116 protein-coding genes, 1 tRNA gene and 2 pseudogenes (2 of these 119 only partly in view) are annotated in these 112,870 nt (G+C 55.8%); 58 read left to right on the top strand and 61 right to left on the bottom strand.

The window, feature by feature from the left end; translation table 11 throughout:
• On the top strand, window positions 1–680 hold the 3' portion of the coding sequence (locus IM314_RS08685; RefSeq protein WP_193358582.1) for a LacI family DNA-binding transcriptional regulator. Its footprint begins 328 nt before the window's first position; 680 of the gene's 1,008 nt are visible here — the last part of the coding sequence; the start codon falls outside the window, past its left edge; its stop codon occupies window positions 678–680.
• On the opposite strand, the gene fosA is transcribed toward IM314_RS08685, so the two are convergent.
• Window positions 666–1,091 (bottom strand): FosA/FosA2 family fosfomycin resistance glutathione transferase, encoded by a 426-nt coding sequence (fosA, locus tag IM314_RS08680; protein WP_023295855.1) that lies wholly within the window; start codon window positions 1,089–1,091, stop codon window positions 666–668. The two genes, IM314_RS08685 and fosA, sit on opposite strands and share 15 nt — an antisense overlap.
• A gap of 199 nt (window positions 1,092–1,290) precedes the next feature.
• Here fosA and trpS point away from each other — a divergent pair, with 199 nt between their 5' ends.
• The 12 genes from trpS (at window position 1,291) to IM314_RS08625 (ending at window position 8,557) form a co-directional block, all read left to right on the top strand.
• Window positions 1,291–2,292: a tryptophan--tRNA ligase gene (gene trpS, locus IM314_RS08675; RefSeq protein WP_193358583.1), complete on the top strand. Its 1,002-nt coding sequence runs from the start codon at window positions 1,291–1,293 to the stop codon at window positions 2,290–2,292.
• Between the two features lie 179 nt (window positions 2,293–2,471).
• The gene (locus tag IM314_RS08670; protein ID WP_193358584.1) at window positions 2,472–3,155 is read left to right on the top strand and encodes a hypothetical protein; all 684 of its coding nucleotides are present in this window, start codon (window positions 2,472–2,474) and stop codon (window positions 3,153–3,155) included.
• The gene (locus IM314_RS08665) at window positions 3,148–3,495 is read left to right on the top strand and encodes a hypothetical protein (RefSeq protein ID WP_193358585.1); all 348 of its coding nucleotides are present in this window, start codon (window positions 3,148–3,150) and stop codon (window positions 3,493–3,495) included. The genes IM314_RS08670 and IM314_RS08665 overlap by 8 nt, the downstream gene beginning before the upstream one ends.
• Before the next feature lie 2 nt (window positions 3,496–3,497).
• Window positions 3,498–3,977 (top strand): type VI secretion system tube protein Hcp, encoded by a 480-nt coding sequence (locus IM314_RS08660; RefSeq protein WP_193358586.1) that lies wholly within the window; start codon window positions 3,498–3,500, stop codon window positions 3,975–3,977.
• A 115-nt stretch (window positions 3,978–4,092) separates the two neighbouring features.
• Window positions 4,093–4,464, top strand: coding sequence for a hypothetical protein (locus IM314_RS08655; protein WP_193358638.1), 372 nt, complete (start codon window positions 4,093–4,095; stop codon window positions 4,462–4,464).
• Window positions 4,465–4,952: 488 nt separating this feature from the next.
• Window positions 4,953–5,435: a hypothetical protein gene (locus IM314_RS08650; protein WP_193358587.1), complete on the top strand. Its 483-nt coding sequence runs from the start codon at window positions 4,953–4,955 to the stop codon at window positions 5,433–5,435.
• A gap of 3 nt (window positions 5,436–5,438) precedes the next feature.
• Window positions 5,439–7,097 (top strand): S-type pyocin domain-containing protein, encoded by a 1,659-nt coding sequence (locus tag IM314_RS08645; RefSeq protein WP_193358588.1) that lies wholly within the window; start codon window positions 5,439–5,441, stop codon window positions 7,095–7,097.
• Window position 7,098: 1 nt separating this feature from the next.
• Complete coding sequence (locus tag IM314_RS08640) at window positions 7,099–7,347, top strand: bacteriocin immunity protein (RefSeq protein ID WP_088204630.1); 249 nt, start codon at window positions 7,099–7,101, stop codon at window positions 7,345–7,347.
• Window positions 7,348–7,415: 68 nt separating this feature from the next.
• Complete coding sequence (locus tag IM314_RS08635) at window positions 7,416–7,667, top strand: bacteriocin immunity protein (RefSeq protein ID WP_193055600.1); 252 nt, start codon at window positions 7,416–7,418, stop codon at window positions 7,665–7,667.
• A gap of 18 nt (window positions 7,668–7,685) precedes the next feature.
• Window positions 7,686–7,937 (top strand): hypothetical protein, encoded by a 252-nt coding sequence (locus tag IM314_RS08630; RefSeq protein ID WP_088204631.1) that lies wholly within the window; start codon window positions 7,686–7,688, stop codon window positions 7,935–7,937.
• Between the two features lie 156 nt (window positions 7,938–8,093).
• Window positions 8,094–8,375, top strand: coding sequence for a DUF6392 family protein (locus IM314_RS22115; protein WP_227008577.1), 282 nt, complete (start codon window positions 8,094–8,096; stop codon window positions 8,373–8,375).
• Window positions 8,297–8,557, top strand: a complete 261-nt coding sequence (locus tag IM314_RS08625) for a hypothetical protein (RefSeq protein ID WP_227008586.1) — start codon at window positions 8,297–8,299, stop codon at window positions 8,555–8,557. The genes IM314_RS22115 and IM314_RS08625 overlap by 79 nt, the downstream gene beginning before the upstream one ends.
• A 79-nt stretch (window positions 8,558–8,636) precedes the next feature.
• Here the strand turns inward: IM314_RS08625 and IM314_RS08620 are convergent, their stop codons facing one another.
• From IM314_RS08620 to IM314_RS08605, 4 genes are all read right to left on the bottom strand, one after another.
• Window positions 8,637–9,110: a SymE family type I addiction module toxin gene (locus tag IM314_RS08620; protein ID WP_193358589.1), complete on the bottom strand. Its 474-nt coding sequence runs from the start codon at window positions 9,108–9,110 to the stop codon at window positions 8,637–8,639.
• A gap of 442 nt (window positions 9,111–9,552) precedes the next feature.
• Entirely contained in the window at window positions 9,553–10,038 is a 486-nt protein-coding gene (locus IM314_RS08615) for an Hcp family type VI secretion system effector (protein ID WP_008501360.1), read from the bottom strand.
• 1 nt (window position 10,039) lies between these two features.
• Window positions 10,040–10,558, bottom strand: coding sequence for a hypothetical protein (locus IM314_RS08610; RefSeq protein WP_193358590.1), 519 nt, complete (start codon window positions 10,556–10,558; stop codon window positions 10,040–10,042).
• Window positions 10,539–11,054, bottom strand: coding sequence for a DUF2778 domain-containing protein (locus IM314_RS08605; protein ID WP_008501362.1), 516 nt, complete (start codon window positions 11,052–11,054; stop codon window positions 10,539–10,541). Before IM314_RS08605 ends, IM314_RS08610 begins: the two co-directional genes overlap by 20 nt.
• 639 nt (window positions 11,055–11,693) lie before the next feature.
• On the opposite strand from IM314_RS08605, the gene IM314_RS08600 reads away from it, so the two are divergent.
• Both IM314_RS08600 and IM314_RS08595 read left to right on the top strand, forming a co-directional pair.
• A complete protein-coding gene (locus IM314_RS08600; protein ID WP_193358591.1) occupies window positions 11,694–12,707 on the top strand; it encodes an HNH endonuclease domain-containing protein in 1,014 nt (337 codons plus the stop codon).
• Entirely contained in the window at window positions 12,707–13,291 is a 585-nt protein-coding gene (locus tag IM314_RS08595; RefSeq protein WP_193358592.1) for a bifunctional 2-polyprenyl-6-hydroxyphenol methylase/3-demethylubiquinol 3-O-methyltransferase UbiG, read from the top strand. The genes IM314_RS08600 and IM314_RS08595 overlap by 1 nt, the downstream gene beginning before the upstream one ends.
• A 37-nt stretch (window positions 13,292–13,328) precedes the next feature.
• Here the strand turns inward: IM314_RS08595 and IM314_RS08590 are convergent, their stop codons facing one another.
• Window positions 13,329–13,763 (bottom strand): hypothetical protein, encoded by a 435-nt coding sequence (locus tag IM314_RS08590; RefSeq protein WP_193358593.1) that lies wholly within the window; start codon window positions 13,761–13,763, stop codon window positions 13,329–13,331.
• Between the two features lie 604 nt (window positions 13,764–14,367).
• Between IM314_RS08590 and IM314_RS08585 the strand changes: the two genes are divergently transcribed.
• Complete coding sequence (locus IM314_RS08585; RefSeq protein ID WP_193358594.1) at window positions 14,368–14,613, top strand: helix-turn-helix transcriptional regulator; 246 nt, start codon at window positions 14,368–14,370, stop codon at window positions 14,611–14,613.
• A gap of 51 nt (window positions 14,614–14,664) precedes the next feature.
• Complete coding sequence (locus IM314_RS08580) at window positions 14,665–15,678, top strand: BstXI family restriction endonuclease (protein ID WP_193358595.1); 1,014 nt, start codon at window positions 14,665–14,667, stop codon at window positions 15,676–15,678.
• A 3-nt stretch (window positions 15,679–15,681) separates the two neighbouring features.
• Here the strand turns inward: IM314_RS08580 and IM314_RS08575 are convergent, their stop codons facing one another.
• The 5 genes from IM314_RS08575 to rraB all read right to left on the bottom strand — a co-directional run bounded on the left by IM314_RS08575 (window position 15,682) and on the right by rraB (window position 19,067).
• Window positions 15,682–16,677 (bottom strand): DNA methyltransferase, encoded by a 996-nt coding sequence (locus IM314_RS08575; RefSeq protein ID WP_193358596.1) that lies wholly within the window; start codon window positions 16,675–16,677, stop codon window positions 15,682–15,684.
• A 224-nt stretch (window positions 16,678–16,901) separates the two neighbouring features.
• Window positions 16,902–16,986, bottom strand: a tRNA-Leu gene (locus tag IM314_RS08570).
• Window positions 16,987–17,091: 105 nt separating this feature from the next.
• Window positions 17,092–17,814, bottom strand: coding sequence for a topoisomerase II (locus tag IM314_RS08565; RefSeq protein WP_193358597.1), 723 nt, complete (start codon window positions 17,812–17,814; stop codon window positions 17,092–17,094).
• Between the two features lie 30 nt (window positions 17,815–17,844).
• Window positions 17,845–18,603 (bottom strand): tRNA isopentenyl-2-thiomethyl-A-37 hydroxylase MiaE, encoded by a 759-nt coding sequence (gene miaE / locus IM314_RS08560; RefSeq protein WP_193358598.1) that lies wholly within the window; start codon window positions 18,601–18,603, stop codon window positions 17,845–17,847.
• A 47-nt stretch (window positions 18,604–18,650) separates the two neighbouring features.
• On the bottom strand, window positions 18,651–19,067 hold the full coding sequence (gene rraB, locus IM314_RS08555; RefSeq protein ID WP_193358599.1) for a ribonuclease E inhibitor RraB: 417 nt from the start codon (window positions 19,065–19,067) through the stop codon (window positions 18,651–18,653).
• A 99-nt stretch (window positions 19,068–19,166) separates the two neighbouring features.
• Here rraB and IM314_RS21965 point away from each other — a divergent pair, with 99 nt between their 5' ends.
• The 4 genes from IM314_RS21965 (at window position 19,167) to xynR (ending at window position 22,091) form a co-directional block, all read left to right on the top strand.
• Window positions 19,167–19,262, top strand: a complete 96-nt coding sequence (locus tag IM314_RS21965) for a hypothetical protein (protein WP_213083700.1) — start codon at window positions 19,167–19,169, stop codon at window positions 19,260–19,262.
• The gene (gene argF / locus IM314_RS08550) at window positions 19,232–20,236 is read left to right on the top strand and encodes an ornithine carbamoyltransferase (protein ID WP_032675854.1); all 1,005 of its coding nucleotides are present in this window, start codon (window positions 19,232–19,234) and stop codon (window positions 20,234–20,236) included. Before IM314_RS21965 ends, argF (IM314_RS08550) begins: the two co-directional genes overlap by 31 nt.
• Before the next feature lie 453 nt (window positions 20,237–20,689).
• On the top strand, window positions 20,690–21,124 hold the full coding sequence (locus tag IM314_RS08545) for a DUF3828 domain-containing protein (protein ID WP_041911432.1): 435 nt from the start codon (window positions 20,690–20,692) through the stop codon (window positions 21,122–21,124).
• Between the two features lie 208 nt (window positions 21,125–21,332).
• A complete protein-coding gene (gene xynR, locus IM314_RS08540; RefSeq protein WP_193358600.1) occupies window positions 21,333–22,091 on the top strand; it encodes a DNA-binding transcriptional repressor XynR in 759 nt (252 codons plus the stop codon).
• A gap of 4 nt (window positions 22,092–22,095) precedes the next feature.
• On the opposite strand, the gene IM314_RS08535 is transcribed toward xynR, so the two are convergent.
• The 5 genes from IM314_RS08535 to IM314_RS08515 all read right to left on the bottom strand — a co-directional run bounded on the left by IM314_RS08535 (window position 22,096) and on the right by IM314_RS08515 (window position 28,906).
• A complete protein-coding gene (locus tag IM314_RS08535; protein ID WP_193358601.1) occupies window positions 22,096–23,706 on the bottom strand; it encodes a glycoside hydrolase family 43 protein in 1,611 nt (536 codons plus the stop codon).
• 11 nt (window positions 23,707–23,717) lie between these two features.
• Window positions 23,718–25,100, bottom strand: a complete 1,383-nt coding sequence (locus tag IM314_RS08530) for an MFS transporter (protein ID WP_193358602.1) — start codon at window positions 25,098–25,100, stop codon at window positions 23,718–23,720.
• Between the two features lie 226 nt (window positions 25,101–25,326).
• On the bottom strand, window positions 25,327–27,294 hold the full coding sequence (gene yagF, locus IM314_RS08525; RefSeq protein WP_193358603.1) for a xylonate dehydratase YagF: 1,968 nt from the start codon (window positions 27,292–27,294) through the stop codon (window positions 25,327–25,329).
• A gap of 14 nt (window positions 27,295–27,308) precedes the next feature.
• On the bottom strand, window positions 27,309–28,217 hold the full coding sequence (yagE, locus tag IM314_RS08520; RefSeq protein ID WP_193358604.1) for a 2-keto-3-deoxygluconate aldolase: 909 nt from the start codon (window positions 28,215–28,217) through the stop codon (window positions 27,309–27,311).
• 236 nt (window positions 28,218–28,453) lie between these two features.
• On the bottom strand, window positions 28,454–28,906 hold the full coding sequence (locus IM314_RS08515; RefSeq protein ID WP_015572526.1) for a YhcH/YjgK/YiaL family protein: 453 nt from the start codon (window positions 28,904–28,906) through the stop codon (window positions 28,454–28,456).
• Between the two features lie 675 nt (window positions 28,907–29,581).
• Here IM314_RS08515 and arcA point away from each other — a divergent pair.
• The 5 genes from arcA to IM314_RS08490 all read left to right on the top strand — a co-directional run bounded on the left by arcA (window position 29,582) and on the right by IM314_RS08490 (window position 34,858).
• Complete coding sequence (gene arcA / locus IM314_RS08510) at window positions 29,582–30,802, top strand: arginine deiminase (protein WP_008501384.1); 1,221 nt, start codon at window positions 29,582–29,584, stop codon at window positions 30,800–30,802.
• Window positions 30,803–30,812: 10 nt separating this feature from the next.
• Window positions 30,813–31,724: a carbamate kinase gene (arcC, locus tag IM314_RS08505; RefSeq protein ID WP_193358605.1), complete on the top strand. Its 912-nt coding sequence runs from the start codon at window positions 30,813–30,815 to the stop codon at window positions 31,722–31,724.
• 120 nt (window positions 31,725–31,844) lie between these two features.
• On the top strand, window positions 31,845–32,849 hold the full coding sequence (argF, locus tag IM314_RS08500) for an ornithine carbamoyltransferase (protein WP_193358606.1): 1,005 nt from the start codon (window positions 31,845–31,847) through the stop codon (window positions 32,847–32,849).
• A gap of 46 nt (window positions 32,850–32,895) precedes the next feature.
• Window positions 32,896–34,299, top strand: a complete 1,404-nt coding sequence (locus tag IM314_RS08495) for a YfcC family protein (protein WP_193358607.1) — start codon at window positions 32,896–32,898, stop codon at window positions 34,297–34,299.
• 79 nt (window positions 34,300–34,378) lie between these two features.
• On the top strand, window positions 34,379–34,858 hold the full coding sequence (locus tag IM314_RS08490) for an arginine repressor (RefSeq protein ID WP_193358608.1): 480 nt from the start codon (window positions 34,379–34,381) through the stop codon (window positions 34,856–34,858).
• A gap of 3 nt (window positions 34,859–34,861) precedes the next feature.
• On the opposite strand, the pseudogene IM314_RS08485 reads toward IM314_RS08490, so the two are convergent.
• Window positions 34,862–34,979: pseudogene (locus IM314_RS08485) on the bottom strand (hypothetical protein).
• On the opposite strand from IM314_RS08485, the gene IM314_RS08480 reads away from it, so the two are divergent.
• The 5 genes from IM314_RS08480 to gbpA all read left to right on the top strand — a co-directional run bounded on the left by IM314_RS08480 (window position 34,959) and on the right by gbpA (window position 38,552).
• On the top strand, window positions 34,959–35,063 hold the full coding sequence (locus tag IM314_RS08480) for a pyrBI operon leader peptide (protein WP_071524139.1): 105 nt from the start codon (window positions 34,959–34,961) through the stop codon (window positions 35,061–35,063). The pseudogene IM314_RS08485 and the gene IM314_RS08480 overlap by 21 nt on opposite strands.
• Window positions 35,064–35,097: 34 nt before the next feature.
• Window positions 35,098–36,030, top strand: a complete 933-nt coding sequence (pyrB, locus tag IM314_RS08475) for an aspartate carbamoyltransferase (protein WP_193358609.1) — start codon at window positions 35,098–35,100, stop codon at window positions 36,028–36,030.
• A 12-nt stretch (window positions 36,031–36,042) separates the two neighbouring features.
• The gene (gene pyrI / locus IM314_RS08470; protein ID WP_023310197.1) at window positions 36,043–36,504 is read left to right on the top strand and encodes an aspartate carbamoyltransferase regulatory subunit; all 462 of its coding nucleotides are present in this window, start codon (window positions 36,043–36,045) and stop codon (window positions 36,502–36,504) included.
• A 73-nt stretch (window positions 36,505–36,577) separates the two neighbouring features.
• Complete coding sequence (gene ridA / locus IM314_RS08465; protein WP_047174643.1) at window positions 36,578–36,964, top strand: 2-iminobutanoate/2-iminopropanoate deaminase; 387 nt, start codon at window positions 36,578–36,580, stop codon at window positions 36,962–36,964.
• Window positions 36,965–37,100: 136 nt separating this feature from the next.
• Window positions 37,101–38,552, top strand: coding sequence for an N-acetylglucosamine-binding protein GbpA (gene gbpA / locus IM314_RS08460; protein WP_193358610.1), 1,452 nt, complete (start codon window positions 37,101–37,103; stop codon window positions 38,550–38,552).
• 83 nt (window positions 38,553–38,635) lie between these two features.
• Here the strand turns inward: gbpA and IM314_RS08455 are convergent, their stop codons facing one another.
• Together IM314_RS08455 and mgtA are read right to left on the bottom strand one after the other, a co-directional pair.
• Window positions 38,636–41,020, bottom strand: coding sequence for a beta-N-acetylhexosaminidase (locus IM314_RS08455; RefSeq protein ID WP_193358611.1), 2,385 nt, complete (start codon window positions 41,018–41,020; stop codon window positions 38,636–38,638).
• Between the two features lie 178 nt (window positions 41,021–41,198).
• A complete protein-coding gene (gene mgtA, locus IM314_RS08450; protein WP_193357696.1) occupies window positions 41,199–43,907 on the bottom strand; it encodes a magnesium-translocating P-type ATPase in 2,709 nt (902 codons plus the stop codon).
• Window positions 43,908–44,296: 389 nt separating this feature from the next.
• Between mgtA and treR the strand changes: the two genes are divergently transcribed.
• From treR to IM314_RS08430, 4 genes are all read left to right on the top strand, one after another.
• On the top strand, window positions 44,297–45,244 hold the full coding sequence (gene treR, locus IM314_RS08445; protein ID WP_028015312.1) for a trehalose operon repressor TreR: 948 nt from the start codon (window positions 44,297–44,299) through the stop codon (window positions 45,242–45,244).
• A 127-nt stretch (window positions 45,245–45,371) separates the two neighbouring features.
• Entirely contained in the window at window positions 45,372–46,790 is a 1,419-nt protein-coding gene (treB, locus tag IM314_RS08440; protein WP_028015311.1) for a PTS trehalose transporter subunit IIBC, read from the top strand.
• Between the two features lie 51 nt (window positions 46,791–46,841).
• Entirely contained in the window at window positions 46,842–48,497 is a 1,656-nt protein-coding gene (treC, locus tag IM314_RS08435; protein ID WP_047364049.1) for an alpha,alpha-phosphotrehalase, read from the top strand.
• Between the two features lie 135 nt (window positions 48,498–48,632).
• Entirely contained in the window at window positions 48,633–49,379 is a 747-nt protein-coding gene (locus IM314_RS08430) for an oligogalacturonate-specific porin KdgM family protein (protein WP_028015309.1), read from the top strand.
• An 8-nt stretch (window positions 49,380–49,387) separates the two neighbouring features.
• On the opposite strand, the gene IM314_RS08425 is transcribed toward IM314_RS08430, so the two are convergent.
• A complete protein-coding gene (locus tag IM314_RS08425) occupies window positions 49,388–50,047 on the bottom strand; it encodes a MurR/RpiR family transcriptional regulator (protein ID WP_041911449.1) in 660 nt (219 codons plus the stop codon).
• Between the two features lie 179 nt (window positions 50,048–50,226).
• Here IM314_RS08425 and IM314_RS08420 point away from each other — a divergent pair, with 179 nt between their 5' ends.
• The 5 genes from IM314_RS08420 (at window position 50,227) to nrdG (ending at window position 57,864) form a co-directional block, all read left to right on the top strand.
• A complete protein-coding gene (locus tag IM314_RS08420) occupies window positions 50,227–51,624 on the top strand; it encodes a PTS fructose transporter subunit IIC (RefSeq protein ID WP_072058717.1) in 1,398 nt (465 codons plus the stop codon).
• A 10-nt stretch (window positions 51,625–51,634) separates the two neighbouring features.
• Complete coding sequence (locus IM314_RS08415) at window positions 51,635–54,232, top strand: glycoside hydrolase family 38 C-terminal domain-containing protein (protein ID WP_193358612.1); 2,598 nt, start codon at window positions 51,635–51,637, stop codon at window positions 54,230–54,232.
• Window position 54,233: 1 nt separating this feature from the next.
• Window positions 54,234–54,806 carry a PTS sugar transporter subunit IIA gene (locus IM314_RS08410; protein WP_193358613.1) on the top strand — a complete coding sequence of 191 codons (573 nt, stop codon included), beginning with the start codon at window positions 54,234–54,236 and terminating at the stop codon, window positions 54,804–54,806.
• Between the two features lie 369 nt (window positions 54,807–55,175).
• Entirely contained in the window at window positions 55,176–57,314 is a 2,139-nt protein-coding gene (nrdD, locus tag IM314_RS08405; protein ID WP_041911452.1) for an anaerobic ribonucleoside-triphosphate reductase, read from the top strand.
• Window positions 57,315–57,399: 85 nt separating this feature from the next.
• Window positions 57,400–57,864: an anaerobic ribonucleoside-triphosphate reductase-activating protein gene (gene nrdG / locus IM314_RS08400; protein WP_060573503.1), complete on the top strand. Its 465-nt coding sequence runs from the start codon at window positions 57,400–57,402 to the stop codon at window positions 57,862–57,864.
• A gap of 3 nt (window positions 57,865–57,867) precedes the next feature.
• Here nrdG and IM314_RS21960 read toward each other — a convergent pair.
• The 12 genes and pseudogenes from IM314_RS21960 to IM314_RS08340 all read right to left on the bottom strand — a co-directional run bounded on the left by IM314_RS21960 (window position 57,868) and on the right by IM314_RS08340 (window position 67,036).
• Window positions 57,868–58,140, bottom strand: a pseudogene (locus IM314_RS21960) (type II toxin-antitoxin system RelE/ParE family toxin).
• A complete protein-coding gene (locus tag IM314_RS08390; RefSeq protein WP_193358614.1) occupies window positions 58,124–58,384 on the bottom strand; it encodes a type II toxin-antitoxin system RelB/DinJ family antitoxin in 261 nt (86 codons plus the stop codon). Before IM314_RS08390 ends, IM314_RS21960 begins: the two are co-directional and overlap by 17 nt.
• A 77-nt stretch (window positions 58,385–58,461) precedes the next feature.
• Window positions 58,462–60,372 carry a transcription antiterminator gene (locus IM314_RS08385; RefSeq protein WP_060573507.1) on the bottom strand — a complete coding sequence of 637 codons (1,911 nt, stop codon included), beginning with the start codon at window positions 60,370–60,372 and terminating at the stop codon, window positions 58,462–58,464.
• A 19-nt stretch (window positions 60,373–60,391) separates the two neighbouring features.
• Window positions 60,392–61,528, bottom strand: a complete 1,137-nt coding sequence (locus tag IM314_RS08380; protein ID WP_193358615.1) for a lactonase family protein — start codon at window positions 61,526–61,528, stop codon at window positions 60,392–60,394.
• 25 nt (window positions 61,529–61,553) lie between these two features.
• Window positions 61,554–62,294, bottom strand: coding sequence for a KDGP aldolase family protein (locus tag IM314_RS08375; protein WP_193358616.1), 741 nt, complete (start codon window positions 62,292–62,294; stop codon window positions 61,554–61,556).
• Window positions 62,291–63,409 (bottom strand): DgaE family pyridoxal phosphate-dependent ammonia lyase, encoded by a 1,119-nt coding sequence (locus IM314_RS08370; protein ID WP_193358617.1) that lies wholly within the window; start codon window positions 63,407–63,409, stop codon window positions 62,291–62,293. Before IM314_RS08370 ends, IM314_RS08375 begins: the two co-directional genes overlap by 4 nt.
• On the bottom strand, window positions 63,393–64,526 hold the full coding sequence (locus IM314_RS08365; RefSeq protein ID WP_048960841.1) for an amidohydrolase/deacetylase family metallohydrolase: 1,134 nt from the start codon (window positions 64,524–64,526) through the stop codon (window positions 63,393–63,395). Before IM314_RS08365 ends, IM314_RS08370 begins: the two co-directional genes overlap by 17 nt.
• A 42-nt stretch (window positions 64,527–64,568) precedes the next feature.
• Window positions 64,569–65,210 carry a DUF4310 family protein gene (locus IM314_RS08360; protein ID WP_003856081.1) on the bottom strand — a complete coding sequence of 214 codons (642 nt, stop codon included), beginning with the start codon at window positions 65,208–65,210 and terminating at the stop codon, window positions 64,569–64,571.
• Between the two features lie 13 nt (window positions 65,211–65,223).
• Window positions 65,224–66,000 (bottom strand): DUF4311 domain-containing protein, encoded by a 777-nt coding sequence (locus tag IM314_RS08355; RefSeq protein ID WP_023310182.1) that lies wholly within the window; start codon window positions 65,998–66,000, stop codon window positions 65,224–65,226.
• 22 nt (window positions 66,001–66,022) lie between these two features.
• The gene (locus tag IM314_RS08350; RefSeq protein ID WP_008501409.1) at window positions 66,023–66,322 is read right to left on the bottom strand and encodes a DUF4312 family protein; all 300 of its coding nucleotides are present in this window, start codon (window positions 66,320–66,322) and stop codon (window positions 66,023–66,025) included.
• Window positions 66,323–66,324: 2 nt separating this feature from the next.
• Window positions 66,325–66,687 carry an SFCGS family glycine-rich protein gene (locus tag IM314_RS08345; protein ID WP_023293430.1) on the bottom strand — a complete coding sequence of 121 codons (363 nt, stop codon included), beginning with the start codon at window positions 66,685–66,687 and terminating at the stop codon, window positions 66,325–66,327.
• Between the two features lie 10 nt (window positions 66,688–66,697).
• Window positions 66,698–67,036, bottom strand: a complete 339-nt coding sequence (locus IM314_RS08340; RefSeq protein WP_026080657.1) for a PRD domain-containing protein — start codon at window positions 67,034–67,036, stop codon at window positions 66,698–66,700.
• Window positions 67,037–67,452: 416 nt separating this feature from the next.
• Here IM314_RS08340 and IM314_RS08335 point away from each other — a divergent pair, with 416 nt between their 5' ends.
• Window positions 67,453–67,608, top strand: a complete 156-nt coding sequence (locus IM314_RS08335) for a Hok/Gef family protein (protein WP_041911460.1) — start codon at window positions 67,453–67,455, stop codon at window positions 67,606–67,608.
• 70 nt (window positions 67,609–67,678) lie between these two features.
• On the opposite strand, the gene cybC is transcribed toward IM314_RS08335, so the two are convergent.
• A complete protein-coding gene (gene cybC, locus IM314_RS08330) occupies window positions 67,679–68,065 on the bottom strand; it encodes a cytochrome b562 (protein WP_028015297.1) in 387 nt (128 codons plus the stop codon).
• A 40-nt stretch (window positions 68,066–68,105) separates the two neighbouring features.
• Complete coding sequence (pmbA, locus tag IM314_RS08325; RefSeq protein ID WP_193358618.1) at window positions 68,106–69,458, bottom strand: metalloprotease PmbA; 1,353 nt, start codon at window positions 69,456–69,458, stop codon at window positions 68,106–68,108.
• A 95-nt stretch (window positions 69,459–69,553) separates the two neighbouring features.
• Here pmbA and yjgA point away from each other — a divergent pair, with 95 nt between their 5' ends.
• Window positions 69,554–70,105, top strand: coding sequence for a ribosome biogenesis factor YjgA (gene yjgA / locus IM314_RS08320; RefSeq protein WP_028015295.1), 552 nt, complete (start codon window positions 69,554–69,556; stop codon window positions 70,103–70,105).
• Window positions 70,106–70,179: 74 nt separating this feature from the next.
• On the opposite strand, the gene mpl is transcribed toward yjgA, so the two are convergent.
• Window positions 70,180–71,553: a UDP-N-acetylmuramate:L-alanyl-gamma-D-glutamyl-meso-diaminopimelate ligase gene (gene mpl / locus IM314_RS08315; RefSeq protein WP_193358619.1), complete on the bottom strand. Its 1,374-nt coding sequence runs from the start codon at window positions 71,551–71,553 to the stop codon at window positions 70,180–70,182.
• Window positions 71,554–71,750: 197 nt separating this feature from the next.
• On the opposite strand from mpl, the gene fbp reads away from it, so the two are divergent.
• On the top strand, window positions 71,751–72,749 hold the full coding sequence (fbp, locus tag IM314_RS08310; protein WP_028015293.1) for a class 1 fructose-bisphosphatase: 999 nt from the start codon (window positions 71,751–71,753) through the stop codon (window positions 72,747–72,749).
• A 148-nt stretch (window positions 72,750–72,897) separates the two neighbouring features.
• A complete protein-coding gene (locus IM314_RS08305; protein WP_041911461.1) occupies window positions 72,898–73,254 on the top strand; it encodes a LysR family transcriptional regulator in 357 nt (118 codons plus the stop codon).
• Here the strand turns inward: IM314_RS08305 and IM314_RS08300 are convergent.
• The 5 genes from IM314_RS08300 to ytfQ form a co-directional block, all read right to left on the bottom strand.
• Entirely contained in the window at window positions 73,226–74,797 is a 1,572-nt protein-coding gene (locus tag IM314_RS08300; RefSeq protein ID WP_193358620.1) for a methyl-accepting chemotaxis protein, read from the bottom strand. The genes IM314_RS08305 and IM314_RS08300 overlap by 29 nt on opposite strands.
• A gap of 68 nt (window positions 74,798–74,865) precedes the next feature.
• Complete coding sequence (gene yjfF / locus IM314_RS08295) at window positions 74,866–75,846, bottom strand: galactofuranose ABC transporter, permease protein YjfF (protein ID WP_041911463.1); 981 nt, start codon at window positions 75,844–75,846, stop codon at window positions 74,866–74,868.
• A complete protein-coding gene (gene ytfT, locus IM314_RS08290) occupies window positions 75,833–76,858 on the bottom strand; it encodes a galactofuranose ABC transporter, ATP-binding protein YtfT (RefSeq protein ID WP_162268710.1) in 1,026 nt (341 codons plus the stop codon). The genes yjfF and ytfT overlap by 14 nt, the downstream gene beginning before the upstream one ends.
• A 10-nt stretch (window positions 76,859–76,868) precedes the next feature.
• Entirely contained in the window at window positions 76,869–78,371 is a 1,503-nt protein-coding gene (ytfR, locus tag IM314_RS08285; protein ID WP_041911465.1) for a galactofuranose ABC transporter, ATP-binding protein YtfR, read from the bottom strand.
• Between the two features lie 65 nt (window positions 78,372–78,436).
• The gene (gene ytfQ, locus IM314_RS08280; RefSeq protein WP_047364067.1) at window positions 78,437–79,393 is read right to left on the bottom strand and encodes a galactofuranose ABC transporter substrate-binding protein YtfQ; all 957 of its coding nucleotides are present in this window, start codon (window positions 79,391–79,393) and stop codon (window positions 78,437–78,439) included.
• A 309-nt stretch (window positions 79,394–79,702) separates the two neighbouring features.
• Between ytfQ and ppa the strand changes: the two genes are divergently transcribed.
• Complete coding sequence (gene ppa / locus IM314_RS08275; protein WP_041911466.1) at window positions 79,703–80,233, top strand: inorganic diphosphatase; 531 nt, start codon at window positions 79,703–79,705, stop codon at window positions 80,231–80,233.
• A gap of 54 nt (window positions 80,234–80,287) precedes the next feature.
• Here ppa and IM314_RS08270 read toward each other — a convergent pair whose 3' ends face one another.
• The 3 genes from IM314_RS08270 to tamA are packed head-to-tail and all read right to left on the bottom strand — an operon-like array spanning window position 80,288 to window position 86,141.
• The gene (locus tag IM314_RS08270; RefSeq protein ID WP_008501424.1) at window positions 80,288–80,632 is read right to left on the bottom strand and encodes a gamma-glutamylcyclotransferase; all 345 of its coding nucleotides are present in this window, start codon (window positions 80,630–80,632) and stop codon (window positions 80,288–80,290) included.
• Between the two features lie 2 nt (window positions 80,633–80,634).
• Entirely contained in the window at window positions 80,635–84,411 is a 3,777-nt protein-coding gene (tamB, locus tag IM314_RS08265; RefSeq protein WP_045631254.1) for an autotransporter assembly complex protein TamB, read from the bottom strand.
• Complete coding sequence (gene tamA / locus IM314_RS08260; RefSeq protein ID WP_045259622.1) at window positions 84,408–86,141, bottom strand: autotransporter assembly complex protein TamA; 1,734 nt, start codon at window positions 86,139–86,141, stop codon at window positions 84,408–84,410. Before tamA ends, tamB begins: the two co-directional genes overlap by 4 nt.
• Before the next feature lie 223 nt (window positions 86,142–86,364).
• Here tamA and msrA point away from each other — a divergent pair, with 223 nt between their 5' ends.
• Window positions 86,365–87,006, top strand: coding sequence for a peptide-methionine (S)-S-oxide reductase MsrA (gene msrA, locus IM314_RS08255; RefSeq protein ID WP_193358621.1), 642 nt, complete (start codon window positions 86,365–86,367; stop codon window positions 87,004–87,006).
• Between the two features lie 211 nt (window positions 87,007–87,217).
• A complete protein-coding gene (locus IM314_RS08250; RefSeq protein WP_028015283.1) occupies window positions 87,218–88,555 on the top strand; it encodes a hemolysin family protein in 1,338 nt (445 codons plus the stop codon).
• Window positions 88,556–88,630: 75 nt separating this feature from the next.
• Here the strand turns inward: IM314_RS08250 and IM314_RS08245 are convergent, their stop codons facing one another.
• Window positions 88,631–88,837 (bottom strand): DUF1107 domain-containing protein, encoded by a 207-nt coding sequence (locus IM314_RS08245; protein WP_008501430.1) that lies wholly within the window; start codon window positions 88,835–88,837, stop codon window positions 88,631–88,633.
• A 324-nt stretch (window positions 88,838–89,161) separates the two neighbouring features.
• Here IM314_RS08245 and IM314_RS08240 point away from each other — a divergent pair, with 324 nt between their 5' ends.
• Complete coding sequence (locus tag IM314_RS08240; RefSeq protein ID WP_028015282.1) at window positions 89,162–89,719, top strand: YtfJ family protein; 558 nt, start codon at window positions 89,162–89,164, stop codon at window positions 89,717–89,719.
• On the opposite strand, the gene cysQ is transcribed toward IM314_RS08240, so the two are convergent.
• On the bottom strand, window positions 89,713–90,453 hold the full coding sequence (gene cysQ / locus IM314_RS08235; RefSeq protein ID WP_028015281.1) for a 3'(2'),5'-bisphosphate nucleotidase CysQ: 741 nt from the start codon (window positions 90,451–90,453) through the stop codon (window positions 89,713–89,715). The two genes, IM314_RS08240 and cysQ, sit on opposite strands and share 7 nt — an antisense overlap.
• A gap of 190 nt (window positions 90,454–90,643) precedes the next feature.
• Here cysQ and IM314_RS08230 point away from each other — a divergent pair, with 190 nt between their 5' ends.
• Window positions 90,644–92,587 carry a bifunctional 2',3'-cyclic-nucleotide 2'-phosphodiesterase/3'-nucleotidase gene (locus tag IM314_RS08230; protein ID WP_193358622.1) on the top strand — a complete coding sequence of 648 codons (1,944 nt, stop codon included), beginning with the start codon at window positions 90,644–90,646 and terminating at the stop codon, window positions 92,585–92,587.
• Between the two features lie 40 nt (window positions 92,588–92,627).
• Here IM314_RS08230 and IM314_RS08225 read toward each other — a convergent pair whose 3' ends face one another.
• Window positions 92,628–93,014 (bottom strand): helix-turn-helix domain-containing protein, encoded by a 387-nt coding sequence (locus tag IM314_RS08225; protein WP_193358623.1) that lies wholly within the window; start codon window positions 93,012–93,014, stop codon window positions 92,628–92,630.
• Between the two features lie 84 nt (window positions 93,015–93,098).
• On the opposite strand from IM314_RS08225, the gene IM314_RS08220 reads away from it, so the two are divergent.
• The 3 genes from IM314_RS08220 to IM314_RS08210 all read left to right on the top strand — a co-directional run bounded on the left by IM314_RS08220 (window position 93,099) and on the right by IM314_RS08210 (window position 95,894).
• Entirely contained in the window at window positions 93,099–93,947 is an 849-nt protein-coding gene (locus IM314_RS08220; RefSeq protein WP_045631257.1) for an SDR family oxidoreductase, read from the top strand.
• Between the two features lie 81 nt (window positions 93,948–94,028).
• Window positions 94,029–94,853, top strand: a complete 825-nt coding sequence (locus IM314_RS08215) for an AraC family transcriptional regulator (protein WP_028015277.1) — start codon at window positions 94,029–94,031, stop codon at window positions 94,851–94,853.
• 75 nt (window positions 94,854–94,928) lie between these two features.
• Window positions 94,929–95,894, top strand: a complete 966-nt coding sequence (locus IM314_RS08210) for a DMT family transporter (protein WP_045631258.1) — start codon at window positions 94,929–94,931, stop codon at window positions 95,892–95,894.
• Window positions 95,895–95,932: 38 nt separating this feature from the next.
• Here the strand turns inward: IM314_RS08210 and IM314_RS08205 are convergent, their stop codons facing one another.
• Window positions 95,933–97,582, bottom strand: coding sequence for a methyl-accepting chemotaxis protein (locus tag IM314_RS08205; protein ID WP_193358624.1), 1,650 nt, complete (start codon window positions 97,580–97,582; stop codon window positions 95,933–95,935).
• A 244-nt stretch (window positions 97,583–97,826) separates the two neighbouring features.
• On the opposite strand from IM314_RS08205, the gene ytfE reads away from it, so the two are divergent.
• Window positions 97,827–98,489, top strand: coding sequence for an iron-sulfur cluster repair protein YtfE (ytfE, locus tag IM314_RS08200; RefSeq protein WP_060573523.1), 663 nt, complete (start codon window positions 97,827–97,829; stop codon window positions 98,487–98,489).
• 86 nt (window positions 98,490–98,575) lie between these two features.
• Here the strand turns inward: ytfE and cycA are convergent, their stop codons facing one another.
• Window positions 98,576–99,985: a D-serine/D-alanine/glycine transporter gene (gene cycA / locus IM314_RS08195; RefSeq protein ID WP_041911474.1), complete on the bottom strand. Its 1,410-nt coding sequence runs from the start codon at window positions 99,983–99,985 to the stop codon at window positions 98,576–98,578.
• Between the two features lie 312 nt (window positions 99,986–100,297).
• Window positions 100,298–100,918 carry an FKBP-type peptidyl-prolyl cis-trans isomerase gene (fklB, locus tag IM314_RS08190; RefSeq protein WP_008502892.1) on the bottom strand — a complete coding sequence of 207 codons (621 nt, stop codon included), beginning with the start codon at window positions 100,916–100,918 and terminating at the stop codon, window positions 100,298–100,300.
• Between the two features lie 233 nt (window positions 100,919–101,151).
• Here fklB and IM314_RS08185 point away from each other — a divergent pair, with 233 nt between their 5' ends.
• Complete coding sequence (locus IM314_RS08185) at window positions 101,152–101,790, top strand: OapA family protein (RefSeq protein ID WP_163332745.1); 639 nt, start codon at window positions 101,152–101,154, stop codon at window positions 101,788–101,790.
• 46 nt (window positions 101,791–101,836) lie between these two features.
• Here IM314_RS08185 and IM314_RS08180 read toward each other — a convergent pair whose 3' ends face one another.
• The 5 genes from IM314_RS08180 to rpsF form a co-directional block, all read right to left on the bottom strand.
• The gene (locus tag IM314_RS08180; protein ID WP_063437233.1) at window positions 101,837–102,766 is read right to left on the bottom strand and encodes a DMT family transporter; all 930 of its coding nucleotides are present in this window, start codon (window positions 102,764–102,766) and stop codon (window positions 101,837–101,839) included.
• Window positions 102,767–102,918: 152 nt separating this feature from the next.
• The gene (gene rplI / locus IM314_RS08175) at window positions 102,919–103,368 is read right to left on the bottom strand and encodes a 50S ribosomal protein L9 (protein WP_006810372.1); all 450 of its coding nucleotides are present in this window, start codon (window positions 103,366–103,368) and stop codon (window positions 102,919–102,921) included.
• A gap of 41 nt (window positions 103,369–103,409) precedes the next feature.
• Window positions 103,410–103,637 (bottom strand): 30S ribosomal protein S18, encoded by a 228-nt coding sequence (gene rpsR / locus IM314_RS08170; protein ID WP_000135199.1) that lies wholly within the window; start codon window positions 103,635–103,637, stop codon window positions 103,410–103,412.
• A 4-nt stretch (window positions 103,638–103,641) separates the two neighbouring features.
• Entirely contained in the window at window positions 103,642–103,956 is a 315-nt protein-coding gene (priB, locus tag IM314_RS08165) for a primosomal replication protein N (RefSeq protein ID WP_028015270.1), read from the bottom strand.
• A 6-nt stretch (window positions 103,957–103,962) separates the two neighbouring features.
• Window positions 103,963–104,358, bottom strand: coding sequence for a 30S ribosomal protein S6 (gene rpsF / locus IM314_RS08160; RefSeq protein ID WP_014068637.1), 396 nt, complete (start codon window positions 104,356–104,358; stop codon window positions 103,963–103,965).
• A gap of 340 nt (window positions 104,359–104,698) precedes the next feature.
• Between rpsF and yjfY the strand changes: the two genes are divergently transcribed.
• Window positions 104,699–104,974 carry a DUF1471 family protein YjfY gene (yjfY, locus tag IM314_RS08155; RefSeq protein WP_041911476.1) on the top strand — a complete coding sequence of 92 codons (276 nt, stop codon included), beginning with the start codon at window positions 104,699–104,701 and terminating at the stop codon, window positions 104,972–104,974.
• 139 nt (window positions 104,975–105,113) lie between these two features.
• Here yjfY and IM314_RS08150 read toward each other — a convergent pair whose 3' ends face one another.
• From IM314_RS08150 to ulaA, 6 genes are read right to left on the bottom strand one after another with little or no spacing between them, the layout of a single operon-like run.
• On the bottom strand, window positions 105,114–105,800 hold the full coding sequence (locus IM314_RS08150; RefSeq protein WP_047366982.1) for an L-ribulose-5-phosphate 4-epimerase: 687 nt from the start codon (window positions 105,798–105,800) through the stop codon (window positions 105,114–105,116).
• Window positions 105,793–106,653: an L-ribulose-5-phosphate 3-epimerase gene (locus IM314_RS08145; protein ID WP_063154916.1), complete on the bottom strand. Its 861-nt coding sequence runs from the start codon at window positions 106,651–106,653 to the stop codon at window positions 105,793–105,795. The genes IM314_RS08150 and IM314_RS08145 overlap by 8 nt, the downstream gene beginning before the upstream one ends.
• A gap of 9 nt (window positions 106,654–106,662) precedes the next feature.
• Window positions 106,663–107,313 (bottom strand): 3-keto-L-gulonate-6-phosphate decarboxylase UlaD, encoded by a 651-nt coding sequence (gene ulaD, locus IM314_RS08140; protein WP_023334265.1) that lies wholly within the window; start codon window positions 107,311–107,313, stop codon window positions 106,663–106,665.
• A gap of 12 nt (window positions 107,314–107,325) precedes the next feature.
• Window positions 107,326–107,793 carry a PTS ascorbate transporter subunit IIA gene (gene ulaC, locus IM314_RS08135; RefSeq protein WP_045259633.1) on the bottom strand — a complete coding sequence of 156 codons (468 nt, stop codon included), beginning with the start codon at window positions 107,791–107,793 and terminating at the stop codon, window positions 107,326–107,328.
• A gap of 9 nt (window positions 107,794–107,802) precedes the next feature.
• The gene (ulaB, locus tag IM314_RS08130; RefSeq protein ID WP_003856022.1) at window positions 107,803–108,108 is read right to left on the bottom strand and encodes a PTS ascorbate transporter subunit IIB; all 306 of its coding nucleotides are present in this window, start codon (window positions 108,106–108,108) and stop codon (window positions 107,803–107,805) included.
• 12 nt (window positions 108,109–108,120) lie between these two features.
• Window positions 108,121–109,521, bottom strand: a complete 1,401-nt coding sequence (gene ulaA / locus IM314_RS08125; RefSeq protein WP_126300233.1) for a PTS ascorbate transporter subunit IIC — start codon at window positions 109,519–109,521, stop codon at window positions 108,121–108,123.
• 358 nt (window positions 109,522–109,879) lie between these two features.
• Between ulaA and ulaG the strand changes: the two genes are divergently transcribed.
• Together ulaG and ulaR are read left to right on the top strand one after the other, a co-directional pair.
• Complete coding sequence (gene ulaG, locus IM314_RS08120; RefSeq protein ID WP_006810379.1) at window positions 109,880–110,944, top strand: L-ascorbate 6-phosphate lactonase; 1,065 nt, start codon at window positions 109,880–109,882, stop codon at window positions 110,942–110,944.
• Between the two features lie 110 nt (window positions 110,945–111,054).
• On the top strand, window positions 111,055–111,810 hold the full coding sequence (gene ulaR, locus IM314_RS08115) for an HTH-type transcriptional regulator UlaR (protein ID WP_024907324.1): 756 nt from the start codon (window positions 111,055–111,057) through the stop codon (window positions 111,808–111,810).
• On the opposite strand, the gene yjfP is transcribed toward ulaR, so the two are convergent.
• Window positions 111,807–112,529, bottom strand: a complete 723-nt coding sequence (gene yjfP / locus IM314_RS08110; protein WP_041911482.1) for an esterase — start codon at window positions 112,527–112,529, stop codon at window positions 111,807–111,809. The genes ulaR and yjfP overlap by 4 nt on opposite strands.
• 137 nt (window positions 112,530–112,666) lie before the next feature.
• On the opposite strand from yjfP, the gene bsmA reads away from it, so the two are divergent.
• On the top strand, window positions 112,667–112,870 hold the 5' portion of the coding sequence (bsmA, locus tag IM314_RS08105) for a biofilm peroxide resistance protein BsmA (protein ID WP_028015263.1). Its footprint extends 126 nt past the window's final position; 204 of the gene's 330 nt are visible here — the first part of the coding sequence; its start codon is at window positions 112,667–112,669; its stop codon lies beyond the right edge, outside the window.

Here is a 112,870-nt window from a genome sequence, read left to right as displayed (position 1 = left end):
CGCTGAACATCATCCGCCAGCTGGAGAAGCGCAACTGCATCGGGATTATTCTCGCCTCTCCGGTCACCACGCTGGTGGACATGACGGCGTTTCACGACTGTACCCGCATCCCGCTGGTGCTACTCAACCAGCGAGACCCCGGCTCGCCGCTGCTGCCGTCGTTTATCCCGGACGACTACGCCAACGCCTTCCAGGTCACTAAACACCTCATCGCCTGCGGGTCCACGCGCATCGCCCACATCACCGGCGAAAGCTGGATGGAGGCCTCCCGCCAGCGTCTGGCGGGCTACCAGGCGGCGCTGCAGCAGGCCGGACTCGCGTGCGACGACGGCCTGGTGCGCCAGACCAACTGGCAGTTCAGCGAGTCATTCACCGCCACCACCTCCCTGCTGGAACTGGCCGAGCGACCGGACGCCATCTTCTGCGCCAGCGACTGGCTGGCGATTGGCTGCTATCAGGCGCTGGCGGTGAACGGCGTGCGCATCCCGCAGGACATGCTGCTGGCGGGCTACGACGACCAGAAGATTTCCGAGCAGCTCACCCCGCCGCTGACCAGTATCCAGCTGCCCTACAGCGAGCTGGGACGGCTGGCGGTTGAGTACCTGTGCAATCAGGAAGATGCCGCCACGCACGTGACGCTGGCGGGCAGGCTGAAGGTGCGCGCCTCAAGCCTCGTCTGAGGTAAATACCATCCCCGCATAGGGCTTCTCGCGACACGCCGCCAGCCGCGCGGCGAGGCTGCCGACGTGCAGCTCCAGCTTGTGCCCGTCCGGGTCGAGAAAATAGAACGATGCCCCCTCGCTTTTGTTCTGCTTCCAGACGGTGACGCCCGCCTGCTCAAGCCTTTGCGAGAACGGTTCAAAATCCGCTTCCGCCACGGTAAACGCGTAGTGGGTGTAGTCGCTCTTCTGCGGCGGCACATACTGGCGCGCCTCGTCGTACGACAGGCAGACCCACAGATCGCCGCAGGTGAGATAGGCCCCGGTATTCCAGCGGGCGTGCAGCGTCAGCCCCAGCAGCTCGTGCCAGAAGGTGACGCTTTTTTGCAGGTCGCTGACCGCGAGGGTCAGGTGGTTGAGTGATTGCAGCATGATATGCCCTTTTGTTTTTCGCGCCGGACATGGTACGGTAAAGAGATGAACATAAACCACGCCGTGCTCACCGTAAACCGCTGGTGGCTGCCTTCTTAAAGGCGGCACGGAGTAGTTTTCCCCATTTTCAGATAGCCGCCGAAAGGCGGCTTTCTCACATCTAAGACCCCTTTCGGCATTACAACGTTAAGGAGTCTTTATGAACCCGCAAACCATCCTCACCGGCGACCGCCCAACCGGCCCGCTGCACCTTGGCCACTTCGTCGGATCGCTGCGCCAGCGCGTGGCGCTCCAGCAGACACACAACCAGTTTGTGCTGATTGCCGACCTGCAGGGGCTGACCGACAACGGCAGCAACCCGCAGAAGATCCGCGACAACATCCCCGAAGTGCTGGCCGACTACCTCGCTGCGGGCATCGACCCGAACCTGACTACCATCTGCCTGCAGTCCGCCCTGCCCGCCCTCGCCGAGCTGACGATGCTGTATATGAACATCGTCACCGTCGCCCGCGTGGAGCGTAACCCGACGGTGAAAAATGAGATTGCGCAGAAAGGCTTTGCCCGCTCGCTGCCGGTCGGGTTTATGGCCTACCCCATCAGCCAGGCGGCGGACATCACCGCGTTTAAGGCCGAGTGCGTGCCCGTCGGCGACGACCAGCTGCCGATGATTGAGCAGACCAACGAGATTGTGCACAAGATGAACAGCCTGCTGCCCGCCCCAGTGCTGCGCCGCTGCAAGGCGATGCTGAGCGACACCAGCCGCCTGCCCGGCATCGACGGCGGCGCCAAGATGTCAAAATCGCTGGGCAACACGCTGCACCTTTCGGCCAGCGAAGAGACCATTCACCGTGCGGTCAGCGCCATGTACACCGACCCGAACCACCTGAAGGTGAGCGATCCGGGGCAGATTGAGGGGAACGTGGTGTTTACGTACCTCGACGCGTTTCATCCGGACAAGGAGAAAGTGGCGGCGATGAAGGCGCACTATCAGGCTGGCGGGCTGGGTGACCGGGTGTGCAAGAACGAGCTGGAGGGGTGTTTGCAGGAGCTGATTGCGCCGATGCGGGAGCGGAGGGCGGTGTATATGCAGGACAGGGGGGAGCTGATGGCGATGCTGAAGCGCGGGACCGAACGGGCGCAGGGGGTGACGCAAGAGACGTTGAGGGAGGTGAAGGTTGGGTTGGGGGTGCCGGTGTTTTGATTAGGTGAGTTGATTGAGGTTGGGCGGTGGAGTGTGATTGACACGTAGCCGCTTTGCCTCTCGATATAAAATATCGTTTGTTATAAAAATACTTAATTTTCCTTTTAGATAATTTAAATTGCTTTAATTACTTTAATATTACATTGATAAATCCTTTATGACACGCTTAAAGGATTAACATGGCAGATGTAGATAATATATCCTTGAGATTATTCAACATAATCGATTCTCCAGATACAGTCACAGCATTTATAAATGGAGGCTTATCCGTTCCGCTAGATTATGGATATCTGATCTATGGTATCTTTGACACGGAAACAAGGTATGAACGCGAAACGGAAAGAATTAGAATAGCAACCGCAATCATAAAAGACATTTTGAATTACGATAATATCATCAATGCAGCCAAGCAAATATTTAAACTATTCAACAGATATTTAACCGAGGCTGAGCAAGATAAGGTTTATAGACCAGCAGCTTCTTCAATACTGGGTAGAGTATCAACAAATATTATAGCAGCCACTATTGCGAAACGTGTTATTGAAAGAACGTCTTTTACATTTGTAGTTTTCAAAGGCAAATTAAATCCAATAACAGGACTGAGTACACTCCTTTTGTTTGGAGGAATGGCAGAACGCTCAATCAGAACATCTGCCAGGCTTAAAGCAGAAGCACCGGAGATATACGAACTTCTCAGACCCCGAGACTACGACCTACTCTACTTTCTATTTGCTGATGCCGTCCAACCTTTCGTAGATGCTATCCATGCAGGTTACTCAGAAGGAAAACCTGTCTTTAATCAGATCATGAACAAACTTAATGAAAAACTTAATGCCAAACGTACGGTAGGCTCGTATGAGTAAATTCATTATTCCTATTATAAACCTACTTCTTTGTTCATATTTAGTCTTATTATATATCCTTAGCTGGGTAGAATTTGACAACTGGCATGATAAAACAATCGCCTTTTGCATCATTACCCTAAGCGCCTACATTATTTCATTAGTAATGAATAAATTACTACCAGGCAAGATATATATTTTTGGCGGGATCCTAGATGTGTTATCGGGCCCCTTACTGATCATCGGTGCATTTGCTTGTATAGCTGTCCTTGAACCATGGCCGCTGAAAATTATTGGCTTGTTCATATGGGTCGTGGCGATGTTGCACCTACCTTCTTTTGTAAAAATAGATGAGGAATAATCATGTCAAATCCAGCATATCTATGGTTAACCTATGCTAATGGCTCACCCGTCGTAGGAGGTTCTATGGTGTCCGGTCGGTTAGGTGCTATTGAATTAAAGGCAGTCGCTCATCACCTCACCATTCCTGTGAGTGGAAATACAGGCCGACTAACAGGTACCCGTGTACATACACCGATTGCTGTTCAGAAAGAGTTTGATAAAACAACTCCGGTTCTTATCAGGGCACTGTGTGAAAACCAAACGCTAAAATCGGCTACGATCAAAATGTATCAAATTGATGATGCAGGAATCGAGAGAGAATATTTCAACATTATCCTGGAGAATGTAAAAATCACGGGTATTACGCCCAATCTGTTCCCGGGTTCTGGAACAGGAACGCATACAGAGACAATCGAGCTAAGATATGAGGCAATCACCTGGAAACACTGTTACGGGAATATCGTTTACAGAGATGCCTGGAATCATATGGCTATAGCCTGAACTGACTTTAAAATTTCTCGGTCCGGGGTAACGTTGTTCTTGTCGGTCCGACCAAGCGGAACGCCGTCGGGAAGCGCTGGCGATTATTTCTACCGCTTTAAAGGAGAGCATCATGATGGAACCCACACTCTCTCAAGTCATTGAGGTTGTTCGAAACTCCTCAGGTGAGCATCGTAAACCTATCGATAGCAATACGTTGATTGAGGCCGATTTGCATATTTGCGGTATGGACGGCGAAGACCTACTGGAAGACTGCGAAGAAGAGTTTGGCGTTCAGCTTGCCACGGAAGAAGATGGCTATATGAAAACGTTCTCTCTCGCAGAAAATGAGTATCTGTTTACGGGTGAAGGTATAGACTTTTTTGGCATCTGTCGGTTTATCCGCTGGGTACGTGGCATACCCGAACCTGTGATACGCGATTTAACCGTCGGCGAACTTCACGCTGTGCTGATTAAGGCTGTGAAAGAGCAGGTAAAGCACGAGTGATTTTTACTTACAACGGGCATGGGATGACATGCCCGTATCGTTTTATTGCTTCAAGGATTACATGAGGTGGGATCAAGAGATTCATATGTCGCATCTACCATTAACTGTTTGATTATCCGCATTAAAACACCATATTTACAAGTCAGAGCATGGCCAGGCCAGGGAGCCCTAAGGGTTTTGTCGCAATCAAAGGGTTGGGACAAATTTGATTCCTTTTTGATTTTATATTACTGGAATGACAAAGGATTTCTAACACTCCCATTTTAAAACACATACGCTGCATAATATTATTTATCGGCAATTCAGTAAATGTTACATTTATAATTAACAAGAACCATTACCATTCCTTTTTTAAAACATGACCAATATCAATATGGATCTTTATTTCGGATTTTAGCCCGGCTTATTAACCACTTTATGTATATTCGCCTTACAGTCTAAAACCTAGCATTGCTGCATTTACTCTTCTGCCCCTACAAGGAATTGTCATGCAGCTTTATACCAATGAATTCACCGCTGAGTTAAAAGCGGAAATTGATCGTTCGCCGTTTTCCGATGAAGAACTGGCCGCCATGTCTGAGGATGCACGCGCCATTATTGCCGAACAGGAAGCCTTTCATCGACAACATCCCGTCACCGCCATCTGGCGGATCGCCACGGCTGGCAGCCAGACCCGACTGGGCGGCGTGGTTCTTCCCGTCGATCGTGAAGCCACAATGCTCATGGACGATGGGAGTTACACCAGCGTTATTGTCGAAGGCGACTGTGTGGCCTATCCGGATGGAACGCTCGCCACGATTATGACCTCAGCAGGAGAAGCGTTTACGTGGAAAGGACACGGCGTTGCCCTGGTTGGTAGCCTGCTTGATAACGATGACGAGATTATCAGCACACCGCTCGGCAGTACTTATCTGGTCACCCGCGAAGGGATTCCACCTCAAGAGGATTTCTTAACCTGGCCCGGAGAATAGGACATGGGCTACCGTTCAACGAACTACGGCCGCGGTCAGGCGCTGCACGGCGACAGAACGACCACCGGCGCAATATGTTGTAGCACCCTGCCCAACTGCACCGAGCACGGGCGCGGCGTTATCCGCGTTGGCGATAAAACTACGGCATGCCCTAAATGCGGCAAACAGGGCGTTGTTGCAGACGGCGAACCTCGCGTTAACTGGATGGGACAAACCTCAGCCGTCGATGGTTCTGTCGTCATTTGTGGCTGCCCGCACGGAACCAACCGCGTGATCGCCCCATCGGGAGAGTGGCTCGGCTCCGGCCCCTCTCCTGAACAGATCGCACAGGAAAAGCATCAGGCCATGCTCGCAGCACGCCGAAAAGAGCAAGAGGCCGAAGCGCAGCGACAAGCAGAAGAACGCGATCGCAACCGGGTCTTTGCGAAATCCTGCCTGCGCGGTGAAGGCTGTAACGATGCAGGCACCGAAAGTGAGCCGCACACCAACTTCGGCGAAATGGCATTTTACCAGGCCATGCCCAACGACGCCCCGCAGCACGCCCAGGCGGCAAAGCGTAAGGCGATCCCAAAGCCGAAGCAACGCAGCGCGCTTTATCTCTGGTTGAACGGGCATCACGAGGAGATGGACTATCAGGCTGCCGTTGCGGCCGAAGAGAGGGCCTGGGCCGCGCGGTCCGCGATCGCCGATGCCAGCGAACTCGCACTCGTTGGCGGACGTACTGTCATTTCCGGCACATGGGCCGTGCGCGGCGCTGCACTTGGCGAGATAGCCACGGGAGGCCTTGGTGCACCTGTCGCAGGGCTGCTTATAGGGATGTATCCCGGTAAGCTGAACGACGGAGAGCAGGATTTTATCGACAGGATGCGCGCCGAACAGATGCGGGAAGCCCCTACCCGCGTTCGCTTCACCTGGGAGAACGACACCAGCGGCAACCCGACACCGCGAGGCTGGCATACGCCGCCCGGCAAAGACAGCGTGCGCGTTCGCACGATGGAGTGGGATAGCCGACGCCAGGCGTACACCTTTACTACCGAAGAAGACCCTGGTATCACCCTCATCTGGACACCGGACCGCACCGGAGAGAGTAAGCCGTGGGATACGGGTAATCACAACCCGGTACGGATACCGAACCCGGTTGTGGTAGATCCGCTGCCGGAGGATACGGGGATTGGTGCGACGACCAGCCCGACACCGGAAGAGAAGACGTTTGCGGATTATATTCTGATTCTGCCGGTGGGCGGGGTGCCGCCGATTTATGTTTATATCCGCCACAATCCCGGACAGGTCACAGGCAAGGGGCAAAAAGTTACCGGGGTTTGGTTATCTGATGCGAATGCGGGGAATGGGTCTCCTATTCCAAGCCAGATAGCGGATCGGTTACGTGGTCAGACATTTACGGACTTTGACCAGTTTCGTAAGGCGTTTTGGCTGGAGGTGTCGAGGGATCCGGGACTGCTGGAGCAATTTATCAGCAATAACCGCGCAAGTATGCGTAAAGGAAACGCCCCTTTCACACGCACACCTGACTCGGTTGGAAAAAGAGAACGTTATGAAATTCATCACATACAACCTATCAGTCAGGGCGGTAAGGTGTATGACGTTGATAATATGGGAATAACCACTCCAAAACATCACATCAAAATTCATAAAGGAGAGTGATATGAGACTGTTAAGTGATTACACAGAAGAAGAATTTTTAGAACTGGTACGCAAAATTTGCAATGCGGACGCACCAACTGAAGAAGACGAGAATCGATTGGTTAGAGAATTTAAACGACTTACCGAGCATCCCGCAGGCTCTGACCTGATTTTTTATCCTGAAGAGGGCAAAGATTATAGTCCAGAAGGTATTGTTAGAGAAGTTAAGGAGTGGCGTAAAGAAAATAGTAAATCCGGATTTAAAGAATAACAATCTTTGAGACTCCCGCGCTTTCGGGCGCGGAATGTGTACAATAAAATTCAAAAAGTTAAAAAAAAATGAAGGATTTAAGAGATTATACTGAAAGTGAATTTCTAAGTCTGGTGCGAAAAATTTGTACCGCCACAAGTGAAACAGAGGAAGATGGTAATCGTCAGGTTAAAGAGTTCGTACGACTTGCCGAGCATCCTTCTGGCACAGATCTTATTTTTTATCCTGAAGATGGAAAAGATGATAGCCCGGAAGGCGTTGTCCAGGAAGTAAAAGAGTGGTGTCAGCCTCATGGTAAACCTTGCTTCAAGTCTAAGTGATTTTTTAGGATTAAAACAATGATCGTTTACTCTATAGATGTATACAGTAAAACAAATGAACTTTTACTTTATGAAATCATAATCTCTCAGCGAAATGTAGCTGCGCTGTATGACATTATGGGTATTTCAGAGGAAGATGAAGCCGACTTCTCGTATGGCATCGGTGTTTATAATATAAACGAAAAACAGGCACATCTTTTAGAAATGCTCATAGGTAAAACATTCTACTCGGACGATTTAATTTTTCAGCTTTCAGGAGGAGAGCTTTAAATGAAGATTAAATATATAATGCCCCTTTTCTCATTTCGAAAACCTAAGAATTTACATCTGGACGGTACTTTATAACTCTAAATCCTGAAACGAGAAAAAAAAGCTTACGTTTAAACTATAGGGTGGACTTATACAGATGATTACAAACATGAGGCAATGATTGTTTATCCAGGGAAAAGTCATGACGAATTGGTAGATGCAAAATTTATTTCATGGGAAACATATCCAAAGGGACATTCAGGCTCTATGAACCAACACCTGGAAATGGCAAAAGAAGGCATCAATTTAAGTTTTTTGAGAGAAGCTCAAGCCCTTGTTGTGATAAACCTTAAATTGAGGCCGATTTACATATTTGTGGTATGGACGGCGAAGACCTACAGGAAGACTGCGAAGAAGCGTTTGGCGTTCAGCTTGCCACGGAAGAAGATGGCTATATGAAAACATTCTCTCTTGCTGAGAATGAGTATCTGTTTACGGGCGAGGGTATAGATTTTTTTGGCATCTGTCGGTTTATGCGCTGGGTACGTGGCATACCCGAACCTGTTATACGCGATTTAACCGTTGGCGAACTTCACGCTGTGCTGGTTAAGGCTGTGAAAGAGCAGGTAAAGCACGAGTGATTTCTGAAGATTACGGACATGGGATAACATGCCCGTATCGTTTTATTGCTTCAAGGATTACATGAGGTGGGAAGCACGGTTACTCGGACATCGCCTTCCCTGTTCCACGCTTAACAGTCGGTATATCACCGGTATCATTCAGCGCTCCCGGAAAGGTCTTCAGCCACTGGGCGACTTTCTGCTTATTAATATTCACCACGCTCATACCCTCCAGACATCCCCATAATTCTCTTGTATGCTGTGGTGTAATCACAATGCAGTCTTTCATGGCGCGGATTTTCACGGGCATGCCGTTGATAAAGCCAGCACGGGTTAACCAGTCGCCGCCCAAAAGAAGATATTTCATGTCTATGCGCGCATACAGTTCGCAGCAGGCGGCACTGTCCTGCGGCGTTTCCGCGCGGGGATGGACGGGCGCCGCGTTAGGCGGGTTGCCGTGAAGACGGCGGGCGCTGTTTTTGCGTACCAGCTCGCGGTTTTCAATCACGCCGGTGAAAGCGTCTGATTCTGTTTTGCAAACAGTAAACTCTGGCTTAAAATTCGTCGCAGCCATATACAACTCCTTACTAGTTGGTTGTGGTTAGCGGTATGGGGGTGTTGCAGCACCTTCATATCGCGAATTCCTCGTTAAATATTCTTCAATATATCCTTTGCCGTTCGGCATAATTTCCGAAGCTCATTATACAGGACTGAATATAAATACAGCGGCTTTGGGTGGGGTAAATTTGAATTTTGCGAGGGGGATTCAGGAAAAGGGTTGGGTCAGAGAAATTACGCAGCGAGGACTATCAGAATATAAGGTGAGCGCCCGCATGAACCGCAGAGCAACCATTCGCCGATCTGCGGGATGGCAATGCGTCGTTTTATTATCAAGTTCGGTGACCGACTGAGCGATCACCTATAATACGATGGCAGTTACACAGCATTACGGACAGGCTCCTTTGAGAGGATAAGCGTTAATAAAGAGGAGGCACTCAATGCCTCCTTTCTATTTGTTACGCTCTTACGTTCCAATCGTCCGTATACTGGACATTACCATCAACATAACGCCAGGTGATTTTGTCATACATCAGGGAAACAGATTCCATGTGGTTGATCTGCGAGTTTCCTGCCATTTTAGCGTTTGGCATCCCTGGGTTAATGCCCGTCACTTTCACACCCTCAATGGTCATGACGAAGTAACACTCTTCTTGTCCTGCATGGTTAATGCGATACCAGCGAATCTCCGCACTTTTCAACGTTTGACCGGTGGCAACGGCTTTGTATAGATACGGGCTGGAGCTATCAAACTCCTTTTCAATCATCATCGGAGAATGTGAACGCTTGCCAGTAATCTTCCCGTTGGCACTGTCTACTGGAATGTTCAGACCATGACTAAAGCCAACAATCTCTATACTCCCCTCACGATCCTGAACGTCTACAGCTCCTTTAATGTCTGCGCCGCCATCGTCCTTAAGCCACATGTAAGCCGGAATAGGCATTTTACAAACTCCTTTTAGTTGTGATTTTCTTCGTGATGAACCAGTAGCAAACAATCGTTAAGAGCAACTGAAAGCCCACAATCGCCGCCATTGTGAAATTTGAATACGTTTGATCTGGGAATAAAGACTGATAAGGCAGCAAGCGAAACAACGCCCAAAACAGGAAGGTAAACCCGAAGATTTTAGCTAACCGTCGCAATGTGGAACTGAACCACTCTCTGGGGATGCCTGCTGGACTAACTTTGTGTGTCGCGCCACTGTACGCCGTGGTAATGGCGCTCATGACAGGTACGCTGATTAATGTATTGATTAAGATGCTAAAATAGTCGTCTAACGACTCCCAAACTTCTAAATCAGGTTCACCCAAAATGAAGCGGGTAAACTTGTCGGCGCTCTGGAAATCAAAAAGCCCCGTAATAGAATTAACTAATCCATCATACGGAACCATTTCAGCAACGATCAGCACAACAACAGCGAACAGCACTATCTTGATGAATAAACTATGGGCATGTTTTGCCATTGGAGATCACCTCAATCGTGCCGTATGCCTGTAGCTTCCTCATGCAAGGAACATCTATTTTTTGGCTTCTCAACAGAGCATTACGCAACATGGCAAAATCAGAATCATGTGGGAGAGTGATACAACCTTCTGATAGTACGCCTGGATGCAAACGGAAATTGCCACGCTGAACGCTCTCAATCCATGTGTAATCGTCGATCCCCCAATCATCACGCCATAATGCGAACCATTCAGAATGTTTGAATGTTGCACCATTGGCGAAGTGATTATAAATGTCTCTTCCCACTGTGTTTAGCTGTGACTTGAGTCCACCTTGAGGGCGGTCAACAATCCAGTATTTACCCGCTGGTACTGGCCCCTCTTTGGGGATCATTCCACATGCTCCACGATTACGGTAAGCACCATTACCAGAGAAAGCTAAAAACGTGCCTATACCCGGAAACGATAACGGGGAGTAGTACGCATCATTAATTACGAACTTTCCATGTAGAGCCATAGATAACCCTTTTATCTATAATGATTTGTTGGCTTATCGTACTCCTATGCAATTGGACATAAGAAGGTTTTCTTCCGAGAGACCTCTGATTTTCAGACAATAGCCCGTTGGTGGTAAGACAACGTGTAAGGTCGTTAGGCGGTAACATCAGAGGTGTGTCAGGAAGCTAGGTTTATCAAGTTGACCATGTACCCTCAGGGGCGAGACCGAACCGCTGGCAGAGTGACCTGCTCCCTGATGTTAGTAGTGTCTTCATAAGCCACATGAGGACATCCCCATGAAGAGGCGTTTTTCTGACTGGCGTAATTATTGCTGCCTATTATACAGAACTGAATATAAATACAGCGGTTTTGCGATGGGTAAATTTGGGAAATACGAGGGGGAGTCAGGAAATAGGGTTTAATGTGATACTGGAAATCGCAGGTTTGAAAATCATTTCTATGTGCCTCATCCAGAAATCTATTCTTTCGCTAAATTGCCTTAGACGGCAAATTCATCGCATCCAGCCCTTCTTCTCAGATCCCACAAAAATTCATCAAACCTATAGATTAACGATTTACATCACCCTGATTTTGTTATGTGATCCTGTTACAGGCTTTAGTTACGCCCTGCCCAGCCAACCGTAACAGGACTTCATCGATGGAATTTTATCAGGCCGACCCGACGCTTGAGAACTACTGGCGTGGTGTGATCCTCTTTGGAAGGAACGTCGCATCTTACAAATTTGCGCTGGCGTCAGCGTTGTATGAAGTGGATAAGACGGGCAGCGATTTGATAACGCTCGACCAGCTTGCCGTGCCGTTCAGCCGCTATCTTTGCGAGCACCTGAAGCATGCACCAAAACAGATCACCTCCCGCAGCAGTCAATTTCTGGAAACCTGCCTGAAGTTTAACAGAGGTGAAATCACCCACGCCCAGCTCATTGAAGCGACGGTGCGCCTTGGCTTTAACAACGTGATTGATGCCTTTCATTACGTGAACCAGGGCGAGATCGATAAACGTTTTTTCCTTGATGAGCGCAAAACCCACAACGGGATCCGCCTGACGGATAACTTCTTTTTACTGGGTGAACGCCTACAGTATAAAAACCTCGCCTTTGAAACCAATGCTCGCTGGAACCTGGTGGAACAGGCCTGGTCGATGGGGATATCGCGTAACCTTGTGGGCGTAGAGTTCGACGAAGATAATCAGCTGCTGTATACGAGGGTGAACGCGCGTCGCGTAGACATCACCAGCTGCCGCGACAGCCTGAATGGTTACCAGAAAGGACGATGCTTTTACTGCTTTAAACCCATCAGCCTGGTACCGGGCGACGCAGAACTGGCGGACGTCGACCACTTTATTCCCTGGGCTGCCCGCAATGAAGTGAGCAATATTAACGGCGTATGGAACTTAGTGCTGGCCTGTCGGTGCTGTAACCGTGGCGTCGAAGGTAAATCTGCACGGATTCCCGACCTCAGGCTCCTGCAGCGGTTACACACCCGCAATGAGTATTTTATTCAGAGCAAACTGCCGTTACATGAGACGATTGTTCTACAGACAGGGCAACGTCCTGAAGCACGGAGAAGCTTTCTACAGCGTAACTGGCAGGCCGCGCTGGACAAACTTATCCATACCTGGAAACCCAACGCGGAAGGCGAGGCAACGTTTTAATGACACTTCACTACTACCAGAACCACGCGCAGGATTTCTTCAATGGCACGGTCAATGTCGATATGACTCCGCTTTACGAGGCTTTTACCCAACATCTGACGCACGGTGCCCGGGTTCTGGATGCGGGCTGCGGTTCTGGCCGGGACGCAAAAGCCTTTCATGAGATGGGCTATCTTGTGGATGCTTTTGATGCCTCTTCCGCGATGGTGGAACTGGCAAAGCAACATACCGGGTTACCCGTGCAGATGATGACGTTTTCAGAGATCGACGGTAAAGCGCAGTACGATGGGATCTGGTGCTGTGCATCTTTGCTGCATGTCCCCTCTTCTGGGTTACCTGCTGTAATGCAGAAGCTTGCGGATGCGCTTAAACCTGGCGGCGTCTGGTATGTGTCCTTTAAGTATGGCAACGGTGAACGGGTACAGGGTGAACGACGGTTTACGGACCTGGATGAAGAGGGGTTGCAGGAGTTGCTAAAGGCGGTTCCGGGGATGGAGATAGCTTCGCTGTGGGCGACTCAGGATAACCGCCCGGACAGAGATGAGAGATGGCTGAATGGGATACTACGAAAAAGCGCCGCTTGATCATCAGGCGGCGCTAATCGACATGGAGTAAGTGAGTTCAGTAATTCATAACTTTAGTCAGCTCAACTTCACCCGTGGCGGCATTAAAGTACAGATAAAAAATATCCCCTTTTATCTGATCGGGTTTTGACCAGATTTCCTTATCCCCCAGGCGACGCTTTTCCTTCGTGTATCCCAGCGTTTCGAGATACGCGCGCAACGGTACCGCACCGGTAGCCCCTTTAAAAAAGATGCTATTCGAAGGAGCATAACCATCGCCGGGATGCGCCTCGAAATAGTAGTCGTCCGTTACACGCGGGGCGTTTTCAATATCCTTGTCAGTCAGCGTGTGGTAGTGGAAAAAGTCATTTTCTGTGTAAACCATCGTTTCATCCGAACCCGATGCCACGAGCCAGACAAAGAGCCATCCAAGGATAAAGACGGTGGCGACCGAGAGTGCACTCCACTTCAGGACTTTTAAAAGGATTTTCATAGTTTAGCCACCATGAATGAGAGCGATGTCCCATCGTTTGTAATGCAGATCACCACTATAATTTTGTTTGAAAACAATCAGGAAGAATAATACACATCAGATTAGTTTTCATATCAAGAAGATCCTTAAGATCTGCGATCCGTTGGGATGGAAACAAGGGCTACTTCCTTATAATTGAAAATGTGAATTCTGCGGGTTCGATATGCGGTATAATGACGCCTCGGTTGTGCTTTAATCTTTCAATATCATGCTGAAGTATTTCGAGCACCCCAGCAATATCATCATTTTTAATAAAAATTAAGAGACATGGTAAAATACAAAATTAGATCAGCACGTATGCTTTATAACATTGCATTTACAATAAAAGACATATTTACCTCCTAATTTTCAACTTGATAGAAATAATAACTTGAATACAATTTGAAATTTTAATTCAAGACAGATTGTAACTTAGATCAATTTCAGCAATCGACTCACTCCTTCAAATTATTTAATTGATTAATAAATGTATAAAACTCAAATCAAAAACTAAGTATTACTTAGTTTAATTTTGTATGTTAACACCTCACAATCAAACAAAGTTAGCTAAGGTTAAGGAAATCTGATGCTGCCACATAGACTCAAAGAAGCCCGTATTAAGGCTGGCTTATCTCAACAACGATTAGGTATTCTAGCCGGTATTGATGAAGCTACGGCTAGCGCCAGAATGAATCAATATGAGAGAGGTATTCATACTCCTGATTTTGCTCTTGCTCGGAAACTTGCACAAGTTCTGAATATTCCAGCGTGCTACTTTTATACAGTAGAAGACGATCTTGCCGCTCTAATTTCTAATTGGTTTACACATTAATATTGTCTTACCTATCGCACATAAATTTAAAAATTCACGAGTTATGAAATTATGCCAAAGAAACCCAAAAAACCAAAATTACCTATTTTATTATCAAGGAAAATATATAAGACAGGACAAACAAGAGGTGCAGATGATGATGTGATTTATCAGAATAGAGTTGGAAGAAATAGTACCGTTTTGATTCCATTCGAGTTCATTATACCCGAAGAAAATAGATGGGCACTAAATTTTGAATATGAAAATGGCTATATAGTACTTATTTCACCGGATGATTATTATGGTGAGTCAGCATCAGAGACAAGAAAAATAATGAATGAATCTGGTCTTATGCTAGGAGAAAATGCTCTTTTATTCTATACGCAGCGTTATCAATATAATCAATACAATCCTCAAATAAATGGAATTAGTCAATCAGAACCCATGTCACGTAAAGCACCTTTGGGTGGTGAATTTGTATGTAGAATAGCCGCAACGACATCATCTTATCAGGGAGAAAAAATCAATAAGGGTTACAACACCACTCAATCAAAAGGAGCTGGAATACGATTATACGAATATGCGAATTCAGCAGTAATTGAAAAATGTCGAATTCAACTCGAAGCCATTTATTGGCTTTGCGCTGATTCACTGGAATCTGCGGCCTTAAATGAAATGAGTCCAGAGAATGCAAATCAACGACGGGATTTAGCATTAGCAGAAGCGGAAGCTCTGGGTTTATTAGATAAAAGGCTATTACGTGAAAAAAGAATCATTGATGAGGAAGACCACTCAGTTTGTCCATTATGTTTAGCAAAGTTATCCGCAAAGGGTTTTTTCTCTAGACTAGAGCAGCAGGAGTTCCGTCAAGTTCACGATCTGACCGTAACTGAAATAAATCTCTTCCATATCAATGAATTAAGATACGGTGCTTTTAATCATGAACCATATAATCTTGGTTGGGGACATCATCATTGTAATGTTGTCGTTAAAGATTCTGGAATAGATAATACTTTAGCATGGATGTCAGAGGTAATTGAAAGAAATCTAAGATTAGACGCGGCGACAGAATCTGACGCCACGTAATATTTATACCAATAGGTTAGTTCTATTTAAAATATATTCAACCCAGTGTATATCAATCTCAATTGATATACACTTGCGTTTGTTTTTCAAAGATGCCATCGCTGTACTTCCTGAACCAGCAAAGCAATCTAGCACAATATCATTTTCATATGAACTGGCTAAAATGATATGCTCCAACATATCTTGTGGTTTTTCTGCTGGGTGCTTGCCTGAATATGGTCGCACAGATTCAAAATTCCATACATCAGTGTATTCAATGTCTTTGTTGATATTAAATGGACGAATGACATCTTCATAATCAGGCATTTCGTCAACCTTTCCACTTGAAAGGATAGCATTTTTTATCTTTTCATATTGTTCTCGACTCGGAATATTTCGTCCAGTCTCCCAATTTGAAACAGCACCACCATGGTTTACTTTTCCGAAAGCGCCAGTTAGCTCTGTTAACTTATTACCAGATAAACCAGCTTCTTTTCTTTTATTTTTCAAAAATTCACCAAACGAAGAGCGATGCAAATTTCCATTTTTAGCAGGCTCTGCAAAAATAATTCTTTCTGAATGACCATACCATTGTCGCAAAATATCCTTATTCATTTTACCTTTCCACCCATCAAATCCTGGTTTATTCGGTTTAGTCCAAACAATATGGGAAAGTATATTAAACTTTGAGGAAAGCATCACCTCTAATCGAGCTGACATAGATGAATCACAAAAACAATACAATGAGCCATTAGGCTTAAGAATTCTTCTCCATTCTGTTGAAATTTCTTCCATCCATTTTATATATTGATCGTCTTGTTTGAACAACGTATCACCATATATATTTTTCTTTTTTGTAGCATGATACGGCGGATCTGTTAGGATCAGTGAAATTGAATTACTTGGTATTTTCTTTAAAGAATTAATGCAATCGTCATTAATTATAATCTGGGACTCATCCGAATAGTAAGTCTCACCCACCGAATCTTTGATCTTCTTGAATATTACTTCTCTATTCATTGTTAGTATCTTGGAAATTAGTAAATGAAAAATATTATACTTTATTGAGATTTTTTTCAAGACTTACTAAGTAAACAAAAAAAACAATAAAGCCAATAAAATCAACAGGTTGGATGAAGTTTTCTTATATAAAACAAAAAAGCACAGATAAACATAAATGCAATTGACAACACGAAAACTACTATCTTAGTAGCCAAAATGATTTTAAGAATAAAGATAAGGGTTGGTGCCGAAGGCCGGACTCGAACCGGCACGTATTTCTACGGTTGATTTTGAATCAACTGCGTCTACCGATTTCGCCACTTCGGCACTGAAGGGGATGCGGAAACGTTGTGGATTATACCTGTCGCGCGCCGCCATGCAAGCGACGACGCGCTAAACCCGCGCTAAGTGCCCAAAAAACCAGCGCCACCGTCAGTCCAGCTCAGACACCGCCAGCCGAATCACCCTCGCCGCCTTCTGCTCCGGCAGCGCCAGCACCTTCGCCCACATCGCCTGCACCATGTCGCAGGAGAGCTTCTCCTTGCCCACTGCCTTCTCCGGCATCTGCAACAGCTGGATGTCCTCGCCGTACTTATCGGCAAGTTGCTTCATAATCGGACGCACATCCTCGACGGCCGCCTCGCGTTCGGCCGGGGTCACGGTGTGGCGGTTTTTGCCGTAGGCCGCACGCATCATGTCGGCGTCGGCCTGCATGCGCCGCGCCATCAGGTCTTTATCCAGCATGCGCATCGGGTTCACGCCGCCCTTCACCATCGGGTAGAGGAAGCGGAAGCAGGCGTCGTCGCTCACCTTCTGGATGGCGGCAGTCTGCTCCATGTTGATGGTCATGTAGTTCACCACGTTGGCGTCCGGGGCGTTCTGCAGGCGCGACATCTGCAGATGCAGGATCTGCGGCTGGATGGTGTCGATAATCTGCTGCTCCGGCTCGCCCGCTTTTTGCAGGGCAGCCATCTGGTCGAGGATGCGCTGATGCAGCGCGGGCTCCTGCTCCTTAATCACCTGCCAGGCGGGCATCGCGTTGAGGGCGTTATCCATCTGCCGTTCCGGGGCGCGTTGCCTGTCGAAAAACACCCAGAACGCCACGGCGGCAGCCGCAATGACGACAATCACAATACGGGTCCACGTTTTATTCATCTCGCATCCTTATCCTTGAGTTATGCCGGTTTACACCGGCACGCCGCTGTGGAAGCGAAACTCGTTGTCCGGTGTCGAGATAAGTGTGGCTTCAATTTCGCCAAAATGCTGTATGCGCGGTGAGATATCGTCGTCGCTCACCTGCTGGGCCAGCGTCAGGTAGTCCTGATAGTGGCGCGCTTCCGAGCGCAGCAGCGAGAGATAGAACTTCTGCAGGTCGTCGTCGAGGAACGGAGCCAGCGCGGCGAAGCGTTCGCAGGAGCGGGCTTCGATGTAGGCGCCGCAGATGAGCTTGTCGATCAGCGTCAGCGGTTCGTGGGTGCGCACTTCCTTTAGCATCCCTTTGGCGTAGCGGCTGGCGGTGATTTTGACGTACGGAATATCGCGGGCCAGCATCGCCTCGCGCACCTGCCAGAAGTGGTGCAGCTCCTCTTTAATCAGCAGCACCATGCTGTCGATAAGCGCCTGGCCCCACGGGTCGTCGGTTTTGGGCATCACGCTTTTGCCAATCTGCCTGTGCAGGGCGATGAAGTCCGGCTCCGGGCCGTCGCGGAAGGTGAACTGTTCGTAGGGTTTGAGCCAGTCGAGCAGCGCGTCGGCACCGCTTTCATCGGCGATGTATTTACGCACCAGCAGCAGCGCGGTCTGGGCGGCCTTGAGCTCGCACACCATGTGGTCGGTGAGCAGCAGCGGCAGGTTCGCCGGGTCGCGGGCTTTATCAATCCATGCTTGCGGGGTCGGGCACTGGAGGAAGTTGAGTACGGGGGCGAGTATCTGCGGGTAATCCATGGTTCTGCCTTGAAAAAAGCGGTGGCGCGCGCCACCGCCTGAATCACTTAGTGACGCACGCCGTCGTCGTCTTCGTCGACGTAATCTTCGTCGTCGCCTTCTTCGCCGTTCGGATCTTCGAAGTAGGTTCCCCAGCCGTCGTATTCCACCTCAAACTTCTCGGCCAGGTTCATCAGCTGTTCAACCTGCGCGTCGATCAGCTCCGCCTTCAGCGCGCCTTCGCTCAGGATGTCGCAGCAAATGACGGTGTCGCCCTCTTCCACTTCCAGCTCTTCCGGCTCGGTCACTTCGTAACCCAGCTTGAAGGCTTCCACGGCCATTTTTTCCAGCGCGTCGAAATCATCCGCAGAGAAATGGTGCTCGATGGTGTACAGCGCGTCCGGATCGCTACCGTCTTCCAGCAGCTCTTCAATAATCAGACGCGTCTCTTCGCGTTGCTCTTCCAGTAATTCCGGGTTTGCCATGGCTCAATCCTCTTTAAAGTGCGGCAGATACTTCTATTTTCACACACGGACGGGTTTGCCTCCACCTTTGTTGGAAAGAATTGTGAAACGGGGTTGCAAATGAATAATTACACATATAAAGTGAATTTTAATTCAATAAGTGGCGTTCGCCATGCGAGGATAAAATGTCTGATCTGTACAAGAAACACTTTCTGAAATTGCTCGACTTTACCCCTGCACAGTTCACTTCTCTGCTGACCCTTGCCGCACAGCTCAAGGCCGATAAAAAAAAGGGCAAGGAAGTACAGAAGCTTACCGGTAAGAACATCGCGCTCATCTTCGAAAAAGACTCGACCCGTACCCGTTGCTCTTTCGAAGTTGCCGCATTTGACCAGGGCGCACGCGTCACGTATTTAGGGCCGAGCGGCAGCCAGATTGGGCATAAAGAATCAATTAAGGACACCGCGCGCGTTCTCGGGCGGATGTACGACGGCATTCAGTATCGCGGCCACGGCCAGGAAGTGGTCGAAACGCTGGCGCAGTATGCGGGCGTGCCGGTGTGGAACGGGCTGACCAACGAGTTCCACCCGACGCAGCTGCTGGCGGACCTGCTGACCATGCAGGAGCACCTGCCGGGCAAGGCGTTTAACGAGATGACGCTGGTCTACGCGGGCGACGCGCGCAACAACATGGGCAACTCGATGCTGGAAGCGGCGGCGCTGACCGGGCTGGATCTGCGCCTGGTGGCCCCGAAAGCCTGCTGGCCGGAAGAGAGCCTGGTGGCGGAGTGCAGCGCGCTGGCGGAGAAGCACGGCGGCAAAATCACGCTGACGGAAGACGTGGCGGCGGGCGTGAAGGGCGCGGACTTTATCTATACCGACGTGTGGGTGTCGATGGGCGAAGCCAAAGAGAAGTGGGCGGAGCGGATCGCGCTGCTGCGCGGGTATCAGGTGAACGCGCAGATGATGGCGCTGACCGGCAACCCGGACGTGAAGTTCCTGCACTGTCTGCCGGCGTTCCATGACGACCAGACCACGCTCGGCAAGCAGATGGCGAAGGAGTTCGATCTGCACGGCGGGATGGAAGTGACGGACGAGGTGTTTGAGTCGGCGGCGAGCATCGTGTTCGACCAGGCGGAAAACCGGATGCACACGATTAAGGCGGTGATGGTGGCGACGCTTGGGGAGTGATTGACTCCTCTGCGCGCTGGTGCCCTCACCCCGGCCCTCTCCCACGGGGAGAGGGAGAAAACACTAAAAACGACAACAGCGTTATCGTCAGGCAGAAAAATACATTTTACTGACGCTTTCTCAGATACGCATTAACCATAATAGGTATTTATCTTTTTATTAACCATTATTTACTGAGTAGATAATGGTTAATATCAGGTCATTATCAATTACAAAACACCGTATATTATCGGCGTAATATTTCCTTATTACTGCATTTCGTTAATAAGGATTATTCATGTCATGGAATAAGCATGAAGCTGTGTCATACGCCCGTAGCCACGCACTAACCCATACTGGACACTATTGCGCTCGGGCAATCGTCGCCGCCATTCGAGCCGGAGGGCTTAAAATCGAAGGGGCCAACCTATCGCCAACTTCAGCCAGCAATAACCTTATACAGGCATTATTAATATGAATAAGCTCATCTTAATTGTGTTATTCAGCACAGCAGCATTGGGGGCCGAAGATTTTCAGATACCGATGCAGCGCGCCCTTGAATTCAATCGCTGGTACATTAAACAAGTGAACAACGATCGTTATCCCATCCAACAGGGAAATGAAATCGATAAGTTCGTTACGGCCAGCACCATGAAAAAATTACGTCATGCAGACGATCCCCGTTATGCCGACGCTGAATTTTACGAGGCTGATTTTTTTATGAAATCGCAATATATCGGCGAGGACTGGGCTGAGAATGTGGCTATTGATTCGTATGATTCAGACCCGGTCTGTGTAAACGTGAATATCACGTTCGGCAATAAGACCCAGCACACAGTTATTGATTGCATGGTTAAAGAAGATGGGATCTGGAAAATTCAGTCTGTCGCTGCACGGGATAATAATTGATTCCCCCGCTAACAATAATGTAGCCGGGTGGCGCTGCGCTTACCCGGCCTACAAAACCCGTAGGCCCGTGCAAGCGTAGCGCCGCCGGACAAATCAGGCGACGATGCGGCCTGATGCCCTTTCTCCCACAACCCGCTCTACTCAATTGATTTTTCACCCCGAAAAAGGTACGTTTTCGCCTTCATTCCAGCGTGGACATGCCAGCATTATGCCGATTATTCAGTCTGTTGAACGTGCGTTGCAGATCCTCGACCTGTTCAACGAGCAGGCCACCGAGCTTAAGATCACCGACATCAGCAAACTGATGGGGCTGAGCAAGAGCACCCTCCACTCGCTGCTGAAAACCCTCCAGCTTCACGGCTATATCGATCAGAACCCCGAGAACGGCAAATATCGCCTCGGCATGAAGCTGGTCGAGCGCGGCCATTTTGTCGTGGGCTCCATCGATATTCGCCACAAGGCGAAAGGCTGGCTGACGGAGCTGTCCCGGCGGACCGGGCAGACCACCCATCTGGGGATCCTGGACGGGCGTGAAGGGGTCTATATCGAGAAGATTGAAGGCAAGCTGGCCGCCATCGCCTATTCGCGTATCGGCCGCCGCCTGCCGGTTCACGCCACCGCCATCGGCAAGGTGTTGATTGCCTGGCTGGGCGAGGCCGAGCTGAACGCCCTGCTGGAGGGCTATCACTACACCACCTTTACTCCCGCGACCCTCGCCTCCCGCGAAGCGTTAATGACCGCCCTGACGCAGACCCGCGAGCAGGGCTATGCCCTGGACAGCGAAGAGAACGAGCAGGGCGTGCGCTGCGTGGCGGTGCCGGTGTGGAACCACGAATCCCGCGTGATTGCCGCCCTGAGCCTGTCGACGCTCACCTCCCGCGTGGATGACGCCGAGCTGGCCCGCTTCCGCGAGGAGCTTCAGCAGGCCGGGCTCGAGCTCTCACGCGCCCTGGGCTACCCGGCCTGAGCCGCTATACCGGCTCGTAGGTGAAGTAGTCGAAGTCCGCGTGACAGCCGTCACCGCTGATGTCCTCGCAGTGCAGCCCCACAAACGCGCCGGTGAAGAAGCCGCGCCCGCCGATGTAGTCGTCCGACAGCTTCCACGCCTCATAGGTGACCGGCACGGCATGCCACGTCTCGCCGTCGAACGAGTAGCTGTAGCGGTAGACCAGCCTATCCACATCCACCCGGAGCCAGACGCTCTCAGCCTGTTCCGGCACCGGAATCGGCTGCTCGTGCAGCGGCCATGACGGCACGTTGTGGTCGAGCTGGATCACCTTGATGGTTCTCCCCTGCCCCTCCTCGTAATCCACAAAGCAGTAGCTCCAGTTTTTGCTGTTGTAGTAGCAGGTCAGCCCTGCGCTCTGCTGAAAGTGGACCGGCGAGAACTGCATCCGCGTCTCCGCCCGGAAGACGAAGTGCTGCCAGCGGCGCGCCACGGTCGACTGGGTAAAGGTCGAGTTGAGCGAGTCGTTGCCGTAGAGCCGTAAGTAGCCCGGGCGGGCGGTGAGCGAGCCGAGGGTGTCGTCGAACGGAATGCGCAGGGTCTGCAGCTCCGGGTCAAGCGTACTGCCGTCGAAATCATCCCGCCAGTTACCCTGAGCGGCTGCGGGCTGCTCCGCCACCTGCGGGCCGGGCACGGTCAGCTGCGCGTGTTTGCCGCCTTCCACGTACGGCCAGCCGTCGCGCCACGCAATGCGGGCGATGCCGGTCTCGCGCCCCAGCGGGCAGTAGCCGCGCCCGCCGGAGGCCAGCAGCGGCACGCCGGGCAGGCGCAGCGGGCGGCTGGTGAGGTAGGCCATATACCACTCCCCGGTGTGGGTCTGCAGCAGCGAGCCGTGACCGCTCTTTTGCAGCGGGTTCTCCGGCAGGTGCCAGCTGGTCATCATCGTCACCTCCGGGTGCAGCTCGTACGGCCCGTCGATGGTTTTTGCACGCAGCACCACGACGGCGTGCTCGTAGCTGGTGCCGCCTTCGGCAACCATCAGGTAGTACCATCCCGCGTGGCGATAAAGATGCGCCCCTTCGGTGTAGCAGAGCGGCGTGCCGGTAAACAGCGTTTTGCGCTCGGGCGAGAGGGTGCCGGTCTGCGGGTCAAACTCCTGCATCACGATGGTGTTGTGCGGGTTGCTGTGGTGGCGCGGCCCCCACGGGCGGTAGAGGTAGTATTTGCGGCCATCATCGTCGTGGAACAGGGACGGGTCAAACCCGCCGTTGCCCATCGGGATCGGCTCGCTCCACGGGCCCTCAATGGACGGCGCGGTGACGAGGAAGTTGCGGCCGTTTTTCCACGGCGAGTCGACAATCTTCACGTCGGTGTATAGCAGCCAGAATTTGCCGTCGGCGTAGCTCAGGCACGGCGCCCAGATGCCGCCGGAGTCCGGGTTGCCCTTCATGTCCAGCATCGACACGCGGTCCAGCGGGGTGCTGGCCAGCGACCAGTTTTTCAGATCGCGGGAGTGGTAGATGCGCACGCCCGGGAACCACTCGAAGGTCGAGGTGGCGATGTAGTAGTCCTCGCCCTGGCGGCACAGGGACGGGTCCGGGTTGAAGCCGGTCAGGATCGGGTTAGTGATTTGCATAATGCCTCCGGTTAATGGGATGCGGCTGTCGCGGCGTCGGGAACGGCCTCGCCCTGCGCCGCGCGGTGCTTGATCAGCTGCTGGCTGATGGCCTCCACGCGCGCGTCGGTGAGCTTGTAGAACGACAGCATGATGAACATGCCCGCGTAGAGCACCACCGGCACCACGCAGAACAGAATTTTGATGGTGGTCAGCACCTCAACCGGCTGCACGCTGCTGCTGGCGGAGTAGTTGACGTACGCGAGGATCCAGCCCACCACCGCCCCGCCAATCGCCAGGCCAATCTTCAGGCTGAACAGGTAGGTTGAGAACACCAGCCCGTCGAGGCGGCGTCCGCTGCGGCTCTCCTCGTAATCCACCACGTCAGAGGCCATCAGCCACTGTAGCGGCGTGGTGGTGTTAAAGACGAACAGGAACAGGATGTTGAGGGCGAATATCAGGGCGATGTGCTCGGCCGGGGTGACGAAAATCAGCAGGCTGATCAGCGAGTAGGCGACGATGATCCACTTGAACGCTTTTACCCGGTCGAAGCGGCCCAGCAGGCGGGAGGAGCAGAGCGAACCGAACATGGTGGCAAGGCTGCCGTAGAGTAAGAACTGGGTCGCCATCTCCGGGTGATCCATCACGTATTTCACGAAGTAGAGCGTCGCCCCGCCGCGCACCACGTTGGAGCAGGTCGCCATCATCTTAAACGCGCACATGATGCGCCACTGGCCGTTGCCCAGCAGCAGCTTAAGATCTTTCGCCACCGACGAGCCTGGCTGTACCTCAAAGGTGTAGCGCTCTTTGGTGGTGAAGAAGCAGACGTAGAGCAGCACCACGCCGCTCAGGCCCAGCACGCACATGGCGCCGAAATAGCCCACCTGCTCGTCCCCTTTGCCGATGATGCTCACCAGCGGCAGCGCGATGCCGCTGATGGCGAGCGACCCCGCTGCCGCCAGGAAGAAACGCCAGGACTGAAGGGCATGACGCTCTTTCGGGTCGGCGGTGATGACGCCCGGCATGGCGCAGTACGGGACGTTAACGAAGGTGTAGACCAGGGTCAGAAGAATGTAGGTCACGCAGGCGTAGATGATTTTGCCCTGCGCGGAAAAGTCCGGCGTGTAGAAGGTCAGCACGCAGACGATGCCAAACGGGATGGCGCCCCACAGCAGGAACGGGCGGAACTGGCCGTGCCGCGTGCGGGTGCGGTCCACCAGCAGCCCCATCAGCGGGTCGGTCACGGCGTCGAGCACGCGGGAGATTAAAAACAGCGTCCCCATAATGCCCGCCGACAGGCCGAAGACGTCGGTGTAGAAATAGGCCAGCAGGAACATCGTGGCCTGCCAGACGAAGCCGCAGGCGGTGTCACCCAGCCCGTAGCCAATTTTGTCTTTCATGGTTAATTGCGTCATCAGAATTACACCCTTATGTAGTGTGCTGAATTACAACATCGTGTTAAGGGAGTGTAATGAGCTGTTCAATTAACCAGCAATGGTCATATCTTATTTCTGAATTACGTTATTTTGCTTTTGTGACGCCAGCGATATATCACAACCTATTGTTTAGATTGATAAAACAGGGACAAGCAAAAGCCGTCCACGGAATATATTCCGTAGACGACAATCGAGCGAAAAATAATTAAATTCCGAGCGCTTTTTTACCGGCGTTAATTACCTCGATAATTTTATCGGTGTCATAAATACAGCCTTTCCAGGTGCCGCCGCTCACCGACTGTAATGCCGCCCACAGGCGGGTGTCGTCCGGCAAAAAGTCGTGGGCGTGCAGGTCCGGATGCGTCTGCCGCCGTGCCAGCTCGCGCCCGCCCTCCTCCGGCGTCAGCGGGTTGTCCAACGTGCCGATAAAGTTCACGCTGCCCGTTAACGTCAGTCGGTCGACGGCTATTTCGATGATGTCGTTATCGCGCAGCTTGCCAATCGGCCCACCCGCCAGCGCCTCCGGCGAGACGTGGCCGAAGCAGGCGCCCGTCGACACGCCCGAGAAGCGCGCATCGGTGATTAACGACACCGTCTTGCCCCACGAGATATGCTTCAGCGCCGAAGTAAGCTGGTAGGTCTCCTCCATACCGGTGCCGGACGGCCCGCCGCCGATCACCACCATGATATCGCCCTGCCTGATCTCTTCCCGCTTGATGGCCTTGATCGCCTGCGCTTCCGAGACAAACACCCGCACCCGGCCGGTGTGGCGGTAAACGCCATCTTCACCCACTACCGACGGGTCGATCGCCGTGGCCTTGATCACCGATCCTTCCGGCGCGATGTTGCCCGTCGGGAAGCAAACCGTCGAGGTCAGCCCTTTCGCTTTTGCCTTCTCCGGCGGCAGGATCACGTCATCCGGATCCACGCCGTCCTGCGCGCGCAGGCACTGGCGGAAGCGCTTACGGCGCTCGGACGCCTGCCACCAGTCGAGGTTATCGCCCACCGTCTGGCCGGTGACGGTCATGGCGTCCAGATGCAGCAGGCCGAGATCGCGCAGGTGGAGCATCACCTCCGGCACGCCGCCCGCGAGGAACGCGCGCACGGTCGGGTGATAGTCCGGGCCGTTGGGCAGCACGCTGACCAGGCGCGGCACCCTGCGGTTAACGCGCGTCCAGTGCTCTACGTCCGGGATCGTGCAGCCCGCCGCATGGGCGATGGCCGGAATGTGCAGCAGTAAATTGGTGGAGCCGCCGAACGCCGCGTGGATCACCATGGCGTTTTCGATGGCTTTATCGGTGAGGATATCGCGCGTGGTGATGCCGCGGTTATCCAGCTCGCTCACCGCGCGCGCCGAATGGCGGGCGATCTCCAGCCACACCGCCTGTCCGGACGGGGCCAGCGCGGAGTGCGGCAGCGCCAGCCCCAGCGCTTCCGCAACCACCTGCGAGGTGCCCGCCGTGCCGAGAAACTGACACCCGCCGCCAGGCGAGGCGCAGGCGCGACAGCCCAGCTCGGCGGCCTCCTGCAAGGAGAGTTCGTGATTGGCGAAGCGCGCGCCGATGGTCTGCACCTTGCCCGCGTCTTCACCCACGGTAGGCGGCAGCGTCGCCCCGCCCGGCACCAGAATGGTTGGCAGGTCGTGCATCGCGGCCAGCGCAATCATGGTGGCGGGCAGCCCTTTATCGCAGGTGGCGACGCCAATCACCGCCCGGCGCGTCGGCAGGGAACGGATGAGGCGGCGAAACACGATCGCCGCGTCGTTGCGGTACGGCAGGGAGTCGAACATGCCATGCGTGCCCTGCGAGCGCCCGTCGCACGGATCGCTGACGAAGGCCGCAAACGGGATCCCGCCGTTGCGGGTGATCTCCTTCGCCGCCGCCTGCATCTGCATGCCGATTTCCCAGTGCCCGGTGTGGTAGCCCAGCGCAACCGGTCGTCCGTCCCCGGCGCGGATGCCGCCCTGAGTGCCGATAATCAACACCTCTTTGCCGGTGAGCTTGTTGGCGTCCCAGCCCATCCCGGCGTTCTGCGTCATGCCGAACAGGTTGCCGCTGGGGGATTCCATCAGCATCTGCGGGGTCAGCGGTAGCGCCCCCTGCGGCCCCGCCGCGTGGGTGATCACCGCGTAAAACGCATCGTCCTGCGGGGTGAAAATTTTCTCAATGGTCATGGTAATCGTCCGGCTCAGCAGAGCTTGAGCTGTTGCAGCAGGGTTTTCAGCTGCGCCTTACGCGGCGCGTCCAGCGGCGAGGCTGGCGGCAGCACGTGCGTAGAAATCGGGCGGCCGCAGAGCACGATCGCCTCTTTAATCACGTTCACAAACGGCGTATCCAGCTGATACATCTGCGGTATTTGCAGCAGGGTCTGATGATACTCAGCCGCCTTCGCCACGTCCTTATCCCGCCAGGCTTTCAGCAGGTTCACCGACACCTGCGGGGCAAAGTTGCCGCTGGCCGAGATCGCCCCGTCGCCGCCGAGCAGCAGGGTATTAAACAGATGATCGTCGTAGCCGCACAGCACGGTGAAGTTCGGGTGAGCGGCTTTGACGGTATGGATCATGCTGCGCAGGTGGGCGACGGAATCGATGGTGTCTTTGATGCCGATAATGTTGCTGCGCGAGTCGGCGAGCGTTTTGACCAGTGCCGGGGTCAGATCCTGCCCGGTCAGCGCCGGGAAGTTATAGAGCATCACCGGCAGCGTGACGCTGTCGGCCACCTGCTCGAAATAGCGGATCAGGTTTGCTTCCGACACTTTCCAGTAGTAAGGGTTGATCACCACGATGCCGTCCGCGCCCGCCTGCTGCGCGTGCTGGCTCAGCTCAATGGTTTCCCGGGCGTTGGTGCCGCCGGTGCCGATCAGAACCGGCACGCGACGATCGACATGATCGATCGCAAACCGGGCAATGGTTTTACGCTCTTCGGCGCTGAGCTGGGAGAACTCGCCGCCGCTGCCCAGGAAAAACAGGCCGTCGACGCCTGCTTTAATCAGATCGTCGATCAGCGCGGCGGTACCCGGTTTATCGAGCTGGCCGTCGGCGGTAAAGATGGTGGAGACAGGGGGAATGATTCCCGTGAACAACGCGGACTGCGGCATGAGATCTCCTTACTGAATCATTTTGTTCTACATTATAGAACAGCGTTCATTAATTTAACGATCATACTATGACGCAGAAAAAGCGCAGGTAAATGAGAGATGAAGAGGGAGTGCGGGAAGTTTAAGGTGGATCACATTATGCGAAGGTGCGATCTGGTTCCCTCACCCTAACCCTCTCCCAAGGGGAGAGGGAACTTTTACACCCTCTCCCCTTGGGAGAGGGCCGGGGTGAGGGGTTACTCTACCAGCATCTTCACCACAACCTTACGCACCTGCGCCGGCGCTCCCGCCGCGCACAGCGGCTTATGCACTTCGCCCGGCCAGAACACTACAAAATCCCCTTCGCTCAGCACCACGGTTTTCTCCTGCTCGCCTTCCGGCAGGAACGCGATGTCTTTGTCCGCCAGCCAGTCGGTGTCCGGCGTACCGTGCGGCAGGGTACTGAAGGTCATCCCTTCCTGACCTTTTAGCACAATCTGAATATCCAGATAGCGTGCATGGTATTCAGCGCGACGCTCGGCGAACGGCTGGGTCATGTCCTCCGAAACCAGATAAAACAGGCTGTTGCCATTGATGTCGTGCTTACCGGTCGGCGTTGCGTCGGTGACGTGGGCCTTAACGTGCTCAATGGCCTGGCGCAGCTCTTCTGGCAACCAGGACTGGAGATGATGAATATTGCCAATAATCATGATACAACCCTCAGATTAAAACATTGTTTCATTTTTATGTTTTATACGAGAATTGCCTCTTCCATACCAGCCCTTTTTTGACAAGATTTGCGTCAGCGCATGTTTATCGGGAAATGTGTTAATCCACTGTTAATTGCACACAGGCATTTATGCAGTGGTTATGCATAACCTCATTTCATGCACTTTGCACATAGGATCTAACTCACTGAATTTAAAACATAACTCACAAAACCTGTTGGTGTATCACACTTTACCACTTTGGTTATTTCCTTTAAAAATCCATAATTATTTATTGATTTCTCTTAAGTGAAAAATAGTTAACTGTCATTATTGCATAGCTATTCCCGTGACAACATTTTATCCATTAAAATCAACAGCATAACTAAATATTTCAAAGCGTGTGATTCTACAAAATAATAACAACTTCAAATATTGCCACCCGTTCCTGCTTAGCTATTCATCCCTTAATAATATGAAATTAATCATTATCTGATACGAATCATGCAATTGAAAATAAACTGCTCAATATCGGTTTTCGCGTGAGCAATGTCACAATAACCATTATTTAAGCGCCTACTATAAATCACGAAATCAATTGAGCTTAGCCGCCATGAAATTAAACACATCACATGGCGCATGCCCTTTTTATTCTGAAAAACTGTTAAAGGAATAATTATGGAAAAGCATTACGTCGGTTCTGAAATTGGTCAATTGCGTAGCGTTATGCTGCACCGCCCTAATTTAAGTCTGAAACGCTTAACGCCCTCAAACTGTCAGGAGCTGCTTTTCGATGACGTGCTCTCGGTTGAGCGGGCGGGTGAGGAGCATGACATTTTCGCAAACACGCTGCGCGAGCAGGGTGTGGAAGTCCTGCTGTTGACCGACCTTCTGACACAAACCCTTGATATTGCAGAAGCAAAAGCCTGGCTGCTGGAGACGCAAATCTCCGACTATCGCCTCGGACCAACCTTTGCCGGCGACGTGCGCGGCTGGCTGGCGGATATGCCGCACCGCGAACTGGCGCGTCGTTTAAGCGGCGGATTAACCTACGGAGAAATTCCGGCGGCCATTAAAAATATGGTGGTAGATACCCACACGGCGAATGATTTTATTATGAAGCCGCTGCCGAACCATTTATTTACCCGCGATACCTCCTGCTGGATCTATAACGGCGTCTCTATTAACCCGATGGCGAAACCAGCCCGCCAGCGTGAAACCAATAACCTGCGGGCAATATATCGCTGGCACCCGGCGTTCGCCGACGGTGATTTTATTAAGTATTTCGGCGATGAGAATATTAATTACGACCACGCCACTTTAGAAGGCGGCGACGTATTAGTCATTGGCCGCGGCGCGGTACTGATCGGCATGTCCGAGCGCACGACGCCGCAGGGCGTGGAGTTCCTCGCCAACAGCCTGTTTAAACATCGCCAGGCCGAGCGCGTGATTGCCGTTGAGCTGCCGAAACACCGCTCCTGCATGCACCTCGACACCGTGATGACCCACATCGACGTAGACACCTTCTCCGTTTACCCGGAAGTGGTGCGCAAGGACGCCCAGTGCTGGACGCTCACCCCGGACGGACGCGGCGGCCTGCTGCGCACGCAGGAAACCGACCTGCTGCACGCCATCGAGAAAGCGCTCGGCATTAACCAAGTGCGCCTGATCACCACCGGCGGCGACGCCTTTGAGGCCGAACGCGAGCAGTGGAACGACGCCAACAACGTGCTGACCATCCGCCCCGGCGTGGTGATCGGCTACGAGCGCAACGTCTGGACCAACGAGAAGTACGACAAAGCGGGTATCACCGTGCTGCCGATCCCCGGCGACGAACTCGGACGCGGCCGCGGCGGCGCGCGCTGCATGAGCTGCCCGCTGGAACGCGACGGAATTTAAAGGAGCCATCATGGAACGAAAACCCACTCTGGTTGTGGCGCTGGGCGGCAACGCGCTGCTCAAGCGCGGCGAACCGCTGGAAGCAGACATCCAGCGCCAGAACATTGCGCAGGCCGCCCGCACCATCGCCGGGCTAACGGCGCAGTGGCGCGTGGTGCTGGTGCACGGCAACGGCCCGCAGGTCGGGCTGCTGGCGCTGCAAAACAGCGCCTACGACAAAGTGACGCCCTACCCGCTGGACGTTCTCGGCGCCGAAAGCCAGGGAATGATCGGCTACATGCTCCAGCAGGCGCTGAAAAACAATCTGCCACAGCGTGAGGTGAGCGTTCTGCTCACCCAGGTGGAAGTGGACGCCGCCGATCCGGCCTTCAGCAACCCGACCAAGTACATCGGCCCGGTCTACAGCGAAGCCCAGGCAAAAACGCTGGCCGCGGAGAAAGGCTGGGTGTTTAAGGCCGACGGCAGCTACGTCCGCCGCGTGGTGCCCTCTCCGCAGCCGAAGCGCATCGTCGAGAGCGACGCCATCACGGCGCTGATCCAGCGCGACCACCTGGTGATCTGCAACGGCGGCGGCGGCGTGCCGGTAGTGGAACACGCCAACGGCTATCGCGGGATCGAGGCGGTGATCGACAAAGACCTCTCCGCCGCCCTGCTGGCAAGGCAGATCGAGGCCGATGCCCTGCTGATCCTGACCGATGCCGACGCGGTGTACCTCGACTGGGGCAAGCCGACCCAGCGTCCGCTGGCGCAGGTGACGCCGGAACTGCTCAGAGGCATGCCGTTCGACGCCGGATCGATGGGGCCGAAAGTGGCCGCCTGCCGCGAGTTCGTTGAGGCCTGCAACGGCATTGCCGGGATCGGCGCGCTGGCCGACGGCGCGGAAATCCTGGCGGGCGAGAAAGGCACGCTGATTCGTAACTGAGCACCCGTTTCCCCTCACCCTAACCCTCTCCCGAAGGGAGAGGGAATGTGATCCCCCTCTCCCCGTGGGAGAGGGCCGGGGTGAGGGCATCAGACAGCTAAATTTAAAAAGGATTTACCCATGACCATCAACCTGAAAAACCGCAACTTCCTGAAGCTGCTGGACTACACCCCGGCGGAGATCCAGTACCTGATTGACCTCGCCATTGAGCTCAAGGCCGCCAAAAAAGCCGGGCGCGAAAAGCAAACCCTGGTCGGGAAAAACATCGCCCTGATCTTTGAAAAAACCTCCACCCGCACCCGCTGCGCCTTTGAGGTGGGCGCGTTCGACCAGGGCGCGCAGGTGACCTACCTCGGCCCAAGCGGATCGCAGATCGGCCATAAAGAGTCGATGAAAGACACCGCCCGCGTGCTGGGCCGCATGTATGACGGTATCGAATACCGTGGCTACGGCCAGGCCATCGTCGAGGAGCTGGGCGAGTACGCGGGCGTGCCGGTGTGGAACGGCCTGACCGACGAGTTCCACCCGACGCAAATCCTCGCCGACCTGATGACCATGCTGGAGCACTCCCCGGGCAAAACCCTGCCTGAGCTGAGCTTTGCCTATCTCGGCGACGCGCGCAACAACATGGGCAACTCCCTGATGGTCGGCGCGGCCAAAATGGGGATGGATATCCGCCTCGTCGCGCCGAAATCCTTCTGGCCGGAAGCCGGTCTGGTTGAGCAGTGCCGCGCCATCGCCAAAGAGACGGGCGCGCGCATCACCCTCACCGACGACGTGGAAGAAGGCGTGCGGGGGACCGATTTCCTCTACACCGACGTGTGGGTCTCTATGGGCGAGCCGAAGGAAGCCTGGGCCGAGCGCGTCAGCCTGATGAAGCCGTACCAGATCAACGCGGACGTGATGAAGGCCACCGGCAACCCGAACGTCAAGTTTATGCACTGCCTGCCGGCGTTCCACAACGAGCACACCAAAGTGGGCCGCGAGATCGAGATGGCGTACGGCCTGAAGGGGCTGGAGGTGACGGAAGAGGTCTTCGAATCACCGAACTCCATCGTCTTTGACGAAGCAGAGAACCGCATGCACACCATTAAAGCGGTCATGGTGGCGACACTCGGCGACTAATCACCGCCCGGCGCGCCGCGAGGTGCGCCGGGTTGAGGAGAACATCATGGGCAAGTTCAAATTTCCCTCCGCTTACACCATTCTCTTTTTCCTGATTGCCGTGGTTGCCGTGCTGACGTGGATTGTCCCGGCCGGGCAGTACCATATGGCGATGAACGAGGCGCTCGGCAAAGAGGTGCCGGTTGCCGGCACCTACGCGCACGTCGCGGCACATCCGCAGGGGCTGGTTTCGGTGCTGATGGCGCCGATTGCCGGGCTGTACGATCCGGAATCCGGCCAGGCCGGGGCGATCGACGTGGCGCTGTTTATTCTGATCATCGGGGGTTTTCTCGGGATCGTCACCAAAACCGGGGCCATTGACGCGGGGATCGAACGCGTCACCACCCGGCTGCGCGGACGCGAGGAGTGGATGATCCCGATCCTGATGGCGCTCTTTGCCGCAGGCGGCACGATTTACGGTATGGCCGAAGAGTCGCTGCCCTTCTATACCTTACTGGTGCCGGTAATGCTGGCGGCGCGATTCGATCCGGTTGTCGCCGCCTCCACCGTGCTGCTCGGGGCGGGGATCGGCACGCTGGGTTCCACCATTAACCCGTTTGCCACGGTGATCGCCGCCAACGCCGCCGGGATCCCCTTTACCAACGGCATCGCCCTGCGCGTGGCGCTGCTGGTCATCGGCTGGATCATCTGCGTGGCGTGGGTCATGCGCTACGCCCGCAAGGTGCGCAAGGATCCGTCGCTGTCCATCGTCGCAGACAAGCAGGAGGAGAACCTCACCCATTTCCTCGGCAACAAGGGCGAGCAGTCGCTGGAATTTACCCCGGTGCGCAAAATCATCCTGGTCATTTTCGCCCTCGCCTTCGCGGTGATGATCTACGGCGTGGCGGTGCTGGGCTGGTGGATGGCGGAGATCTCCGCGGTGTTTCTCGCCAGCGCGATTATCGTGGGGCTTATCGCCCGCATGAGCGAAGAGGAGCTGACGTCGACGTTTATCAACGGCGCACGAGATTTGCTGGGCGTCGCGCTGATTATCGGCATTGCGCGCGGTATCGTAGTGATCATGGATAAGGGCATGATTACCCACACCATTTTGCACAGCGCCGAGGGCATGGTCACCGGGTTGTCGACGGTGGCGTTCATCAACGTGATGTACTGGCTTGAGGTGGTGCTGTCGTTTCTTGTGCCTTCTTCGTCCGGCCTGGCCGTTCTGACGATGCCGATCATGGCGCCGCTTGCCGATTTCGCTAACGTCAACCGCGACCTGGTGGTCACGGCTTACCAGTCGGCGTCCGGCATCGTTAACCTGGTCACTCCCACCTCTGCCGTCGTGATGGGCGGGCTGGCTATCGCCCGCGTGCCCTACGTGCGCTATCTGAAATGGGTCGCGCCGCTGCTGGGCATTTTAACGGTGGTAATTATGGTGGCGTTAAGCCTGGGCGCCCTGTTGTAATTTGCCGGATGGCGCTGCGCTTATCCGGCCTACGGATCGGTGCAGTGCCACCGGTTATTTCGGGAACTGATAGGGAACTATGATGGATTACGAAGAGTACTCTCCCAAAGAGCAACTACAGCTAACGGTCTGCCAGCGTCTGATCGCAGAAAAGAGCTATCTCTCTCAGGAGGAGATCCGCCGGGATTTGCAGGAGCGTGGTTTTGAGACCATCAGCCAGTCCACCGTTTCACGTCTGCTCAAGTTGCTCGGTGTCATAAAAATTCGAAATGCCAAAGGGCTAAAGATTTATTCGCTGAATCCCCAGCTGCGCCCTGCCCCCGACGCCGCGCGCACCGTCTCCGAAATGGTGGTGAGCGTGGAGCACAACAGCGAATTTATCCTTATCCATACCGTCGCCGGATATGGCCGCGCGGTGGCGCGTATTCTGGATTATCACCAGTTACCGGAAATTTTAGGCGTAGTGGCCGGAAGCAGTATCGTCTGGGTCGCCCCCCGTTTCGTGAAGCGCACCGCGCTGGTGCATAAGCAAATTAATTATTTACTCAGAACGCATTAATATTCATAAAGAACCGTTTGCATTGAGTAAAGCGTGCATTAAATCGCTTGATCCCAAAAGCGAGCTGCGTATAATGCCCGACAATTTGCCGGGAGGAAGCATGGTCAAGCGTGTACGACATATCGTCTTACCGCGTCTGAAATCAGACGCTGGCCTGCCGTTTTTCTTCCCGTTGCTAAACCTATTCCCAGAGCCCCTCATTTGAGGGGCTTTTTTTTGCCCGGCGTCAGGAGATAAACATGAATCCGCTTTATCAAAAACACATCATTTCCATAAACGACCTCAGCCGCGAAGAGCTGGAACTGGTTCTGGAAACCGCGGCAAAACTGAAGGCCAATCCGCAACCGGAGCTGCTGAAGCACAAGGTGATTGCGAGCTGCTTCTTCGAAGCCTCGACCCGCACCCGCCTCTCCTTTGAAACCTCCATGCACCGACTGGGGGCGAGCGTGGTGGGCTTCTCGGACAGCAGCAACACGTCGCTGGGCAAAAAAGGCGAGACCCTGGCGGACACCATTTCGGTTATCAGCACCTACGTCGACGCGATTGTGATGCGCCACCCGCAGGAGGGCGCGGCGCGTCTGGCGACCGAGTTTTCCGGCGGCATTCCGGTGCTGAACGCCGGTGACGGTGCCAACCAGCACCCGACGCAGACCCTGCTGGATCTGTTCACCATTCAGGAGACGCAGGGCACGCTCGAGAACCTGAACATCGCCATGGTCGGCGACCTGAAGTATGGTCGTACCGTCCACTCTCTGACCCAGGCGCTGGCGAAATTTAACGGCAACCGCTTCTTCTTCATCGCGCCGGACGCGCTGGCGATGCCGCAGTACATTCTCGACATGCTGGACGAAAAAGGCATTCAGTGGAGCCTGCACTCCAGCATCGAAGAGGTGGTGGGCAACGTGGATATTCTCTACATGACCCGCGTGCAGAAAGAGCGTCTGGACCCGTCCGAGTACGCCAACGTGAAGGCGCAGTTCGTGCTGCGCGCCAGCGACCTCGAAGGCGCGCGCGACAACATGAAGGTGCTGCATCCGCTGCCGCGCATCGATGAGATCGCCACAGACGTGGATAAAACGCCGCACGCCTGGTACTTCCAGCAGGCCGGGAACGGCATCTTCGCCCGCCAGGCGTTACTGGCACTGGTTCTGAATCGCGAATTAGCTCTGTAAGGGGAGACGACCATGACACACGATAACAAACTCCAGGTTGAAGCCATCAAGCGTGGCACCGTGATTGACCACATCCCTGCGCAGGTGGGCTTTAAGCTGCTGACGCTGTTCAAACTGACCGAAACCGACCAGCGCATCACCATCGGCCTGAACCTGCCGTCGGGCGAGATGGGCCGCAAAGACCTGATCAAAATCGAGAACACCTTCCTGACCGACGAGCAGGTTAACCAGCTGTCGCTGTACGCGCCGGACGCCACGGTTAACCGCATCGACGAGTATGAAGTGGTCGGCAAATCCCGCCCGAGCCTGCCGGATCGCATCGAAAGCGTGCTGGTGTGCCCGAACAGCAACTGCATCAGTCATGCTGAACCGGTTTCCTCCAGCTTTGCAGTGAAAAAACGCGCCGATGACATCGCGCTCAAATGCAAATACTGCGAAAAAGAGTTTTCTCATTATGTGGTGCTGGCCAACTAATTGAGGTTGGTAATGAAATCCCGGCTGTTATAATGGCCGGGAACATTCTTAACGCTGTAATTCTGGAGAAAACATGAGCAAAGTACTCGCGACGGAAAATGCACCAGCGGCTATTGGCCCTTACGTTCAGGGCGTTGATCTTGGCAGCATGATCATCACTTCCGGGCAGATCCCGGTGGATCCAAAAACCGGCGCGGTGCCGGAAGATGTCGCGGCACAGGCGCGTCAGTCGCTGGAAAACGTGCAGGCTATCGTTGAATCTGCCGGTCTGAAAGTGGGCGATATCGTGAAAACCACCGTTTTCGTGAAAGATCTGAACGATTTCGCGACCGTTAACGCCACCTACGAAGCATTCTTCACCGAGCACAACGCCACCTTCCCGGCGCGCTCCTGCGTGGAAGTGGCCCGTCTGCCAAAAGACGTGAAAATTGAAATTGAAGCGATTGCCGTTCGTCGTTAATTCATTTCAGTTTAGACAGGGCAGCTTCGGCTGCCTTTTTAATTTCGACCATTTTTACTCTCTCCCGGCAATGACGCCTCCCCGCACCATTAATAGACTGACGCTGCCTTGTTATATTCTAATTAATGGATGAAGAATGAAACTCTCTAAAATTGCGCTGGCCGTTGCCACATTAACGGTTGCGTCTTCCGCACTTGCACACGGATATATAGAATCCCCCGCCAGTCGCGCTTATATGTGTAAGCTCGGCCAGAATATTGACTGTGGCTCCGTTCAATATGAACCGCAGAGTGTTGAAAAAACCTCCGGCTTTCCGACGGGCGCGATGCCGCCTGACGGCCAGCTTGCCAGCGCCGGTATTGCCAGCTACTCCCAGCTTGATAAGCAGAGCCTGAATGCCTGGACCAAAAGCCCCATGACGGCAGGCCCGCATGAATTTGTCTGGCACCATACCGCGCCGCATAAAACCACCAGCTGGCGTTATTACATCACCAGACAAAACTGGGACCCCAATAAGCCGCTGACCCGCGACCAGTTTGAATTAACGCCGTTCTGTACCATAAACGGCAATGGTCAGGCACCGGCGATGACCAAATCCATGACCTGTAATGTACCCGAGCGTACCGGCTACCAGGTTATTTATGGCGTGTGGGAGATTGCGGATACCGCAAACAGTTTCTATCAGGCCATTGACGTTGATTTCGGGAACGGCGGCAACGTTACCCCGGACGAAACGCCTGCGGTTGTGTCCGAGTGGAGCAAAACCCTGAGCGGCCAGATTGCCGGTAATAACCTGAACGTGGGCGATAAAGTTATCGCACGCTTCTTCGACGCCCACGGCGAAGTGACCGCCATGCGCACCGAGATGACCATCGGCTCTGCTGAACAAGGCGACGCTAACCAGTGGTCCTGGGATCTGGCGCAGAAGATCAACACCGCGCAGCACGACGTGCGCGTCGGCGTGAAGGATGAAGCCGGTGACATCAGCCCGGTTCACGGCGCCAACAGCGTATTCGTGAAAGACGGCAGCACGCTGCAGTCCGTTGCTATCTCTTATGAAGAGCAAAAAGCGCAGGTGAGCGAAACCATCGCCGTTACCGATCTGCAATACAGCAAAATCGAACATGGCAACGCGACCGTGACCTTCCACGTGAATACGCAGGGTGACGTGAATTTTGAAGCACACGTGATGAACCACCACGGTGCGGAAAAAGGCTACCTGAAGCAGGACATGAACAACAGCAATCAGGACGTCACTATGACCCTGACCGACGTGACCGCCGGCCACCACATGCTGAAATACTACGCGACCAATAAAGACGGCACCCTGTTCGCGCAGGACGTCCTGAACCTGATGCTGGAAGGCGATGCCGCTGCGGATAGCACCGGCCACCACGACTTTACCTTCCCGGACAATATCGCGTCGTACAAGGCAGGTACCGTGGTGCTTCAGCCTAGAGACGGTAAGACCTACGAATGTAAGCCATTCCCGTACAGCGGCTTCTGCGTGCAGTACAGCCCAACCGCAAACCAGTATGAGCCAGGCGTTGGCGCACACTGGAAAGAGGCGTGGGTTCTGAAGAACTGAGTGGCCTTTATGCCCGGTGGCGCTGCGCTTGCCGGGCCTACGTGGTGTAGGCCCGGCAAACGAAGTGCCGCCGGGCATGTGTGTTACTGATTTCGCGTGGCGCGTAGCAGCGTCTCCAGCGGATAGACCGCCGCAATCACCACCTCATCCTGCACCTTCGCCGCGCTGTCCAGCTCGCTCTGGATCGACGCGATCTCTTTGTCGTCCAGCGTCCCCTGACGCGCCACCAGATCCGTCAGCCTCAGGCCAATCGAGGCCAGCTTATCCACCTCCAGAATGACCGGCTTAATGGCCTTCAGCTGATAGCTGTTTTCGCTCAAGGCCAGCACGTCGCTGGTGTTGTTCTGCCAGCGGTTAAAGACGTGGCGCAGCGCCTCGGCGCTCTCCGTGTCTTCCGCGTCGCTCACCAGGCGGTCCGCCCACTTGTGCATCTGACGCACGGTAGCGCTTTCGGCGTTCAGCGCATCTGCAAGTCTGTTAAGCGGCTCAAACTGATGGTAGTTTCCGGCCTGGAACTTCAGGTGCTGGCGGGTGTAATACTGGGCCGGCTCGAGCGCCTGAGCGAGGATTTGCAGCGGCAGGGTGTCGGCATTGTTAGCGAGGCGCGTGAACTGCACCTGCTGCTGGGTATGCTGCTGCAGCCCGACGGAAACCGTCGACCAGCTGTCCATCGCCTGCAGGCGGGTATACATGTTATCGACGTCGTTGACGTCCTGCGCGGACCACAGCCGCTCCGCCACCGCAAAGGCGCGCGGCCACAGGCGGATGTCCAGCACCGGCGCGACCACGTTTTCCGCCCACAGCGCGGCTTCGCCGCCGAGCAGGTTGGCCTGATTCGTCACGTCCGGCACGACCGGAGGGGTACCTTTCGGCACGTCGTCCAGACGCGCGCCGCTAATCGGGTAGCGGGTGTTTCCCACCAGGAAATAGCCGGTGAGTTTGTCGTTATCAACGTTGACCACCGGGCGCGTTTCACCCATCCAGGTGTCGACGGTAAAGGTCACCTGGTTGTCGTCGCGCCACTGAATGTTATTCACCGCCCGACGCGATTTCCCGGCAAAATCAATAAATCCGCGCCACCCGGCGTCGCCTTTCACCAGCGTAAAGCTGCCTTCCACCGGCTTGCCCTTCAGGCGCGGCATGGAGAAAGCCCAGCTCTGGGCGCTGTCGGTGTCCGCTATCACGTCCACGCCACTCAGCCCCTGCGGCACGATTTCGTTGCGGTAGTGATAGGCGGTGGACTGGGGCTGGTCGAGGTAGAAGCCGGTTGAGAGAATGCCCTTATAGCCGTTCTGCGCCACCTGCCCCAGTGCGTCCTGTCCCTGCCAGGACTGGATCAGAATGCTTTTCGGCAGATCGGGATGGTAGATCTCGTCCCAGCCGACCATCTGCCGGTGGTGCTTCTCAAGGATCGTCTCCAGCTTGCGGTTGAAATACGCCTGCAGCGCGTGGCTGTCCGCCAGTTTATTGTCGCGCATAAATCTCTGGATCGCCGCGTTTGCCTTCCACTGGCTGTCGTCCACCTCATCGCCGCCAATATGCAGATACGGATCGGGGAAGATCGCCGCCAGTTCGCTGACCATCGCGTCGGCAAAGGTGTAAGTCGCCTCTTTGGTGGGATCCAGCACAGGCTTCAGCACGCCCCAGTGGCGCTCCATAGCGTACGGCCCCGGCGCGCTCATCAGTTCTGGATAGGCGACGGCAATCGCTGAGGCGTGGCCCGGCATATCGATTTCCGGCACCACGCGTATGCCGCGTTCGGCAGCGTAACGCACAATCTCGCGCATCTGCTCAGGGGTGTAGAACAGCCCGTCGCTGGCAAGCTGGGTTAATTTTGGATAACGCTTCGAGGTAAAGCGCCAGCCCTGATCGTCAGTCAGATGCCAGTGCAGGACGTTGAGCTTGGCCGCGGCCATACCGTCGATCTGGCGTTTGATATCGGGTAACGGGATGAAATGGCGCGCCGAATCGAGCAGCAGCCCGCGCCACGGGAAGCGCGGCGAATCTTCGATGGTAACCCACGGAATCGAAGTGTTTTCGGCACCGTTCTGCATCAGCTGGAGCAAGGTTTCCATTGCGCGCAATGCGCCAAAGCGGGTGTTAGCGGAGATGTTCACGCCGTTGGCATCCACTATGAGTTTGTAGCTCTCATCGCTGTCCGGCAGCGGCTGCGGCTTCACCTTTTTAGCGATGGCGATACGGATGGTCGGCTTGTCAGGTTTTTCGGCCTGTGGCTGTAGCGTCCAGCCGGTTTGCAGCGCAATGCGCTGGCGCAGGCGGTTGACCGCGTCCCCCAGATCGTCGCCGCTGACGCTCACGGAGAGTTGATTGTTAAGCACCAGCGCGCCCTGCGTCGTCGGGCGTTCAACCTTCGCAGGCCAGGGCATCAGGGGAAGGTCGCCTGCCGGCGCGGCAAAAGCGGAGGCGCCGAGCATAAGCCCGGCGGTTAAGAGACTGTACCGTAACATGAATGTTCCTTATCTGACGGGCCAAATACAGGCAAAACATTCTGTTAACATGCGTACAAATTGTCGTCAAGCGAATGCGCCGACGGAGATCACAGGTTGTTGAATTTGGGAGGAAAGCCAGATGCCGGGTGGCGGCTTCGCCTTACCCGGCCTACGTTTGGATTGTGGCAAAATGAGCTTACTGCCACCCATATCGACGCGCATAGAATCCTTTCACCATCTGCGTCAGCACCATATAACCCGCAAGAATCGCCACCAGCCATGGGAAGTAGCTCAGCGGCAGCGCCTGCAGCTGCAGGTAGCTTGCCAGCGGTGAGAACGGCAGCGCGATACCCAGCGCCATCACAATGCCCGTCATTACAATCAGCGGCCACGCGGCACGGCTCTGGATGAACGGAATGCGGCGCGTGCGGATCATGTGCACAATCAGCGTCTGGGACAGCAGCCCTACCACGAACCAGCCGGACTGGAACAGCGTCTGGTGTTCCGGGGTGTTGGCGTGGAACACAAACCACATCAGGCAGAAGGTCAGAATGTCGAAGATGGAGCTGATCGGCCCAAAGAACAGCATGAAGCGGCCCAGATCGGCGGGGTTCCAGCGCTGCGGCTTCTGGATCTGCTCGTCGTCAACGTTATCAAACGGGATCGCTACCTGAGAGACATCGTACATCAGGTTCTGGATCAGCAGGTGCAGCGGGAGCATCGGCAGGAACGGCAGAAACGCGCTCGCCACCAGCACGCTGAAGACGTTACCGAAGTTGGAGCTGGCGGTCATTTTGATGTATTTGAGCATGTTGGCGAAGGTGCGACGCCCTTCGATGACGCCCTCCTCCAGCACCATCAGGCTCTTTTCCAGCAGGATGATATCCGCCGCTTCACGGGCGATATCCACAGCGCCGTCCACGGAGATGCCAATGTCCGCCGCACGCAGCGCGGGCGCATCGTTAATGCCGTCGCCCATAAAGCCCACCACGTGCCCTTCACGACGCAGCAGCGTCACAATGCGCTCTTTGTGCATCGGCGTCAGGCGGGCAAACAGCGTCGTGCGCTGGGCAAGCTGCGCCAGTTCGTCGTCGGTGAGGTGCTCAATGTCGCTCCCCACCACCACGTCGCCCGCGTCCAGCCCCACTTCGTGACACACTTTGGCCGCCACCAGCTCGCTGTCGCCGGTGAGAATTTTGACGGTGATGCCGCTCGCCTTCAGCGCCTTCAGCGCCGGTGCGGTGGTCTCTTTCGGCGGATCGAGGAATGCGATGTAACCCTCGAGGATCAAATCGGATTCGTCGATACGCTGATAGTCCCCCTCCCGCGCGGGCAGGAATTTGCTCGCCACCGCCACCACGCGCAGCCCCTGACGGTTCAGGTTGTCGGTGACGCGCTTGATGCGGCGCAGCATGGTGTCGTCCAGCGGCACGATCTCCCCGTTATGGCGCACCTGCGTGGAGACGTTCAGGATCTCCTGCAGCGCGCCTTTGCAGATCAACTGGTGCACGTCCGGCTGCTCGCTGACCACCACCGACATGCGGCGGCGCTCGAAGTCGAACGGGATTTCATCCACTTTCTGCCAGCGGCCGGAGAGCGTACGGGCGGCCTCCTCGTCCACGCCTTCCAGCACCGCCACGTCGAGCAGGTTTTTCAGCCCGGTCTGGTAGTGGCTGTTCAGCCACGCGCTGTGGAGCACGCGCTCGCTGGTTTTACCGGCGATGTCGGTGTGGTTCTCCAGCACGATTTTATCCTGCGTCAGGGTGCCGGTTTTATCGGTGCAGAGAATATCCATCGCGCCAAAATTCTGGATGGCGTCGAGGTGCTTGACGATCACTTTCTGTTTAGAGAGCTTCACCGCCCCGCGCGCCAGCGTGGAGGTAACAATCATCGGCAGCATTTCCGGCGTCAGGCCGACGGCCACGGAGAGCGCAAACAGCGCCGCCTCCCACCAGTCGCCTTTGGTGTAGCCGTTGATCAGCAGGACAATCGGCGTCATGACCATCATAAAGCGGATCAGCAGCATGCTGACGCGGCCAATGCCTTTCTGGAACGCATTCGGCTCGCTCTCCTGCTCGCTGACGCGCCCGGCAAGCTGTCCAAACCAGGTATTGCCGCCGGTGGCGGTGACAATCGCCTGCGCGGTACCGCTGACCACCGTGGTGCCCATAAAGCACAGGGTGTCGCACTCGAGCGGGTTCATCTGCTGCGGGTCGCGGCTGCGCGATACCTTCTCAACGGGCAGGGACTCGCCGGTCAGGGAGGCCTGCGCCACGAACAGATCCCGCGCCTGGATGATGCGTAAATCCGCCGGGATCATGTCTCCCGCCGCCAGCTTCACCAGATCGCCCGGCACCAGCTGGTCAATAGGCAGTTCCACCCAGGCGTTTTCGCCGAGGTCGTTAATCACGCGCGAGACGGTTGCGGTGTTGCTGACCATCGCTTTCAGGGCGTCCGCCGCTTTGGTGGAGCGGGCTTCCTGAATGAAGTTCAGCAGCGTGGAGATACCCACCATCAGGGCAATCACGCCCGCGGCAAAGAGATCTTCCGTCGCGTAAGAGATAATGCCGAGCACGGTCAGCAGCAGGTTGAACGGGTTGCGGTAGCAGAGCCACAGATGCACCCACCACGGAGAGGGCTTCTGCGCCGGGATCTGGTTATCGCCGTGCACGGCGCGGATTTTTTCCACTTCTGCCGCGTTCAGCCCTTCCGGATGGCCGCCAAAGGCGCGCCAGACTTCGTTTTCATCCATCGCCGCCACGTTCAGGCAGCGTTCGGTCAGGGACGCCGGGATCGCCGCTCCTGCCATGTTTTTGGCATTGGGCAGCGGGTCGCGCTGAACAAGACGGTGTGGCAGATGGCGGCTTAGCAGCGCCTGCAGCTGCCGGGTGATATTTTTAAACATAGACATTCCTCCGCATCCGCCAGGCGGACGCAGCATTCCCTTCAGGCGTGGCAAAGCCGTACCTGTCAGGCACTCAATTTTTCAAGCAGGAACGTTTAGGACGTTGCTGCCTCACATTACCGGTGAGACAGCAAAAGCTGGCTTACCGGAAAGAACAAATTCTCCCATTCAGGAGAGGTGCGGGATCGGGATCCATAAAGCCTCCGGTAAGTAAAAAACAGGGTGTCGCCGCGCAGTATAAAGATTTAAGCGTACCCTTTGTGACGATTCGGGCGGTATTATACGCGCCTGCAAATAAACAGTACGTAAACCAGACTTTGCCCATAGCGAAATCGCGCTATAGCATTAGGCTCAATTGACCATTTTGTCGTTGTTACAGGGAAAACAGCATGCAGAACCGCCTTACAATTAAAGACATCGCGCGTTTAAGCGGCGTGGGGAAATCAACCGTCTCACGCGTGCTGAACAACGAAAGCGGCGTCAGCGAACGCACCCGCGAGCGCGTTGAGGCGGTCATGAATCAGCACGGTTTTTCCCCTTCCCGCTCCGCGCGCGCCATGCGCGGGCAGAGCGATAAAGTGGTTGCGATCATCGTTTCGCGTCTGGATTCCCTCTCCGAAAACCTCGCCGTTCAGACCATGCTGCCTGCCTTCTACGAGCAGGGCTATGACCCGATCATGATGGAGAGCCAGTTCTCGCCACAGCTGGTGGAAGAACATCTCGGCATGCTCCAGCGCCGTAACATTGACGGCGTGGTGCTGTTTGGTTTTACCGGCATTGACGAGGAGATGCTGAAACACTGGCAGCCGTCGCTGGTGCTGCTGGCGCGCGATGCCCACGGCTTTGCCTCCGTCTGTTATGACGATGAGGGGGCGATTATCACCCTGATGCAGCGCCTGTACGAAGAAGGCCACCGCCACATCAGCTATCTTGGCGTGCCGCACGCGGACGTTACCACCGGCAAGCGCCGCCACGAAGCCTATCTGGCCTTTTGCAAAAAGCACAATCTCCCTGCCGTGGCCTCCCTGCCGGGGCTGGGCATGAAGCAGGGCTACGAGCAGGTCGCCAGCGTCCTGACGCCGCAGACCACCGCGCTGGTGTGCGCCACGGACACCCTTGCGCTGGGTGCCAGCAAGTATCTGCAGGAGCAGCGCATTGATAACCTGCAGGTGGCGAGCGTCGGCAGCACGCCGCTGATGAAGTTCCTGCACCCTGAAATTATCACCGTCGATCCGGGCTACGCCGAGTCCGGCAGGCAGGCCGCCGCGCAGCTGATCGAGCAGATCAACGGGCGGAGCGAGCCGCGCCAGATCGTTATTCCTGCCCGTCTCTCATAACCCTCCTGAATCGTTTATTGTGATCTTCGCCCGATTTCGGGAACGTTCCCATTTTCGCCGTCACGCTGAAGGAGTAGGCTTGCGCTCAGGTCATTACCCCCCTCAACATCTGTCATGAGGTTTCATGATGAGTAAAGTCAAACAAGCAGATATCGATCGGCTGATCGTCTTGGTCGGCGGCCGCGAAAACATCGCCACCGTCAGCCATTGCATTACCCGCCTGCGCTTCGTGCTGAACGATCCGGCCAGGGCCAACCCGAAGGCGATTGAAGAGCTTTCCATGGTGAAAGGCTGCTTCACCAACGCCGGACAGTTCCAGGTGGTGATTGGTACCGAAGTGGGCGATTACTATCAGGCTCTGCTGGCGACCACCGGACACTCTTCTGCCGATAAAGAGCAGGCGAAGAAGGCGGCGCGCCAGAATATGAAGTGGCACGAGCAGCTGATTTCCCACTTTGCAGAAATCTTCTTCCCGCTGCTGCCGGCGCTGATCAGCGGGGGCTTAATTTTGGGCTTCCGTAACGTCATCGGCGATGTGCCAATGAGCGACGGTAAAACCCTGGCGCAGATGTACCCGGCGCTGCAAAGCATCTATGACTTCCTGTGGCTGATTGGTGAAGCGATCTTCTTCTACCTGCCGGTCGGGATCTGCTGGTCCGCGGTGCGCAAGATGGGCGGTACGCCAATTCTCGGTATCGTACTGGGCGTCACGCTGGTCTCTCCGCAGTTAATGAACGCTTACTTACTTGGTCAGCAGGTGCCTGAGGTATGGAACTTCGGCCTGTTTACCATCGCCAAGGTGGGCTATCAGGCGCAGGTCATTCCGGCCCTGCTGGCGGGTCTGGCGCTGGGCTTTATTGAGACGCGTCTGAAGCGCATCGTGCCGGATTACCTCTACCTGGTGGTGGTGCCGGTCTGCTCGCTGATCCTGGCCGTCTTCCTGGCGCACGCTTTTATCGGTCCGTTTGGCCGCATGATCGGCGACGGCGTGGCCTTCGCGGTGCGTCATCTGATGACCGGCAGCTTCGCGCCAATCGGTGCCGCGCTGTTTGGCTTCCTGTATGCCCCGCTGGTGATCACCGGCGTGCACCAGACCACGCTGGCCATCGATATGCAGATGATCCAGAGCCTCGGCGGTACCCCGGTCTGGCCGATTATCGCCCTCTCTAACATCGCACAGGCCTCTGCGGTGACCGGCATCATTATCGTTAGCCGTAAGCACAACGAGCGTGAGATCTCCGTTCCGGCGGCCATCTCCGCCTATCTCGGCGTCACCGAACCGGCGATGTACGGCATCAACCTGAAGTATCGCTTCCCGATGCTCTGCGCGATGATCGGCTCCGGCCTGGCGGGCCTGCTGTGCGGCCTGAACGGCGTGATGGCGAACGGGATTGGCGTCGGCGGCCTGCCGGGGATCCTCTCCATCCAGCCTACTTTCTGGCAAGTGTTTGCCCTGGCCATGGCGGTGGCGATTATCGTCCCCATGGCGCTCACCACCGTGGTTTACCAGCGTAAGTTCCGTCAGGGCACGCTGCAGATTGTTTAACTTCATCTTTCGGGGCGCAGTTGCGCCCCTTCGCATTTGCAGGAACGCATTATGAATACCCTTCCTCACTGGTGGCAGAACGGCGTCATCTACCAGATTTACCCAAAGAGTTTTCAGGACACCACCGGCAGCGGCACCGGCGATCTGCGCGGCGTGACGCAGCGGCTGGATTACCTGAAAACCCTCGGCATCGACGCCATCTGGCTGACGCCGTTTTATATTTCCCCGCAGGTGGATAACGGCTACGACGTGGCGAATTACACCGCCATCGACCCGTCCTTTGGCACGCTGGATGATTTTGACGAGCTGGTTGCCGAAGCGCACGAACGCGGCATTCGCATCGTGCTGGATATGGTGTTTAACCATACCTCCACGCAGCACGCCTGGTTCCGCGAGTCGCTGAACAAAGAGAGCCCGTACCGCCAGTTCTACATCTGGCGCGACGGTACGCCGGAGCAGCTCCCCAACAACTGGCGCTCCAAGTTTGGCGGCAACGCCTGGCGCTGGCACGCCGAGAGCGAGCAGTATTACCTGCACCTTTTCGCGCCCGAGCAGGCGGATCTCAACTGGGAAAACCCGGCGGTGCGCGCCGAGCTGAAAAAGGTATGCGAGTTCTGGGCCGATCGCGGCGTGGACGGCTTGCGTCTGGACGTGATTAACCTGATTTCGAAAGATCAGGATTTCCCGGACGACACCATTGGCGACGGTCGCCGCTTCTACACTGACGGGCCGCGCATCCACGAATATCTCCAGGAGATGAGCCGCGACGTCTTCACCCCGCGCAACCTGATGACGGTGGGCGAGATGTCCTCGACATCGCTGGAGAACTGCCAGCAGTACGCGTCGCTCGACGGGCGCGAGCTGTCGATGACCTTTAACTTCCACCACCTGAAGGTGGACTACCCCGGCGGCGAAAAGTGGACGAAGGCAAAGCCGGACTTCGTGGCGCTGAAAACCCTCTTCCGTCACTGGCAGCAGGGCATGCACAACAAAGCCTGGAACGCGCTGTTCTGGTGTAACCACGACCAGCCGCGCATCGTGTCGCGCTTTGGCGACGAAGGGGAACACCGCGTTCACGCTGCAAAGATGCTCGGCATGGTGCTGCACGGCATGCAGGGCACGCCGTATATCTACCAGGGTGAAGAGCTGGGCATGACCAACCCGCACTTCAGCCGCATCACCGACTACCGCGACGTGGAAAGCCTGAACATGTTCGCCGAACTGCGGGCCAATGGCCGTGAGCCGGATGAATTACTGGCGATTCTGGCGAGTAAATCCCGCGATAACGGGCGAACCCCAATGCAGTGGGACGCGTCGCACAATGCGGGCTTTACCGAGGGCGAGCCGTGGATTGGGGTCTGCGATAACTATGAAACCGTGAATGCCCGTACGGCGCTGGACGACCCGGATTCAGTGTTCTACACCTATCAGTCGCTGATTCGTCTGCGCAAAACCCTGCCCGTGCTGACGTGGGGGGATTACGACGATCTGCTGCCGGAACACCCTTCCCTGTGGTGCTATCGCCGCCAGTGGCAGGGCCAGACGCTGATGGTGGTGGCAAACCTGAGCCGAGAGCGCCAGCAGTGGCAGCCGGACCCGGTCCAGGGCGCATGGCAGGTCGCACTCAGCAACTATGAGGACGTCCCCTCTCGTCCCGATACGCTGCAGCTGCGCCCGTTTGAAGCCATCTGGTGGGTGCAGGAATAAACGTCAGGAGATACAGCATGCTGTATCTCCTTTTTTATGTTTAGCGATACGCTAAATGTACGACGATAACTTTTACATCACGGCGTACCGAAAATAAAAATAGCCCTGCCAATTAAATAACCTCGGCAGGACATGATGAAAAAGACAATTATTAAAGTAACGTGTATTAGCGCATTATTATTGAGCACACAGGGATGGTGCGGAAATACGTCCGTCGACCTTCGCTTTGGCCATAATACGCGCTCTGACGTAAATGATTCTCGTATTAAGGTTATGCATCAGGCGGATAACGGTTTTTACTTCTCCGTTGAAGCCGCACAAAACCATAACGACACCTTTTTTGGTGATACCGACCGAAATAATCCCGATGACAAAGGATTAACGGAGGCGGCACAGGAGATTGAAACGCGCTGGCGCTTCAATCTGGGCAATGGCTTTGCCGTTGCGCCTGGCATGGTGACGGTTTTCACCCCCAGTAATACCCACTATCGCCCCTTCATTCAGGGCTGGAAAGCGTTCGATAACGGTCTGAACCTCTCTGCCCGTTACCGTTATAACACCATCAATGACGCGCACAGCGACAAAGAACTCGACGGCAGCGGCTATACCCGCCGTCAGTCACACCAGTTCGACATTTGGTTCGCGTACAACATTGGCAAATTCGGTATGTCCTACAACCCGCGCTTCCGCTGGCAGGATAATGTCGATCAGGGAACCGGGGATGATACCTACTGGGAGCATACCGTTGCGTTCAACTACCAGCTCGACGATGGCTGGACGCCTTACGTCGAGCTGGTGTCACTGGATAAAACCTATATCAACAATGACGGCAACCATGAAAATGATTATGCCGTACGTCTGGGGATAGTGAAGCAGCTCTGACGGCCTGACTACACCGTATCGTGCTGCAGCAGCCTGCAGCCGATACGGTCCACGGCGCTTAACAGTTCAAGCTGGCCCTCCCGCTGATACAGCGATACCGCGTTAATGTCGATCGATAACGGCCAACATAGCGTTGAGATTGACGCCAGCGTCGCCCCCTGACGGGTAATTGCAATAATCTTTAAGCCCTTGCGCAGCGCGTTTCGCGCCATTTCTATCAGCGACTGTGTCTCCCCGGATTTGCTGATCAGCACCAGCGTCCCCTTCGATACCCGTGTCAGCTGGTGCATGTCATTCAAAATAAGATGCGGCAGGCTCGCCAGCGATAAAAAGCGCGACAGGTAGTTGAGGCTGGTAAGCGAGGCGCCGCGTGCGTACAGATAGATATGGCTGGAATGGATGAGCAGCCTGGACACCTCCGCCACAATGTCGTCCGCCTGCGGACCCGCGTCGGGCACTGCAGGCGCAGGGGTAAAATGATCGCGTAAAAAACGATACCGAAGCTCGGTATAGCTTTTATACCCCATTTTTTTACACACACGATTAACGGATGTTGTCGTTGTAAAGGTATCACGGGCAATCTCTTTTGCCGAAATATTAGAAATATTACACGCGTGATGCTGAATGTATTCAAATATCAAGCGTTCACTTCCCTGGAATGAATTCATATATTACACCCTGTTTAATCCCGGCATGATATTAACACAACAGAAAAATAGTCTCTGGAAGGCGCTTCACACATTGCATTTACGCGTATCACGATACGTAATTAGTATTAGCAAACGTTAAAAACTGTTTTAGGTTCTCTTTATACTTTCCCTGTTTTCACATCCAGGGAATTATGACAATGACGAAACAGAAAGTTGTCGCGGTAACGGCCTGCCCGACGGGCATTGCACATACCTTTATGGCGGCGAATAAAATTATTGCATGGGCTAAAGAGCATAATATTGAGGTTAAGGTCGAAACGCAGGGCAGCGACGGCGTTAAAAATCGCTTAACGAAGCAGGATATCGCCTCCGCCACGGCCATTATTCTGGCAACCGACGTCCCCATTCAGGATGCCGAGCGCTTTGAAAACATTCCCCACCTTCAGACCCGCACGCAAGAGCTGATCAAGCATACCGATCGCTATCTGCGTCAGGCGCTTGCCATGGAAAAAAACGTCACGACTGTCGTACATGAAGACGAACTCCAGCCTTCGGCTTACCAGATTTTTATTGGCCATATCATGGCGGCCATCAGCTATATGCTGCCGGTGGTGGTCATGGGCGGGCTGATGATGGCAACGGCCAAAATTACCGGCCAGTTTATTAACATCGACCATTCGCCGTTCAGCGTGCTGGATAAAGTGGGCTTTATGACCATTAAGTTCATGTATCCGGTTTTCGCCATGTATCTGGCGTTTTCCATTGCCGGCAAACCGGCGCTGATCCCCGGACTTATCGGCGGCATCATGTCAGACGAGGTCTACAAGCGCTTCTTTGATATCGAAGGCTTTATGCCGTCCGGCTTTTTCGGCGCGATCGGCATTGGCTTTTTTGTGGGCTATCTGGTGCGCTGGCTGAATGATTCCATTCACGTCCGCCAGCAGCTCACGACCATCAAGACCATGCTGGTCGTCCCACTGATCACCGGCATTACGCTGGTGATGGTCATGGAATATTTGATTAACCCGATTTTCGGCTCGCTTAACCAGCTGATGGTGGTCTTTTTTACCTCGGCAGGTGACACCGGGCGCGGATTCTATTCCGCGATGATCGCCGCAGGCACCGCGTTTGACCTGGGCGGCCCGGTCAACAAGGCGGCAGGCTCAGTCGCGCTCGGCCTGAATGGCATGAGCGAAACGTTTGATCTCACCGCCCGCGAACTCTCCATCGTGATCCCCTCTATTGGCGTCGGCTTTGCCGCGTTCCTCAACGGCCGCTTTGGACTACCGGATGTTTTTAGCCGGGAAGAGAAAACCGTTGGCAGCACCTCGTTGCTGCTGGGCGTGATTGGGATCTCCGAAGGCGCGATCCCGTTCATCCTGAAAAACCCACGTCTGATCCCGGTGTTCATGACCGGTGCCGTCGCCGGCGCGCTGGTCGCCATTGCACTCGGCGTGAAGCAGACGCTGCCGCTGCCGGCCATCTGGGGCTGGCCGCTGGCAACCAACGTGGCGGGCTACCTGGCGAGCGTCTTTATTGGCGCACTGATTTGCGCCCTGGGCGTGCTTTACGTCAGCCCAAAGAACGCCAGCTAAGGGGAAGGTCATGAATCAGATCCACGTCATTGCCCATACGCACTGGGATCAGGAGTGGTATTTCACCCGTCAGGACAGCATGGTGCTGGCGTCATATAACTTTGCGGACGTCATCGACACGCTGGAGCAGGACCCGGCTTACAGCTGCTATCACCTTGACGGACAGATGGCGGTGGTAGAAGACTTTCTCGCTATCAATCCCGATTATCGCACCAGGCTGGAGACGCTGGTCAGAGCGAAAAGGATTTTTGTGGGGCCGTGGTATACCCAGACGGATACCTACAACGTGCATGGCGAATCCATTATCCGCAACCTCAAATACGGCATCTTCTCTGCCCGTAAGCTGGGGCACGCCATGCAGGTTGGGTATCTTCCGGATACCTTCGGCCACAATGCGCAGATGCCCACGATTTTGCAGGGCTGCAATATCGACAATATCGTCTTCTGGCGCGGCATCGATCACGACAGACAGGCGAAAAGCAGCCAGTTCCTCTGGCGCGCGCCGTCAGGGGCGACCGTTATCGCCTGCGCGATGGCGCTCGGTTATGGCGCGGCTAAAAACATCTCTTCAGACGCGAGCCATTTGCAGGGAAAAATCTTCCCGATGGTCAATCTCCTGCGCTCGCGGGCCGGAATAAATGACCTGCTGCTGCCCTGCGGCGGCGATCAGGTCAGCATCGACCCGGCGCTGCCGAAAATCCTGCAGGTCGCCAGCGCACGCTCCCCGGATGAGGACCATTACGTCATCAGTTCGCTGGAGCACTACGTCGACATTCTGCGCGCGCAGCGTGAGCAGTTTGAATTCTGGGAAGGAGAGCTGAAATCGCCGCGCTACACCCGCATCCATAAAACGATCGGCTCCGTGCGCTACGACATTAAAAAGAAAAATGATGCAGTTGAGCAGTTCATCCTGCGGCAGCTGGAGCCGACAATCGCCATGGCGCGTCACCAGGGGCTGCCGGTCAACCTCTCGGTGGTCGATACGCTCTGGAAGAAGCTGTTGCGAAGCCATGCCCATGACTCCATCGGCGGCTGTAATAGCGATGCCACCAACCGCGATATTTTGCATCGACTGGAGCAAACCGAACAGCTGTGCCACAGCCTGTGGAATCTGGTGGTGAAAACCCTGGCCGCCGCCTGCGCCCGGGAAGGCGATCTGCTGATTTTTAACCCGCTGGCCACGCAAACGCAGCGCGTGGTGAAAACCACTCTCTATAGCCGCGCTGAAAATATCGCCCTGATGTATCAGGGGCAGGCCATCCCCTTCGACGTCCTGAAAAGAGACGTGTTGCCCGGCGGAACGGCGATCTCCCTTAACGCCGAAGGCGAATGTGAAACGCCCCTTCCCCCTTATTACCGCTGGCACGTTGCTGTGAAAACACCGGTTCTGCCGCCGGTCGGCTATCTCAGCGTTAACGTTGAAGATGACCCGGCGCCTTTCCGGCAGCCTGAACAGACAACGGGCAGCGAGATAGAGAATGCGCATTATCGATTAACGCTGGACGACGGAACACTAACCCTGCACGACAAACGCAGCGGCAGATGCATCCCCTCGTTCTTTACCCTTGAAGACTGTGCGGATGCGGGCGACAGCTACGATTTCTCACCGCTTGCGGGCGATACCCCGACGCGATGCGACCATTTCACGCTCGTCGGCTGCCTGAAAACGCCGCTTGTCGAAAAGCTGATCGTTGAAGCCACCCTGTTTCTTCCGCCAGATCTCGCCGGACGCCAGGATACTGCCCGAACGCCGTTATCCATTCGTCTGGAGTGCACATTACGCGAAGACGATCCGAACCTGTACGTCGAGGCTTCGCTGGAAAACAGCCACTGCGATCACCGGCTACGTTTACTGATCGGCAGCGATATTCGCACCCGTCACGCTATCGCCTCCCAGCCCTTCGCGATAATCCAGCGCGATACGGGGTGTGAGAGTGGAAACTGGCAGGAGCGCTATCGCGAGATGCCCGTGGATATCGAAACCACCGAAGGCATTATTGCTGTCGCGGAAGCGGGCAAAGCGCTGGTGGTGAATAGTCGCGGTATGAAGGAATTTCAGATTATCGGCAGTGAACCCGCGGCGATTGCTCTGACGTTGTTTAAAGCGACGGGCGTGCTCGGGCGCAACGATCTCGACTGGCGACCGGGCCGTGCGTCCGGCATTAATAATACGGTGGTTGAGACCCCCGATGCGCAGTTGCTGAAACCGCTGCACTTTTCATTTACCGTCGCGCTGGCCGACAGCGCCGATCATCTCACGCTTCGCCAACTGGAAAATCAGGCGGCCGGACAGCCCTTCACCTACCAACGGCAATCGTTACACACGCTCGATCACCGCCTTGAGCGCTTTGCGTTGCGTCTGCCCGAGCATCAGCTTCCGGCACAATTCTCATTATTGACCCTGCCGGAGCCGCTAGTCCTTTCTGCCCTGCCCCATGCGCAACGGTCGAATGGCACCGTCGTCCGGGTGTTTAACGCCGGGACGCAGCCGGTTCCCGTCCCGGAAAGTCTGGTGGGGCTACGTCAGATCAACTATCTGGAAGAGCCTGTGCCGCCGGTAACGGCAATCCCCCCTTTCGCAACCTGCGATTTTTTGATGGAGGCTTAATATGAACTTGCTTGCATTGACGCACCCCGATCTGGTTTTTATCAACCCGCCGCACCGTACGCCTGAAGCGCTGATCCGCTGGCTCGCCGAACCGCTCGCCAGGCGAAAAATCATCTGCAATGAAGAAACATTCATCCAGAGCGTGTTACAGCGCGAAAGCGAAGGCCCTACCGCGCTGGGTGAAGCGCTCGCCGTTCCGCACGGTAAAACCGAGGCGGTGCAGCAGGCGGCGTTTTGTCTGGCACTCTTTGACGACCCGATACGCTGGCCGGGGCTGGACGGTGATGAAGAGGTCAGAATGGTTTTCCTGCTCGCCATTCCGCCCGCGGAAGCAGGCAGTACCCACATGCAGCTGCTGACGACGCTGACCAGTTTATTGACAGAAGATCGAGTGCGCGCGCAGCTTCTGGCGGCGCGCACCCGGGAAGAGGCGATGTCCTCCCTGAGTGCTGAAGAACCTCAAAAACAGGATGTGGCTCCTGACCGCTCCTTTCTCATTCCGGTGATACTGGGCAGTATCGCTACCGCAGCCTTTTTACAGGCAGGATTGAGCTGGGCCTGCGCGGTGAGTTAACCGAACGGCGCTCAGCATGTACCACGTTGAGCGCTTGTTTTTGTTGAATAATTAATCAGATTTTTCCTTCGCGTCTTTACAAAGGCTGAAGCGCCCGCCGTTTGTACTCTCGTCTTTTTACTTTGTTCTGCGTCAAATAAATCGCAAACTTGTTTGATGCAAATCACTATATGTAGAACTTAAAATGCACGCCGACCCAACATATTGTATTAATCGTCTACTATTCCAACAACAAGACGGCGCTTACGCTGGCCGGAATTGTGGATAACATGAGCTGGGAACGGGGGAAGTCTTTGGCCTGGCGGGGAATACGTCCGGTGAATACTTCTCCACCTCTGTGGATAACCTGTTTTTAAAAATGGAGTGATCATGACACCGCATGTGATGAAACGTGATGGCTGTAAAGTGCCGTTTAAATCAGAGCGCATCCAGGAAGCCATTCTGCGTGCAGCTAAAGCAGCGGGAGTCGATGACGCAGATTACTGCGCCACCGTCGCAGAAGTCGTTAGCAGCCAGATGACTGAACGCAGCCAGGTCGATATCAACGAGATCCAGACCGCGGTTGAAAACCAGCTGATGGCTGGCCCCTACAAACAGTTAGCCCGCGCCTACATTGAGTATCGCCACGATCGCGACGTGCAGCGTGAGAAGCGCGGTCGCCTCAATCAGGAGATCCGTGGCTTGGTGGAGCAGACCAACTCTGCCCTGCTCAATGAAAACGCCAACAAAGACAGCAAAGTGATCCCGACCCAGCGCGATCTGCTGGCCGGTATCGTCGCCAAACACTATGCCCGTCAGCATCTGCTGCCGCGCGACGTGGTCTCGGCACACGAGCGCGGCGAGATCCACTATCACGACCTCGATTACTCGCCGTTCTTCCCGATGTTCAACTGCATGCTGATCGACCTGAAAGGCATGCTGACCCAGGGCTTTAAAATGGGTAACGCCGAGATTGAACCGCCTAAGTCGATCTCCACGGCGACAGCGGTAACGGCACAGATCATCGCTCAGGTGGCGAGCCACATTTATGGCGGGACCACCATAAACCGCATTGACGAAGTGCTGGCCCCGTTCGTGACGGCGAGCTTCAACAAGCATCGGAAAACTGCCGAAGAGTGGCAGATCCCGGACGCGGACGGCTATGCGCACTCCCGTACCGAAAAAGAGTGCTACGACGCGTTCCAGTCGCTGGAATATGAAGTGAACACGCTGCACACCGCCAACGGGCAGACGCCGTTTGTGACCTTCGGTTTTGGCCTGGGTACCAGCTGGGAATCACGCCTGATCCAGCAATCCATTCTGCGCAACCGTATTTCCGGCCTCGGCAAGAACCGCAAAACCGCGGTGTTCCCGAAACTGGTGTTCGCCATCCGCGACGGCCTGAACCACAAGTTTGGCGATCCGAACTACGACATCAAACAGCTGGCGCTGGAGTGCGCGAGCAAGCGCATGTACCCGGACATTCTGAACTACGACCAGGTGGTAAAAGTCACCGGTTCGTTTAAAACGCCTATGGGCTGCCGCAGCTTCCTCGGGGTGTACGAGGATGAAAACGGCGAGCAGATCCACGACGGGCGTAACAACCTGGGCGTCATCAGCCTGAACCTGCCGCGCATCGCGCTGGAGGCCAAAGGCAATGAAGCTGAATTCTGGAAACTGCTGGATGAACGCCTGCAGCTGGCGCGTAAGGCGCTGATGACCCGTATCGCACGCCTTGAAGGGGTGAAAGCCCGCGTGGCGCCCATCCTCTATATGGAAGGGGCCTGCGGCGTGCGCCTGAAGGCGGACGATGACGTGTCCGAGATCTTCAAAAACGGCCGCGCGTCGATTTCGCTGGGCTATATCGGCATCCACGAAACCATCAACGCCCTGTCTGGCGACGCGCATATGTACGACAGCGCGGCCCTGCGCGAAAAAGGCATTGCGATTGTCCAGCGCCTGCGCGACGCGGTTGACCAGTGGAAAGAGGAAACTGGCTACGGGTTTAGCCTCTACAGTACGCCGAGCGAGAACCTGTGCGACCGCTTCTGCCGTCTGGACACCGCCGAGTTCGGGATTGTGGAAGGCGTGACCGACAAAGGATACTACACCAACAGCTTCCACCTCGACGTGGAGAAAAAGGTAAACCCGTACGACAAGATCGACTTCGAAGCGGCCTATCCGCCCATCGCCAGCGGCGGCTTCATCTGCTACGGCGAGTACCCGAACATCCAGCACAACCTGAAGGCGCTGGAAGACGTGTGGGATTATAGCTATCAGCACGTGCCGTATTACGGGACCAATACGCCAATCGACGAATGCTACGAGTGTGGCTTTACCGGTGAGTTCGAGTGTACGAGCAAAGGCTTTACCTGCCCGAAATGCGGCAACCACGATGCAGCCCGTGTCTCCGTGACCCGCCGCGTGTGCGGCTATCTCGGCAGCCCGGATGCCCGTCCGTTTAACGCCGGCAAGCAGGAAGAGGTGAAGCGCCGGGTGAAACATCTGGGGAATGGGCAGATCGGTTGAGCTACTGCCACATTTATGCCCGGTGGCGCTACGCTTACCGGGCCTACAATCCGCACTCACACTGTACCCGGCTTGGTTAACCGCTATGAACTACCATCAGTACTACCCCGTCGACATCGTCAACGGCCCCGGTACCCGCTGCACCCTGTTCGTTTCAGGCTGCGTTCATGAGTGCCCAGGCTGCTACAACAAAAGCACCTGGCGCGTAAATTCCGGCATGCCGTTTACCGCCGAAATGGAAGACCGCATCATCGACGACCTGAACGACACGCGCATCAAACGCCAGGGGATTTCGCTCTCCGGCGGCGATCCGCTCCATCCGCAAAACGTGCCGGAGATCCTGAAGCTGGTGAAGCGCATTCACCGCGAGTGTGCGGGAAAAGATATCTGGGTCTGGACGGGATATAAGCTGGAAGAGCTGAATGCTGCTCAGAGGGAAGTCGTGGATTTGATTAACGTGCTGGTGGACGGCAAGTTCGTGCAGGATTTAAAAGATCCGGCCCTGATCTGGCGCGGCAGCAGCAACCAGGTTGTGCATCATCTGCGTTAAACGCTAAAGCCGTTTATTTGTTTCATGATAAACGGCTGATTTCTCTCTCTTTCCGATAGCGATAACAAATACCGTAACTACGTTATCCTGAACCTGATAAACCAAACGATAACCCAGAGATCTGAGTTTTATTTTGTAGCAATCCGGCAGGCCGTGCAGGCGGGCCTATTCAATTCTGGGGTTCACTAAGACGTCAGCAAGTTTCTTTTTAAACTGGCATTTCACCGTATCGCCCAGCTTATGCCACTCCTTTAAAGCCCTAGGGTCGAACTCCAGTTCTTAAATCATCCAGACTAACCTTAATTCCCTTTTGTGGATTCGCCAGTCGCTCCCGGACTGTCTGTATCAGTTCATCTTCACTGTCACTGATGGTGACAGTTTTCACCGGCATACGCCCTGTTTCCGCAACGTACTGAAACAGTAACCGCACGGCTTCCGTTGGGGTAATATTGAGTTTTTCCAGCACGGCATACGCCTCATTTTTGAGTTTGTCATCCAGACGGACGTTAAGCGTGGCCATTATGCCTCCAGTAAAATCGAATGTGTAATGCAGTTTAGCATTACATTCGCATTACATCGAATTCTGGATAACGCCTCTCAAAACCGGCTCAAACTCTCCATCGCCTCAGCCTTAAACGCCGCAAAATCCTCGCACTGGCACAGGCGCGTCATTGCGCGTTCTCGCAGGAAAGTGACGAAGATGTCGTAAATCGCCATCGCCTCTTCGTACTCGCTTTTGCTGATGGCGAGCAGGAAGATGACGTGCGCCGTTTCATCCCCCCACTGAATACCCTGCGGAGCCAGCACCGTATAGACCACCGTTTTCTGTGCCAGCAGGCCGAGGGAGTGCGGCAGCGCGATGCCGTCGCCGAGCATGGTGCTGACGATAGCTTCACGCTCAACGACCGAATCCAGAAACTCCGCGCCAACAAAGCCTTCGCGTTCAAGCTGGTCACACAGCTCGCGGAACAGCGTTTGCTGGTCAACAGGTTTGTTGAGAATGCGGAAATGGGCCGCGTCGAAGTATTTCTCCAGCATCCACGGGCGGGTGCGGTCCACCAGCACCAGCTTGCCGATCTGCTCCAATTGATAATCGGTCGGGAACGGGGCGATCGTCACCACCGGTTTAGATTTTTCACTCACGCGGGCGGTGGAGATGACAAAGTCTTCGCCGATGGCATCCGCAAGCTCGTACTCGCGCAGAGTGAGCGTGCGCGTCACCTCGATCTGCGGGTATTTGCGCTGGAGCACCGCCTCGATCATGCGCACCATCGCATTACCGGCGTCGCACACCAGCAGTACGCGCGGCTGGCGCTGGTAGCCGATGTTGTAGTGGCGCTCCAGCCCGACGCCGATGTGCAGCACCAGAAAACCAATCTCGTTTTCGCTGATCGCATACGGGGTGTATTTCCCCCAGCTCGACACCGCCGCGAGAGTCATATCCCACGCCATCGGATAGTGCTGCTTGATGTTGTCCAGCAGCGGATTGGGGATCATGATTTGATAGCGCACGCGGGTGATCATGGTTTTGATGTGCGTGAGCAGATCGGCGTGCAGCTGCGCGTCGCTGAGCAGGTTGTAGTTATAGTGGGTGTTGATGTAGCGCAGGATATAGTTGACCAGCGCTTCGTCGTCGTCGGCGTTAATCGCGCTGGGGGCAATCTCCTGAATCTGCCGCGCCGCGATGTGGACGCACAGCCAGCTCTCTTCCGATGGCGCAAGCGCCTTGCCCGCCAGCTCCTGAATGGCCACCGCGATATCCTTCGCCGCCTCGCGCACGTTCTCTTCCACGTCTTCCGCGTGGAATTCCGGCAGCGGATACCCCTCGCTGATGCGCCGCACCGACACCGCGCAGTACAGGCGCAGGAACAGTTCGCCTTCGTCGGTCAGACGAATGTGATGGCGGGTGAGCGCGTCGTGAAGCACGACCACCATCTGCTCCGGTACCCCGGCGTTGAGCGCGACCTCCGTCACCAGCGGGTTAAGGCTGTCCTGCTGCGCCAGCTCCCACAGAAGATCGGTCAGGCAGGCGCGGACCGACATCTCGCTGCCAAACAGCTTCATGCCGTGGCGCGGGCGGGTTTCCAGCGTCAGGTTATAGCGCTGGAACCACTCGCGCACTTCCACCATGTCGCTCTGCAAGGTGGCGCGGCTGACAAACCACTCGTCGGCCAGATCTTCAAGCTTAAGTGAAAACGCCGACGTCAGGAAACGCACCACCAGATAGTGCACGCGCTCCGGTCCCGTTCGGGGAATACGCAGCGCGCGCGGGTGCGATGCCTGCAGCTGCTGATAGCGCTCGGCATCGTCAATTTTAAGCTGGTAGCCGTTACCCCGGCTCAGAATAAACTGCGCGCCGTGGCTCGCCAGCAGCGCGTTCAGGGCGGTGATATCTGCGCGGACGGTTCGCGTGGAGACCGACAGCCGCTGCGCCAGCTCGTCCTGCGGCAGCGTCTCGTTTTGCAACAGATCGAAAAGTTGCGCTAAACGTTGGTTCGGAAATCGCACGTCTTTGTCCTCTTACTGCTCAGGGTGAAATGACCATCTGGGATGGGCTGCCGACCGGGGTATAGTCTGGCTCGAAGCTCAGCTTGCCGTCCTGCGCCACGCGGAAACGGGTAATGTTGTCGCTGCGCTGGTTCATGACGTACAGCCAGCGGCCCTGCTTATCGAGCGTCAGGGTGCGCGGGTAGTCGCCGCGCGTCCAGACATCCTCCTGATGCGTCAGCGTGCCCTCCGCTGTTACGGTAAAGTGCCCGATACTGTTATGCAAACGGTTCGCCACATACAGCTGTTTACCATCGGCGCTTAGCGCCAGCCCGGCAGCAAAACTGGTGCCTTTATAGCCGTCCGGCAGGGCAGAGATCGTTTTGCCCTCTTTCAGCCTGCCGCTGCTGTCCAGCGCATAATGGGTGAGCGTCGACGCCTCTTCGTTAATCAGCCACAGGGCATCGCCTTTCGGCGTAAAGACGAAGTGGCGCGGACCGGCGCCTTTTGAGGAGGCGCTGATAAACGGCGGATCGTTCGGCGTTAGCTTTCCGGTTCGATCGTCAAAGCGGTACTGATAGATACGATCCAGCCCAAGATCGGTGGAAAAAACGTACTTCCCGCCCGGATCGGCGGCGATCATGTGCGCATGCGGGCCGTTGTGATCGCTGATCGCGAAACTGCCCTCAACGGCAGCTTCCGGCTTCGCCACGCCCGGTTCGCCCTGGTCCTGATGTCTGTCCGTCGCGTCACCCAGGCTGCCGTCCGCGTTGACGGGCAAAACGGCAATCGATCCGCTGACGTAGTTCGCCACCAGCAGATGCTTGCCGTTTGGCGTTAGCGAAAGATACACCGGCCCGGCGCCGCCGGAGGCCACCTGATTCAGCTCGCTCAGCTCACCGTTATCGCCGACGCGCAGCGCCTGCACCACGCCCTGCTCCACTTCGCTTGCCAGATACAGCGTTTTACCGTCTTGCGAAAGGGTCAACTGCGCCGCGTTCGGCAGTTTGCTCACCAGCGTTTTATCGTCCAGCGCGCCGGTTTGCGGGTCGATGGTAAAACGGTACAGCCCTTCACCGTTCGGATTATAGGTGCCCACCCAGGCGTATTGCGTCTGGGCGATGGCGGCGGTGGCGAGCATTGAGAGTGAAGCGACAAGCAGGTTACGGGTGTGCATGGTGGCTCCTTTATATGTGTGAGTTCTACTTCACCAGCTTCTTCGTCATCGCCAGCAGCGTACGCACATCTTCGGGACGCGTATCGCCGCTGGCTTTGTCGATAATCGAGCTGTAGATATGCGGGATGATTTTGCTCACGCCCGCGTCGAGGGCGATCTGCAGGATCGCCTCATAGTTTTCCAGATCGATACCCCCCGTCGGCTCCAGCCAGAAGTCGTGACGGGCGCAGGCTTCCGCCACCGCCTGGTATTCGTCACGGCACTTGAGGGCGCCCATCGGGAAGTACTTAATCGAACTGCCGCCGAAGTCTTTCAGCAGGGCAATCGCCGTTTCAACCGGCACGATACCGTCCGGCGCTTTGCTGCTCAGCGGGCCGGTGGAGATTTTCACCATACCGACGGTACCGGTCGGAGAGACCAGGCCATTGACCACCGATTCATTCTGCCCCAGCAGCGCGCGGCTCGCGGCCACGCCGGTGAAGACCTGATTAACGTGCTGCGGCTGCACCTGGCGGGAGATCTCGCTCACCATTGCCGACTGGTTCGGATCGCCCGCGCCCAGCCCTACGGAGAGCGCGTTATCAATCAGCGCCGCGTATTCACGCATATCCGCGACCGCGCTCGCCACGTCCGGGTAATTTTTGGAGAGCACGCCCACCAGCACGTGACCTTCCGCCGCCTCGTAAATGGCGCTGGCGTTGGCTTTCGAGCCGGCCAGCACGTTCAGGCAGACGCGGTCACGGTAAAAATTGGGGGTCAGTTTCATGCGTTTTTCTCCTGTCCTAATACTTCACTAATGCGGCGGTAGACGATGTTCAGCTGGTCAGCACTTACGCTGCGCACGTCCGCTTCGATAATCCCTTCGTTGGCCTTGTAGCCACGGAAATAGATGGCGTATTCGCCCTGCTTGAGCGCGTTCACCAGGTCACCCGTGCCGACGCCTGTGGTGGCTTCGTCGAACTTAATTTCGGTGCGGGCGATATCGCGACCCGCGCTGTCCCAGACCACGCGGGCGGTGACGCCGTTCAGGGTGTTGAGCGCGTCGATAAACGGTTTCATCTTCGCCACCATCTCGGCACCGCTTTCCTTGGTGGCCGTCAGGTAGTGTTCAATGGCGCAGGTCAGGCCGAGGATCCCCTCTTTACCCACCTTCATGGCGCGGCCAATGCCCGCCGTCTGGCGTTTCACCCACTCGACGTACTGGGTTTTGCCGATCACCAGGCCGCTGGTTGGCCCCTCGATCGCCTTCGCGCCGCTGTAAATCACCAGATCCGCGCCGGAGCGGTAGTACACGTGCAGATCTTCTTCCGCCGCGGCATCGACGATCAGCGGCAGGGAGTGTTTACGTGCGACGACAGCCGCCTGCTCGACGCTGAGCATGCTTTTCTGCACGCAGTGGTGCGATTTGATGTAGAGGATCGCCGCCGTGCGCGGGGTGATGGCCGCCGCCAGCTGGTCGGCGGAGCATTCGTTGGCGTAACCCGCTTCCACCAGCTTGCCGCCGCCCAGCGCCACCATGGTGCCGACCGGCGCGCCAAAGTTAACGTTGTGGCCTTTCGGCAGGACGATTTCATTGTTCTCGATTGGCGTGACGTGCAGGTTTTCCAGCAGCCAGTCGCTGTCTTTTACCAGCACCGCCGCCACGGACTGGGCGATGCCCGCCGACGCGCAGGAGACCACCGTCGCGCCTTCCACATCCAGCAGCTTCGCGATGTATTCCCCGGTTTTATTGACCAGATCCTTCATCTCGAAGTAATGATTCATGCCGTCCATCGCCGCCTGCACTACTTCCGGGCGCGGCGTGGAGACGCCCAGCGCCGTCATGCGGCCAGAGGTGTTGATAACCTGCTTTAAATTATACTTCTCATAAATCGAAGGCATGTTCCGTGCTCCCTTGTTCGGTCATGTAGCCCTTGCCCGCGCGGATCGCGGCAAGCGGCACCAGAATGTGTTCAGCCTGCAGGCTGTCGTTTTCAGCGTCCGTCAGCACCGTTGGCTGGCGTTTAATCGTGAACAGCGTCAGGTCGGCGTCGAGACCCGGCTGGATGCGGCCCTTGCGCGTCAGGCGCAGGCCGTCGGCGGCGTTCGAGGTCACGCAGTCAATCACCTGCGGCAATGACATGCCGATGGCGAGAAACTTCGACATCACGCTTGCCAGCGAGCCCACCGGGCCGTTGATGCGGTTGCGGCAGTAGATATCCGAGCTGATGGTGTGCGGCAGAATGCCCATCGCGATGGCGCGTTTCGCCACCTCAAAGCTGAAGCTCGCCGTGCCGTGGCCGACGTCCAGACGCACGCCACGCTTCAGGGCGGAGGTGATGGAGGCGCGCAGCTCGCCGGACGGCGTCAGAATGCGGTTAGGCTTACCGTTATAGCAGTGGGTAATGATGTCGCCGGAGCTTAACAGCTCGGCGATTTCATCGAGGTTCGGCGGGTTATTGCCGATGTGCACCATCAGCGGCAAGTCGCCATTCTCTTTCTGGATGGCTTTGGCGCGCTCCAGCGGCGTGATGCCGTTTTCACCGACCACGCTGCTGCTCATGCGCGCCTTCAGGCCGACAATAAAATCCGGGTGGCGCTTCACCGCCTGCTTCACCGCATCGGCGTCAATGTTTGCCATGTTGGCCAGCTCGTTCTGGGCAATCAGCCCCACGCGGGAGATATTCAACAGGGCAAAGACCTCGGTGGAGGCCTTGCGGGTAATCGCGTAGAAATCGTCCACGTCGTCGGCCCCGGTACTGCCCGCGTCCACCACGGTAGTGACGCCGGTGGCAATGCCCACGCTGTCCGGCTCGTCGTGGTAAATCGGTGAGTTCGGGTAGCAGTGAACGTGGGAGTCAATCCAGCCCGCGCTAACGTACACGTCACCGTTAAGCTCAACCGTTTTACGGGCGGGAGCGTCAATTTCGCCCGTCGCGGCGATCTTCCCGTCCTGAATGGCGATATCGGTCAGGGTATCGTCGGCGAGGCGCGCACGGCGCAGGAGTAAATCAAACATGAGGATCTCCTGATATGGCGGGCGCCGGAGCGCCCGCGAGTATTAAAGGGCGACCGGGAACAGCCAGCCCAAAATCATTGCGCCGAGGATGGCGCCACCGGTAATCGGCTTCTGCCAGATGTAGAACAGCAGCGCGCCGACCAGCGAACCGACGCCGATTGGAATGGAGGCGGTCATCGCGCTGAGGATAATCAACGGCCCGAGGAAGCGGCCGGAGGCGTTACCCGCGCCCATCATCACGTCTGCGCCGTAGGTGGAGTTGCTTTGGTTGATGGTGAACTTACGCGCCAGGATGATGACGTAGCCAATCGCCAGACCAATCACCAGGCCGGTAATCAGCGAGGCAATGAAGTTGGTCACCGGGAACATGATCCCCGCACCCAGCAGCAGCGCCGGTACGCCGAGGCCCACGCCGGTCTGGATCGCCCCACCGATGTCGAGAATACCGACTAGCGACCCTTCAATAATGCGGGCGAACAGGAAGCTCGCGCCGAACGCCGCCACCGCGCCGTAGACGCCGGTATCGATGCCCGCTTTCAGCATCGCCACGAAGGCCACTTCGTTAAACGCGCCGATGCCGTAGAGGTAGTACATGTGCGTCCCGGCGAAGACGCCGGAGGAGAGCAGGCCAACGAAGATCGGGAACGACCAGTCGGCATACCAAAAACCTTTATTCTGTTCCATTTAGAGGCTCCTGTTATTTACCGCTGAGCGAGTTGTGGATCATGTCGAGCCAGTTCGGCACGGTCAGATGGAAGGATTCGATCATCTTCATGTCGAAGCCGCGGAAGAAGCCGCTCAACACGAACAGCAGCACGATCGCCGCCATCATCACTTTGGTGACGTGGTTCCAGCCGCTCTCCTCAACGCCTTTACCGATCAGGATGCCGAGAACCAGACCCGGTACGGCGTTCCCCATGATCAGCTGCGCCGCGCCGCCGAAGATGGTGGCCCAGAAGCCCGATTTTTTACCCGCGTCGATGGCCGCCAGCCAGAAGATCACCGGCATCACGGTGTTAACCAGCAGGTTCGCGGCAGGCACCAGCACCTTCACGGCGGTAACCTGCAGCGCTGCCGGCACGGAGGAGGCGGTCAGGTTCAGGAAGGTGACGACGAGCATGCCAATCACGCCGCAGGCAATCGCCATTTTGCGGGGATCGTGCAGCGTTTCGCCGACGTTACGGTTTTTGATCATCAGTGCAGCAGCACCCCAGTTCGGGATGATGCGGTGGTCAACGTCCTGTGTGAAGGCACCTGCAGCCACGGAAGAGGCCCAGGCGTTAAAGAAGAAACCTAACCCAAAGGAGAAGTGGGACGCCGGATCCCCTTCACAGGAGTTCAGTTCCCCCAACGTACGAAACGCGCCCATACCCTGAGTGGTAGGCGCATGAAACATGCGTGCAGCCCCGGCTCCGACACCGACGCCAACCAGGCCGCCAATGATGAGCGATTTTATTAATATAATTAAGAACATCAGTCTGCCCTTTTATGAATAATCAGCGTTGCGTGACGAAATCCACTCGGTCAAGATTGATGGCGGTCACGTTGACGGTCACATCCAGCTCCACGCTGTAGGTGCGTCTTTCCCGGCGCAAAAAGAAGAACAGAAACGCTTCTTTACGCACCGCTTCTTGCGCCTGAACAACCTGCACATCCTGTGGCTCAATACGCAGTAAGATATGCGGTGAGGCTTTCATCACCGCGGCCTGAACGTGGTTGAGCGCGTCGGCAAAGGCGCGCGCTTTGGCGTCGCCCTTCCCCTTCACTCTCACCGTGGTTGTGAACTGTTCTTTCATGCTTATGCGCCGTATTTCTTCTGCCACGCCTGCACCAGACGCTCGCCCAGCTCTTCTTTATCCATAAAGCCAAAGCCCAGCACGTTGCAGCCTTCGTTGATGGCGGTCACGCCCTCTTCCACGGAACGCATGCCGTATTTGGCCTTGTAGCCATATTTGGTTTGGGCGGTGATGGCCCCCGCGCCGCCGCTGCCGCAGAAGGAGATGCCGAAGGTGGCGTTTTCCGCTTTCATTACGTCGCCGAGCTTCATGTCCGCCGCCATGCCCGGCACAACCACTGCGCGTCCACCTGCTTTTTCCACACCCGCAGCCACTTTCTGACCTTTACCCAGGCGATCGCCAATCACGACTGTAATCTGTTCCATGTGTTGCTCCTTAAAGGTTGTCTTTCGCGACTTCAAAGTGAACGGAGAGCAGCCAGGCCTCTTCATCAGGAAGGTTGCCAAACTGCGCCACCACTTCACGGGCAAGCTGCATTGAATCTGGTGAAATTTCGTCGAACAGCTCTGCTTCAACCTCCGGCAGCGGCTCGCCGGTCACGGACCGGTGCGCCATTGCGCGAACGTGGGAGGTGAGCATCTGCTCCTGTACCGCATTGGGGATGATGTTGTGCCGGGCCAGCAGGGCATAAACCTGCTGCAGCATGGTGTTCGCGAGCTGTTCTGTTTGCACCGCCTGTTCCCCAACGTCGTTCATTACCGCTCCGTTAATCACTCGTCTTACCCCGTTAATGGCTCTGGAATAAAACTAACGTTGGGCGTGAAGGGTTTGTAGCGAGTTGTTTTCCACTTCGAAGTGGAAAGGCGAGCCGCAGCAGTGATCTGTGCCACATAAATATGGTGAATCTGGATTAACGGCCGCATTTACGTGATGAATGTCACGCTATTAAGCGGCACTAAACAGGTAAGCGGAGTGGAAAAGTTTACGAGCAGGCTCGTAGAAATGTGACGTGGATAAGGTTTTCTTATGGGGATTCGCTAGAGTGGCTGCGGGTGCTTGAGACTGACCGTCTCAGGCATGGGACGGAAAGTGGAAAGCCCCGCCTGATAGAAAATCAGGGCGGGGGCTCGAAACGACACGTCGGACCGTGGAGTTCGCTACCTCGCCCGCTTTAAAGCAAGGAGGCATCCATGAAACGCCAATCCCCAATTATCCGGGTTTCGATGATTGTTGCTTTGACAATAATCATCTTAACGCTGGTGACGAGGAAAACACTGTGCGAGATCCGTTTTCGAAACGGCTCGCTTGAAGTGACAGCGCGGATGGATTGTCGCTCCGGCCAGTAGGGAGCAAGGATGCGGGGGCGCTTAGTGCGCCTCCGCATACGGAGGAAGGACGTACAGCTCAGGCACCCAATTAACGATATTTCTTGTGATACGTATTGCGCGTCGCCACAAACTGGTCGGCCGCCGCCTGGGCTTCCTTCACTTTGCCTTCGTTAGCCAGCTTCAGCGCGCCGTCGATCTGACCGACCAGCACGTCAAAGCCGTGGCGATAGTCTTTCATCTCTGCGCTGTCTGCCGCTTTGCTTTCCAGCTTTGGCGGCGTCGCTTTTTGCGCGTCCAGCGCCGCTTCACGCATTTTGGTCAGTGCGCCTTTCATTTCCGCCGCATTGTCCGTTTTCTGCACTACCTTCAGGTTTTGACTGAGGATGTCCATGTTGTCTTCGAGATCGGCAGCAAACGCAGAAGAGCCAAGAACCAGCGTTGAAGCCGCGACGATCGCTAACAGGTGTTTACGCATTGCTCACTTCCTTTTTTATTATTGAAACGCTTGTCGGGTATTACTGGCCGGCGATTTTCATTTCCGGCAGTAATACAGAACCACACTGTATATTGCTACGTGTTTCAATATCGTTACCGACCGTAACGATATTGCGCCACATGTCCTTCAGGTTACCGGCGATGGTAATTTCGCTCACCGGATACTGAATTTCGCCGTTTTCGACCCAGAAGCCTGCCGCACCGCGAGAATAGTCACCGGTGATGCCGCTTACGCCCTGGCCCATCAGCTCGGTGACCACCAGACCGGTGCCCATCTCTTTCAGCATCTGCTCGAAGTTCAGGCCCTGCCCGGCAATGCGCCAGTTGTGGATCCCGCCCGCGTGCCCGGTGCTTTTCAGCCCCAGCTTGCGCGCGGAGTAGTTGGTCAGCAGCCACTGGGTCAGAATGCCGTCTTTAACGATATCGCGGCGTTCCGTGCGCACGCCTTCGCTGTCGAATGGCGTGGAGGCCAGCCCTTTCAGCAGGTGCGGATGTTCCTCGATAGTCAGCCACTCCGGCAGGATCTGCTTGCCCAGCGAGTCGAGCAGGAAGGTCGATTTACGGTACACCGAGCCGCCCGCGATAGCGCCCACCAGATGACCAAACAGGCCGGTCGCCACTTCATTAGCAAAAATGACTGGGGCCTTCATGGTGGAGAGCTTACGCGGCGACAGGCGAGACAGCGTGCGTTCGGCACACTCTTTGCCCACCCACTCAGGAGACTGCAAATCCTCCAGCGCGCGGCCAATGGTGTAGGCGTAGTCACGCTCCATGTCGCCGTTCTCTTCGGCAATCACGCAGCTTGAAAGCGAGTGACGGGTGGAGCAGTAGCCCTGCAGCATGCCGTGGCTGTTGCCGAAAAATTTGATGCCGTAGTGGCTGTTGAAGCTGCCGCCTTCGGTATTCGTGATGCGCTTGTCAGCCTGCAAAGACGCCTGCTCGGCGCGCGCGGCCAGCTCAATCGCTTCATCCGGAGTGACTTCAGCCGGGTGGAACAGATCGAGATCCGGCGCGTCAAACGCCAGCAGATCTTTATCCGCCACGCCTGCGTAAGGATCCGGAGAGGTGTAACGGGCGATATCCAGCGCCGCCTGCACCGTGCGGGCGATGGCATCCGGGCTGAGATCGGTGGACGACGCGCTGCCTTTGCGGTTCTGGTGATACACCGTGATCCCAAGCGCGCCATCGCTGTTAAATTCTACATTCTCCACTTCGCCATAGCGGGTGCTCACGCTAATGCCGGTGGTTTTGCTGACCGCCACTTCGGCGCCATCTGATTTACCTGAAGCGAGCGTCAGCGCGGTGGAGACGGCTTCTTCCAGAATCTTACGCTGCGCTTCAACTTGTGAGGTTACTTTCATCGCAAATGCCATACTGTAAGAGAGAGTTAAGTGAAGTCTAACAGAGAACCGTTTTTCAGTGCGCGTCTTAACTGGTAACATTAGCCTCTTTTTTTAAGGAGCCTGACATGACTAAGCAGCCCGAAGACTGGCTCGACGACGTTCCCGGTGATGACATCGAAGACGAAGATGATGAGATCATCTGGGTCAGTAAAAGTGAAATTAAACGTGACGCCGAAGAGTTAAAACAGCTTGGCGCAGAAATGGTAGAACTGGGTAAAAACGCGCTGGATAAGATCCCGCTCGACCAGGATCTGCGTGATGCCATTGAACTGGCACAGAAAATCAAGAAAGAAGGCCGTCGTCGCCAGCTTCAGCTTATCGGTAAAATGCTGCGTCAGCGCGACGTGGATCCGATCCGTCAGGCGCTGGACAAGCTGAAAAACCGCCACAACCAGCAGGTTGCGCTGTTCCATAAGCTGGAGCAGATCCGCGATCGTCTGATTGAACAGGGTGATGATGCGGTACCGGAAGTGCTGAACCTGTGGCCGGATGCCGACCGCCAGCAGCTGCGTTCTTTGATCCGCAACGCGAAGAAAGAGAAAGAGGGGAATAAGCCGCCGAAATCCGCGCGTCTGATTTTCCAGTATCTGCGCGAGCTGTCTGAGAACGCAGAGTAAGCCCCTCACCCCAAAGGGAAGAGGGAGAAGAGATAATGTAAGCCCGGGAAGCGCTAGCGCCACCGGGCTTTTTTTTACTCTGCGGCCGCGGCTTTCTTCGCCAGACCGTCCAGCAGCTTCTGATGGATCCCACCGAACCCGCCGTTGCTCATCACCAGAATGTGGTCGCCAGGCTGTGCGGCTTTCACCACCATATCCGCTAAGACATCCACGTCCGCGCTCCAGTGCGCAGGCTGAATGCAGGCGTCGGCCACTTCAGCCACCTGCCACGGAATATGCTGCGGCTGCAGCAGGAAGACCTCATCGGCACGTCCTAACGACGGCGCGAGATCGTCTTTGCAGATGCCCATCTTCATGGTGTTCGAGCGCGGTTCCAGCACCGCCAGAATGCGCGCGGTGCCGCCAACCTTGCCACGCAGGGCGGCAAGCGTCGCCAGAATGGCCGTTGGGTGGTGCGCGAAATCGTCATACACCGTCACGCCGTTCGCTTCGCCGCGCAGCTCCAGGCGGCGGCGGGCGTTGATAAACGTCCCCAGCGCATTGGCCGCATCCGCAGGCAGTACGCCCACGTGGCGCGCCGCGGCGATCGCCATCAGGCCGTTGTGCATGTTGTGCTCGCCCACCAGGCCCCACTTCACCTCGCCCACTTTCTCACCGTCGAGCAGTACTTCCCACTCGGAGGCATCCGCGTTGAGTTTTTTCGCCTGCCAGTGGCCCTGCTCGCCCACCAGCTCCTGCTCGCTCCAGCAGCCCATCGCCATGGTCTGCTTCAGGTTGATGTCGTTCTCCGGCAGGATAATGCGGCCCTGGCCCGGAACAATGCGCACCAGGTGGTGGAACTGTTTCTGAATGGCTTTCAGGTCGTCAAAGATATCCGCGTGGTCAAACTCAAGGTTGTTGAGGATCAGCGTGCGCGGGCAGTAGTGCACGAATTTGGAACGCTTGTCGAAGAATGCGCAGTCGTATTCATCCGCCTCAATCACAAAGAACGGGCTGTCGCCGAGACGCGCAGAGACGTCGAAGTTACCCGGCACGCCGCCGATCACGAAGCCCGGCTTGTAGCCGCAGGCTTCGAGGATCCAGGTCGCCATACCGGCGGTGGTGGTTTTGCCGTGGGTACCGGCTACGGCAATCACCCAGCGGTCGCGCAGCACGAAGTCATGCAGCCACTGCGGGCCGGACATGAACGGAATATTGCGTTCCAGCACCGCTTCAACGCACGGGTTACCGCGGGTCATGGCGTTGCCAATGATGACCAGATCCGGCTCGGGATCCAGCTGGCTGGCATCGTAGCCCTGAATTAAAGAGATGCCCTGTTTTTCCAGAAGCGTGCTCATCGGCGGATACACATTGGCGTCCGAACCTGTCACTTCATGGCCCAGCGAGCGCGCCAGCATTGCCAGTCCGCCCATGAAAGTGCCACAAATCCCCAATATATGAATGCGCATACGTCACTATCCTTCTTTAATGTGGCGCACATTTTACTCACATGTTAGCGGCTGTGAAACGCATTTCAGGTAAATCCGTATGTTGCTGGCGCGATTCACCTCTGCGCTACTATTTGAATATTTGTTAAGATTGTTGGGCATTAGTCGTTTTAGTGAACATACAATCGCTCTACTCACAAAGATGCAGGGAAAGTGTTATGAAAACGTTAGGTGAATTTATTGTCGAAAAGCAGCACGAGTTCTCTCATGCTACGGGTGAACTCACTGCTTTGCTGTCGGCAATAAAGCTGGGCGCTAAGATCATCCACCGTGATATCAACAAGGCCGGTCTGGTCGATATCCTGGGTGCCAGCGGTGCCGAGAACGTTCAGGGCGAGGTTCAGCAGAAACTCGATCTGTTCGCAAATGAAAAACTGAAAGCTGCACTGCGCGCGCGCGACATCGTTGCGGGTATCGCCTCCGAAGAAGAAGATGAAATTGTTGTTTTCGAAGGGTGTGAACACGCGAAATACGTCGTACTGATGGATCCGCTCGACGGCTCCTCCAACATCGACGTTAACGTTTCTGTCGGTACCATTTTCTCCATCTACCGCCGCGTCACGCCTGTTGGTACGCCGGTAACCGAAGAAGATTTCCTGCAGCCGGGCAGTAACCAGGTTGCGGCCGGTTACGTCGTTTATGGCTCGTCCACCATGCTGGTCTACACCACCGGATGCGGGGTTCACGCCTTTACCTACGATCCGTCGCTGGGCGTCTTCTGCCTGTGCCAGGAACGTATGCGCTTCCCGGAGAAAGGCAGCACTTACTCCATCAACGAAGGCAACTACATCAAGTTCCCGAACGGCGTGAAGAAGTACATCAAATTCTGCCAGGAAGAAGATAAAGCGACCCAGCGCCCTTACACGTCCCGCTACATTGGCTCTCTGGTCGCGGATTTCCACCGTAACCTGCTGAAGGGCGGTATCTACCTTTACCCAAGCACCGCCAGCCACCCGGACGGGAAGCTGCGCCTGCTGTACGAATGCAACCCGATGGCGTTCCTGGCCGAACAGGCTGGCGGCAAGGCGAGCGACGGTAAACAGCGTATTCTGGACATCGTGCCGGAAAGCCTTCACCAGCGTCGTTCGTTCTTCGTTGGCAACAACCATATGGTTGAAGACGTTGAACGTTTTATCCGTGAGTACCCGGACGCGTAATATCTCTCCCGGGGAGCCAGTCTGGCTCCCCAACACATTTATATATTTTACCGTATAAGTGTTTATAAAAATCACGCTTTAATCTTCACCCCTGCTCCTGCATTATTTCCATAACAGTTTGACATTTATTTCCTGGAGCAGAATTGCAATGAAAAATTATTCCCGGGCTAATACCGGCATTGATTTAAATCTTATCCCTGTATTTATTGAAGTCGTCCGCTGCGGCAGTATGGCAAAAGCCTCTTTGCGCCTGGAGATGTCCCGTCCTGCGGTGAGCCTGGCGTTGAAGCGTTTTAATCAACTGTTTGATGAGCCGTTATTTTTTCGCAAAGGTTTATATCTCGAGCCGACTGAAAAAGCGTTAGCGTTAACCAACTCGCTGGAATTATTAATGGGTGATATTCACGATAATATTGCGGCGGTAAATTCCGCGAGAAATAAAGCCCCGGCACAGAACGCACCGGGGCTGGGAAATATTATGCCGCAGTCTGAGCCGTCACTTTAAATGATGACATGGCTTCCATCAGCTGACGCGACTGCTCCTCAAGGGAGCGGGTCGCGGCGGAGGATTGCTGCACCAGCGCCGCATTCTGCTGCGCGGTTTCATCCATCTGGTTCACCGCAATATTCACCTGCTCGATGCCGCGGCTCTGCTCCTGAGACGCGGTGGCAATTTCGCGCATCAGTTTGGTCATGCGCAGCACTTCGGTGGCAATCTCATCCATCGTTTCACCCGCCTGCTGGGCCAGCTCGCTACCCTCGTTAACGTGGGCCTGCGAATCGCCGATCAGAGAGCGGATCTCTTTCGCCGCGTCGGCGCTGCGGCTGGCAAGGTTGCGGACTTCACCCGCGACCACGGCAAACCCGCGCCCCTGCTCGCCCGCGCGCGCCGCTTCCACGGAGGCGTTAAGCGCCAGAATGTTGGTCTGGAAGGCAATACCGTCAATCACGCTCAGGATGTCGGCGATGCGCGCCGAACTGCCGGAGATATCGCGCATTTTTTCAATCACGTAGCAGACCATTTCGCTGCCGTGATCGGCGGTGTCGGAAACAGACTTCGCCAGCTGGTGCGCCTGCTCGGCGTTGTCGGCGTTAAGCTTCACCGTGGCGGTGATCTGCTCCATGCTGGCGGCGGTCTGCTCCAGCGACGTGGCGGTGGATTCGGTGCGCTCGGCAAGATCCCGGTTCCCCGCCGTCAGCTCGCGGCTGCCGGTATCAATTTGCGAGCTGGCATCGCGAACCCGCAGAACCGAGCTCATCAGCGACTGACGCATCTCCTCTATCGCCGCGTTGAGGCGGTTAAACTCCTGGCTCGCCGGGGCATTCAGCATGTGGGTTAAATCGCCCGCTGCCACGTTCTCCAGCTGAGCAATGGAGGCCGACAGCGGCTTGAGCAGCATATGGCGCAGCGCCAGCCAGGCGAGCGCGATAATGCCCGCCGTCAGCAGCGCGGCGACAATAATCAGGATCAGCACGCGGGTTTTACTCGCCTGTACGGCACGCACTTCCGCCTGACCTCGCGCTTCGCTCCATTTCTGAAACGCCTGCATGTCGTTATCGAACTGCTTCGCCACCGGAATCAGCGTGTTCTCCAGCAGATCGTAATAGCTGTCTGCGCTCTGGTCATTCAGGGTTTTCAGCATCGGGCCGATCCCCTGCTGGTTATATGTCGCCAGGCTGGCCGCGACTTTGTCGAGGAGCTGCTGCCCCTGTTCGTCAGCCACGCCGCCGTCAATCACGCCTTTTAACGTTTTCAGGGCCAGGGCGACTTCCTGATTGATGTTTTTTACCGCTTTGGCCGCATCGTCCAGCATGCCGATTTCCATCATGCGGACGGCCTGACCCGCCTCATTGCGCGCGCGCAGGATCAGCGTATAGCCGGTATTCAGCTGCACCATCTGCTCACCCTGAAGGTGATTAATGCGCTGCAGTGAGGAAGAACTCTGTGTGAGGGCATAAATGCCGATGCCGCTGACAATCAGCAGCAGAAGGGTCATAACGGCCAGTAAAGAGAGCAAGCCGGTACGAATCGATAGCGTTTTAAGCATGATATTATTTCCGGTAGCGAGATATTTCTGGGCATAAAAGAAGATTATCGGCCGCTACCGGAGAATATTTATACACGTGTTACAGGCGAACTCTGACGATTCTCCCAAAGCACCGTCAGACCGCGTTGCAGGGCAATAAAAATAAACAGCAGAATGCCGATGGCGATCTTCGTCCACCACGAACTGAGCGTGCCGTCAAAGTTGATATAGGTTTGTATCAGCCCCTGGATCGCGACACCGAACAGCGTCCCCAGCACCGTCCCTACCCCGCCGCTGAGCAGCGTGCCGCCGATAACCACCGAGGCAATCGCATCCAGCTCGACGCCGACGCCTGCAAGGGCATAGCCCGCCTGGGTATAAACTGAGAAGACAATACCCGCCAGCGTTGCCAGGCCGGTCGAAAGCATATAGATGCGGATGGTGGTGCTGCGGGTTGAGATCCCCATCAGGTTGGCCGACGTGGCGTTGCCGCCAATAGCATAAACCTGATTGCCAAACCGGGTTCGGTGGGCAAGGAAAATACCAATCACCACCACCCCCAGCATCAGCAGCCCCATCGCACTTAAACGCCCGCCGCCGGGAATTTTCCACGCCAGGCTGGAGAGCGTGTCATACACCGGATGGTTAATCGGAATCGACTCCTCAGAAACCAGATAACTTACGCCGCGCAGGAAAAACATCCCGGCCAGCGTGATGATAAAGGCCGGAATTTTCAGCGCGTCGATCAGAAGCCCCATAAAGGCGCCAAACGCGCAGCCCATCACCAGCACCAGCGGAAACGCCACCAGCGGCGAGATGCCCCAGAAGCCGATCGCCTTCGCAAGGAATACCCCCGTGAACGCGATCACCGACCCGACGGAGAGATCGATCCCGCCGGAGAGGATCACAAAGGTCATGCCGACGGCGATAATGCCTAAAAAGGCGTTGTCCGTCAGAATGTTGCAGATCACGCGCGTTGAGGCAAAACCGGGGAACTGCGTGAGGCAGTAGAGATACCCCAGCACAAACACGCCCAGCGTGATCATTAACGGTAAATTACGTTTTATCATGGCCACGGATCCCCTTAATGATGCTGACAAAGCGCGGCGACTGGACGATCAGCACGCAGAGTACAACTACCGCTTTTACCACCTGGTTGAGTTCCGGCTGGAATCCCGAGAGCAGGATCCCGGTGTTCATGCCCTGAATGATCAGCGCGCCGATCACCGAGAGCAGCAGGTTAAAGCGCCCGCCCATCAGCGACCCGCCGCCGATCACCACCGCGAGGATCGCATCCAGCTCCAGCCAGAGCCCGGCGTTATTGGCATCGGCCCCGCGAATATCGGCGGCGACGATGACACCGGCAATGGCGGCGCAGACGCCGCTCAGCACGTAGGTCAGCATCACCATCAGGCGGGTGTTGACCCCGGCGTTGCGCGCGGCGCGAATGTTGATCCCCACCGCCTCAATAAACATGCCGAGCGCCGTTTTGCGGGTGAAGAGCCAAAAGACAATAAGCGTGACCAGGGCAATAATCACCGGCGTCGGGAAGAACAGAAGGTTGCCGCTGCCAAGCCATGCCAGGCTCGGAGAGTTGAAGGTAACAATCTGCCCCGAGGTGATCAACTGTGCGACCCCGCGCCCGGCCACCATCAGGATCAGCGTAGCGACAAAGGGCTGAATTTTCAGCACCGCCACCAGAATGCCGTTCCATAGTCCGGCCAGCACGCCGGTGCCTAAGGCCGCCAGCAGTACCACCGGCAGGCTGTGACCGGCCACGGTCATGGAGGCTGCCGTGGCCCCGGCGATAGCCATCACCGCGCCGACGGAGAGATCTATTCCGCCGGTGGCGATCACCAGCGTCATCCCAATCGCCAGCAGCGCCACGGGCGCGGCGCGGTTTAAAATATCGATCGGGCTGCCAAACAGGCGGCCATCCTGAACAATAATCTGGAAGAAATGCGGTGCGACAAGGCTATCTACCAGCAGCACCACCAGCAGCGCTGCAATTTGCGGCGTGCCGGTTGGCCAGCTAAAGCGGCGCTTTGACTCACCGGTTTGCGAAAGCGAACGGGACATCACGATTCACTCCTTACGCCGCGATGGCATTCATGATTGCCGGAACGGACAGTTTATCCAGTGGGATCTCTGCCACCTGTTTGCGATCGCGCATGATGATGACGCGATCGGCATAGCCCACCAGCTCCTCCAGCTCGGATGAGATAACCAGCAGGGCCAGCCCGTCCGCACAGAGCGTTTCGATAAGCCGGATAATTTCGGCGTGCGCGCCCACGTCGATACCGCGCGTCGGCTCGTCAAGGATCAGGAACTGCGGTTTGGTCAGCAGCCAGCGGGAGAGCAGCACCTTCTGCTGGTTACCGCCGGAGAGAAATTCAATCGGCTGCTCCGCGCTCGGGGTGCGGATGCCGAGCTGGCGGATAAAGCGCTCGGCGATGGCGTTTTGCTCTTTACGTGGGATCGGGCGCAGCCAGCCGCGCTGGGCCTGCAGGGCCAGGATGATATTTTCCCGCACCGAGGCGGCGGCAATGATGCCGTCCGTTTTCCGGTCTTCCGGGCAGAAGCCAACGCCCAGACAGGAGGCCTGATGCGGCGATCGCAGGGTTTGCGGTTTGCCCTTGATCAGCGCGGTGCCGCTGTCGGCAGGCTTGATCCCGAAGATCACCTCGGCGGTTTCGGTTCGGCCCGAGCCCAGCAGGCCCGCCAGCCCGACAATTTCGCCGGGACGCACCTCAAGGTTAAACGGCGATATCACGCCTTTCTTGCCGTAATCGCTGAACGCGGCAACCGGTTTTTCGCTCAGCAACGTGCGGCCCGCACGCTGGAGCGCGTTGGTTTCCAGCTCGCGGCCCAGCATCATTTTCACCAGCTCGATCTGCGGCAGCTCGCGGGTTTCGCGGCAGCCGACAAAGCTGCCGTTGCGCAGCACCGTAATGCGGTCGCTCACCTCATACACCTGATCGAGAAAGTGCGTGACGAAGATCAGGCTCACGCCCTGATCGCGCAGCTGGCGCATCAGGGTGAAGAGCATCTCCACTTCCTGGGTATCGAGGCTGGCGGTGGGTTCATCGAGGATCAGCACCTTCGCAGAGAGATCGATCGCGCGACAGATGGCGACGATCTGCTGCATCGCCACGGAAAAGCGGTTCAGCGGCTCGCGGACGTCGAGGGAGAAGCCGTAGGACTCCATCAGCTTCGTGGCGCGCGCCTCCATCTCTTTGCGGCGCAGCAGGCCAAAGCGGCGTGGCTCGCGGCCAATAAACAGGTTGTCTGCCACCGACATATTCGGCAGCAGGTTCACTTCCTGGTAAACCGTCCCGATCCCCAACTGCTGGGCGTGGGCGGTATTTTTTGGCGAAATAGCGTTGCCTTCCAGCCAGATGGTGCCGCGATCGGCGTGATAAACGCCGGTCAGCGATTTAATCAGCGTCGATTTTCCCGCGCCGTTCTCGCCCAACAGCGCCATGATTTCACCACGCCGCAGGCTGAAATCAACGCTATCCAGCGCCTTTACGCCGGGGAAGAATTTACTCAAGCCCTCTGTGCGGAGGATTTCCTGGTGTTGTTCAGTTTTCATATTCACGTCCCCGGCACGTTCCCGTAGGCCGGGTAAGCGCAGCGCCACCCGGCAATTTCACTGGATCAGTAGCCCATATTTTTCTTCTTCTCTAACTCTTCTTTCGCTGTATCAGGCAGGTAGAGCGTGGACTTGGTGACGGTCACCTTCTCAGGCATCGTGCCGTCTTTCTTGAATTTCTCCAGCGCGTCGAATGCCGGGCCCGCCATGTTCGGCGTCAGCTCGACGCTGGCATTGGCTTCACCGTCGATCATCGCTTTGTAGATGTCCGGCACGCCGTCGATAGAGCCGGTGAGGATATCTTTGCCCGGCTTCAGGCCCGCTTCTTTAATCGCCTGAATCGCTCCGATCGCCATGTCATCGTTGTGGGCGTAAACCATGCAGATATTCTTGCCGTTGTTTTCAGCCTTGATAAAGCTCTCCATGACCTCTTTACCCTTACTGCGGGTAAAGTCGCCGGACTGGGAGCGGATAATCTTGATGTTTGGCGCTTTGGCGATGGCTTCAGCAAAGCCTTTCTTACGGTCGATGGCCACGCTCGCGCCGACGGTGCCCTGCAGTTCAACGACGTTACACGGCTTGCCGTCGACCTGTTTAATCAGCCAGTCGCCAATTAACTGCCCTTCAAGCACGTTATTAGCGGTGACGGTGGTCATATAGAGAGATTTGTCTTTAACATCGATGGAACGGTCGAGCAGGAAGACCGGAATTTCAGCGTCTTTCGCTTCCTTCAGAACCGGTTCCCAGCCGGTCGCCACCACTGGCGCAATAAAGATGGCATCCACGCCCTGGGCGATAAACGAGCGCACGGCTTTGATCTGGTTTTCCTGCTTTTGCTGACCATCGGCGATTTTCAGGGTGATGCCGCGTTTCTGAGCCTCGCTTTTCGCAACGCTGGTTTCCGCCGCACGCCAGCCGGATTCAGAGCCAACTTGCGAAAAACCTACGGTTAAAGGGGCGGCCATCGCCATAGACGACATGGCTGCCGAAACTGCTGTGACAAGAAGTAAGCGCTTCCACATATGAGCGTCCTCGTAGGGGTGTTTATTGTTGGTTAAAAGATGTTCTGCGAAATGACTATAGCCAATGAAATATGTAACGAATTGCGTTACATCACACTTCAGGAAAGTGAATAAAATGTTAATCACAAGTTTGTAATCGCTTTCATTTCACCATTAAAAATGCGGCTGAGTTTATGGATTTTCCTGCCATGGAAACGGTCTGAAAAGTGGGGCTTGCGGGGAGAGAAAGCGAAAAGAGGCGGAGACATTCAGCGTGAGTTGGCTATAATACCTGCCACTTGTTTACCATCCATTTTAAAGGACACCGACATGAGCTTACTCAACGTCCCAGCGGGTAAAGAACTGCCAGAAGACATCTACGTTGTTATTGAAATCCCGGCCAACGCAGATCCAATCAAATACGAAATCGACAAAGACACCGGTGCGCTGTTCGTTGACCGTTTCATGTCTACCGCCATGTTCTATCCGTGCAACTACGGCTACATCAACCACACCCTGTCTCTGGACGGTGACCCGGTTGACGTGCTGGTTCCAACGCCATACCCACTGCAGCCAGGCTCCGTCATTCGCTGCCGTCCTGTTGGCGTGCTGAAGATGACTGACGAAGCGGGTGAAGATGCGAAGCTGGTTGCGGTACCGCACACCAAGCTGAGCAAAGAGTACGATCACATTAAAGATGTGAATGACCTGCCAGAGCTGCTGAAAGCGCAGATCGCCCACTTCTTCGAGCACTACAAAGACCTCGAAAAAGGTAAATGGGTTAAGGTTGACGGCTGGGACAACGCAGAAGCGGCGAAAGCAGAAATCATCGCCTCCTTCGAACGCGCTGCTAAGAAGTAATTCTTACTGCCAGACACAAAAAACAACGCCACCTCACGGTGGCGTTGTCGTTTTTCAGTACTGGTCTCTGTCTAACCAGTTACCGCTTACAATCCGCGTTAACCCGTCGACCGGACGCTGGTAGACATACATCCACGCGCTTCCGTACGGTGTCTGGATCAACTGGCGAGCGTATTCACCGCCCCTGGTGCGCAAGGCATCAAGTTCGGCAAGTGTAGCATTATCAATACGATAAACTTCACCCTGTACTGTTCCTTCGCCGGGAACCGCGCCTGGATAGTGGCCCAGGCTGTACAACTGGTAGTTCTCGATATTGTAATTCCCCAGTAGCTGGGCATTGGTCATCCAGTGACTGTTGCCTTGCCTGGTTCGTAAACTGCCGTAGACAAATATTCGCATTGCTAAAACTCAAACTGATAGAGCAGATCAAGTGCCTGGTCTACGCCGGACACTGCTTCCAGATATAGCTTAGGCATCAGGCGATAGCGTAACGTGAGTGTTGCCAGTGAGTCAAAGATCCCCACACCATATTTTACCTGCAGACCCGGCAGTACATAGCCGCTGACCACCACCTGCGAGGAGTCACCCACGCCCTGGGTGTCCAGCGCCAGATTGCTTACGCCGAACGTCTCGCCGATTTTACCCACAACCTGCCCACTTTGTGCAACCCCCAGACCGACCAACATTGAGGTCATCGCCGCACTGTCGCTTTGTCCGCTGTCCAGACCTTGTCCGCGCAGCAGATAAGAGAGGGCTTCCTGCTGCGACATCGCCGGGTCGGAGAAGATCTCCGCCTTCGGTTCGTCGGCAGAGCCGGTGACGCGTACGCCAGCAATGACGTCGTTTTCCGTCGCTTCCGGGTTACGAATCGCTTCGATGTTCAACAGCGGTTGATCCGGTGGGCCGGAGAACAGCAGCTCGCCTTTACGGACAATCAGATCCTGACCATAGGCATGGAAACGCCCTTCAGGAATATTGATCTGCCCATTGAGGCCAAGCCCTTGTTTATCCTGCGCCACTTTCAGGTCGCCCGTGAGCCTCGCCTTCAGCCCAAACGCATCCAACCGCACGTTATTTCCCACGTGCACGATAAGGTTACTATTAATCGGTATGCCAGCGCTCTTCTGTTCGACAGGTTTCAGATTTTCATTGAGCATAACTTCATCACTGGAGACGCCGACCGCGCTTTCCGGCACCTCGTGAACCACGATGCGCGCCCACGGCACGTCCACGCGACCATCCAGGGTGAAGAGGCTTGGCGTCGCCTCAAAGACCACGTCCGGCGAGACGTCCAGGCGCACCATTGGCGGTACGGTGATGCGCACCTTACTGCCTTTCGCGGCAATACGGGCGCGCCAATTGTCGAGCTGGCTCCAGTCCGCGTCGCCGCTCAGGTTGATTTGCCCCTGCTGAGTTAATACCGAGCCGTTCAGCGTCGAGCTCATGCCGTTGAAGTTCATCGCAATCTGGCTGGGCTGCATATCGAACGGCATAAAGTTACCGTCGATATCCACACCGCTGAGCCGCAGCTGGCCGAACAGCTGAGGGCTTTGCGCGTTGCCCGCCAGGCGCAGGTTGGCATTCACCATGCCCTCGGCTTTTTCCCCGCGGGCGAAGATCGGGTTGACCATCGCCAGGTTGAAGTTACGAATATTGACGTTGCCGCCCAGATTGCGCCGCCCCTGCGGATCGGTAATCTGTATCTGCCCGTCCATCTGGCCGTTGTTGGTCAGACGGATAAGCCACCCCAGCTCCGCACGGTTGTTATGCAGGTCTGCACTCACGTTCAGAGTGTCGAAGGCCACCGGCAGCGGCGCGTCGTTGACTTCCTGCGTCACCTTCACGTTGCGCCCGGAAAGCGTGACGCTGCCCTGTGGAAGCCCCTCTTTGGTGGTGTCCCAGGCGACATCGGCTTTCCCGCTGAAGACGCCGCTGGCCTGCGTGGTGTCCGGCATAAACGGTTTCAGCATCGCCAGATCGAAGCGGTTCAGGTTGATCTGCGCGCGCCCTTCCGCCCCCGCATCAATGGTCTGCGGCACGCACAGCTCCGCGTTCGGGTTGGTCCAGCAGTGAGGCCCGATGCTGATCTTCTGCTCGGCGTTGCGGTAGTCCAGCGCAATGGAGCGCGAGAGCGCCAGCGGCCCCACCGGGGTGTTGAAGCGAGTGTTGTCCAGCGTTCCTTTCCAGCGCGTTTCCTTCCGGTCAAAGCTGCCGGTCAGGTGAAGCTGGCCGGAGACGGGCTCGCCCTGCACGCGCAGTTGGAGGTCGTGCTGCTTCTCGTTCCCTTTGGCGTCCAGAGTCACCAGGCTAATGTTCACGTCCGGCTGGGAAATGCGCTCCACGCGCAGGTTCAGGTTGCCGCCGATCTGATCGGTGGATTTCACATCCCCTTCCACGCGGACGCGGGCAACGCTCAGCTCCTGCCAGCGCAGATTGTTGGCGGTGATATCTGCCAGCAGCTGCGGCGCGTCCACGGTGCCGCGCACTTTCACGAGTCCTTTCGCCGTACCGCCCAGACCCGGCAGGGCGTTATCCAGATTCGGCGCGTCGATGGTGGCGTCAAGATTGAGATCTTTTACCCCCAGCTCGCCTTTGATATCCGCCGTGTTGCGGCCCAGCGCCACGTGCAGTCCCGGGATAATCCACTGCAGGTAGCTGTTGCCCTTCACCGAGCCTTCAACGTTCACCTTGTTCTGCTTCACGTTCCCGGTGAGCTTGATTTCCGGCACGTCCATCTGCCACGTGCCGCCGTAGAGGCTGCCGCGGGTTTTGATCAGCCCGTCCAGCTTCGACGGCCAGTCCGGCACCTCTTTGGCGGTGTTAATTCCCGTCAGCTTCAGCTCGCCGCGCCAGCTGATCGCCTGCTGCCAGTCGAGCAGCGCGGTCAGTTCCGTTTTGCCTTCCAGCGCCGCGACGGTCAGCTTGTCGAGGTTAACCTGCTGTTCGTTGCCTTTTGCATCCAGCGTGATGGTCGCGGGCGGCACGCCCTGCCCCTTCACCGCAGTGCGGAACGAGAGCGTGTAGTCGGTCATTTTGCCGCTCAGCTTCAGCTTCAGATCGTCGGCCTGATACTGTTTTTCGCCGGTAAACGGCCAGTAAAGCTGCTTGCTGACAACCTCAAGATTGAGCGGCAGCCCGGCTTCCGCCAGCTGGGTTTGCGCGCGCAGGGCCATGTCTACCGGGCCGGAGAGATTCACCCCGATATCCAGCTTCTCGCGCAGCGCCCCGCCCACTTTAACCTTCACTTTTTCGCCCTTCAGCGGGTCGATATTCAGGGCGCTATTGAGGGTGATATCCACCGGCCAGCTGTCGCGCAGCAGGGCGTTGCCTGACGCGTTCACCGAGCCCTGGTTGGTGTCGATATCCAGCGCGTCGAGCTTCATGTTGCCGTCAATGCTGCTGACTTTCAGCAGCATGTTAAAGACCGTCAGATCGGTGTCGCCGGTCAGGCGCAGCTGTTCGCCTTTGAACTCCTCAATGTTGAGGTTCAGCGGCAGATGCACGTCGGTCATTTCAGGCAGGACAGGCTTCGAGAAGAGTTCTTTCAGCGTTTCGCCCAGCGGCTTCTCTTCCGGCTGCGGGTTCTGGATCTTCGGTTCGACGATCTCTTCCTGCGCCACGTCCGCCACTTTCGGCAGCGCAATCAGCAACCCTTGCAGCGAGGTTGGCGTCAGGGTGAGGTTTTTCTCCTGCCAACGCAGACCGGAGGTGAAATCCATCACCGAAACGGTGGTGTCGTCGATTTTGATATTGACGTTATCGAGCGCCACCCGATAGAGCGCAATCGGGTACGGCGTGGAGAGATTCAGCGGGCCGCTGTCCTCTTCCTCAACCGGCGCAGACTTCGGCATTTTCTTTGAGTCTACCGCCACGTTGACGTCTTTTAGCGACAGATCGTTTACGCAGAGCTTGCTGTCCCGCAGGCAGCCCAGCTTCACCGCGAGATGAAATTCCCCGGCGTTGACCGCCACGCCCGGCTGCTCGTAGCGGATGTTCTTCAGACGCAGGTCGCGCCAGCCGCCCGTTACCTGACCAATTTCCAGCCCCGGCACCCAACGGTTCGCGGCGTTAAACAGCAGATGCAGCCCGGTCGTCGTTCCCACCAGAAACGCCACCGTACCGAGCAGCAGCACGATAAAAATCAGCACCCCGAGGCTTATTTTCTTCCATAAACTCATAATTCAGGCCCCAGACCGATGTAAAACTGTAATCCGTGTTCATCTTTGTCGCCCACCGGCACGGCGAAATCGAGCTTGATGGGCCCGACGGGTGATTGCCAGCGTACGCCCACGCCTGCACCAGTTTTAAAGTCGCTGCGGCGGATATCGTTCACCGCTTCACCACCGTCAACAAACATGGCGCCCCACCACTTGCCGCTGACGTTGTACTGATACTCCAGCGATCCGGTCGCCAGTTTGGATGCCCCGGTCAGCTGGCCTTTTTCGTTTTCAGGTGAGATCGATTTGTACTTGTACCCGCGAATGCTGCGGTCGCCCCCGGCGAAGAAGCGCAGGTCCGGCGGAACGCGCTCGAAATCACCCGTCTCAATCCAGCCGAGATTGCCGCGCATCACAAAGCGGTGTTTGTCATACAGCGTGCGGATCCAGACGTTTTGCGCCTGCACCACCGTGAAGTCGACGTCAGAGCCCCACATCGTATTGGAGTAGTCGATAGAGTAACGCTGTGAATCACCCCAGGTTGGCATCAGGCCGCCGCGCGAGCGGGTACGGCTGATCATCACGCCCGGATAAAGCAGCATAGTGGTGTTGGTGACGTTTGCCTGGGTAAAGTGATCAAGGCTCCAGCGCAGGTTAATGGCGCGCTGCCAGCCGCTGGAGAGATCCCAGAAGCGTGAAACCGCAAGCGTTGTCGAGTCCTGCTCGGTATCGTTCAAATCGGTACGCTTAAAGCCGCCCTGCACCAGGTAATATTGCTCAAGCGGGTTTTTCAGCAGCGGAATTTTATAGCTGAAATCAAGCTGCTGTTCCGGTGCGGAAATGCTGGCGCTGGTGGTCAGACTGTGGCCGTAGGAGTTCATCCACGGCTTTTTCCAGGAGGTCTTCACGCGCGGACCGACGTCTGTCGAGTAGCCAACACCGGTCTCAATGGTGTTCTCGGTGCGCGGCGAGACAACGCCATGCAGCGGCAACACCTTGGTTTTGCGAGACTTATCAAATTCCGGTGCGACAACCACGGAGTTAAACCAGCCGGTAGCGGAGAGGCGACGGTTCAGCTCCGCCAGATCGCTCGACTGGTAGTAATCGCCTTTTTTAAACGGCACGAGGTTTTGCAGATACTCTTCACGAATTTGCGAACCCTCAAACGTTACATCGCCAAAGCGGTAGCGTTCGCCGCTGTCGTAGTCAATATCCCAGAAGGCCTGACGTCGCTCCAGCGCGATGCCCAGCTGGCTTTTATTGAACTGGCTGTCGAAGTAGCCCTTGCGCAGAGAGACGCTCGTCAGCTCTTTTTTGAAGTGGTCGTAGTCACCGTGGTTGAGCACGGTGCCGATTTTCGGCCGCGTGCTGAGCAGGTCCAGGTAGTCGCGGTCGGTACGCGCGCCGCCGCGCAGGATGACGTTCGTGCCGCCAATCAGCACCGGCTCGCCCGGCGAGACGCGGGCAATAAGCACCTGACGCCCCTTCTTTGGCGGCGGGCGGAGATCGAAATCAATGGTGGGTTCGTAATACCCCAGCGCTTTTAGCCCTTCACGGATCGCGTCATCCACGCGCGCGCGAAAACGCCGGTCCGGCGTCACCTCATCGCTCTGGATGGTCGACAGCTGCGCACGCACGTTTTTTTCCAGCGTCCCGGATAACCCCTCAACCTGCAAACGGACATTCGCCGCGCTGGCAACCCCGCTTGTCAGCAATACACTGACTAAACATAACTGGCGGATTTTTGTCACGTTTTCTCCTGAATATCCCTTTTCCACCCTGGAAGCAAATGAAGCGCCGCCGTGCGGCAAAATACGGCCCGGAAGCCAAAAACCCAAATCGTGGGTTGAAAACGGGTGTAACACCCAAATATTTCTTATGATTAAATCTAGTCTCATTCAGCGCATTTATTGTGTTCAATTAAACGCTTCGTGACAACCTTAACCGAAACATCGCACCCCGGGAGGCCCCATCGTGAGTTTATTCGACAAGAAGCATCTGGTTTCACAAGCTGATGCATTACCGGGACGCAACACCCCTATGCCTGTGGCGACCTTACACGCCGTCAATAACCATTCAATGACCAACGTTCCTGATGGAATGGAAATCGCCCTGTTCGCCATGGGCTGCTTCTGGGGCGTTGAGCGCCTCTTTTGGCAGCTGCCCGGCGTTTACAGCACCGCGGCCGGCTACACGGGCGGCTACACGCCAAACCCAACCTACCGCGAAGTCTGCTCCGGCGAAACCGGCCATGCGGAAGCGGTCCGCGTGGTATATGACCCGACGGTCATCAGCTACGAACAGCTCCTGCAGGTCTTCTGGGAAAACCACGACCCGGCGCAGGGCATGCGTCAGGGCAACGACCACGGCACACAGTATCGCTCGGCCATTTATCCGCTCACGCCTGAGCAGGACGCCGCTGCGCGCGCCAGCCTTGAGCGTTTCCAGCAGGCCATGCGTGAAGCAGGCGATACGCGCGAGGTGACCACGGAAATCGCCACCGCGAAGCCGTTCTACTATGCCGAGGACGATCATCAGCAGTATCTGCACAAAAACCCGTACGGCTACTGCGGCATCGGGGGGATCGGCGTCTGCCTGCCGCCACAGATGGCCTGATTATTAACCGTTAAAACGTCACCCGTACCGGACAGCGCACGCTGTCCGGTCTGTTTTATGCCAAAAATGTGACCTCTGGCAGATTTACATCTCTTTACGCTATACTACCGCTGAAATAATCGGCTCAACGCTACGAGCTGACGTTCTACGTGTTTTCACACAAATGGTATCAACTCCCCTTCTGAGGATCTGGCGAGAAGCCGGATAAACTATGTTAAACAGTATTTTAGTAATACTTTGTCTTATTGCCGTCAGTGCATTTTTCTCGATATCTGAGATCTCGCTGGCCGCGTCCCGCAAAATCAAACTTAAGCTGCTTGCCGACGAGGGCAACATCAATGCCACCCGCATCCTGAAAATGCAGGAAAACCCCGGCATGTTCTTCACCGTGGTGCAGATTGGCCTTAACGCGGTCGCCATTCTCGGCGGTATCGTGGGCGATGCGGCCTTTTCTCCAGCGTTTTATAGCCTCTTTGTCAAATACATGTCCGCTGAGCTTGCCGAACAGCTGAGCTTTATTCTCTCCTTCTCGCTGGTAACCGGCCTGTTCATCCTCTTTGCAGACCTGACCCCGAAACGCATCGGTATGATTGCGCCAGAAGCTGTAGCTTTGCGTATCATCAACCCGATGCGCTTCTGTCTGTACGTGTTTCGTCCGCTGGTGTGGTTCTTCAATGGCCTGGCGAACGTGATTTTCCGCATCTTTAAGCTGCCAATGGTGCGTAAAGACGACATCACCTCTGACGACATTTATGCGGTGGTGGAAGCCGGCGCGCTAGCCGGGGTGCTGCGTAAGCAGGAACACGAGTTGATTGAGAACGTATTTGAACTGGAATCCCGTACTGTGCCCTCTTCCATGACGGGCCGTGAAAACATTATCTGGTTCGATTTACATGAAGATGAGCAGAGCCTGAAGAACAAAGTGGCGCAGCATCCTCACTCCAAGTTCCTGGTCTGTAATGAAGATATCGACCACATCATCGGTTACGTCGACTCCAAAGACCTGCTGAACCGCGTGCTGGCAAACCAGAGCCTGGCGCTCAACAGCGGCGTGCAGATCCGCAATACCCTGATTGTGCCGGACACCCTGACGCTCTCCGAAGCGCTGGAAAGTTTCAAAACCGCCGGGGAAGACTTCGCGGTGATCATGAATGAATACGCGCTGGTGGTGGGTATCATCACGCTGAACGACGTGATGACCACGCTGATGGGAGACCTGGTTGGCCAGGGACTGGAAGAGCAGATTGTTCAGCGTGACGATAATTCATGGCTGATCGACGGCGGTACGCCGATTGAAGACGTCATGCGCGTGCTGGATATCGACGAGTTCCCGCAGTCCGGTAACTACGAAACCATCGGCGGCTTTATGATGTTTATGCTGCGTAAAATCCCGAAACGCACCGACTCGGTGAAGTTCTCCGGCTACAAGTTTGAGGTGGTGGATATTGATAACTATCGCATCGACCAGCTGCTGGTGACGCGTATTGACAACAAGCCGACCGTACTGGTGCCGAAGCTGCCGGACGCGGAAGAGAAGGTGTCGGCGTAACGTTCCTGCCCCCACAAACATCAACGGCTCCCATCGGGAGCCGTCTTTTTAACTACCTACTGCATAGCACGTTGGTTAAGCCATCTCAGTTTGCAGACGCATAACCTGACGGTTGACTTCGGACATCACAGACAGGTGCTGTTTGTCCTTCACTTTTGGGACAAGGATCTTGCCCTTATCAAACTCAAAAGCGCCAACATCCTTGATGTACAACCGTCCACGGAACAGGATCTTCACGTACTTCGCCACCTGAAGCGGGTTGTAGCGTTGGAAAATTTTCATTCTTGTATCTCCTGCGAATCATACGCTCTTGCGGTGCCACAATCGGCCCGACTGTCCTGAGCGCAAATTTTGATGCCCAATGACTATAGACCAGAACTACGGTGTTACCCAGTGTGCATAAGTTTATTTACCGTTTGATTACAATTATTCAGAATAATCTTTGCAAAGCGTGATAGAGAGCAGTATAAGCCGTCGTTTTTTCATGGATATGTGGGTTCACCCGCAAACTGGCACTCGGATTGCGGGAAAACCACATTGATCGCACTTATGATTAAAAGCGTATGACCAAGTGGTCGGATCACCTGCAAACAATAAGGAAACGCCATGACCCTACGTAACATCCTTGCGGCAGCCTGCCTGCTGCTGCCCCTGTGGGCTTCCGCTCACAGCATTGAAAAAGGACAACGTGTACCGCCAGTCGGCATTGCTGACCGGGGAGAATTGATTCTCGACAATGATAAGTTTAGCTATAAAGCCTGGAATAGCGCGCAGCTCGCGGGCAAAGTGAGAGTTGTACAACATATTGCCGGTCGTACATCCGCAAAAGAGAAGAATGCCAGCCTGGTGGAGGCGATCAAGGCCGCAAAATTCCCTCATGACCGCTACCAGACCACCACGATTGTGAACACCGATGATGCCATTCCTGGCTCCGGGATGTTTGTGCGCTCAAGCCTTGAGAGCAATAAAAAGCTCTACCCGTGGTCGCAGTTTATCGTCGACAGCAACGGCGTGACGCGTAAGGCCTGGCAGCTTGAGGAAGAGAGCTCCGCGATTGTCGTGCTGGATAAGGACGGCCGCGTGCAGTGGGTGAAAGACGGGGCGCTGACCCAGGAAGAGGTGCAGCAGGTTGTCGCCCTGCTGCACAAACTGCTGGCTCAGTAAAGAGAGACGCGGAAGCCGGGGTTGAGGAAGGATTCGCGCGGGGTGTAGTCCAGCGGCTTGCCCTGCCAGTCATGGACATGCGCCCCGGCGGCCGCGGCAACGGCATGGCCTGCCGCGGTATCCCAGACGTTGGTTGGCCCAAAGCGCGGATACAGCTGCGCCTGACCTTCCGCCACCAGGCAGAATTTCAGCGACGAGCCAATCGAGGTGGTCTGGTGTTCACCCAGCTGTTGCAGGTATTCCTCCAGCTCGCTGTCGCTGTGCGAGCGGCTAATCACCACCAGCGGTGGACGGGCATCGCGCACCTGGATCTGCTTGCGTACGCCGCACTCCTCCTTCCAGGCCTTCCCTTCTGCAGCGCTGTACATCACCTTCATTACCGGTGCGTAGACCACGCCGAGCACCGCTTTACCCTTCTCAATCAGGGCAATATTGACGGTGAACTCACCGTTGCGCTTGATGAACTCTTTTGTCCCGTCCAGCGGATCGACCAGCCAGTAGCGCTGCCAGTGCTGGCGCTCGTCCCAGCTTTGCGGCGCTTCTTCAGACAGAACGGGGATATCCGGCGTTAAGGCCTGCAGACCTTGCAGGATCACCTTATGCGCCGCGATATCGGCCGCCGTGACCGGGGAGTCGTCCGCCTTGCTGACGACCTCCATCGGTTTAACACCGTCATACACCTGCATGATGGCATCTCCCGCATCCCGTGCGAGCTGACAAATCTTATCTAGCATTTTCCACCTCTTTGTTAACGCAGTGAGGTTAACTCTTTGTTTTAGTTATATCGTAATGTGAACAATTCCGCTATCTGTGAAGCAATTCCGGTTTCAGGTCGCTTTTTTCTGTCAGGATTCACATTTCTGTAAGCAACAAACGATAGATACATACTCTTTTGTGGAACGGATCGAAAAAAGGACTCCTCTGATGATTAAGTTTAGTGCAACGCTTCTGGCGACGCTGATTGCAGCGAGCGTGCAGGCGGCGACGGTAGATCTGCGTATTCTGGAAACGACCGATCTGCACAGCAATATGATGGACTTCGATTACTACAAAGATACCCCTACGGAAAAATTCGGACTGGTACGTACAGCAAGTTTGATCAACGCCGCGCGGGGTGAAGTCAAAAATAGCGAGCTGGTGGACAATGGCGATCTCATTCAGGGCAGCCCGCTCGGCGACTACATGGCGGCAAAAGGTCTGAAGAAAGGCGAGATCCATCCGGTTTATAAAGCGATGAACACGCTGGACTATGCCGTCGGCAACCTGGGCAACCACGAATTCAACTACGGCCTGAAATACCTGCACGATGCGCTGGCCGGCGCGAAGTTCCCGTACGTTAACGCCAATATCATCGACGTTAAGACGCAAAAGCCGCTCTTTACCCCTTACCTGATTAAAGAGAGTGAAGTTGTCGATCGGGACGGTAAAAAGCAGACGCTGAAAATCGGCTATATCGGCTTCGTACCGCCGCAGATCATGACCTGGGATAAAGCCAACCTCGACGGCAAAGTGACCGTTAATGACATTACCGAAACCGCGCGCAAGTACGTGCCGGAAATGCGTGCGAAAGGCGCGGATGTCGTTGTCGTGGTGGCTCACTCAGGCCTGTCAGCCGACCCGTACCAGGCCATGGCGGAGAACTCCGTTTATTATCTGAGCGAAGTCCCGGGCGTTGACGCGATCCTGTTCGGCCACGCTCACGCCGTTTTCCCGGGCAAAGATTTTGCCAGCATTCAAGGGGCGGATATCGAGAAAGGGACGCTCAACGGCGTGCCGTCGGTGATGCCGGGCATGTGGGGCGACCACCTTGGCGTGGTGGATCTGGTGCTAAATAACGACAGCGGCAGCTGGAAGGTGACGCAGTCAAAAGCCGAAGCGCGCCCGATTTACGACGCGGCGGCTAAAAAATCCCTGGCCGCGGAAGATAAAAAGCTGGTCGACGTGCTGAAGCACGACCACGACGCCACCCGCGAATTCGTCAGCAAGCCGATCGGCAAATCCGCCGACAATATGTACAGCTTCCTGGCGCTGGTGCAGGACGATCCGACCGTTCAGGTGGTCAACATGGCCCAGAAAGCCTATGCCGAACACTTTGTTCAGGGCGATCCGGATCTGGCAAAACTGCCGGTGCTGTCTGCCGCTGCGCCATTCAAAGTGGGCGGACGCAAGAACGACCCGGCAAGCTATGTTGAGGTCGAAAAAGGCCAGCTCACCTTCCGTAACGCCGCCGATCTCTATCTCTACCCGAATACCCTGGTGGTGGTTAAAGCCACGGGGAAAGAGGTGAAGGAGTGGCTGGAGTGCTCCGCCGGACAGTTTAACCAGATCGACCCGAAGAGCAGTAAACCACAGCCGCTGATTAACTGGGACGGCTTCCGCACCTACAACTTCGACGTGATCGACGGCGTAAATTACCAGATTGACGTCACCCAGCCGGCGAAATATGACGGCGAGTGCCAGGCGATTAACCCGCAGGCCGAACGCATCAAAAACCTGACGTTCAACGGCAAGGCGATTGACCCGAATGCAACCTTCCTGGTGGTGACCAATAACTACCGCGCCTACGGCGGCAAGTTTGCCGGTACGGGCGATAGCCACATCGCTTTTGCCTCGCCGGACGAAAACCGCTCGGTGCTGGCGGCGTGGATCGGCGCGGAGTCGAAGAAGGCGGGCGAAATTCACCCGGCGGTGGATAACAACTGGCGTCTTGCGCCAATCCACAGCGATGCGAAACTGGATATCCGCTTTGAAACGTCACCGTCCGATAAAGCAGCCGCGTTTATTAAGGATAAGGCGCAGTATCCGATGAAAAAGGTTGCGACGGATGATATCGGGTTCGCGATTTATCAGGTGGATTTGAGCAGGTAGCGGTGATTGTGCCGGGTAAGGCGAAACCGCCACCCGGCTTTTACGCCGCACGCTCATCCCGATTCGCCATCACCTTTGGCGTATTGACTTCAATCCAGTCCGCCAGCGCGGCGACTTTCTCGCTCACCTCGATGCCCATCGGTGTCAGGCTATACTCGACGTGCGGCGGCACGACCGGATACGACACGCGATCGACAAACCCGTCCTGCTCCAGCGCCTGAAGCGACTGGGACAGCATCTTTTCGCTCACCCCGCCCATTTTATGGCGCAGCTCGCTAAAACGGTGCGTTCCTCCGCGCAGAGCCAGCAGGATCAGCACGCCCCAGCGGCTGGTAACGTGTTTAAGCACCTCCCGTGAAGGGCACTGTTCCGCGAAGAGATTGCCATTGCGCATTTGCTCGCTGAGCGTTGGGATCGTTTTTTTCATACTTACCTTTTTGTACGTACTTACTAAAAGTTAGCTATGGTGATAGTGTGCCACAACACCAGACAAACACGAAGGAGATTTATCATGATCGCGATTACCGGCGCTACCGGCCAGCTTGGTCAGCACGTTATTGAAGAACTGCTGAAAACCGTTCCAGCAAACCAGATTGTTGCCATTGTTCGTAACCCGGCGAAAGCTGAAGCGTTAAGCAACCAGGGTATTGTGGTTCGTCAGGCGGATTACACCGACAAGGCCGCCTTTACTGCCGCGCTGAGCGGCGTGGAAAAGCTGCTGCTCATCTCCTCCAGCGAAGTGGGCCAGCGCGCGACCCAGCACCAGAACGTTATCAACGCCGCCAAAGCGGCAGGCGTGAAATTTATCGCCTACACCAGCCTGCTGCACGCGGATAAATCACCGCTGGGTCTGCACGTTGAACATGTCGCCACTGAAAAAGCGCTGGCGGCGTCCGGCATTCCCTATGCCCTGCTGCGCAACGGCTGGTACACCGAAAACTACCTGGCGAGCGCGCCGCCTGCGCTGGAACACGGCGTATTCATTGGTGCCGCAGGCGAAGGAAAAATTGCCTCCGCCACCCGCGCAGACTATGCCGCGGCGGCCGCCAAAGTGATCGCTGAAGAGGGTCATGCGGGCAAGGTATACGAACTGGCAGGCGACCACGGCTGGACATTGAGCGAGCTGGCGGCGGAACTGAGCAAGCAGAGCGGTAAACCTGTGGCGTATCAAAACCTGAGCGAAGCGGACTTTGCAGCCGCATTGAAGAGCGTGGGTTTACCCGCCGGGCTGGCGGATATGCTGGCGGACTCCGACGTGGGCGCGTCCAAAGGCGGCCTGTTTGACGACAGCCGTACCCTGAGCAAGCTGATTGGCCGCCCGACTACACCGCTGGCGGAGAGCGTCAAAGCCATTCTGTAATTGTTACGGATTGGTTATTTTTTGTGGCATCCCCTCGGGTCATCTCTGATAATGTAGTGATGACCCATGAGGAGGCTCATCGTGCAAGGCGTACCGGAACAGTTTACTGATGAGAGAGACAGCGCGCGCTTTCGCCATCTGGCGCAGCTGCCGGGCCTTGAACTCTATCACGCGCATATCTCTGACTACGCCTTTGAGCCTCACACCCATGAAGCCTTCGGCATCGGCACCATCGAAACCGGCGCCGAACGCTTTCGCTATCGCGGCACCCAGCATCTCGCACCTGAAAAATCCGTTGTTACCATGAACCCGGACGAGATCCATACCGGGGAGTCCGCGACCGAAGACGGCTGGCGCTACCGGATGGTCTACATCGAACCCGATCTTCTGGAAGAGGTAACCGGCCTGCGCCACTGGTGGTTCAGCGACGTAACCCGTTACGACCCGCAGCGCTCTCAGCAGATCGGCAGGCTAATTTACGGCCTGTGGCATACGGACGATCCGCTGGCGCAAAAAGGCTTATTGCTGGATCTGATCGAGACCTTTCAGCCGCTAGCCCATCACGCGCCGGTGGTTCAGGAAGGCGCACACCGTTTCGAGCGCGTGCGCGAGTATTTGCACGACAACTATATGCACGCCCTGACGCTGGACGAACTGGCGAACGTTGTCTCGCTCAGCCCGTACCATTTCCAGCGACAGTTCAAAGCCCATTTTCACGTTACGCCGCACCAGATGTTGATGGCCATCCGCCTGTGGCGCGCCAAGGCGTTTCTCACCCACGGTATGCCCGCCGCCGAAGTCGCCGCCGCAACGGGGCTGACCGACCAGTCGCATTTAACCCGCGCGTTTACCCGCCGCTACGGCATTACGCCCGTGCGCTACCAGAAACAGGTCGCCCGGCGCTAATGCGCAATCTCATACAATACGCGCGCGTTTCCCCCTTCTAGACTGAGTGCAGAGTAAATCAATGTGGATGGAAAAATGATTAGCGGCGTGTTGTATGCCCTGCTTGCAGGTCTGATGTGGGGGCTGATCTTTGTCGGCCCTCTGATCGTGCCGGAATACCCGGCGATATTGCAGTCTACCGGACGTTATCTGGCGCTCGGGCTGATTGCCCTTCCTCTGGCATGGCTGGGGCGTACACGCTTGCGACAGCTCAGCCGTCAGGACTGGGGCACCGCGCTGGCGCTGACCATGATGGGCAATCTCATCTATTACGTCTGCCTGGCAAGCGCCATTCAGCGAACCGGAGCGCCGGTGTCGACCATGATTATCGGCACGCTGCCGGTGGTCATCCCCATCTTCGCGAATCTGCTTTATAGCCATCGGGACGGCAAGCTGGCGTGGTCGAAAATGATACCCGCCCTGGCCTGCACCGCCGTGGGGCTGGTGTGCGTCAATATCGCCGAGCTGCGCCACGGCCTGGCAGACTTCAGCTTATGGCGTTACGGTTCGGGGATCGTTTTAGCGTTCATCTCGGTCGCGTGCTGGGCCTGGTACGCCCTGCGCAATGCGCGCTGGCTGCGGGAGAATCCGGATAAACACCCGATGATGTGGGCAACGGCGCAGGCGCTGGTCACGCTCCCCGTCTCGTTAGTGGGGTATGCCGGCGCATGCCTCTGGCTGGGTCATCAGCAGCCGGAATTTGCCCAGCCCTTCGGGCCAAGACCCTGGGTCTTTATTGGCTTAATGGTTGCGATTGCGGTGCTGTGCTCCTGGGTGGGCGCGCTGTGCTGGAACATTGCCAGCCAGAAGCTGCCGACGGTGATCTTAGGGCCGCTGATTGTGTTCGAAACCCTGGCCGGGCTGCTGTACACCTTCCTGATGCGCCAGAGCGTGCCGCCGCTGTTAACGGCCTGCGGGATCGCGCTGCTGGTGGTGGGAGTGGTGATGGCGGTAAGAGCGAAGCCGGAAAAACCGAGGGTCGTTCCGGCTTCGGAGGTGTGATTTTGCCGGGTGGCGGCTACGCCTTACCCGGCATGATGTTAAAACGTTTCCCAGTTCGCTTCAGGCGCCGTCGCTGCTGGCTGCGCTTTTGGCACATAGGTTTTCACCGGTGCCGCTTTGACCGCCTGATTACGCGTTATTTTGAACACTGCCACCGCTTCGTTCAGGCGTGCGGCCTGATCTTCCAGCGCCGCCGCTGCCGCCGCAGACTCCTCCACCAGCGAGGCGTTCTGCTGGGTCACGCGGTCCATCTCAGCTACCGCCTGACCAACCTGGTCGATACCGCGGCTCTGCTCGTCAGAGGCAGAGGCAATTTCGCCCATGATGTCGGTCACGCGGGTAACCGCGTTAACGATTTCCGCCATCGTCGCGCCCGCTTCGTTCACCAGCTGGGAACCCGCGTTGACGCGTTCGCCGGAATCATCGATCAGCGCCTTAATCTCTTTCGCCGCCTGGGCGCTGCGCTGGGCAAGCGTGCGTACTTCTCCTGCAACCACCGCAAAGCCACGGCCCTGCTCGCCCGCACGCGCCGCTTCCACCGCCGCGTTCAGCGCCAGAATGTTGGTCTGGAAGGCAATGCCGTCGATAACGTTAGTAATTTGCGCGATTTTGCTGGAGCTGGTAGCGATCTCGTCCATAGTGCGCACCACGCCTTCCACCACGTTACCGCCCTTCTTCGCGGTTGAGGAGGCATCCAGCGCCAGACGAGACGCCTGACGCGCGTTATCCGCGTTCTGCTTCACGGTGGCGGTCAACTGTTCCATGCTGGCTGCCGTCTCTTCCAGAGACGCGGCCTGCTGCTCGGTACGGGAAGAGAGGTCGTTGCTGCCCGCCGAGATTTCACCCGCACCGGTATAGATGGTGTCTGCGCCTTCACGCACCACGCCCACGGTGTTCGCCAGCGAGGTTTGCATCTCCTGCACGTTGCGCGCCAGGATAGCCATTTCGTTCCTGCCTTCAGCCTGAATCGGCTGGGTTAAATCCCCTGCCGCGATGGCACGGATATGGTTGATCACCTCTTCCAGCGGCAGGAGCAGCACCCGGCGCATGGCGATCCAGCTGGAGATAATCACCGCAATGACGAGGATCATGACGGCAGAAAGGATCCACAGGATGCGCTTGTAGTCGCTTTCGTTATCCTGCATGCCTTTACTGGTGAGCGCAGCCTGCGCCTCGCGCCACTCGCGATAGACCTTTTGCATTGCCGTCTGCTTCTGTTCTGCATTCTGCTTGAACATATCTTCCAGGTTGCCCTGGCCCAGCAGAACGTTCATTTGCGTCAACGTGGCGGAGTAGATGCGGTACTGCTCTTCCAGCCGATCGGCCAGGTTCTCATCCAGACCCGGGGTATTCGGCAGGGCGTAGTATTTGTCGTAATGGACCTGCGCATTGGCCAGCAGATTTTTCGCGGTGTTAACCAGCTCGTTCAGCTGTCCGCCGTTAATCTGAGAGGCCATGCTGCTTTGCAGACGCAGCATCCCGCGGTTTAGCGTGACGCGCGCCTGGTTCAGGCTGATCCAGGCGTCGGTAAATTCCGCCACGTTCTGGCTGGAAAGCTGCGACACGGTGAAGTTGTCTTTATCGTTATTCAGCGCGTTGATAAAGATACCCGCGGAAATCACTTGCATGATGCCGAGCACAAGCAGCACCGAAATAAGAAGAGTAATGACTTTTATACGTTTAAACATGCGTTGCCTTTGTTATATGCAGGTTTGTCTGACGTGTATCTATCGGCACGCGCGGCGGGTTGTTTACTGTTTCTCCACCTTTAAAAACTTTCTAAACCACTTTCCTAAATCCATTCAGGGAGTTAAACGGGACATTTTTTTGTGATCCGTGTCGCACTTTCCCCCTTCCCTCTAAAGGGTTATAGCGCCGTCTTAAAGATGCATTTAATATGCATCTTATATTTTTAATGACGAGGTAACTGCTATGGCCTTTCGCGACCAACCCCTCGGCGAGCTGGCGCTCTCCATCCCTCGCGCTTCCGCGCTGTTCCGTAAATACGATATGGATTACTGCTGCGGCGGTAAGCAAACGCTGGCGCGAGCGGCCTCGCGCAAGGAACTGGACGTGGAGGCTATCGAAGCGGAGCTGGCGCTGCTGGCTGAACAGCCTGTTGAAAAAGACTGGCGCACCGCCCCGCTCACGGAAATCATCGACCATATCATCGTGCGTTACCACGACCGCCACCGTGAACAGCTGCCTGAGCTGATCCTGCAGGCAACGAAAGTTGAGCGCGTACATGCCGACAAGCCTTCCGTGCCGCGCGGTCTGGCAAAATACCTGACCATGCTGCATGAAGAGCTTTCCAGCCACATGATGAAAGAAGAGCAGATCCTCTTCCCGATGATTAAACAGGGAATGGGAAGCCAGGCGATGGGGCCTATCAGCGTAATGGAAAGCGAGCACGATGACGCGGGCGAACTGCTGGATGTGATCAAACACACCACTAACAACGTCACACCGCCGCCGGAAGCGTGCACCACCTGGAAAGCAATGTACAACGGCATTAACGAGATGATTGACGACCTGATGGAGCACATCAGTCTTGAGAATAACGTGCTGTTCCCGCGGGCATTGTCGGGGGAATAAAAAAGCCCGGTGGCGCTAGCGCTTACCGGGTCTACAACGTCCTCGAACATAGACCGGGTAAGCGTCAGCGCCACCCGGCAGCATGCTTAACGCATGCCTGCCATACGTTTCTTACCGATAAACAGCCAGCCCAGCCCCAGCGCGATAAACCACAGCGGCGTGACGATCAGCGCCTGACGGGTGTCATCTTCGAGCGTCAGCAGCACCAGCACGAACACGAAGAACGCCATGCACACCCAGCACATCAGCTTGCCCAACGGCATCTTGTAGATCGACTTCTCATGCAGGTGCGGACGCTGTTTGCGGTACACCAGGTACGAGCACAGGATAATGGTCCAGACGAACATGAACAGGATCGCCGACACGGTGGTGATCATGGTAAACGCGCCAATTACGCTTGGGTTCACGTAGAGCATCACCACACCACCCAGCAGGCACATGCAGGAGAAGGTCAGCCCTTTCGCCGGTACCGCACGTTTAGAGAGTTTCGCAAAGGCGCTCGGCGCCACGCCCTCCTGCGCCAGACCAAACAGCATACGGCTGGTTGAGAACACGCCGCTGTTCGCAGACGATGCCGCAGAGGTCAGCACCACGAAGTTAATCAGGCTCGCCGCAGCAGGCAACCCTACCAGCACGAACAGCTCAACGAACGGGCTCTTGCTGGGCACCACGGAGCTCCACGGCGTCACGGACATGATGATGATCAGCGCGAAGACGTAGAACATGATGATACGCACCGGTATGGAGTTGATGGCGCGCGGCAGGGACTTCTCCGGATCTTTAGTTTCCGCAGCGGTCGTTCCGACAAGCTCAATCCCCACAAACGCGAACACCGCAATCTGGAAGCCCGCAAAGAAGCCGCTGATGCCTTTCGGGAACCAGCCGCCGTCGTTCCACAGATGGGTGAAGGACGCCTGAACGCCCGTTGGCGACTGGAAGTGCGTCAGGACCATCACCAGGCCCACCACAATCAGCCCCACGATAGCGACAATCTTGATCATCGCGAACCAGAACTCCATTTCACCGAACATTTTCACGGTGGCGAGGTTGAGGCTCAGCAGCAGAATAATCACCGCCAGCGAGGCGACCCAGTCCGACAGCCCCGGGAACCAGAACTGCGCGTAGGCGGTAATCGCCACGACGTCCGCCATGCCGGTGACCACCCAGCAGAACCAGTAGGTCCAGCCGGTAAAGTAGCCCGCCCACGGGCCGAGCAGGTCTGACGCGAAGTCGCTGAAGGATTTGTATTCGAGGTTCGAGAGCAGCAATTCACCCATTGCGCGCATCACGAAGAAGAGCATAAAACCGATGATCATATAAACGAAGATGATCGACGGCCCGGCAAGACTGATGGTTTTGCCCGACCCCATAAACAGCCCGGTGCCGATGGCACCACCGATGGCGATAAGCTGTATATGACGGTTTGTGAGATTGCGCCGTAGCGACTGTTCAGACGTCGCCTCTTCTGCAGCGGCGACTTTGACCTGATCTACCATGTAATTTTTCCTGTTTATGCCTGTCTGTGTTGTTAAGGCTCTTCTGGCCTTTAAAAACGTCAAATAAATGACGGTCCCTTCGTAAGGGTTTATCGATATTAGGTAAGAATCGGCGGGATGAATACTATGATTTAGATATTATGTTAATAATATGTTGAAAGTGAGTGTCATATCACTCATACAGCGCGAAACAGCTCACAAAAATACACGCAACAGTTTCGTTTGCAAGATAAAATGTTGATTCCGTCGTAACTATGGGTTTTATCACTATTTTCCTCTCCCCGGGCGGAGAGAGGAAATAAGAAAAGTCGATTACAGGATTTCCAGCAGCTCGACTTCAAAGACCAGGGTGCTGAATGGCGGGATGGACGCGCCAGCGCCACGCTCGCCGTAAGCCAGGTTGTGCGGGATGGTCAGTTCCCATTTGGAACCCACTGGCATCAGGGTCAGGGCTTCGATCCAGCCCGCGATAACGCCGTTGACCGGGAACTCAGCCGGTTCGCCGCGCGCCACGGAGCTGTCGAACACGGTACCGTCGATCAGCTTACCGGTGTAGTGCACGCGAACGTGGTCGGTACGCGCCGGGATAGCGCCGTCGCCCTGGTTGATCACGCGGAACTGCAGGCCGGATTCGGTGCTGTTCACGCCTTCGCGCTCGCGGTTCTCTTCCAGATATTTCACGCCTTCGGCTGCCATCTCTTCGAAGCGCGCGCGACGCACAGCGTCAGCACGTTCGTGGATTTCACGCAGCGCACGATGCACAACGTCAACCGGAACGGCAGGCTGTTTACCTTCCAGCGCATCAGCGATACCCGCCACCAGCGCTTCAGGTAACAGACCTTCCAGGCCGGATTCGCTCAGCTGCTGTCCTACCTGCAAGCCGATACCGTAACTTGCCTGCGCTTCGATAGTGTCAAAAGTCGGGGTGGTCATGGGTTTTCCTTCCATCACATTTAAAGTAGCGGGCAGCATATCAGCCATGCCCTTATGGGTAAAACTTTGTCTGAAGTTAAGGTGACAAACCGCGACGAAACAGAAACAATAGAGACAACCAGGATTAATCCCGAACTGATGTCACGGATGTCCGGTTTGCTACGTCGTTCAGGCAGTTAGCGAACTATACTTCGAAGCACAGGATATAAAAGACGCGGAGCAGGAGGAGAGCCATGCCCGGGCGATTTGAACTGAAACCTACCCTGGCGAAAATCTGGCAGGCGCCGGACAATTTTCGCATTATGGACCCGCTGCCTCCTCTGCACCGCAGGGGGATCATCATTGGTGCGCTGATGGTGATCGTGGGCTTCCTGCTTCCTTCCGGCGGTGATGATGTTGATACCGCGCCGGTCACCCGCAATGCGCAGCTGGATCTTCAGTCGCAAACGCGGCCGCAGCCTGACGCGCAGCCGATGCAGACGCAGCTGGTAACCCCGTCTAACGATCCGGGTCAGGTCGCGCCTGTTGAACCCGAACCCGTTCCGGATGAACAGGAGCAGGCCGCAGCGCCGTCTGAGCCGCAAACCCAGCAGCCGACCGGCATCGAGCAGCAGTGGCGTTCCTATCGCGTGGAGCCGGGCAAAACCCTGGCACAGCTTTTCCGCGACCACAACCTGCCGCCGACCGACGTGTATGCCATGGCAAAAGTGGAAGGCGCAGGTAAACCGCTGAGTAACTTACAGAACGGCCAGATGGTGCAGATTCGCCAGAACGCCAGCGGGGTGGTCACCGGGCTGACCATTGATACCGGGAATGGGCAGCAGGTGCTATTTACCCGCCAGCCGGACGGCAGTTTCATCAGAGCACGTTAATGGCGTATGCCGGGTAAGGCGAAGCCGCCACCCGGCACTTTTGTTCTCAGGCACTCCGTTTATTCACCCACCAGATCCCCGAGCAGACCAGCACCAGCGCAATCGCGTATTTGATATCCAGAATGTTTTCGCCGAGGAAAATGGCGGAAAGCACCGTCCCTGCAACAGGAATGACAAAGTTGAACGGAGCAATCATGCTTACCCGGTTCACTTTCAGCAGCGCGCTCCACAGGGCGAACGCCACCGATGAGAGCAGCGTCAGATACCCCAGCACCGCAACGGCCTTCATGCTGTGCACTTCCAGCGTTCCGCCCGTGGCATAACCTCCCGCAACCAGCGCAGCTCCGCCTATCGCCAGCTGCCAGCCGGTCATCACCGTTGGGTCGACGGTCTGGGAAATACGTTTCCCGTAAAGCGTGGCGGCAGAGAGAATAAAAGCCGCCAGCACCACAAAGCCGTCGCCTTTCCAGATAAACTGGAAATCGCTCAACCCACTGTGAAAATTCACCAGCATCACCCCGGCAAACCCAAGAATACAGCCCAGCGTTTTGTTATAGCTGAGTTTGTCATTGTGGTAGATAAAGTGCGCCAGCAGTACGCTGAAGAAAGTCCCGGTGGCGTTCATGATTGAGCCGTTTACCCCCGTCGTGTAGGCCAGTCCTATATAGAAGAATGTGTACTGAATGGTGGTCTGGGTCAGCCCGAGGATCGTGAGCTGGCCAAACTGCGCGGGCGTGAGCCTGCCAATCGGTTTGCGCTGGGCCAGCGCAAACAGCAGCAGCAAGGCACCGGCAAACAGAAAACGGTATCCGGCAAAAACGACTTTGGAGGGAATATCATCGGTCGCGATCTGAAAGAGTTCGTAGCCATTTTTAATGGCCGGGTACGAGCTCCCCCAAAGCAGGCAGCAGAGCGTGGCGCAGGCGTAGGCCACATGTCGACGGGCAAAGACGGGCGTGGGCAGAGCGGTATCCATGACAAATCTCATAAATAAAATTGCGTTTCAATTTATTATCAGAGAATGCGTCAGGAATAGCTACCATACGAGATAAAAAGAGAATTTCCGGTAGCTTTAAATAGCAAAACGCCGGCACAAGGCCGGCGCTTCGACGCGAGCAGAGTAAAAAATTACTCAGCTACAACGTTAACAACCAGTTTAGCGAACACTTCGCTGTGAACCTGGAAGTCAACTTCGTGCTCACCAGTGGTACGCAGAACGCCGTTCGGCATGCGAACTTCGCTCTTAGCCACTTTAACGCCTGCTGCAGTAACTGCATCAGCGATATCGCGGGTACCGATGGAACCGAACAGTTTACCTTCGTCGCCAGCTTTGGAAGCGATGGTAACAGTGCCCAGTGCGTTGATTGCTTCAGCGCGAGCGTTAGCAGCCGCCAGAACGTCAGCCAGTTTGGCTTCCAGTTCAGCGCGACGTGCTTCGAAAAACTCTACGTTTTTCTTAGTAGCTGGAACAGCTTTACCCTGTGGAACCAGGAAGTTACGAGCGTAGCCCGCTTTAACGTTAACCTGATCACCCAGGCTGCCCAGGTTTGCTACTTTATCAAGCAGAATAACTTGCATTACCTTATCCTCTTAAAGTCGTATTAATGGACCGTGCCCGATTACTGATGACGATCAGTGTACGGCAGCAGGGACAGGTAGCGAGCGCGTTTGATAGCGCGAGCCAGCTGACGCTGATATTTTGCACGAGTACCGGTGATACGGCTTGGGACAATCTTACCGCTTTCGGTGATGTAGTTTTTCAGCGTTGCGATATCTTTATAGTCGATCTCTTGAACGCCTTCCGCGGTGAAACGGCAGAACTTGCGACGACGGAAATAACGTGCCATATGGCTAGTCTCCAGTATCTATCAAATCAATCTGCTCGGCATGCAGAACCATTTTGCTCAGGCCGTTCTTTGCCTTGTGGCAAGAGATGAACCCCTGAACGATTACTGCGCTACCGACCGTTAAACTGTGAGTAATGGCCTGGTTTTCGTGTCCGCTAATAATAACGGGCATTTGGCACCACGCCTGCCGGTGAAACCCGGCTTCCTCTTGCACAGAACGATGCTCAAGCACGAACTGGCAATGCGGAATTCCTGATGGACTGACCTTTCGAAGGGGAGCCCTGCATACGATGCCGGACAACGCCAGACGGTTGGTCATCAGAAATTACTCTTCAGAATCCCCAGCATCAGAATCATCTGCGGTTTCGTTTGCGAAATCATCGCGACGCTCACGGCGCTCGTCTTTCGCTTTAACCATCGGAGATGCTTCGGTAACTGCGTTTTTGGTACGCATAACCATGCTGCGGATAACGGCATCGTTGAAGCGGAAGGTAGTTTCCAGCTCATCGATCACTTCCTGCGGCGCTTCAACATTCATCAGAACGTAGTGTGCTTTGTGCAGTTTGTTGATCGGGTAAGCCAGCTGACGGCGGCCCCAGTCTTCCAGACGGTGGATCGTACCTTCTGCACCAGTGATGGCAGCAGAGTAACGCTCGATCATACCCGGAACCTGTTCGCTCTGGTCAGGATGGACCATAAAAACGATTTCGTAATGACGCATCGAATTGCTCCTTACGGATTATTCAGCCTCCTGTCTGGGTCAGCCGAGGCCCGGGGAGGCAAGGAACGTGTTAAAGGTCGGCTGAAAAATTGACGCGTCATAATACTTGCCCCCCCCAGGAAACTCAAGCTGATTGCACAAATAATTCGCACAAAGCGTAAAGCTGGTCTAAGTGGGTGATTTAAAATTAATCGCATCAGGAAGCGTTGTTTTTTTGAACAACTGCATCAGAAATGGTCACGCATCCCCGCCGGAGGAATGATTACACTTTAATCAGAGATCAGCTGAATTAAAGAAGGAGTATTCCCCTCACACAGCACGCAGTCGTGGAGCGCATATCATGAAAAAAATCGCAGTAGCCATAATGGCGGCGCTTTTGCTCAGTGCAAATGCGATGGCAGCCATCAAAATAGACGGCCGGCAGGCCAGAAACATGGATGATGTGCATAGCTTAGGCGTAATCTATATCAATCATAATTTCGCCACTGAAAGCGAAGCAGATCGGGCACTAAATGAAGAGACCGATGCCCAGGGCGCAACCTATTACCACGTGATGTTAACCCGTGAGCCCGGCAGCAACGGCAATATGCACGCCAGTGCAGATATCTACCGGTAACCCTTAACGCTAGCACCAGGAAAGCCAACAACGAGAACATAGCCATAGTTGACGTTGCCCCCTGTCCGGGGGCTTTTTTTTATGAATGGCTCCGGAATACCACCGGTTACAACTGTTTTCGGTATTCCAGAGCACTTATTCACTTCTGCCCGTAGTAGGCATTCGGGCCGTGCTTGCGCATGAAATGCTTGTTCATCAGGTAATCGTCAATGCCCTGAAGCTGTGGATTAATGTCGCGGGCAATCCACGCCATGCGCGCCACTTCCTCCATGACAACCGCATTATGAACGGCGTCGTGGGCATCTTTTCCCCAGGCGAACGGGCCGTGCTGATAGACCACAATACCCGGCGTATGCAGCGGTTCAGTTTCACCCAGCGTTTCAATAATCACCTTGCCGGTGTTGCGTTCGTACTCCCCTTCTACTTCAGCCTGCGTTAATGCGCGCGTGCAGGGGATGTCGCCAAAGAAGTAGTCCGCATGCGTTGTTCCCAGCGCCGGAATCGCCAGCCCCGCCTGTGCCCAGGCGGTGGCGTGCGTGGAGTGGGTATGCACAACGCCACCCAGCGATGGATAACGCTGGTACAGCGCCAGATGGGTCGCCGTATCAGAAGAAGGACGCCATTTGCCTTCAACGACGTTTCCTTCGAGGTCGACCACAACCATATCGTCCGCTTTCATGGTTTCATACGCCACGCCGCTCGGCTTGATCACCACCAGACCTTGTTCTCGGTCGATGGCGCTCACGTTGCCCCAGGTGAACGTTACCAGGCCATAGCGCGGCAGATCCATATTGGCCTCAAAGACCTGCTGTTTCAGCTTAAGCATGTTCAGCCTCCAGTAACCCCGCGCGCGCCATACGCTCGCGCACCCAGTCCCGCGCTTTTGCCACTTCCGCAGCCGGATCGTCTGACGTTTCGCTCCACATCTCAATCAGATAAGGCCCGCAATAACCTGTCTGTTTGAGCGTCTCGAAGCACCGTTCGAAATCCACCACCCCGGTGCCGAACGGTACGTTTTTAAACACGCCAGGGCGGGTATCTTTGACGTGCACCGCCACGATATGCCCGATGCCCGCCTGCAGCTCCATCTGCACGTCGTTATCCCAGGCCGACAGATTGCCGATATCCGGATAAAGCTGGAACCAGGGGTTATTCAGATAGTGCGCATAGCCCAGCGCCTTGCTGATGGAGTTCATCAACGGGTAGTCCATGATCTCCATCGCCAGCGTGACCTGCGCGCGGCTTGCCATCTCAACGCTCTCTTTCAGGCCGTCACGGAAACGACGGCGCGTTTCATCGTTGGCTTCCTGATAGTAAACGTCGTAACCCGCCAGCTGGATCACGCGGATGCCGACATCCTGCGCAAAACGAATGGCTTTGCGCATGATCTCCAGCCCTTCAGCGCGCACGGCATCGTCTTCACTGCCGAGCGGAAAACGGCGGTGGGCGCTCAGACACATGGACGGCACGCGCACGCCGGTTTCGGCAATGGCGCCCACCAGCGCCAGGCGCTGCTCGCGACTCCAGTCCAGGCGAGAAAGGCGCACATCCGTCTCATCCACGGACATTTCGACAAAATCGAAGCCCAGCTGTTTTGCCAGCCGTAACCGCTCCAGCCAGCACTCCCCTGCAGGGAGTGCCTTTTCATAGATGCCAAGCGGGACCTGTTTTGACAACATACCCGCTCCTTAACCCCAAAGCTGAGCGATTGAGCGTTTGAACTGACGCGCCGCTTCCACCGGAGATGCCGCGTCGCGAATGCTGCGGCCAGCGATAAAGACGTGAATAGGGATGCCCTGGAACAGCGGCAGATCTTCCAGCGCCAGGCCACCGGTGACGGTGACTTTGAAGCCCATATCCGCCAGACGCTTAATCGCGCTGATATCCGCTTCGCCCCACGCCACGCCTGCGGCTTGCGCATCGCGGCTGCGGTGATACACCACCTGCTGGATGCCCGCATCGCGCCACTCCTGCGCCTGCTCCCAGGTCCAGAAGCCGGTCAGTTCAATCTGCACGTCGCCGTTAAACTCTTTTGCCACGTCCAGCGCGCCTTTGGCGGTGTTGATATCCGCACAGCAGATCACGGTGACCCAGTCGGCGTTGGCTTCAAAGCACATGCGGGAAAGGATTTTGCCTGCGTCAGCAATCTTGGCATCCGCCAGCACGATTTTGTGCGGATAGAGCGCTTTCAGGTCACGAACGGCGCGCACGCCTTCGCCCACGCACAGAATGGTCCCCACTTCGATGATATCCACCTCTTCCGCAATCAGACGGGTGGTTTCGTAAGCGTGAGACAGCGTCTGGTTATCCAGCGCAACTTGCAACATTGGTAATGACATGTTCAATTCCTCTTAAACGGCCGCCGCAGTGGCGTTATCAATTAAATCCAGCACTTCCTGCGCGGTGCGGCAGGCGCGTAAACGGTCAAAATTGGCTTCGTCATCAAACAGGTTGACGATCTGCATGATGCCCACCTCCTGGTGGGTGTTGGCATCAACGGCCGCCATGGTGATGAGAATGTCGACCGGGTCGTTATCTTCGTGGTTGAACACAAGCGGCGTTTTCAGCGTCACCAGCGCAAAACCGGTTTTCTTGACGCCCTCTTCCGGGCGGCCGTGCGGCATGGCCAGGCCCGGCGCAATCACGAAATAGGGGCCGTGCTGCGCCACGCCATCCAGAATGGCCTGGTAATAGCGCGGCTCGACAACGTCTGCCTTAACCAGCAGATCCACACTCAGCTTCACCGCTTCCTGCCAGGTGCTGGCGTCGGCCTGTAAAAGGATGGCGTTATTCTCTGCCAGCGAATCACGTAGTTTCATGTGGCGTCCTTACTTCACGTCTTGTGGGAAGTGTTCTTTGATCACTTCCAGCAGTTTTGGCCCGAAATCCGCAGGCGAGAGCATGTTGCGCACGCCTACCACATATTTGTTGCCCGACACGCTAATCTCACCGGCAATATGAGTTGAAGCGATGATGATGTCCGCGCCGTTCAGTTCACTTTTGTATTCACCCACTGCGCAGCTGTTCACCGTGTGGTCGATGTTTGACTGGGTCAAAAACTGGTCCACTTTCATCTTCATGATCATGGAGCTACCTTGCCCATTGCCACACACAGCCAGGATACGTACGGTCATAATCGAAACTCCTTAATGAGCAGACACTTCTGCTGTTTGTTTTTCCGCATCTTCTTCAGCTCGCAGCGAACGGCCAGCGAAGAACATATAAGCCAGAGCAATCAGGATGATGACGGCCATAAAGGCCAGACCGACGGAGGCAAAGCCCTGCATCATCGGCGGTGCCAGAATTGACCAGTCCGCCATGCCCATCCAGGCGCTCATACCGGTGAGCTTGACCGCCCACACGCAACCGAAGATTTCCACCATGCCCATCACCAGGCAGATCTTGAGCGCCGCGCGCCAGCCGCCGAAGTGGTTCGCAAACACGCCAATGGTGGCGTTGGAGAAGAACATCGGGATAAAGCCAGGAATGATCAGGATTGAGGAGCCGCAGCCCACCAGGATGCCCACCGCAATCAGCTGGCCGATGGTGCCCCACATAAAGCCCCAGACGACGGCGTTTGGCGCAAAGCTATAGATAGCCGCGCAGTCAATCGCCAGTACCGCACCAGGGATCAGGCGCTGAGAGATGCCGTTAAAGGCTTCCGACAGCTCGGCGACGAACATACGCACGCCCTGAGTGATGATGAAAATCGCTACCGCGAAGGAGAAACCGGTCTGCAGGATATAGACCGTCCAGTGGGTTTTACCCGCCATCGCCTGCACGACGTCAATGCCGAAAGAGAGCAGAATGGCGCCGAAGAAGATGGTCATCACAATCGCGGTGGAGACGATGTTGTCGTGGAAGATATTCAACCAGCCAGGCAGTTTGAGGTCTTCGACACTCTCCTCTTTTTTGCCCAGGTACGGCGCAACTTTATAGGCAATCCAGGCGGCAAACTGCTGCTGGTGACCGATGGAGAAGCCACAGCCGTCGGTCACGATCTGCGTTGGCTTGTACATCATGTTGGAGGTGATACCCCAGTAGAGCGAGACCAGCACCGCGGTGCAGATAATCGTGGTCCACATTGGGTAACCGAAGATATAGAGAGAAACCGCGATCAGCCCCGCCTGCTGGAACATGATGTGCCCGGTGAGCATAATGGTGCGAATGCCGGTAATGCGGCGCAGGAGCACGTAAATGATGTTCAGCGCCAGCGCGAGCAGCACCGCATACCCCACCCAGCTATAGGCATCACCCATGCGATCGATGGTCGCCATCATTGAGGCGTAGGTATCAGAGATAGCGCCGTTGATGCCATACACTTCCGACATTTTGGCGACGACCGGCTTAAACGTGCTGGTCAGAATGCCTGACCCCGCCTGCAACAGCATGAAACCGATAATGGTTTTGATGGTGCCTTTAATAATCACGCTGACGCTTTTGCGCAGCAGGATGTACCCCAGGCACGTCACGATACCCAGCAACAGCGGGGCGTTGGTCATTACCTGATTAAAGAAAACGGTAAAGACGTTGTAGAGGATCTCCATAACTCTCTCCAGAAATGAGAACACAAGGGGCAATCCCTGTGCGGTTGGTGCCATCACTCTATTAATCACAAATAATCACCACAAGATTGCATTTGATTATTTGTGACGCATCACGCAATTTATTTCCATGCTGTTAGTAATGATTTTCACTACCGCACCACAAAAATAAATTAATCCTTATAATTCATCAAATTAATGTTTAATGCAGGATAATCTAACAAGTAAAGAGTGGAGAGTCCGTGAAGTCGCGCAGATAAAATTCCTCATTTTGGCCATTGCAAAGCACGTCAAATAGTGCCAGCATTAATCATAACGAATCACCATGTGATTACTTTTGATTAAACCAGGAGTCAAAACGATGAGTAAAGTGAAAACCATTACCCGTGAATCATGGATTCTGAGCACCTTTCCGGAGTGGGGTAGCTGGCTGAACGAAGAGATCGAGCAGGAACAGGTTGCTCCTGGCACGTTTGCAATGTGGTGGCTGGGCTGCACCGGTATCTGGCTGAAATCTGAAGGCGGCGCCAATATCTGCGTCGATTTCTGGTGCGGCACCGGCAAACAGAGCCACGGTAACCCGCTGATGAAAAAAGGCCACCAGATGCAGCGTATGGCCGGGGTGGAAAAGCTCCAGCCGAACCTGCGCACCACGCCGTTTGTGCTTGATCCTTTTGCCATTCGCCAGATCGATGCCGTGCTTTCTACTCACGATCACAACGACCATATCGACGTGAACGTGGCGGCAGCGGTGATGCAAAACTGCGCGGACGACGTACCGTTTATCGGGCCGCAAACCTGCGTAGATCTCTGGATTGGCTGGGGCGTGCCTAAAGAGCGCTGCATCGTGATGAAGCCTGGCGACGTGGTGAAAATTAAAGACATTGAAATCCACGCGCTGGATGCCTTTGACCGTACCGCGCTGATTACCCTGCCGGCCGACCAGAAGGCTGCTGGCGTACTGCCAGATGGCATGGACGAGCGTGCGGTGAATTACCTGTTCAAGACGCCGGGCGGCTCCCTGTATCACAGCGGTGATTCCCACTACTCTAACTATTACGCGAAGCACGGCAACGAACATCAGATTGACGTGGCGCTGGGATCGTACGGGGAAAACCCGCGCGGTATTACGGACAAAATGACCAGCGCCGATATGCTGCGCATGGCGGAAGCGCTCAACACCAAAGTAGTGATCCCGTTCCACCACGATATCTGGTCAAACTTCCAGGCCGATCCGCAAGAGATCCGCGTGCTGTGGGAGATGAAAAAAGACCGCCTGAAGTACGGCTTCAAGCCATTTATCTGGCAGGTAGGCGGCAAGTTCACCTGGCCGCTGGACAAAGACAATCTCGAGTATCACTACCCGCGCGGCTTCGATGATTGCTTCACCATTGAGCCAGATCTCCCGTTCAAATCCTTCCTCTGATTGTGAGGCCACATCGCCAGACCCTGTGTCTGGCGATTTCATATTTATTTTAGTAATTTCACGCTATTTCAAATATCATCTTTTCAAATCAATTCTTATCGGAATAGCTCATGACGGAAGCGCAACGGCATCAAATTTTACTGGAACTCCTGGCGCAAACAGGGTTTATCACCGTCGAGAAAGTGATCGAACGTTTAGGGATCTCCCCCGCCACCGCGCGGCGAGACATCAACAAGCTGGATGAGAGCGGCAAGCTGAAAAAAGTCCGCAACGGCGCAGAAGCCATCAGCCAGCAGCGTCCACGCTGGTCGCCGATGAATATTCATCAGGCGCAGAATCACGATGAAAAAGTACGGATTGCCAGAGCGGCGTCGCAGCTGGTGAACCCCGGTGAGAGCGTCGTCATCAACTGCGGCTCCACGGCGTTTTTGCTGGGCCGTGAAATGTGCGGCAAGCCGGTGCAAATCATTACCAACTATTTGCCGCTGGCTAACTACCTGATCGATCAGGAACATGAAAGCGTGGTGATCATGGGCGGCCAGTACAACAAAAGCCAGTCCATCACGCTCAGCCCGCAGGACAGCGAAAACAGTCTCTACGCCGGGCACTGGATGTTTACCAGCGGCAAAGGCCTGACCGCTGACGGCCTGTATAAAACCGATATGCTGACCGCGATGGCGGAACAAAACATGCTCAACGTGGTGGGCAAGCTCGTTGTGCTGGTCGACAGCAGCAAAGTCGGTGAACGCGCAGGCATGCTGTTCAGCCGCGCAGAACAGATCGACATGGTGATCACCGGCAAAGGGGCGAACCCCGAGATCCTCCAGAAGCTGGAAGATCAAGGAGTGAAAGTCCTGCGCGTTTAAAGATGCTTGCGGAAAAACGCCACCGTGGCGTCAAGCGCCGCTGGCGTGATGCGGTGGCGGACGCCTGACTCCCACAAACAGGTCAGATTAGCGTCCAGTCCTTCATTTTTTAAGGCCTGCTGCAGGCGGAAGGTTCCATCGGGCGGGACAACATCGTCCGCATCACCATGCCATAGCAGCAGCGGGCGATCGGCCAGGCGCGGCAATGCCCGGGTCACTTCCCACTCTGCCAGCATCGGCGTAATTTCCGTTAAATCCTGAGGGGGGAAAAGCGTCTTCGCCAGCGAGGTAAAATAGCCCGAGCCCATCAGACAGGCAACAGACCGCACGTCAGGATGATGCGTCATAATTCCCAGCGCCGTCATGCCGCCCATCGACGCCCCGGCCACCGCCAGCCGATTATCGGCCACCAGCCCTGCCTCATAGAGCGCATCGCGCAACCCGGCAAACTCGGTCAGGCTGCCGTGCAGAATGTGCCAGAACTGCCCCAGTCGCGCCCGCTCATTGCCCGTAAAGCGCGCGCCGTGGTCAGGCGCATCCGGCATTACCACGCGAAAACCCGCCTGAGCCAGCGCCACTGCAAAATAACTGTAAACCAGTTTCGATGAGGTAAACCCATGATAAAAAACCACAACAGGCAGCGATTTATCACGTTTCCCTGCCGGCACAGCGTGTAAAATTTCATGGTCGCCGAGATGGCGTATTTCAATTTCAATCATTGTCGACCCTGTACGAATGAATGATTCATAATGTTGAGAACTGGATTACGGTTTGACGCTATTTTCATTCGAAAATTACGTCCCAGATAACACTTCGGGAACATTCCCCCAAAACTAAATTCGCAGACAACTACACTATGGCTAACAGGAAACGAGATATGGTTATGCACAGGTTTGCTGCTTTATTGCTGGTGTTTCTGCTCAGCGGCTGTAGCGCACTGCAGGGTACACCGCAACCCGCTCCCCCGGTTGCCGATCATCCGCAGGAGATTCGTCGTAATCAGACGGAAGGATTACAGCGAATGGGCACCGTCTCCGCGCTCGTTCGCGGTTCGCCGGAT

Source organism: Enterobacter cloacae complex sp. P42RS (assembly GCF_014930595.1).
Taxonomy (GTDB): Bacteria; Pseudomonadota; Gammaproteobacteria; order Enterobacterales; family Enterobacteriaceae; genus Enterobacter; species Enterobacter bugandensis.
Note: the sequence above shows the minus strand (reverse complement) of the source record. Positions and strands in the feature narration are given on the sequence as shown.

Coding starts and splice junctions, on each gene's coding strand:
- fosA (WP_023295855.1), bottom strand. CDS start 1,091: ATGCTGCAATCACTCAACCACCTGACCCTCGCGGTCAGCGACCTGCAA.
- trpS (WP_193358583.1), top strand. CDS start 1,291: ATGAACCCGCAAACCATCCTCACCGGCGACCGCCCAACCGGCCCGCTG.
- IM314_RS08670 (WP_193358584.1), top strand. CDS start 2,472: ATGGCAGATGTAGATAATATATCCTTGAGATTATTCAACATAATCGAT.
- IM314_RS08665 (WP_193358585.1), top strand. CDS start 3,148: ATGAGTAAATTCATTATTCCTATTATAAACCTACTTCTTTGTTCATAT.
- IM314_RS08660 (WP_193358586.1), top strand. CDS start 3,498: ATGTCAAATCCAGCATATCTATGGTTAACCTATGCTAATGGCTCACCC.
- IM314_RS08655 (WP_193358638.1), top strand. CDS start 4,093: ATGGAACCCACACTCTCTCAAGTCATTGAGGTTGTTCGAAACTCCTCA.
- IM314_RS08650 (WP_193358587.1), top strand. CDS start 4,953: ATGCAGCTTTATACCAATGAATTCACCGCTGAGTTAAAAGCGGAAATT.
- IM314_RS08645 (WP_193358588.1), top strand. CDS start 5,439: ATGGGCTACCGTTCAACGAACTACGGCCGCGGTCAGGCGCTGCACGGC.
- IM314_RS08640 (WP_088204630.1), top strand. CDS start 7,099: ATGAGACTGTTAAGTGATTACACAGAAGAAGAATTTTTAGAACTGGTA.
- IM314_RS08635 (WP_193055600.1), top strand. CDS start 7,416: ATGAAGGATTTAAGAGATTATACTGAAAGTGAATTTCTAAGTCTGGTG.
- IM314_RS08630 (WP_088204631.1), top strand. CDS start 7,686: ATGATCGTTTACTCTATAGATGTATACAGTAAAACAAATGAACTTTTA.
- IM314_RS22115 (WP_227008577.1), top strand. CDS start 8,094: ATGATTGTTTATCCAGGGAAAAGTCATGACGAATTGGTAGATGCAAAA.
- IM314_RS08625 (WP_227008586.1), top strand. CDS start 8,297: ATGGACGGCGAAGACCTACAGGAAGACTGCGAAGAAGCGTTTGGCGTT.
- IM314_RS08620 (WP_193358589.1), bottom strand. CDS start 9,110: ATGGCTGCGACGAATTTTAAGCCAGAGTTTACTGTTTGCAAAACAGAA.
- IM314_RS08615 (WP_008501360.1), bottom strand. CDS start 10,038: ATGCCTATTCCGGCTTACATGTGGCTTAAGGACGATGGCGGCGCAGAC.
- IM314_RS08610 (WP_193358590.1), bottom strand. CDS start 10,558: ATGGCAAAACATGCCCATAGTTTATTCATCAAGATAGTGCTGTTCGCT.
- IM314_RS08605 (WP_008501362.1), bottom strand. CDS start 11,054: ATGGCTCTACATGGAAAGTTCGTAATTAATGATGCGTACTACTCCCCG.
- IM314_RS08600 (WP_193358591.1), top strand. CDS start 11,694: ATGGAATTTTATCAGGCCGACCCGACGCTTGAGAACTACTGGCGTGGT.
- IM314_RS08595 (WP_193358592.1), top strand. CDS start 12,707: ATGACACTTCACTACTACCAGAACCACGCGCAGGATTTCTTCAATGGC.
- IM314_RS08590 (WP_193358593.1), bottom strand. CDS start 13,763: ATGAAAATCCTTTTAAAAGTCCTGAAGTGGAGTGCACTCTCGGTCGCC.
- IM314_RS08585 (WP_193358594.1), top strand. CDS start 14,368: ATGCTGCCACATAGACTCAAAGAAGCCCGTATTAAGGCTGGCTTATCT.
- IM314_RS08580 (WP_193358595.1), top strand. CDS start 14,665: ATGCCAAAGAAACCCAAAAAACCAAAATTACCTATTTTATTATCAAGG.
- IM314_RS08575 (WP_193358596.1), bottom strand. CDS start 16,677: ATGAATAGAGAAGTAATATTCAAGAAGATCAAAGATTCGGTGGGTGAG.
- IM314_RS08565 (WP_193358597.1), bottom strand. CDS start 17,814: ATGAATAAAACGTGGACCCGTATTGTGATTGTCGTCATTGCGGCTGCC.
- miaE (WP_193358598.1), bottom strand. CDS start 18,603: ATGGATTACCCGCAGATACTCGCCCCCGTACTCAACTTCCTCCAGTGC.
- rraB (WP_193358599.1), bottom strand. CDS start 19,067: ATGGCAAACCCGGAATTACTGGAAGAGCAACGCGAAGAGACGCGTCTG.
- IM314_RS21965 (WP_213083700.1), top strand. CDS start 19,167: ATGAATAATTACACATATAAAGTGAATTTTAATTCAATAAGTGGCGTT.
- argF (WP_032675854.1), top strand. CDS start 19,232: ATGTCTGATCTGTACAAGAAACACTTTCTGAAATTGCTCGACTTTACC.
- IM314_RS08545 (WP_041911432.1), top strand. CDS start 20,690: ATGAATAAGCTCATCTTAATTGTGTTATTCAGCACAGCAGCATTGGGG.
- xynR (WP_193358600.1), top strand. CDS start 21,333: ATGCCGATTATTCAGTCTGTTGAACGTGCGTTGCAGATCCTCGACCTG.
- IM314_RS08535 (WP_193358601.1), bottom strand. CDS start 23,706: ATGCAAATCACTAACCCGATCCTGACCGGCTTCAACCCGGACCCGTCC.
- IM314_RS08530 (WP_193358602.1), bottom strand. CDS start 25,100: ATGACGCAATTAACCATGAAAGACAAAATTGGCTACGGGCTGGGTGAC.
- yagF (WP_193358603.1), bottom strand. CDS start 27,294: ATGACCATTGAGAAAATTTTCACCCCGCAGGACGATGCGTTTTACGCG.
- yagE (WP_193358604.1), bottom strand. CDS start 28,217: ATGCCGCAGTCCGCGTTGTTCACGGGAATCATTCCCCCTGTCTCCACC.
- IM314_RS08515 (WP_015572526.1), bottom strand. CDS start 28,906: ATGATTATTGGCAATATTCATCATCTCCAGTCCTGGTTGCCAGAAGAG.
- arcA (WP_008501384.1), top strand. CDS start 29,582: ATGGAAAAGCATTACGTCGGTTCTGAAATTGGTCAATTGCGTAGCGTT.
- arcC (WP_193358605.1), top strand. CDS start 30,813: ATGGAACGAAAACCCACTCTGGTTGTGGCGCTGGGCGGCAACGCGCTG.
- argF (WP_193358606.1), top strand. CDS start 31,845: ATGACCATCAACCTGAAAAACCGCAACTTCCTGAAGCTGCTGGACTAC.
- IM314_RS08495 (WP_193358607.1), top strand. CDS start 32,896: ATGGGCAAGTTCAAATTTCCCTCCGCTTACACCATTCTCTTTTTCCTG.
- IM314_RS08490 (WP_193358608.1), top strand. CDS start 34,379: ATGATGGATTACGAAGAGTACTCTCCCAAAGAGCAACTACAGCTAACG.
- IM314_RS08480 (WP_071524139.1), top strand. CDS start 34,959: ATGGTCAAGCGTGTACGACATATCGTCTTACCGCGTCTGAAATCAGAC.
- pyrB (WP_193358609.1), top strand. CDS start 35,098: ATGAATCCGCTTTATCAAAAACACATCATTTCCATAAACGACCTCAGC.
- pyrI (WP_023310197.1), top strand. CDS start 36,043: ATGACACACGATAACAAACTCCAGGTTGAAGCCATCAAGCGTGGCACC.
- ridA (WP_047174643.1), top strand. CDS start 36,578: ATGAGCAAAGTACTCGCGACGGAAAATGCACCAGCGGCTATTGGCCCT.
- gbpA (WP_193358610.1), top strand. CDS start 37,101: ATGAAACTCTCTAAAATTGCGCTGGCCGTTGCCACATTAACGGTTGCG.
- IM314_RS08455 (WP_193358611.1), bottom strand. CDS start 41,020: ATGTTACGGTACAGTCTCTTAACCGCCGGGCTTATGCTCGGCGCCTCC.
- mgtA (WP_193357696.1), bottom strand. CDS start 43,907: ATGTTTAAAAATATCACCCGGCAGCTGCAGGCGCTGCTAAGCCGCCAT.
- treR (WP_028015312.1), top strand. CDS start 44,297: ATGCAGAACCGCCTTACAATTAAAGACATCGCGCGTTTAAGCGGCGTG.
- treB (WP_028015311.1), top strand. CDS start 45,372: ATGAGTAAAGTCAAACAAGCAGATATCGATCGGCTGATCGTCTTGGTC.
- treC (WP_047364049.1), top strand. CDS start 46,842: ATGAATACCCTTCCTCACTGGTGGCAGAACGGCGTCATCTACCAGATT.
- IM314_RS08430 (WP_028015309.1), top strand. CDS start 48,633: ATGAAAAAGACAATTATTAAAGTAACGTGTATTAGCGCATTATTATTG.
- IM314_RS08425 (WP_041911449.1), bottom strand. CDS start 50,047: ATGAATTCATTCCAGGGAAGTGAACGCTTGATATTTGAATACATTCAG.
- IM314_RS08420 (WP_072058717.1), top strand. CDS start 50,227: ATGACGAAACAGAAAGTTGTCGCGGTAACGGCCTGCCCGACGGGCATT.
- IM314_RS08415 (WP_193358612.1), top strand. CDS start 51,635: ATGAATCAGATCCACGTCATTGCCCATACGCACTGGGATCAGGAGTGG.
- IM314_RS08410 (WP_193358613.1), top strand. CDS start 54,234: ATGAACTTGCTTGCATTGACGCACCCCGATCTGGTTTTTATCAACCCG.
- nrdD (WP_041911452.1), top strand. CDS start 55,176: ATGACACCGCATGTGATGAAACGTGATGGCTGTAAAGTGCCGTTTAAA.
- nrdG (WP_060573503.1), top strand. CDS start 57,400: ATGAACTACCATCAGTACTACCCCGTCGACATCGTCAACGGCCCCGGT.
- IM314_RS08390 (WP_193358614.1), bottom strand. CDS start 58,384: ATGGCCACGCTTAACGTCCGTCTGGATGACAAACTCAAAAATGAGGCG.
- IM314_RS08380 (WP_193358615.1), bottom strand. CDS start 61,528: ATGCACACCCGTAACCTGCTTGTCGCTTCACTCTCAATGCTCGCCACC.
- IM314_RS08375 (WP_193358616.1), bottom strand. CDS start 62,294: ATGAAACTGACCCCCAATTTTTACCGTGACCGCGTCTGCCTGAACGTG.
- IM314_RS08370 (WP_193358617.1), bottom strand. CDS start 63,409: ATGCCTTCGATTTATGAGAAGTATAATTTAAAGCAGGTTATCAACACC.
- IM314_RS08365 (WP_048960841.1), bottom strand. CDS start 64,526: ATGTTTGATTTACTCCTGCGCCGTGCGCGCCTCGCCGACGATACCCTG.
- IM314_RS08360 (WP_003856081.1), bottom strand. CDS start 65,210: ATGGAACAGAATAAAGGTTTTTGGTATGCCGACTGGTCGTTCCCGATC.
- IM314_RS08355 (WP_023310182.1), bottom strand. CDS start 66,000: ATGTTCTTAATTATATTAATAAAATCGCTCATCATTGGCGGCCTGGTT.
- IM314_RS08350 (WP_008501409.1), bottom strand. CDS start 66,322: ATGAAAGAACAGTTCACAACCACGGTGAGAGTGAAGGGGAAGGGCGAC.
- IM314_RS08345 (WP_023293430.1), bottom strand. CDS start 66,687: ATGGAACAGATTACAGTCGTGATTGGCGATCGCCTGGGTAAAGGTCAG.
- IM314_RS08335 (WP_041911460.1), top strand. CDS start 67,453: ATGAAACGCCAATCCCCAATTATCCGGGTTTCGATGATTGTTGCTTTG.
- cybC (WP_028015297.1), bottom strand. CDS start 68,065: ATGCGTAAACACCTGTTAGCGATCGTCGCGGCTTCAACGCTGGTTCTT.
- pmbA (WP_193358618.1), bottom strand. CDS start 69,458: ATGGCATTTGCGATGAAAGTAACCTCACAAGTTGAAGCGCAGCGTAAG.
- yjgA (WP_028015295.1), top strand. CDS start 69,554: ATGACTAAGCAGCCCGAAGACTGGCTCGACGACGTTCCCGGTGATGAC.
- mpl (WP_193358619.1), bottom strand. CDS start 71,553: ATGCGCATTCATATATTGGGGATTTGTGGCACTTTCATGGGCGGACTG.
- fbp (WP_028015293.1), top strand. CDS start 71,751: ATGAAAACGTTAGGTGAATTTATTGTCGAAAAGCAGCACGAGTTCTCT.
- IM314_RS08305 (WP_041911461.1), top strand. CDS start 72,898: ATGAAAAATTATTCCCGGGCTAATACCGGCATTGATTTAAATCTTATC.
- IM314_RS08300 (WP_193358620.1), bottom strand. CDS start 74,797: ATGCTTAAAACGCTATCGATTCGTACCGGCTTGCTCTCTTTACTGGCC.
- yjfF (WP_041911463.1), bottom strand. CDS start 75,846: ATGATAAAACGTAATTTACCGTTAATGATCACGCTGGGCGTGTTTGTG.
- ytfR (WP_041911465.1), bottom strand. CDS start 78,371: ATGAAAACTGAACAACACCAGGAAATCCTCCGCACAGAGGGCTTGAGT.
- ytfQ (WP_047364067.1), bottom strand. CDS start 79,393: ATGTGGAAGCGCTTACTTCTTGTCACAGCAGTTTCGGCAGCCATGTCG.
- ppa (WP_041911466.1), top strand. CDS start 79,703: ATGAGCTTACTCAACGTCCCAGCGGGTAAAGAACTGCCAGAAGACATC.
- IM314_RS08270 (WP_008501424.1), bottom strand. CDS start 80,632: ATGCGAATATTTGTCTACGGCAGTTTACGAACCAGGCAAGGCAACAGT.
- tamB (WP_045631254.1), bottom strand. CDS start 84,411: ATGAGTTTATGGAAGAAAATAAGCCTCGGGGTGCTGATTTTTATCGTG.
- IM314_RS08250 (WP_028015283.1), top strand. CDS start 87,218: ATGTTAAACAGTATTTTAGTAATACTTTGTCTTATTGCCGTCAGTGCA.
- IM314_RS08245 (WP_008501430.1), bottom strand. CDS start 88,837: ATGAAAATTTTCCAACGCTACAACCCGCTTCAGGTGGCGAAGTACGTG.
- IM314_RS08240 (WP_028015282.1), top strand. CDS start 89,162: ATGACCCTACGTAACATCCTTGCGGCAGCCTGCCTGCTGCTGCCCCTG.
- cysQ (WP_028015281.1), bottom strand. CDS start 90,453: ATGCTAGATAAGATTTGTCAGCTCGCACGGGATGCGGGAGATGCCATC.
- IM314_RS08230 (WP_193358622.1), top strand. CDS start 90,644: ATGATTAAGTTTAGTGCAACGCTTCTGGCGACGCTGATTGCAGCGAGC.
- IM314_RS08225 (WP_193358623.1), bottom strand. CDS start 93,014: ATGAAAAAAACGATCCCAACGCTCAGCGAGCAAATGCGCAATGGCAAT.
- IM314_RS08220 (WP_045631257.1), top strand. CDS start 93,099: ATGATCGCGATTACCGGCGCTACCGGCCAGCTTGGTCAGCACGTTATT.
- IM314_RS08210 (WP_045631258.1), top strand. CDS start 94,929: ATGATTAGCGGCGTGTTGTATGCCCTGCTTGCAGGTCTGATGTGGGGG.
- IM314_RS08205 (WP_193358624.1), bottom strand. CDS start 97,582: ATGTTTAAACGTATAAAAGTCATTACTCTTCTTATTTCGGTGCTGCTT.
- ytfE (WP_060573523.1), top strand. CDS start 97,827: ATGGCCTTTCGCGACCAACCCCTCGGCGAGCTGGCGCTCTCCATCCCT.
- cycA (WP_041911474.1), bottom strand. CDS start 99,985: ATGGTAGATCAGGTCAAAGTCGCCGCTGCAGAAGAGGCGACGTCTGAA.
- fklB (WP_008502892.1), bottom strand. CDS start 100,918: ATGACCACCCCGACTTTTGACACTATCGAAGCGCAGGCAAGTTACGGT.
- IM314_RS08185 (WP_163332745.1), top strand. CDS start 101,152: ATGCCCGGGCGATTTGAACTGAAACCTACCCTGGCGAAAATCTGGCAG.
- IM314_RS08180 (WP_063437233.1), bottom strand. CDS start 102,766: ATGGATACCGCTCTGCCCACGCCCGTCTTTGCCCGTCGACATGTGGCC.
- rplI (WP_006810372.1), bottom strand. CDS start 103,368: ATGCAAGTTATTCTGCTTGATAAAGTAGCAAACCTGGGCAGCCTGGGT.
- rpsR (WP_000135199.1), bottom strand. CDS start 103,637: ATGGCACGTTATTTCCGTCGTCGCAAGTTCTGCCGTTTCACCGCGGAA.
- priB (WP_028015270.1), bottom strand. CDS start 103,956: ATGACCAACCGTCTGGCGTTGTCCGGCATCGTATGCAGGGCTCCCCTT.
- rpsF (WP_014068637.1), bottom strand. CDS start 104,358: ATGCGTCATTACGAAATCGTTTTTATGGTCCATCCTGACCAGAGCGAA.
- yjfY (WP_041911476.1), top strand. CDS start 104,699: ATGAAAAAAATCGCAGTAGCCATAATGGCGGCGCTTTTGCTCAGTGCA.
- IM314_RS08150 (WP_047366982.1), bottom strand. CDS start 105,800: ATGCTTAAGCTGAAACAGCAGGTCTTTGAGGCCAATATGGATCTGCCG.
- IM314_RS08145 (WP_063154916.1), bottom strand. CDS start 106,653: ATGTTGTCAAAACAGGTCCCGCTTGGCATCTATGAAAAGGCACTCCCT.
- ulaD (WP_023334265.1), bottom strand. CDS start 107,313: ATGTCATTACCAATGTTGCAAGTTGCGCTGGATAACCAGACGCTGTCT.
- ulaC (WP_045259633.1), bottom strand. CDS start 107,793: ATGAAACTACGTGATTCGCTGGCAGAGAATAACGCCATCCTTTTACAG.
- ulaB (WP_003856022.1), bottom strand. CDS start 108,108: ATGACCGTACGTATCCTGGCTGTGTGTGGCAATGGGCAAGGTAGCTCC.
- ulaA (WP_126300233.1), bottom strand. CDS start 109,521: ATGGAGATCCTCTACAACGTCTTTACCGTTTTCTTTAATCAGGTAATG.
- ulaG (WP_006810379.1), top strand. CDS start 109,880: ATGAGTAAAGTGAAAACCATTACCCGTGAATCATGGATTCTGAGCACC.
- ulaR (WP_024907324.1), top strand. CDS start 111,055: ATGACGGAAGCGCAACGGCATCAAATTTTACTGGAACTCCTGGCGCAA.
- yjfP (WP_041911482.1), bottom strand. CDS start 112,529: ATGATTGAAATTGAAATACGCCATCTCGGCGACCATGAAATTTTACAC.